We start from the raw sequence: 115,343 nt of genomic DNA, 5'->3' as shown, positions 1-115,343 counted from the left end.
GCTCCTGGGAAGGCGGCACGACGCCGGCGGGCTCCGGGGAGAGCTCGACGAGGAACACCTCGATCCCCTCGGGGCTCGTCAGCGCCTGGACGCACGACGCAGCGTCGCGCGCGAGCGGCGACGACGCCGCCGCGGCGCGCTCCTCGGCAGGAGCGACGGCCGCCACCGCCGGCGCGGGCGTCGCCACGAGGGCGATCGGCGCCACGGGCGCGATCACGCGCGCAGGCTCGATGAGCTCCGGGATCGCCGGGATCTCCGCCGGCGCCCCCGCCATGTCGATCTCGACCACCGCCTGCACGACGGTGGGCGTCGGCTCGGGAATCACCTCGACCTGCGCGTCGATGTGCGTGGCGTGCTCGGACGCCGGCGCGATCTCGGAAGGCAGTCCGCTGGCCTCGGCTGCGGCAGCGGCCTCGGCGATGTCGCCCGCGATCGCCTGAGCCGGGTCCGTCTGCCCGGCGGTCGCGATCGCGACAAGCCCGGGACTGAGGGTCAGCTCCACGACGGCAGGCGCGACCGGCTCAGGGCTGAGCGTCAGCTCCACGACGGCGGGCGCGAGCGGCGCGCCGGCGACCGCGGCGCGCGCCGCGCTCGCCTCCCGACCGCGCGTCGCGGCCTCGTCGGCCCGCAGGCCGACCACCGCGCCGCGCGTCGCGACCTCGTCATGAGCTCCGGGCGTCGGCGCGCGCGCCGCGCTCGCGGCCGGCGCCGCCTCCTCGCTCGCCTCCAGCGCCGCCGGCCTCGCCTGCGCCGCCGGGCGCGCGCGCTTCAGCCGGCCGGCCTCCTTGGCGCGCAGCGTCTCGCGGGCGAGCCGCGCCAGCGCGCGCCGGGCCGCGTTGCGGTTCACCGGGATCAGCGCGGCCTCGAGCTCCCGCGCGACAGCGTCCGGGTCCTGCTCCGACGCGGGGCGCGGGCGCGCCGTCGTCGCGAGGTTCGGCATGCTCCCGACGGACGCGGCGAGCAGCCGCGCGAGCAGGTCGCGCAGGAGCCGCGCCGCCTCGGCGGGCGCCACCGGCTCGCCGCGCGTGCGCACGGTGACCGTGCCCTCGGTCGTGAGCAGCACCGCGCGATCGTCGAGCCGCAGCGGCAGCCGCGACGTCGCGTCGCTCACCGCCAGCGCGAGATAGCCCGACGTCTCCGGCACCAGCGAGGCGCACCGCGCGTGCGCCGCCGCGAGGACCTCGTCCAGCGTGACGCAGGCGCTCACGAGCGCCCCCGCGCCGCCGCGGCGCCCGACCCGCCCGCGCGCGCCGGCCTGACCGGCACGCCCGCCGCCTCGAGATACGCCTTCGCCTCGCCGATCGTGTACTCGGCGTCGTGGAAGATCGACGCGGCGAGCGCGGCGTCGGCGCCGCCCTCGACGAGGCCGGCGCGCAGGTGATCCAGCGTCCCGACGCCGCCCGACGCGATCACCGGGACCGGCACCGCCCGCGCGATGGCGGAGGTCAGCAGGAGGTCGTACCCGTCCCGCGTGCCGTCGCGGTCCATGCTCGTGACGAGCAGCTCCCCGGCGCCGGCGCGCGCGATCTCCTCCGCCCACGCGACCGCGTCGCGCCCGGTGTCGCGCCGGCCGCCGTGGGTCACCACCGTCCAGGCCACGCGCGAGGGATCCGCGACGCGGCGCGCGTCGATCGCCACCACGATCGCCTGCGTGCCCCACCGGTCCGCGGCGCGCCGCACGAGGTCGGGATCGTTGACCGCGGCCGTGTTGATCGCCACCTTGTCGGCCCCCGCGTGGAGGAGCGCCTCGATGTCCTGCTCGGACTTGACGCCGCCGCCGACCGTCAGCGGCGTGAACAGCACGTCCGCCGTGCGCGCCACGACGTCGAGGATGATGCCGCGCTTCTCGTGCGACGCGGTGATGTCGAGGAACGTGATCTCGTCCGCGCCCTCGGCGTCGTAACGGCGGGCGGCCTCCACGGGATCGCCGGCGTCCCGCAGCCCCACAAAGCGGACGCCCTTCACGACGCGGCCGTCCTTGACGTCGAGGCACGGGATGATGCGCTTCGCGAGCATACGTCCGCGTTAGCGTACCCGCCGCGCCCGGGCCAACTGTTGCGCGGCGCCCCGGCGGCCCCGGCCCGAGGGCCGCGGGGCGCGCTCTCCCGCGCGCCTGCCGCGGTTTCCAGCGGCTGGGCCGGCCCCGCCGCGCGGAACGCGGCGCCCGGAGCCTGACCGCGCCGCGGTTCCTCGCTACGATGGCGCCCATGCACTGCCCGCACTGCGGGAAACCCATCCACGAGGGCTCGGTCGCGTGCCCCCACTGCGGCGCCGCGCTCGCGCCGCCGGCCGGATCGGGCCCCCACGGCCCGAGGCCCGCGGCCCGCACCATGGTCGGCGTCGCGCTCCCCGATCTGCTCCGGCAATCGACGCCCGCCCCGGCCGACCCGCGCGGCGCGGTCCACGGCGGGGCCGCGCTGCCGCCCATGGCCGGCGCGCCCGGCGCCGCCTCGCGCACCATCGTCGGCATGCCCGCCGCGGTCTTCGGTCCGGCGCCCGCGCCGCCGGACCCGCGCCTCGCCGGGGGCACGCTCGTCGTCGGGACCCCGCCCATGGCCGGCCCGGGAGCGCGCCTCGACGCGGCCGCGGCGCAGGGCGCGCGCTTCGACGCCGCCGCGGCGCAGGGCGCGCCGCCCCTCGACCACACCGTGCCGCTCGCGCCGGGCCTCGCCGCGGCGCGCGCCCCGGCGCCGCCGCCGGCCGCCTCCCGCACCCTGGTCGGCGTCGCCCGGCCCGGCATCGCTCCGCTCGCGCCCGGCGCGCCGGCCGCGTTCGACCCCGCCCCCGATCCCGAGCTCGAGTCGCGCTACCAGCCGGCCGCCGAGCTCGGCGCCACGATCGCGCCGATCCGCGCCCGCGCCCCGGCGCTGCGGAACCCGGCGCTCATGCACCCGCAGCGCCTGAACCTGAAGCACCGGCTCGGCCCGCTCCCGCCGCCGCCCAGGAAGCGCGCGCGCACCTCGCGCCGGGCCGTCGCCGTCGTCGCCGCGGGCGGCGTGCTCGCGCTCGGCGCGGTGCTCTTCGCGCTGCTCTGGCCGAGCGCGCCCCCGGTGACCGCGCGCGCCCGCGCCGACGCCGGCGGCCGCGAGGTGATCGAGCTCCGCTGCGAGACCTGCCCCGACGGCACCGCGGTCTCCATCGGCGAGGGCCGCGCGACAATCGCCGGCCGCGTCGCGCACATCCCGCTCGCGAGCCCGCTCTCCGTGGGCGAAAACCAGATGAAGGTCGCCATCGACCGCCCCGGCAGCGGGCGCGACGAGACGGTCGGCGTCTCGATCCACGTCGCCTACCGCATCCGCCCCGACCTCGGCACGCTGCAAGGCGAGCGCCCCTCGATCCAGGTCGTGGTCGAGGCCAGCAAGGGCACGCAGGTCGTCCTCGACGGCAAGGAGGTCGCGCTCACGAGCGGCCGGGCGATCGTGGCGATCGACGTCACCGAGGCGGTCACGGGGCTCTCGGACGAGACGAAGACGCTGAGCCGGCAGGTGCCGTACACCGTCACGCCGCCCGACGGCCCGCGCGAGCAGGGCATGGTGAGCGTGGCGGTCGGCATCGCCCCGCTCGTCATCGAGGCGCCCGGCCCGAGCGTGGTCATCGACAAGGAGAGCTTCGTGCTGGCCGGGCGCACGGCGCGCGGGGCGCAGCTCTTCGCCGGCGCGCACCCGATCGCGGTTCGCCCCGACGGCACCTTCGCCCACGTGATGAACGTCTCGTCCGTGGGCGCGACCCAGTTCGAGGTCCGCGCGAAGATGCAGGGCATGGCCCCTCGCATCGCGAAGATCGCGGTCCGCCGCGTCGACCGGATCGACACGGCCGCAAAGGAGTTCGCCGCCAGGAGCCCCCTCGGGTACGCCGCGCTCGCCGCGGGCGGCGCGGACCTCATCGGCAAGCCGATCGCGCTGAGCGGCGAGGTCCTCGAGACGCGCCGGCAGGGGTACTCGACGCTGCTCCTGCTCTCGGTGTCGCCCGCGTCCGGCTGCAAGGAGGGCGGCGCGACCGCCGCGAGCGCGGGCGCCGGGCAGCGTGCCCCGGGGGGGTGCAAGGTCCGGCTCGTCCACGGCGCCGAGAACCCCGCCCAGCGCGGGGACGTCCTCACCGCCTACGGCACCGTCGCGCCCCCCTTCACGGCGCCGGACGGCGTCGCGATCCCCGAGGTGTGGGTCGAGTTCACCCAGAAGGGCGCCCGGTGAGCGCCGTCCGCGCGAACCATCGCAGCGCGCGCCGGCCGCGCCGCCTGTGGCGGGCGGGCCTCGCCGCGGCGGCGGCGCTGCTCCCCGCCGCGGCGCCGCTCGCCTTCGCCGACGCGGTCGACACGAGCCGGCCGCACACCATCGTGGTCGGCGCGCCCCGCGGCTTCGCCCCCAGCGAGCGGCTCGACGCGCGCCGCACCGGCCGCTCCGCGGCGAGGCTGCCCTTCCCCGCGCGGGAGGCCTGGCGAAGGCAGCTCCGCGGCGGCATCGACGCGGCGCCGCTCGCGGACGCCGACGGCAATCTCCTCCTCACGCTGACGGTCCCCGAGGTCGTCAAGCTGGGCGCGGACGGCCGGGAGCGCTGGCGCGTGCGCATCGGCGACAGCGCGCCGCTCGCGCCCGCCGTGCTCACGAGCGACGGCACCCTCGCGCTGGTCACGTCGTCCGGCCTCGCCGTCGGGCTCACGCCCGCGGGCGGCGTGCGCTTCGCGGTCCCCCTCGGCCTCCGCGGGCGCGACGCCGACGTGACGCCGCTCGCGCTCGACGACGGCGGGCTCGTGGTGGCCGCGGGGCGCTCCCTCGTCGAGCTCACCGCGGACGGCAGCGTGCGCGCCCGCGCCGAGCTCCCCGAGCGCGCGACCGGGGCCCTGCTCGCGGGGCCGGACGGCACGCTCGTGACCACAGAGTCGGGCGCGGTGCTGACCTGGCGTCCTCCCAGCGCGCCGCGCCGGCTCGGCTCCTTCGGCGGCCTGCCTCGCCGCGGCGCCGCGCTGGCCGACGCCCGCACGCTGCTCGCGGTCGTCGACGGCCGCCGCCTTGTCGCCCTCGATCTGCCCACCGGGACCACCGGGGTCCGCGCCGGCAGCGCACTCGGCGCGCTCGACGGGCCGCCCGCGATCGGCGCCGGGGGCGTCGCGGTGGTCCTCTCGGCCGCGGGCCTGCTCCTCGGCGTCGACGCAGCCGGCGACGAGGCGCTCCGCGTCGCCCTCGATCGAGCGCCGGCCGCCTCGCCCGCCGACGCCGGCCTCTCCGGCCTCCTCGGCCCGATGGACGCGAAGCCGAGCCCGCCGGTCGTGATCGATCGCGCCGGTCGCGTCGGCTTCGCGCGGGCGGGCGGCCGCGCGGGCGTCGTCGAGGCGGACGGCAACGTCTCGATCGCCGCCGAGCGCCTCTGCTCGACGCCCGTCGCCGTCGTCCCGGCCGGCGAGGAGCGCATGGCGATCGCCTGCCGCGACGGCACCGTGGTGATGCTGGCCCGCTAGCTCCGCGTCCCCCGGCTCCCTCCCGACCAGGGGCGGGCCCGGCCGGCGCGGGGCCGGGCTACTCGTCCCAGCCCACCGCGTCCGGGTTCCACTTCTTCCAGGTGCCCCCGTCCTCCCAGTAGAGCTCCGACGGCTCCCCGGCGGCCGTCTTGATCGTCTTGAACCGAGCGAACGTGATCTGCTCTTCGAGCGCGCCGGTGTCCGCCTCCTCGTACAGGGGCGCCGCGAGCGCGCTCTCGGGGAGCAGGTACATGGTCACCACGAACTCGTCGGCGTTCGCCTCGGCGATGCAGAACCCGTTGCTGTCGGCCTTGCAGAAGGCGAGGTGCGGATTGATCTTCGTCTCGCTCTCGACGAGGAGCTTCTCGATGTTGCTCGCGATGTTCCCCGCGCTCGGGACATCCTTCAGCAGCGGGTGGCTCGCCACCTGCTTCTGCAGCGTCGAGCGGAGCGTGGACGACGAGACCGCGGCGCCGACGAACTCCACGATCTTCGTCGTGGGGGCGGTGTCCACGGCCGGCGTCCCCGCGAGGAAGGCGCGGAGATCGCCCGTGATCGCCACCGCGTTGCCGCGCTCGGCGAGCGCCGCGATGATCTCGTTCCGCTCGGCGCGAAAGCCGTCCCAGCCGTCGCAGCTCAGGTAAAAGCGCCGATTGAGCGGCTCCGTGGCGGACATCGTGAGGTCGATGGCGAGCTGGGAGAGGCAGTGCTCGTTCCCCCACACCGTCCATGTGCTCTTCGACTCCTTGACTGATTTCATGAACCACGCCTTCTGCGCTTCACCCATGACGGGGGTGTCCCCGGTGAACAGCGACGCCGCGTCGAAGGCGTCCTTGACCACGAGGTGACGCGACCCGAACGCGCTGAAATAGTCGGTCTTCCCGACGTCGGCGTAGGAGATGCCGCGATCCATGTAGGGGAGCAGCCGCTCATCGATGGGATCCAACGGCTCTTCCCGCTGCTCGTTCAGTTTCGCCACGACCGCGTTGATGAAGTTGGCGCTGATGAGGCGGGGCCGCTCGTTCTGCGCGTACCCGAAGCTCGGATCGAAGCCGAACGTGGGCGCGATCTCCACGAGCAGGTCCCTCAGGCGGCCTTCCTCCAAGGTGTCGATGTCCTCGTAGGGGCTCGCGTACGGGGGCGGGGTTCCGAACTGCTCCACGAGCCACGCCTGGTTCACGACGACCTTTCCCGGGAAGGCGTCCTCCGGGATCAGGTGATCCGCCCGGTAAGAGCGGAGATCCGTCATCACGAGGTGGACGTGCTTCCCGAAGGTGAAGTCCCGGTAAATCGTGATGTCATCCGGGTACTTGGCCGCCTTGCTGTAGCGGAAGTCGTCGCCTGCCGGGTAATCGACGGGCATGTACTCGAACCAGGCCTGATTCGCCGCCTTGCGCCGGTCCTCGTCGGTCTCCGGCTCTCGGCCGTTGAAATAGGTGGCAGTCGCGCCGTGGCAGTCGTCGGAGAACTCGTGATCGTCCCAGACGGCGATCATGGGAAAGCGCTCGTGCAACCGCTGCAGCGCCCGGTCGCTCCGGTACGTCTTGTAGAGCTCCCGGTAGTTGTTCAGCGATCTTGCGGCGTGGTACTCGACGCCCTCCTCCGGCGCCAGCGCGATGGCGCCGTTCACGTCGGAGAGGGCGATCTTGCGCTGCTCGGAGGGCGTCTGGAAGCTCGGGTCGCCGGTCGTCTCGTAGACATAGTCCCCGAGGTGGACGACGAAATCGATCTGCTGATTCGCGAGCGCTGCATGGGCGTTGTAGTAGCGACCGACGTAGTCCTGACACGACACGAAGGCGAAGCGCACCGGCACGTCCGCGTCGGGCGCCGGCGCTGTCCGCGTCCGCCCGATGCGCGAGCTGAAGCAGCCCTCTCCCGTCGTGTAGTAGAACCGGTAGTAATAGGTGGTCCCGGGGCTCAGGCCGCTCACCTTGACCTTGACGCAGTAATCGAACTCCGCCCGGGCCGTCACGGAGGCCCGCGTGCTGCCCGACCCGGCGACGGCCACGTTGCTGGAGCTCGGCTTGAGCTCGACGAGCTGGGTGAACGCCTCGTCGAGCGCGACGACGAGCGCCACGGCGAGATCCGTCTTGTGGCCGCCGTCGACGACCCGGGTCCACAGCACCACGCTGTCGGGCCTCGGGTCTCCGGAGGCCACCGACTGGGGGAAGAACGAGTCGTCCTCGTTCACGTCGCAGGCGCCGGGCAACCCGTCTTCCTCGGAGCAGGCAGTCGGCACGACCACCGAGCCAGCGGTCACCAGGGTGGCGCGAAGAAAGTCTCGGCGTCTCATCATCGATTGAAGTCCTCCAATGACGGATACACCCCGGGCGCTGCGCACGCAACGGCGGCGCCGGGGCCGCCTGCCGCGCCGCCGCCCGGGCGCTCGTCGCGCTCGCTCGGGTGGCGCGGGTCGCAGCATGCCGCCGCCTCGCGGGCAGCGCGAGCGCTACTTGACGTGCCGAGTCAGGCGGCATCTCGTGGTCGCCCGACCTGCCGAAGGCACACCATGTTCCGGACAAGCCTCTCCCCTGAAGCGCTGCGCGGCGCGCTATCGCGCCTCCGCAGCGGTCATCCTGCGTTCGACCGCGCCGGCGCGCGCGGCGCGGCGGCCGCGCGCCAGCCGGTCCACACCGTCTACGGCGGCGCCCACCTGTTCAAGGCCGACACGGCCCGGAAGCTCGGGGCGGTGGCGCTCGCCGCCCTCGCGGAGCACGCGCCCGACTTCGCCGCCTTCGCGCGCGCGCTCGGCCTGCCGGGGGCGGACGAGCTCCCCGAGGGGCGCGCCGAGGCCGCCGCCCTCGCGGCCGCGCTCGACGCCGGCGAGGCCCCGGCGGGCCGCGCCTCCGCGCCGGCGCGGCTCGCGCGTGCGGTGCACGCGCGCGTGCTCGACAAGCTCGGCCGCGAGCCCGTGGAGGACCTGCGCATCGATTTCGAGGACGGGTACGGCGTGCGCCCCGGCCACGAGGAGGACGCGCACGCCGCGGCGGCGGCGCGCGAGGTCGCGCTCGGCATGGCTGCGGGCGGCCTGCCGCCGTTCCTCGGGATCCGGGTCAAGTCGCTGGGTGAGGCGTGCGCCGAGCGGAGCCTCCGCACGCTCGACATCTTCCTCACCACGCTGGTCGCCGCGTCGGGCGGCGCGCTCCCGCCCGCCTTCGCCGTGACGCTGCCGAAGGTCGTCGCGCCCGAGCAGGTCTCCGCGCTGGCCGACGCCCTCGACGCGCTCGAGCGCGCCCTCGGGCTGCCCGGCGGCGCGATCCGGATCGAGCTGATGGTCGAGACCACCGCCTCGCTCTTCGGCCCCCGCGGCGAGATCGCCTTGCCCGGCCTGGTCGAGGCGGCCCGCGGCCGGTGCGTCGCGGCGCACTTCGGTGCTTACGATTACACGGCGAGCTGCGACATCACGGCGGCTCACCAGCACCTCGCCCATCCGGCGTGCGACTTCGCGCGACACGTGATGCAGGTCGCGCTGGCCGGCTCGGGACTCTGGCTGTCCGACGGCGCGAGCAACATCCTGCCCGTCGCCCCGCACCGCGCGCGGCCCGGCGGCGCGCCGCTCACACCGCAGCAGATGGACGACAACCGCCGCGCGGTGGTGGGCGCATGGCGGCTCAAGTACGGGCATGTCCGGCGCGCGCTCGAGGGCGGCTACTACCAGGGATGGGACCTCCACCCCGCGGAGCTTCCGGCGCGCTACGCCGCGGTCTATGCCTTCTTCCTGGAGGGCGTCGACGCGACCGCCGAGCGGCTGCGGAGCTTCATCGAGCGGGCCGCCCGGGCGACCGTCGCCGGGACGGTGTTCGACGACGCCGCGACGGGGCAGGGGCTCCTGAACTTCTTCCTGCGCGCGGTCAGCGCGGGCGCGATGACCGAGGCCGAGGCGGCGGAGCGGACCGGCCTCGCGCCGGACGAGCTCAGGGACCGCTCCTTCCAGGCCATCGTGGCGCGCCGGAGCGCGTGATATGAGCGACCGGAGAGGACGGCGTCGCGGGGATGCCTGAGCAGCGGGGAGGACCGATGAGCGCGATCACGACGCACGTGCTGGACACGTCGCGGGGCCGCCCGGCGAGCGGCGTGCTGGTGGTGCTGGAGGTCGGCGACGGCGGCGGTTACCGGGAGATCGGCCGGGGCACGACCGACGACGACGGCCGGCAGAGAGGCTTGCTCCCCCAGGGCGAGCGGCCGATCCAGGGCACGTACCGGCTCACCTTCCACACCGGCGCCTACTTCGCGGCGCTCGGCTCCGAGAGCTTCTACCCCACCGTCTCGATCCTCTTCGAGATCCGGGACCCGGCGCAGCACCACCATGTCCCGCTGCTGCTCAGCCCTCACGGCTACACGACGTACCGGGGCAGCTGAGCGCGCGGCACCCGGCTTGCGCGCTCGGGGGCGTGACGCGATCGTCGCTGGCGGGCTCGCGGGATGGGTTCGCCGCGGCGACGGCCCGGGCGAGACGCAGGGGGATGGGCACATGATACGATGTGTCGGTGCCCCGTGGTGGGCGATCGGGAGGGGGAATGGTGAGCGCTCTACGAAGTCCGTCGGGTGAAGCTCGGGGTTACCGGCGCGCTGCTGGCTTGCTGGCGGTCGCGACGGCCGCGCTCTGGTCGGGGTGCTCGACGACGGTGCGGGACTTCGTCGACGTGGGCGGTGCTGCGGGGGCTGGCGGCGCTGGCGGCGCAGCAGGTGGGCCGGCGGCCGCGGGAGGCGGTGGCGGCGAGGCTGGCGGCGGCGAGGCTGGCGGCGGCGGGGCTGGCGGCGGCGAGGCTGGTGGTGACGGGATCGGCGGTGGCGGGGGGATCTCCGTCGCGTGCTCTCCCGAGGAGACGCGGTGCGCCGGCGAGCTCGTGGAGGTGTGCGGCAGCGACGGGCGCTGGCGGCAGGTCGGCTGCTCGGGGTGGTGCGGCGCGGGCGCCGCGGGCTCGTGCGTCGTGCCGCCGAGCTGCCGCGAGGGCGGGCCTGGAGCAGGCGAGGCCTGCGGTCCGGAGCGGGACCAGCCCTGCTGCGCGAGCCCGCGCGTTCCGGGCGGCACCTACAACCGGAGCAACCAAGGCGCGCACCCCGCGGAGGTGAGCGAGCTTCGGCTGGATCGATACGAGGTCACGGTCGGACGGTTCCGCGGCTTCGTCGAGGCGTACCCCGGGAGCCGGCCTGGCGCCGGCGCGGGAGCTCACCCGCGGATCCCGCGAAGCGGCTGGGACGACGCGTGGGACTCCCGGTTGCCGGAGGGCCAGGCCGAGCTGAGGGAGGGCTTGAAGTGCAATCCGGGATTGCACTCGTGGACCGACGACGTGGGTGAGAACGAGGCCAGGCCGATCAGCTGCGTGAGCTGGTTCGTTGCGTTCGCCTTCTGCGCCTGGGACGGCGGGCGGCTCCCGACAGAGGCGGAGTGGAACCACGCGTCGGCCGGAGGGAGCGAGCAGCGGAGGTACCCCTGGGGCAACGCATTTCCGAACTCGACGTATGCCGTGTACGACACGGCGGGCAGCGCGGTTGTCGGCTCGAGATCGCCGCGAGGTGATGGCCTGTGGGGGCAAGCCGATCTCGCGGGAAACCTGTGGGAGTGGACCCTGGATGTCGAGGGGCCATACCTCGACCCCTGCGTCGATTGTGCGAACGTCGAGGGGGGCTCGGCGCGGGTGATCCGCGGCGGTAGCTGGTGGCAGCCCAACGAGGAGGAGATCTCCACGGTCTTCCGGAGACCGTGGGACCCGACCGATGTCACCGACGCGCTCGGCGTCCGGTGCGCAAGGCCGCTGTAGCGCTGGCCGCGCTTCCTGCGGCCGCCCTGGGGGCGCTGTTCAGGGGGAGATGAGGTAGATGACCGAGAAGGCCACGACGAGCGTCGTGGCTGCAAGCGCGATGAGCTTGGGTACGGTCAAGTTGTCTTCAGTCCTCGGGTTGTCTGTGCTCATCGGGTGCCTCCGCGGTGCTCTCTGCGCGCCTCGCGCGCGCCCGTCTCCTGGCAGAAGGCGGACTCGTCGTCAACCCTGCGCCGGCCGCGACGGACCGGGCGCGCTCACGCCGGTGTCTCTGCCGCGGCGCCGGCCGCGACCGCGCCCTGTCCGCCCGCGTGCATCATGGCGAGCCTCACCACCTCCGGCAGCAGATCGGCGAGCAGATCGCGCAGCGACGTCCGGTCGAGCTCGTGGCGCTCGACCCAGTCGAGGCTGGTCGCCTCCACGAACCCGATCCACCCGCGGAGGGCCACCCTGAGCGCCGGAGGCCGCTCGGCCACCGGCGCCTCGGCGAGCAGCTTGTCGAGGAAGCGGCTGCGCGTCTCCTCGATGATCGCCAGCACCTCGGCGTCCGAGCCGATGCCGCCCCGGAAGACGGCCGCATAGGAGATCCCCTGTCGCTCGACATAGGCCAGGTAGGCGTCGAGCCCGGTGCGCAGGCGCTCGGGAACCGGCACATCGTCGACGTCCAGCGACCGCTCGACGAGCTCGCGCGCCGCTTCGCGCAGGACGGCGATGTAGAACTCGCGCTTGGTCGGAAAATAATGGTAGAGAAGCCCTTTCGAGATCCCCGCGGCCTGCGCCACCTCATCGATGGCGACGTCGTCATAGGCTCGCTGGCCGAAGAGCTCGAGCCCCAGCGCGAGCAGCTGCGCGCGGCGCGCGTCGAGGTCGAGCCGCTGCCGCGGCGGCTTGCCCTCGACGCGCCGGGACGTCGCGGCGCGGGACGGCTTTCGTGTCGAGATCATGAGCGGGGGGCTACTTTACGCTCCTGCTGATCCGGGTTCAATCTCGGCAAAAGCGGCGACTCTGCTCCATACGTCGCGCGCGCGGCGTTCTCGGCGCCTTCCATCCGGCGCGTCTCGTCGGTGCGCCGCCGCGCGTCATCGGCTGTCGCGCGGGGGCCTGGCGGCGCGGCGGTCGGCGTCGTCTTTGCTCTCGTGGCGCTCTCGCGTTGTGCATCCCCGCGATGTGCAGGAGGGAGACATGCAGCATCTCACGATGTCCGCTCTGGGCGCCGTCCTCCTCGCGACGACGCTTGCCGTCGCGGCGTTGCCCGAACGCCCGGTCCGCCCGATCACGGCGGCGCTGAGCGGGCGTGACGAAGTGCCCGGTCCCGGCGATCTGGACGGGAGCGGGACGGCCCGCCTCACCCTCGATCTCGCCCGCGGCGAGGTCTGCTTCGACCTGGCGGTGGCCGGCATCTCCCCCGCGATCGCGGCGCGCGTTCACGAGGGCCCTGTCGGCCGCGCGGGCCGGGGCGTCATCACGCTGATGCCCCCGACGGGCGGCAGCTCCAGCGGCTGTGTGCCCGCGCCTCGCGACGACCTCAGGGCGTTGCTCGCCGATCCGGCGAGGTATTATGTCGCCGTCCGCACCGCGGATTTCCCCGAAGGCGCCTTGCGAGGCCAGCTCTCCCGGTGATCGATTGAAAGGGATAGGCACCCTTCCCCCGGCCCGCTAACCCCCCCAGAGAAGCTTCTTCAGCCGGATCTCCGTGATCTTCCGCTGCTCCTCCGCGGCGATGCCCAGCTCCTCCTCCGGCGTGTGCTCGATCCGCTCCCGCAGCATCGTGAGCATCTCGTCCGCGCTCTTGCCCGTGGCGCACACGATGTAGATGAACCCGAACTTCTCGTCGTAAAGGCGGTTGTACCGCGCCATCTCCTCCCGCGTCTCGTGCGCCGCCGCGCTCATCCCCGCCTGCTCCTGGCTCGAGAAGCGCCTCGCCGTCGCGCTCGTCTCCGCCGCCTCCGCCTGCGCTCTGGTCTCCCCGATGCGCGGGTGCGCGCGGAACGCCTCCAGCCAGTCCTCCGCTCCGAGCCGCGCGAACCCCTGCGCCGCGGCCGCCAGGAGGTGCTCCTCGTCGCGGAACGGCCGCGCCGCCGCCATCTGCGAGGACCACGCGGACGACCCGCACGCCGCGCGGAGCTCCGCCGCCGCCTCCGGCTCCGTGAGCGCGTTGAGCCAGCGGAGCCGCTGCGCCGCCGCCCCGCTCCGGGTCGCCCTCCCGAGGATGCGGAGCCGGCTCACGCCGCCGTCCGGATAGATGTTCAGGCGGACGTGCGTGAACGGCCCCGCCGCGCGGAGCTCTTCCTCGAAGAGGTGACGCGTGTGCGCCTGGAGCTTCGTCCGCGGCACGATCTCCCGCCACGCGCTCGCCTCGGCGAGCTCCTCCGCCGCGCGCCCCGCCGCGTCGATCCCCTCGATCATGCAGCTGTCGGGGTAGTTGCCCTTGAAATGGTTCGTGTCGACCTCGATCCGGCCGATCTCCCCCTGCGCCGCGAGCGCCACGAGCGCCCAGTCGTACCCGGGCCCGCGCCGGCGGCGCGTCTCCCAGCCTTCTCCCATGTTCGCCGCCCGGCCGGGCATGATCAGGCTGTGGCGAACCCCGAAGAACATGTCGCTGCACGACAGCACGCTCGCCCCGTTCTCCGCGGCCGCGAGGTCGATCTCCGCGCCCGGACGATCGAGCCGCCGCCAGTCGGGGACGGCGTCGCCGTACACGCGGAGCCGCGCCACCCCGCCGTCCGGATAGATGTTCAGGCGAAGGTGCGTGAACCGCGACGAGCAGCTCACCGCGAACGCGTTCTGCGCGTCGCCCGCGAGCGGCGAGCGCGGCAGGACCTCGACCCAGTGCGTCCGCGGATCGAGCAGCTCGTCGACCCGCGCGTCGGGCCGCGCCGCGCACGCCTCGATCGAGCAGTGCTCCGGGTAATTGCCCCGGAAGAACGCCGTATCGACGACGACCCCGCGGAGGATCCCGGGGAGACCCAGCCGGACGAGGCACCAGTCGAACCCGGGAGTCCGTCGCCTGCGCGTCTCCCAGCCATCCATCCATTTGCCGCGATCGGTGTACTCGTGCTCGAGGAACACCGGCTTCGACGCCCTGAGCAGGTTCTCCTTCGGCGCGAAGAACTCGTCGTTGGCCGCGAGCACCGCGCCGCCCAGGCGCTCCGAGGCCAGGTCGAGCGCCTCCGCGAACGCCGGCCCCGTCACCCCTCTCGCTTCAACCATCGCCCTCTCGCCTCCCTGGCGAAGCCCCCGCGCTCATGGACCTTCTCGCCGCGGAGGTACGTGGCATGAACGACGCCGTGGAGCTCCTCCCCGGCATACGGCGTCACCTTGTGCCGGTGCTGGATGAGCGGCGGCTCCACCCGGAAGGTCGCCTCGGGATCCCAGATCACGAGATCCGCGTCGAACCCTCTCTGGATCTCCCCCTTGCGGCGCAGCCCGGCGAGCCGCGCCGGCCCCCGGCACAGCCACGTCGCGAGCCGCTCCAGCGGGATGCCCCGGCGCCGGGCGTCGGTCCAGACGATCGACAGGCCGAGCTGCAGGCTCGAGATCCCGCCCCAGGCCGCGTCGAAGTCGCCGGCCTCGAGCCGCTTGAGCTCGGGGGTGCACGGGGAGTGATCGGAGACCACGAGATCGATGAGCCCGCCCTGCAGCGCGGCCCAGAGCTCCTCTCGATTCTCGCGCTCCCGGATCGGCGGGGCGCACTTGAACGGCGTCGCGCCGTCCGGGATCTCCTCCGCCGCGAAGTGCAGGTAGTGCGGCGTCGTCTCGGCGGACAGCGCGGCGCCGCCGTCGCGCGCCTGCCTCAGGATGCCGAGGGCCGTCGCCGACGAGAGGTGGACCACGTGCGCCCTCGCGCCCGTCGCCTGGCAGAGCGACGCGAGCAGGGCGATCGCCTCGTCCTCCGCCTCGCGCGGCCGCGAGCGCAGGTAGGCGGCGTACGTCCGCGGATCGAGGCCGGCGATCGCCGCGCGCGCCGCGTCGATCGGGCCGGGGAGCTCGGCGTGGACGAGCAGCGGCGCCCCCGTGCCCGCGAGCACCTCGAGCGCCGCCCGCAGGTCCGCCTCGGCGACGTGGCCGAACTCCGCCACGCCCGAGTCGACCATGAAGCACTTGAACCCGAGCGCGCCGGCCTCGAGCAGCGGCAAGAGCTCTCCCGCGTTGCCCGGGACGGCGCCGCCCCAGAAGCCCACGTCGACGAGGCACCGGCCCTCGGCGGCCCGCGCCTTCTCCTCGAGGTGCGCGACGGTCGTCGTCGGCGGGACGCTGTTGAGCGGCATGTCGACGAGCGACGTGACGCCGCCCGCGGCCGCGGCGCGCGTCGCCGTCTCGAACCCCTCCCACTCGGTCCGCCCAGGCTCGTTGATGTGCACGTGCGCATCGACGAGCCCGGGCATCACCACCGCGCCCTGCGGCGCGTCCACGACGGGGCAGCCCTCCGGCACCTCGTCATGGCCCGCGACGTCGACGATCGTGCCGCCCTGGATGTGCACCGAGGCCGGCCGCACGGCGCCCCCGGTGACCACCCGCAACCCGCGAACGATGAGGTCCGGCGCCATCAGGGGCTCGAGGGTACCACGGCTCCGGGATGACAGGCGGGCGGCGGGCCGTCCCGTCGCCGCCGGCCGGCGGCGTCCGGCGCGCGCGATCCAGGCCGGATCCACGCCGCGCCCGCTGCCTTTGACCCGGGCGTCCGAGCGCCGCGTCGCGCGCTGCTTGAGCTCCCGCCGCCCAGCTCCTACGGTGCCCGCGTGAGCGCCGCTGGCCGAGCTGCGCCGCGCCAGGGCGGCGCACCGGGGAGCAGCCCCGTTCCCTGGGACCCGCTCTTCCACGAGAAGAGCCGGCTCTACTGGCCCATCCGTCCCCGGGCCGAGGCGTTCGCGGGGTGCGCCGGCTGGCCGCCCGTCGAGGACTACAACCGGGCGCTCGGCGGCGGCTTCCCCGTGCGCTTCGCCGAGCAGGCGCCGCGGCCGCGGCGGCGCCGGCGGCGCGCGCCCGTGGATCCTGCGGCGCTCTACGACGCGCGCATCCACGTCGAGGGGTGCGTGCCCACGCGGCCGAGCAACTGGCACGACTTCCTCAACATGCTCGTGTGGGCCGCGTTCCCGCGCGCCAAGGCGGAGCTCCACGCCCGCCAGCACCGGGCGATCGCCGCGCGCCTCGAGCCCGGCGCGGCGGCGCTCCCTCCCGCGCGCACGCGCGAGCTGGACGGGCTCGCGCTGCTCGACGAGGGCGGGCTCCTGCTGCTTTACGACGCGCACGCGCGCCGCGCGCCGCTCGCCGACGCCTCCGACCTGCGCCGCTGCGCCGACGAGGCGCGGGACGCCGTGCAGCGCGGCGAGGCGGCGGCGCTCGTCTTCGGCCACGCGCTCTACGAGAGCCTCCTCCAGCGCGGCCCGCTGGTCCACGCGATGGCGCAGCCCATCCCGTGCGACGCCCCGCTGCCCGCGGCGCCGGACGCGCTCGTCGCGCTGGCCGACGCGCGCCTCTGCGAGGCGCTGCGGTCGCCGGACACCTTCGCGCACCCCGAGCGCAGCGCGCGTCTCCCGCTCGACGAGCGCGTCCTGTGCAGGTGAGCGCCGCCGCGGCGGGGTAGGGGAGGCGCCCAGCGCGCCGGTGCGCAGCGGTGCTGTGCATTTTTGCACAGCCGGCGCGCGCTTTTGCCACCTCCCCGGTACGCTGCGGGCGGCGCATGCTCGCGCGGCGTGGCCGGGAGATTCGCATCGTGATGAGCTGGGACGACCTGCGGTATCTCCTTGCCCTCTCCCGGGCGGGCTCCCTCGCCGGTGCTGGCCGCGCGCTCGGCGTCGATCACACCACGGTGGGCCGCCGGGTCGAGGCGCTCGAGGCGTCGCTCGGCGTCCGGCTGTTCGTGCGGTCGCCCTCGGGCTACGCGCTCACCAGCGAGGGCCTGAGCGTGATCCCCGACGTCGCGAGGGTCGAGGAGGCGATCCTCGCCATCGAGCGCGGCAGCCTCGGGCGCGATCAGCGCCTCACGGGCGCCGTGCGCGTCACGGTCGCCGAGGCGTTCGGCAGCCGCTTCCTCGCGCCCCGGCTGGGCGCGCTCCACGCGGCGCACCCGGGGATCTCGGTCGAGCTCGTGACGGCGATCCGCGCGCTCGATCTCTCCCGGCGGGAAGCGGACATCGCGGTCCGCTTCTTCCGCTCGGCCGAGGGCGGCCTCGTGGTCCGCAAGGCGGGCGTGGTCGGCTGGGCGGTCTACGCCGCGCGCGCGTACGTCGAGCGGCGCGGCGCGCCCACCGCGGCCGATCTCCCGGCGCACGCGCGCATCGGCATCGAGGCGCCCGGCGCCATGCCGCCGGAGCACGTCTGGTTCGAGCGCATGGCCGCCGGCGGCCCCTGCGTCTTCCGCAGCAACAGCACCGCGTGCATGCTCGGCGCCGCGCGCGCCGGGATCGGCGTGGCGCTCCTGCCGTGCTTCATCGGCGATCTCGAGCCGGACCTCGCGCGCATCGCCCTGCCGGACGAGCCCCGCCGCGCCATCTGGCTGACCGTGCACCGTGACCTCCAGCACACCCCCCGCGTGCGCGCGGTGCTGGACGCGATCGCGCGCGTGCTGGCCGAGGAGCGCGCCCTTCTCTGCGGCGACGCCCGCCCTCCGCGGCCTCCGAGCGGCCCGACCGAGGACGGGAGCGCCCGGGCCGCGCCCCGCAAGCTCCGAAGAACCAAGGAGACGAAACGATGACCACCGCCCCGCTTCACCTGTATATCGGCAGCAAGAACCTCTCGTCCTGGTCGCTCCGGCCGTGGCTCGCGATGTCCCACGCGGGCGTCCCGTTCGAGGAGCACGTGATCCCGTATGAGCTCCCCGACTGGGTCGACCGGGTGGCCGAGCACTCGCCGACGCGCAAGGTGCCTGTCCTGCGCCACGGCGATCTCGTCGTGTGGGAGTCGCTCGCCATCTGCGAGTACGTGGCCGAGGTCTTCCCCGCAGCGCGGCTGTGGCCCGAAGGGCGGGAGGCCCGCGCCGTCGCGCGCGCGGTCAGCAGCGAGATGCACTCCGGCTTCTCCGACCTGCGCCGCGAGCTGCCGATGGACATCGCGCGGCGGCACGCGCGGCGCGACGTCTCGGACGGCGCTGCCCGCGACATCGCCCGCGTCCTCGGGATCTTCGGCGGCTGCCGCGCCCGGTTCGGTCAGGGCGGGCCGTTCCTGTTCGGCGCCTTCTCGATCGCGGATGCGATGTTCGCGCCCGTGGTGACGCGCCTGCTCTCGTACGACGTCGAGATCGACGAGGTCGCGCGGGCGTATGCGGCCGCCGTCACGTCGCTCCCCGCGATGGCGCGCTGGTCCGCGGCGGCGGCGGAGGAGGTCGCCAGGAATCCGCACATCACCGCGCCGGCCGGCAGCTCGTACACGAAGGCCGGCGGCGCGGCGGGGAGCGCCGCGCCGCCCTGAGCGAGCGGCGCTCCCCTCAGGGCGGCCGCCGCGCCGAGAGCGCGTACACGAGCGGCAGGCGGCGCCCGAACCGCTTCATGCGGAACTGCCCCGGCGGCCCTTCCTCCATGTCCGGGAAGATGTCGTAAGGCGACCAGTCGAGCTCGCGGAGCCGCTCCAGCGTGAGGCCCGCGTCGAGCAGCGCTGTCACCACCGTGCCGATCCCGTGGTTGAAGCCGACCTCCTGGAGCGTCACGGGCGCGTCGCGGTCGGCGTACGTGCCCGTCTGCTCGGTGTGGATCGGCTCGCCGTGCCCGTCGTACGCATAGGCGACGCGCTCGAACGCGTCGTCGAAGATCCACACGACGGGGTGGAACTCGATGAGGTGCAGGACGCCCCCCGGCTTCAGGCACGCGGCGGCCGCGCGCGCCCAGCGCGCCATGTCCGGGAGCCACCCGAGGACGCCATACGAGGTGAAGACGATATCGAACGTCTCCCCGCCGAGCGCCGCGGGCGCATCGTAGGTATTCGCCTCGACGAAGCGCGCGTCGAGCGAGAGCTCCTCGGCGAGCGCGCGCGCGGCCTTGATGGCCTCGTCGGAGAGGTCCAGCCCGGTGACGCGCGCGCCCAGCCGCGCCCAGGAGAGCGTGTCCTGCCCGAAATGGCATTGCAGGTGCAAAAGCGTCTTGCCGCGCACGTCGCCGACCTGCTCGAGCTCGATGGGCTTGAGCGAGCTCGCGCCGGCCCTGAACGAGGCCAGATCGTAGAACTTCGAGGCCAGATGTACCCGGGTGCGCTCGTTCCACGCGGCGCGGTTCAGCGCGAACCAATCGGCTTCGGCCATGCCGCGACCTTATCACGGCGTCCGCCGCGCTGTCTGCGCCCGCGCGGGCGCAGACAGCGCGCCCCCGGGTTCATCACCTCATTCGCCCGGTCGCCGCCTCAGCACGGCAGCGCTCACTCCGGGGCAGCCGCCTTCGGGTCGTATCCCAGGTTCGGCGACAGCCACCGTTCCACCTCCTCGACCGTCATCCCCTTGCGCTTCGCGTACTCCGCGACCTGATCCCTGCCGAGGCGCCCCACCATGAAATACCGCGCCTGCGGGTGCCCGAGGTAGATGCCGCTGACGCTCGCCGCCGGCATCATCGCGTAGGTCTCGGTCAGCTCGATGCCGACCGAGGGCGCGTCGAGCAGCGAGAACAGCTTGGGCTTCTCGGTGTGATCCGGGCACGCCGGATACCCGAACGCCGGCCGGATCCCCCGGTACTTCTCCTCGATGAGCTCCTCGTTGGTCAGCACCTCTCCCGCGCCGTACCCCCAGTCCTTGCGCGCCCGCGCGTGGAGCAGCTCCGCGAACGCCTCCGCGAGCCGGTCCGCGAGCGCCTTCGCGATGATCGCGCTGTAGTCGTCCTTGTCCTTCTCGTACGCGCGCACCACCTCATCGAGCCCGAGCCCGGCCGTCACCGCGAACGCCCCGACGTGATCGGCGAGCCCGCTCTCCCGCGGCGCCACGAAGTCGGCGAGCGACAGGTACGGCCGCTCGCCGCCCACGGCCTTCTCGCCGTCCTCCTCGGCGGCGGCAGCGCCGGCTGCCTTCACCTGCTGCTGGCGCAGCATGTTGAACCGGACGAGCTCGCGCGCGCGCGCCTCGTCCTCGTAGAGCACGATGTCCCGCTGCTCCCCGCTCGCCGGCCAGAAGCCGTAGACGCCCCGCGCTTGGATCATGGCGCCATCGATGATCCGCTGCAGCACCTTCTGCGCGTGGTCGAACAGCTCGCGCGCCGCCTCGCCGTACTGCGGGTGCTCGAGGATCTGCGGGAACGGCCCACGGAGCTCCCAGGCCGTGAAGAAGAACGTCCAGTCGATGTACTTGGCGATCTCCGACAGCGGGACGTCGTCCACCACGCGCCGCCCGGTGAACGACGGCGTCGCGATGTCCTCGGGCCGCCACGCGATCTTGAGCCGCCCCTCGTCCGCCGCGGCGAGCGTCACCAGCGGCTTCGCCCGCTTCCTCGCGAAGAGCTCGCGCAGCTTGGCCTGCTCCGCCCGGTTCTGCGCGTCGAAGGTCTCGCGGTTCGCCTGGTCGAGCAGGCTCGACACCACGCCCACGGCCCGCGACGCGTCGAGCACGTGCACCACCGTGCCGCCGAACTCCGGCGCGATCTTCACGGCCGTGTGCTGCCGGCTCGTCGTCGCCCCGCCGATGAGCAGCGGCAGCTGGATGCCCCGCCGCTCCATCTCGCGCGCCACGCTGACCATCTCGTCGAGCGACGGCGTGATGAGCCCGCTCAGCCCGATCATGTCGGCCTCCTCGTTCAGCGCCGTCTCCAGGATCCTGTCCTGGGGCACCATCACGCCGAGGTCGATCACCTCGTAGTTGTTGCACCCGAGCACCACGCCCACGATGTTCTTGCCGATGTCGTGGACGTCGCCCTTCACGGTCGCCATCACGACCTTCCCGTGCGACGACGACGCGCCCGCGGCCCGCTCGGCCTCCATGAACGGCATGAGGTACGCGACCGCGCGCTTCATCACCCGGGCGCTCTTCACCACCTGCGGGAGGAACATCTTCCCGGCGCCGAACAGCTCGCCGACGATCTTCATCCCGTCCATCAGCGGCCCCTCGATGATGGAGAGCGGCTTGTCGTACTTCTTCCGCGCCTCCTCCACGTCCGCCTCGATGAAGTCGACGAGCCCCTTCACGAGCGCGTGCGACAGCCGCTCCTCGACCGGGCCCTCTCGCCAGGCGAGGTCGAGCTCCTTCTTCTTCCCCTTGCCCTTCACCTGCTCGGCGAACTCGACGAGCCGCTCGGTCGCGTCCGGGCGCCGGTTGAAGATGACGTCCTCGACCCGCTCGAGCAGGTCCTTCGGGATGTCCTCGTAGACCGCGAGCTGCCCCGCGTTCACGATGCCCATGTCCATGCCGGCGCGGATCGCGTGGTAGAGGAAGGCCGAGTGCATCGCCTCGCGGACCACGTTGTTCCCGCGGAACGAGAACGACAGGTTGGACACGCCGCCGCTCACGCGCGCCCCCGGGCAGGTCGCCTTGATGATCCGCGTCGCCTCGATGAAGTTCTTCGCGAAGTCGTTGTGCTCCTCGATGCCGGTCGCGATCGCGAGGATGTTCGGGTCGAAGATGATGTCCTGCGGATCGAAGCCGACCTCCTCGGTGAGGAGCTTGTAGGCGCGCTGGCAGATCGAGACCTTCCGCTCCACCGTCTCGGCCTGGCCGACCTCGTCGAACGCCATCACCACGACGCCCGCCCCGTAGCGCCGGACGGTGCGCGCCTTCTTGAGGAAGTCCTCCGGCCCCTCCTTGAGGCTGATCGAGTTGACGATCCCCTTGCCCTGGATGCACTTGAGCCCCGCCTCGATGACCGACCACTTCGAGCTGTCGACCATGATCGGGATGCGGGCGATCTCGGGCTCGGTGGCGATGAGGTTCAGGAACGTCGTCATCGCCTGCTCGGAGTCGAGCATGCCCTCGTCCATGTTGACGTCGAGGATGTTCGCCCCGCCGCGCACCTGATCGAGCGCCACCTCCAGCGCGGTCGTGAAGTCGCTCTTCTTGATGAGCTCCATGAACCGGGCCGAGCCCGTCACGTTCGTCCGCTCGCCGATCATCAGGAAGTTCGTGTCGGGCCGGATGACGAGCGTCTCCAGGCCGCTGAAGCGCCCGAAGCCGTCGCGCTCCGCGGGCACCTGCCGTGGCCTGAGCCTCGCCGTCGCCCGGGCGATCGCGCGGATGTGGTCCGGCGTCGTCCCGCAGCAGCCGCCGACGATGTTCACGAGCCCGCCCTCCGCGAACTCCGCGAGCAGCCGCGACGTGGTCTCCGGGAGCTCGTCGTACTCGCCGAACGCGTTGGGCAGGCCCGCGTTCGGGTAGCAGCTCACCCGCGCCCGCGCGAGCTTCGCGAGGTCCACGAGGTAAGGCCGCATGTCGCTCGCGCCGAGGGCGCAGTTGAGGCCCACGCTGAGCGGCCTCGCGTGCTCCACGCTCGTCCAGAACGCGTCGATCGTCTGGCCCGCGAGCGTCCTGCCGCTCCGGTCGGTGATCGTCACGCTGAGCATGATCGGCAGGCGCCGCCCCTTCTCCGCGAAGACCTCCTCCATCGCGACGAGGCACGCCTTCATGTTGAGCGTGTCGAGGAACGTCTCCGCGAGGAGCACGTCGGCCCCCCCGTCGACGAGCCCGCGCACCTGCTCGGCGAACGCCCGCTCCAGCTCGTCGAACGTGACCGCGCGGAACGACGGGTCGTTCACGCTCGGCGAGATCGACAGCGTCTTCGGCGTCGGCCCGATCGACCCCGCCACGAAGCGCGGCTTGTCCGGCGTGCGCGCCGTCCACGCGTCGGCCGCCTTCCGCGCGACCTGCGCCGCGGTCAGGTTGATCTCGTAGGCGAGCGACTCCAGGCGGTAGTCGGCCTGGGCGATCGAGGTGCCGGTGAAGGTGTTCGTCTCGATGATGTCGGCGCCCGCCTCGAGGTACGCGCCGTGGATCTCCGAGATGACGTCCGGCCTCGTCAGCACGAGCAGATCGCTGTTGCCCTTGAGGTCGATCGCGTGGTCGCGGAAGCGGTCGCCGCGGTAGTCGGCCTCGCCCAGGCGGTAGCGCTGGATCATCGTGCCCATCGCCCCGTCGAGGCACAGGATCCGGGTGTCGAGGATCTCTTCGAGGCGCGCGGGGCGTTCGCTTCCGTTCATGGCTCTGCTCTTCTCCTGGGCTTCTTTACCGTGGGTGCTCCGGGCGCGGGGCCGCCGTCCTGCGGGGCGGGCTGCGCGATCCGGGGCGCTTGATCCTCGGCCTCAGCTCGGCCAGCGCCCCGTCGCCGGAGGCCACGTCGAGCACGCGGCCGAGCAGCGCCAGCAGCCGGACGCGGGTCGGGTCGCCAGCAGTCGGAGGAGCTGGTCGTGGTGCTGAGATCAAGCAATGGATATCTTCCAATCCGGATTATCGGATGGAAGACTGGCGGCCCTCCTCCCGGGCGTCAAGCGCCGGCTGCGGGCAGGCGACCGCGGCTGCTGAAGGGGGGCGAGCGGATCGAGCGGCGTCGTCGCGCCGGACCGGCGGCCTGGCCGCGCCCGACCAGGGCCCCCGCCGAGCCGGACGACCGATCCGGGCCTCGCCGTACGCCGCTGCGGCTGAGGCACTGGCGGATATCGCTGAAGGTGCGTATCTTTGGCTAGCCCTGAGCACCCCACCCCAGGGCACGGCCGGCCGGGCTCACGCAGGGTCGACCTTCGACCCGCGGGGCGAGCGCCCTTCGGGAAAGAACCCGCCGTCCCCCGCCGGACACAGCACGCAGAGGAGATTCAGGATGATCACGATCACAGAGAAGGCAGCCGAGAAGGTGATGGAGATCGCGACCGCGGAGGAGCTGCTGGGGCAGGGGTTGCGCTTGCGCGTCGTGGGCGGCGGATGCGCGGGCTTCTCGTACGACCTCTACTTCGAGGACAAGCCCACCGAGTTCGACGAGGAGTTCGAGGACCGTGGAATCAAGCTCTACATCGACCCGTTGAGCTTCCAGTACCTGGACGGCACCGAGATCGACTACGTGGAAGGCCTCCACGGCTCGGGCTTCAAGTTCAGCAACCCGTCGGTGAAGAGCACCTGCGGTTGCGGCTCGTCGTTCTCCGTCTGATCCGGCTCGCTCCTCCCCCGGAACCTCGCTTCCGTCCTGGCTCGCTTCGGCCCTCGCCGGAGCGGGCGACGTGAGATGCACACGGGCAGCCTGAGCGCTTCCGCCCGGAGCATCCCGACCTTCCCGGCTCTCTAGCGCATCCTCTTTGCCTCCGTGCTCGCGCGGGCGAGCCGGAGCCGCCGTGCGCCAAGGGTTCCCAGCCACGGTGTACAAGCTGCCCGCCCGGGGCGGCATGCCAACTGCATCGCAGCCTTGGTGGGCTGCTCCCTTCTGAATCTCGAACCAACCGCGCCGTCGGCAAGTGCCGGCGGAACGATCAACGCGATCGAGGTCCGTCGCAAGCCGGCCTCGAGAGCAGGAGTCGAGGTCCGGCGCAGGCCGGCCTCATCAATCGAACCGGGGTCGTCGGACCTCGAAGGAAACCCTGTGCAAACGTCCCGAGATCAGGCCAGCGCGGTATCGCGCTACATCACGCATGTTCGGCAGATCCCGGAGCTGTCGCGCGAGGAAGAGGTCGAGCTCGCTCGACGGTGGCGGGACCACGGCGACGAGCAGGCCGCGGCCGCGCTCGCGCTCGCGAACCTGAGGCATGTTGTCTCGATCGCGATCAGCTACCGGCGTTACGGAATCCCGCTCTCCGACCTCATCGCCGAGGGGAACTTCGGGATCGTCCATGCGATCCGCAAGTACGACCCCGATCGCGGAAATCGCTTCGTGACCTACGCGGCCTACTGGATCCGGGCGTACATCCTGAACCACGTCATCCACTCCTGGAGCCTGGTGGGCGTGGGCTCGGGCCCGCTCCGCTCGAAGATGTTCTTCCGGCTGCGCCGGGAGCGGGCGCGCATCGCCGGCCTCGTCGGCGAGGGGGAAGAGGGCGATCGCCTCCTGGCCGAGAAGTTCGGCGCGCCCGCGGAGAAGGTGCTGGAGATGGCGCACCGGCTGGAAGCCCGGGACGTCTCGCTCGACACCAAGGTGTTCGAGGACGGCGCCCGGTCGCTGGTCGACACCCTGCCGGCGGACGACCAGGACCAGGAGGAGCGCTTCTCCCGCGCGGAGGAGGGGGCGCTGCTCCGCGAGCGGCTCACGCAGGCGGTGGAGAACCTCGACCCGCGCGAGCGGTACATCGTGGAGACCCGGATGATGGCGGACCCAGAGGAAGAGCTCTCGCTCGCCGAGATCGGGCGTCGCCTGGGCGTATCGCGCGAGCGGGCTCGGCAGCTCGAGGCGCGCGCCAAGAAGAAGCTGCGCGATCGGCTCCAGCCGCTGGCGGCGTAGCGCCTTGCCACACGTGAGCGGTGGTCGAGCACAAAAGCACGGAGCCCCGCCGGGGCGGGGCTCCGTGGTCGCAGGGGACGTAAGCCGAGTTCTGTTGCGCGGGGGGTCGCCCCCCTCGCGCCGGCGATCATTCCTCTAGGACGCGCGTCGCCGCGCGCCTCAAGCAGCCAACCCGGAGGCCTGGGGCGGGCAGCCCTCGCCGCGACGGCTGTCGCCGTCGTGGACGCCTCCCTACGCGGCCTTGCTCCAGGTGGGGTTTGCCGTGCCGCCCTTGTTGCCAAGGGCGCGGTGGGCTCTTACCCCGCCGTTTCACCCTTGCCGCGCGGCGAGCCGGCGGCGGCTCGGAGCGCTGCCCTTGCGGGCAGGGGGCTCCTCGCCCTCGCGAGGCGCGCGGCGCGGCGGTCTGTTCTCTGTGGCACTTTCCTCGAGATCGCTCTCACCGGGCGTTACCCGGCACCCTGCCCTGCGGAGCTCGGACTTTCCTCCCGCGCCCGGGTTTCCCCGGCCGCCGGCGATCGCCTGTCCCGCTGCGACGCGGCGAACATAGCGAAGCGCCGGCCGATCGCCAACACCTCCGCGCGGCGCTGGCGTCGCTCGCGCCGCTGGGAGGCCCGGCGGCGAGCGGCGCCAGGGGGCGCGACGCCGGGCCCGCGGAGACGGCGGCCAGGTGGAGCCATCTCGCGGGCCGCGCCGGCTTCATTGCGCTGGATCGGTCGCCTTCTCTCGTGGCGTTCTGTGACATCTGTGGCAATTCGCCCGGTCACGCGCCGAGCGCGTCACGAAGGGAGAGACCCTGATTCAGCTCCCGAGCGGTCTTCGGTATCGTCCACGACGGCGCTCGCGCTGGCGCCCGGCGCAGTCGCCGTGAAGCAGCGCTCCTCCGAGCTTTGCGTCACGGGCGATGCGGGAGCGCGAGAGGACAGCGAGAGAGGAGCGAGGACGGGCGGAGCACGCAGGAAGCGCGGCGCGGGAGCCGCGCTTCTCACGTGTCCCGCGCCGCGATCACATGCAGACCGGGGAGCCCTCCCCGATGTGCGGGCAGTGCGTCTCCGCGTTGGCTGCGGCCTCGGTGAGATGGTACAGGCGGCAGGCAAGCGTGTTGCCCGTGCTGTCCGGACCCGCGTAGAGCGGGTCTGCGTCGAAATTGGCGGCCTCCGCCTCGCAAGCCGCCGTATCCGCGAACACGTCGGGACACGCCTCGGGCGCGACCAGACAGAACGACTCGACCGGCGAGCCGCAGACCTCGCCGCCGCCCGGGCCCGCGTGGATGCAATGGGTCGTGGCGTTCGTCGCGGCCTCTCCAGCATGGTAGGCGCGGCAGGCAAGGGAGTTGCCCGTCGTGTCCCCCGCGGCGCCCTCGGGGAGGTCGGCGCAGTAGGCCTCACACGACGCCTGGCTGCCGTACTGAGCGAGATCGTCGGTACAGTTCGCCATGACGAGCTCACAGTAGGAAGCACAGCTCACGTCCGGCGCGCCGCCGCCGCCGCCCTCGTCTCCGCCGCCCCCTTCACCGCCATTGCCGCCTTCACCGCCGCCGCCGGTCCCGCCGCCAGCGCCGCCGGTACCCGTGCCGGAGGTCGTGGTGGTTCCGGTGCCGCTGGTGCCACCGTCGTCGTCATCACCACAGCCAGGGAGCGCGACGAGGGAGCCAACAACCGTCAATATGCCTGCAAAGAGAAATCGTGATGTCTGCATGTGATGGAGTCTCAGACCATCAGCTCTCCAGGTCAAGCCTCGTCACGACGTTGGGAAGTGAGGAGAAACCAGAGAGCAAGATAGAGGCGCTGCTCCGGGAACTCACCATCACAGCGGAGGGAGACTCCTTCTCTCCGCGTCAGGCCGACTACCGACGTCGTGCCACGCCCCGGTCGGCTCATGCCACCTGGTCGCGGCGCAGACTGCGCCCCCGGATCCGACAGCGCGGTCCTCGACGCCCGGCGAGGGCGCGCCTCTGGCGTGCTGCGCTCTTCGCGTCAGCTACGGCGGAGCTTCTGCGCCATCTGGGCGCCCAGCTCGGCGGAGCGATTGGACGCGGCCTCGACCGCGTCGATGAGCGTGCGCCGGAGGCCGCCCGCCTCCAGCGTGTGGAGGCCGGCGATCGCGGTGCCGCCGGGGCTCGTCACCATGTCCTTCAGGCGGCCGGGGTGCTCGCCGGTCTCGAGCTGGAGCTTGGCGGCGCCGTACACCGTCTGCGCGGCGAGCAGCAGCGCGGCGTCCCGGCCGAGGCCGACCTTCACGCCGCCGTCGGCGAGCGCCTCGATCATCAGCATGACGTAGGCGGGGCCGCTGCCCGACAGGCCGGTCACCGCGTCGAGCAGCGACTCGTCGAGCACGACCACGCGGCCGACCGCCTGGAACAGGGTCCGCGCGATCTCGACGTCGTCGCTCGTCGCGTGGCTCCCGGCGGCGATCGCCGTGGCGCCGGCGAGCGCGATGGCGGCGGTGTTGGGCATGCTGCGGATGACGCGCGCGCCGTCCGGCAGGCGGGCCTCGATGGCGTCGATCGGCACGCCGGCCGCGACCGAGATGACCACGTCGTTGCCGCCGAGCCCCGCCGAGATCGGGGCGAGGATGCGATCGACGATCTGCGGCTTGACGGCGATGACCAGGACGTCGGCCCACCGGCAGAGCGCGTCGTTGTCCTCGGTGGTCTCGATGCCGTAGCGCTCGTGGAGAAACGCGAGCCGCTGGCTCTTGAGATCGCTCGCCCGGATCTGCCCCGCGCCCACGGCGCCCCCCTGGAGCAGGCCTCGGATGAGCGCCTCTGCCATGTTCCCACCGCCAAGAAACCCGATCTTGCGTTCTCGCAATCGGCCCTCGTCGCTCTGCATCGCTCGCCTCCAGGAGCGCGCACCCTAGCAGCCCTGCCGAGCTTGCGGCTCAAATCTCGACGGGCGCCGTCGCCGTCGGTGGCGCCGCCATGGACGGCGGGCCGGCGCGCGGCGTGCGACGTCTACCGCCCGGTCGCGCAGCGCCTGCCGCGCCGGCGCGCGGCGCCGCTCGCCCTTGTCAGAGGGCGGGTTGACGTTATTTCTGCGGCGGAATGAACGCCGTGCGTCCCCTGTTCGCCGACGCAGGACGGGACCCCTTCGAATGCCCGACGGAGATTCCATGATTCAAGCGGTTTCCTTTCGCTCCCGCGCTTCGGTCCTCGCGCTGCTCTCGATGGCGGCGCTCTCGCTCGGCGGGTGCGGTCAACAGGCTCACGCCACGCCTCCCTCCACCCAGGCCGCGGCCGCCGCGCCGCCCGACGCGGCGCCGCCCGTGTCGACCGTCACGCTCCCGCCGGCGCCATCGCCGGTGCCGGCCACCTTCGACGTCGCCGCGCTGTCCGACCGGGTCAGGCCCATGGTCGTCAACATCACGACGACCCATGAGTCCGCGGGCCGCGAGGGGCTCGATCCTTTCGAGTTTTTCTTCGGCCCCCAGGGCGGCCGCGGCGCCCCGCGCGGCGCTCCTCGGCCCACGCAGACCGCGCTCGGCACCGGCTTCATCATCGACCCGAGCGGCTACGTGGTGACGAACGAGCACGTCATTCACGAGGCGTCCGGCGTCCGCGTCCGGCTCGCCGACGAGCGGGAGTTCGAGGCCGAGGTCGTCGGCCGCGATCCCAAGCTCGACCTCGCGCTCCTGCGCCTGAAGGGGGCGAACGGCTTGCCCGTGGCGCCGCTCGGGTCGAGCGAGCAGCTCCGGGTCGGCGAGCACGTGCTCGCGGTCGGCAACCCGTTCGGGCTCGGCCACACCGTCACGCTCGGCATCGTGAGCGCGAAGGCGCGGGCGATCGGCGCGGGGCCCTACGACGACTTCATCCAGACCGACGCCTCGATCAACCCGGGCAACAGCGGCGGGCCGCTGTTCAACTGGCGGGGCGAGGTCGTGGGCATCAACACCGCGATCCGCGCGGGCGCCAACGGCATCGGCTTCGCGATCCCGATCGACGCGCTGAAGTACGTGCTCCCGCAGCTCCGCGAGAAGGGGTTCGTCGAGCGCGGCAAGCTCGGCCTGGCGTTCCAGCCCGTCACGCGCGATCTCGCCGCGGCGCTCAAGCTGGACGGGCCGCGGGGCGCCCTCGTGGCCGAGCTCGAGCCGGGCGGCGCCGCCGCGCGCGCCGGCATCAAGCCGGGCGACGTGATCGTCGAGGTCAACGGCGTCCCGATCCTCCACGCCGAGGAGCTGCCGCGCAACGTCGCGCGCAACGCGCCCGGCTCCGAGATCAAGGTGACCGTCGTGCGCGCCGAGAAGCGGCACGAGGTCGTCGCCAGGCTGGACGCGCTCCAGGACGAGGAGGGCGACGCGACGAGCCGCCCGCGGCCGACGCAGGGCGCCCGGCCCGATCGACAGCAGAGCGCCGAGAAGCTCGGCATCCAGGTCTCCGACGCGGCCGGCGGCGGGGTGCGGGTCGACGGGTTCGCGTCGGGCATCAACGTGCAGGAGATCCAGGTGGGCGACGTGATCCTCGAGGTGAACGGCGCCCCGGTCAAGGACGTGGCCGGCCTCCGCGCGGCCATCACCAAGGTCAAGGACGGGTCGGTCGCGCTCCTCAAGGTGCGGCGCGGCAAGGTCGTCCAGTTCGCCGCCGTGCCCATCCCCGCCCGCTGATCCCGCCCCCGTGCTGCGCCGCCGGTCCCCGCGCGGCCGGCGCTCCCGCGTCACCCCACGCCCCGCCGCCGGTCGGCGGCTTCCTCCGCGCCCCCGGCGGCGCGCGCCGCCTCGGCCACGCGCGCCGCCTCCTCGAGCGCGCGCTTCTCCGCCTCCGTCTGCTTCACGCGCTCCTCGAGCACGTCGGCGCCGAGGTAGCGGAAGACGTAGACGCCGCCGACGAACATGCAGAGGAACAGGGCGAGCACCCGCCAGAGCACGACGTACGGCACCACGAACGCGCCGTGCACCCAGGGCGCCATGAGCGCGTTCGAGCCGAGCTCGGCGACGCCGCTCGCGCCGGGCGTCGGGGTCATGTAGAGCGCGAAGTTGAGCAGCGTCTGGACCAGGATCACCTGGAAGATCGGCGGGCCCACCGAGACGAAGGTGGAGGGCGAGGTCGGGATGCCGAGCCCGAGCAGGATGAAGTAGGCGACCGCGAACCGCGAGTAGAAGAAGCCGAACGTGAGCAGCAGCGCGGCGGCATAGGCGCGCTTGCCCCGGCGCATGTAGATGCGGAAGCCGTGGTGGAACTCGTCCACGCTCCGCAGCAGGCGCGCGGTCGTGCTGCCGGGCGCGGCGAGCGCGGCGTCGGCGCGGGCCCGCAGCTGGGGCACGCGCCGGGCGCCCAGCAGGGCGGCGCGCAGGAGCTTTCCGAGCGGCACCGAGAGCGCGCGGACGATCGCCTTGAGGAGCGGCGGGTACGCCGCTGCGACGATCAGCGCGACCAGCCCGGCGCCGAACATGACGACCGTGAACAGGAGCAGCCACTCGATCTGCTGGCCCCCTTGCACGACCAGCATCCCGCCGTGCCGCAGCGCGAAGATGGCCACGGCGGAGAGCAGGAAGAACAGGACCGTGCACGAGGCGGCGAGCAGCGAGGCCGTGGCCATGTCGACCAGCCGCATGCCGCCGTGCACGAGCACCGCGGCCTGCGAGGGCGCCGCGCCGGCCTGCCCGGGGGTCACGCCGGCGCAGAACATCAGCACGAACTCCGAGGTGATCGCCGTGCGGACGCGGAGCCCGGGCCAGAGCACGCGCCCGAGCACCCAGATCCTGAGCCCGCCGAACACGCCCTCTTGCAGCGCCAGCGCGGCGCCGACGAGCAGCCAGCCCGGCCGCACGTGCGCGAGCCCGGCGGCGAGGCTCGCCTGCTTGTCGTGGATCTCGCTGTAGAGCACGTACGCGAACGACGCGAGCGTCAGCGTGACGATGAGCTGGATGCCTCGGATCAGGGTGGCGCGGTTCATACAGGGGCGCGCGGACGGGGTGACCGCAGCGCATGCCCCTATACCCCGCGGCGGCGCGCGCGACCGTCACGCCGGCAACCCTCCGGAGCGAGACACCCCCGGGGCGGCCACGGCCGCAGGACGCGCGCGCATCGTGCGGCCGAGTGCGAAGGTCGCTTCGCGGCGGCGCGCTCTCGCGTTGCGCTGCTCCGGTCCAGCGCGCAGCGCGGGTCGCTGTTCGTCGACGCACAGCGTGGGGCCGCGCGCTTCCGCGCCTTTCGAGGCCACGGCGAGGAGATGTCTATTGCGTCGCCGAGGAGGGCTCGCAATGCTGCGCGCCTCATGGCGACACGCAAGATCGCTATCAGCACCGGCGGAGGCGACGCGCCCGGGCTCAACGCTGTCATCCGCGCGGCCACGCTCGGCGCGCTCGAGCGTGGCTGGGAGGTCTGGGGTATCCGGCAGGGGTACCGCGGGCTGCTCGAGGACGCTCCGGACGGGCTCATCCGGCTCGATCGCGAGCGCGTCCGGGGGATCGCGCACCTCGGCGGCACCATCCTGGGCACCGCGAACCGCGGCGATCCGTTCCACTACCCGACGCCGGGCGAGCACGGCCTCGTGCCGCGGGATCGGTCCGGCGACCTCGTGCGGCGCTTCCGCGAGCGCGGGTTCGACGCGCTCATCGCGGTGGGCGGCGACGGCTCGATGCGCATCGCGCACGAGCTCGTCCAGCGCGGGTTGCCGCTCGTGGTCGGCGTGCCGAAGACGATCGACAACGACGTCTGCTGCACGGACATCACGTTCGGCTTCGACACGGCCGTCTCCATCGCGACCGAGGCGCTCGATCGGCTCCACACAACGACCGAGGCGCACGAGCGGATCATGGTGGTGGAGGTGATGGGGCGGCACGCGGGCTGGATCGCGCTGAACGCCGGGATCGCCGGCGGAGCCGACGCGATCCTGATCCCGGAGATCCCGTTCCGGTACGACGCGATCGCCGACAAGATCCGCCTCCGGGAGTCGCGCGGCCGGCGCTTCTCCATCGTGGTCGCGGCGGAGGGGGCGTACTCCGAGGGCGGAGAGCTGACCATCAAGGACGCGGGCGACGCCTTCCGCCGCACGGCCGTCCTCGGGGGCGTGGCCGAGCGCGTGGCGAAGGAGCTCGCGGCCCGCACCGGCAAGGAGGCGCGCTCCATGGTGCTCGGCCACCTGCAGCGGGGCGGCGGGCCGACGACGGCGGACCGCTTGCTCGCGCTCCGCTTCGGCGCGGCGGCGACGCGCTTCCTCGTCGAGGACTGCGGGAGCGGCATGGTCGCCCTGCGCGCGAACCGGATCGAGCTCGTCCCCCTCGCCGAGGTCGCCGGCAAGACGAAGACCGTGCCGCTCGACTCGGACTCGGTGGTCACGGCCCGTGAGATGGGCCTGTGCTTCGGCGACGAGCCGCCCGGCCACTTCACCGAGCGGTGATCTGGGAGCGCGCGAGTCCGCCGCCGCCTGCCCTCTTCCCGGCAAAAGTCACCTGAATCGTCCGGTATCGCACCTCGGACGTGGACCTCATCGCTCCTCGCGTCAGCGGCCGGACGGCCTGAGCGGCGCGTCCAGCCTCGTGTTTGACACTCGTCGACGGGGGCCGATATCTTGGGTTCCCCTCCGAACCCGCGCACACCCCGGAACATGACGAAAGTCCTCGTATTTGAGAGCGATCCGGCGTTCGCCGGGGAGCTCCGCACGGAACTTGGCCGCCTCGGTTGCACCGTCCAGGTGGTCGACGACGGCAACGTCGGCCTGCAGGTCGCTGCGGCCGAGCGCCCCGACCTCATCCTGTTGTCGATCGAGCTGCCGCGCATGAACGGCTTCTCGGTCTGCAACAAGCTCAAGAAGGACGCGCAGCTCAAGGACGTCCCGCTCGTCATCATGTCGAGCGAGTCGAGCGAGGAGACGTTCGAGCAGCACCGGAAGCTCAGGACCCGCGCGGAGGACTACATCCACAAGCCGATCGCGTTCGGCGAGCTCCTCGAGCACATCCGCAACTACGTCCCGCTCGACGGGGACGACGCCGAGGCCGATCCGATCATGATCGACGAGGCCGAGGTGCTCGAGGCCGACATCGACGAGGACTCGGGGGACCCCACCATCATCACGGCGACCGTGGTCGCGAACGGCGCGCGCGCGAGCGCCGCGCCGCCTCCACGGCCCCCGTCCGCCGCGCCGCCTCCGCGACCGCCGTCCATCGCGCCGCGGCCGGCGTCCGCCGCGCCGCCTCCGCCGTCCGCCGCGCCACCTCCGCCGCCCGCCGCCGCGCAGGATCCGCGCGCCCGGACGTCGAGCCCGCCGAGCCCGCCGAGGCCTCCGCAGGGCACCGCCGCGCGAGCGGAGCCCCGCAAGCAGGACGAGGACATCGAGGAGTTCATCGGCGGCGCCTTCACCCGGCTGATCCGCGACGAGGACGACCAGCGGGCCGACGACGAGCGGACCAAGTCCAGGTCCTCGGTCGTGCCGTCGACGCGGACGCCGGTGTCCACCTCGACGCCCCTGCCCGCCTCGGTGCCTCCGCCCGTGAGCTCGTCGCCGGTCGCTGCCTACCGCGCGCCGGTCTCCGAGCGCGGGGCCGCGTACCGCGCGCCGGTCTCCGAGCGCGGCGCGTACCGCGCGCCGGTCTCCGAGCGCGGGCCCGCGTCCCGCGCGCCCGTCTCCGAGCCCGGGCGGCTGACCCCTGCGCCGTCGGCGCCGCCATCGCCGCCGCGCTCCGACGTCGACGCGGGGGAGATCGAGCGCCTGCGCGCCGAGCTGGATCGGTCGAAGGACGAGAACGTCCGCCTCACCAAGGAGGTGGCCGCCGCGCGCGCGACCTCGCTCCGCCTGGAGAACGAGCTCTCCTCGACGAGCGATGGCAGCCAGGAGGCGGCCCGCCTGCGGCGCGAGGTCGACGAGCTCAGGGCGAAGCTCGCGACCGGCGGCGCCGCCAGGCCCGGCGGCGTGTCCAGCCGCGAGTTCCTCGATCTGCGCGAGGCGCTGAACAAGAAGGACAAGGAGATCCTCGGCCTCCGCGATCAGATGTCGCGCAAGGACAAGGAGCTCCTCGAGCTCCGGGACCAGGCGCTGTCCCTCGAGCGCGAGAAGGCCGATCAGATCGACAAGATCCTGGAGCTCGAGCGCGCGAGCGAGGACCTCGACGGGCAGGTCGCGTCGCTCCGCGCCGACAAGGAGCTCGCCGCGAAGCGCGCCGACGACTTCAAGGCGCGCACCGACAAGCTGCAGGCGCAGGTCGCCGCGCGCGACGCGGAGCTGTCGGCGGCGCGGCAGGCGCTGATGGCCGCGGAGTCGGCGCACACGGAGGCGCTCCGCGCCGCGGCGGAGGAGAGGTCCCAGGCGATCGCGGCCGCGGAGGCGTCGGCGCAGCGCGAGATCGAGGAGCGCACGCAGGCCGAGCGCGAGCGCCTCGAGGAGGCGGCCGCGGCGCACCGCGCGGAGATCGACCGGCTGAACGCCGAGCACGCCGCTCGGTCCGAGCAGCAGGCGACCGACCACCGGGCGGCCATCGACAGGCTCGCCGGCGAGCACGCCGCGGCGATCGAGCGCCTCAGGGCCGAGTCTGCCGCGACGGCGGACGGGCTGAGGGCCGAGCACGCCGCGGCGATGGACGCCCTGAAGGCCGAGTCTGCCGCGACGGCGGACGGGCTGAGGGCCGAGCACGCCGCCGCGGTGGACGCCCTGAAGGCCGAGCACGCCGCGGGGCTGGACCGGCTGAGGGCCGAGCACGCCGCGGCGGCCGAGGCGGCGCAGCGCGAGCAGGAGGCCGCCCTCGAGGCGCTCCGGCGCGAGCACGCCGGCGAGGCGGAGCGGCGCGACAGGGAGCACGCCGCCGCGCTGGACTCGGCGCGGGCCGAGCACGCCGCCGCGGTCGAGCGGCTCCACGCGGAGCACGCGGCCGCGCTGCAGGGGGTGCGCGCCGAGCAGGTCGCCGCGATTGAGCGGCAGCAGGCCGAGCACGCCGCCGCGACCGAGGCGCTGCGGGGCGAGCACGCCGCCGCGATCGAGGCGCTGCGGGGCGAGCACGCGACCGCGGTCGAGGCGCTCCGGCGCGCGCACGCGGAGGAGATCGAGCGGCGCGACCGCGACCACGCGGGCGCGCTGGACGGCCTCCGGACCGAGCACGCGCGCGCCCTCGAAGCGCAGGCGGAGGAGCACGCGCGGGCCATCGAGCGCCAGGCCGCGGAGCACGCGGGGGCGGTCGAGCGCCAGGCGGAGGAGCACGCGGGGGCGCTCGCGGCCGCGCGGGAGGACTTCGCGTCGCGGCTCGCGGCCCGGGAGCGCGAGCTCATCGAGGAGCGGGAGCAGGCCGCGCGCGCCGCCGAGCAGGCCCACGCGGCGCGGGTGGCCGATCTCGAGGCGCGCGCCGCCGACCGGCAGACCCAGCTCGAGGCGGCGCACGCGCAGGCGCTCGCCGACGCCCGCGGGGCGCATCAGGCCGAGCTCGCCGAGCGGGAGACCGCCTGGGCGGCGCAGCGGCACGAGCTCGACGAGATCGCCCGCGGGCTCTCGACCGAGCTCGGGCAGGCGCGCAACCAGGTGGCGCACCTCGAGGCCCGCGCGCACGAGCTCGAGCAGCAGCTCGAGCAGCGCGCCAGCGAGCTCACCGCCCGCGGCGAGGAGCGCGACCGCCTGCTGGGCGAGCTCGCCGAGCGGGCGCGCGCGCTCGAGGCGATGCAGGGCCGGCTCACCGAGGCCGAGCAGCGCGAGAGCGAGCTCGGCGCGCAGCTCTCACACCGGACCGAGGAGCGCGACGCCATGAGGATCCACGGCGAGCAGCTCACCGAGCAGCTCGCCGTCGAGCGCGCCCGCCTCCAGAAGGCGCGCTCCAAGTGGGGCGACGACCGCGTCTCGCTCGAGCGCGCGCGGGAGGCGCTCGCCGCCGCGCTGTCCCAGATCGAGCAGGCCGAGGCGCTGTCGATCGAGTGAGCCCGACCGCGCCGCCTGGAGGGCGTGGGGCGGTCAGCGCGAGAGCGCTGCCGCCCCGAACGCCTCCGGGAGGAGCGCCGCCAGCGAGGTGGTCCGCGGCGGCACGCCCGCGTCCCCGGGGGCGATGAGGCGGATCGGGAGATCCACGGCGAACTCGGCCAGCGTCTGCCGGCACATGCCGCACGGGCTGCCGAGCACGGGCCCGCTCGTGGCGACGGTGAGCGCGATCGGATCGCGCTCGCCGGCCGCGACCATCTGCACGAGGGCCGAGCGCTCCGCGCAGATCGTGAGCCCGTACGAGGCGTTCTCGACGTTGCAGCCGGCGAACACGCGGCCGGAGCGCACGAGGATCGCCGCGCCCACCTGGTAGCTCGAGTACGGCGCGTGCGCCCGCTCGCGGACGGCGAGGGCCGCCCGGCCGAGCGCATCCCAGTCGATCGCCGGCGCCGCGTCGGCCACGGCGGGCGCGTCGCCGGCGTCGTGCGGGCCGCGGCTCACGACGCCGCGCTCCCCGCCGCGACGTCGGCGCCCACGCGGCGCACCCACGCCGAGAGCAGCGCCGTGAACCGCGCGCGCGCCTCCCTGGCGGTCTCCTCGACCTCCCTGTGGTCGAGCTCCCGCTGCGTCAGCCCCGCCGCGAGGTTCGTGACGCACGAGACGGCCGCGGCCGGCACGCCCATGTGCCTGAGCGCGATGATCTCCGGGACCGTGCTCATCCCGACCGCGTCGGCCCCGAGCGTGCGCAGCATCCGGATCTCCGCGGGCGTCTCGTACGTCGGCCCGAGCAGCCCGGCGTAGATCCCCTCGCGCAGGGTGACGCCCGTGTCGCGCGCCGCCGCCCGCGCGAGCTCGAGCAGCCTGGGATCGTGCGCGTAGGTCATGTCGGGGAAGCGCTTGCCGAGCGCCTCGTCGTTCGGCCCGACGAGCGGGTTCGTCCCCATCAGGTTCAGGTGGTCGAGGATCAGCATGAGGTCGCCGGCAACGAAGCCGTGGTTGATGCCGCCGGCCGCGTTGGTCAGGAGCACGGCGCGGCAGCCGAGGCGCGCGAGCACGCGCACGCCGAACACGACCTTCGCGAGCGGGTGCCCCTCGTAGAGGTGCGCGCGCCCCTGCAGGCAGGCGACGGGCACGTCGCCGACGCGGCCGGCGCACAGGAAGCCGGCGTGCCCCGCGACCGCGGGCCGCGGCATGCCGGGGATCGCCGCGTAGGGCACCTTGACGAGATCGGAGAGCTCGTCGCCCCAGCCCCCGAGCCCTGATCCCAGCACCACGCCGACGCTTGGAAGCGCCGGAATTTGTTGACGAATGACGCGAGCGGCCTCGTCGAGCTCGGGGAGGATGGTCACCGCGACAAGCTACCCCAGGGCGACGCGGGGGGTAAACGTCGCAGATGCACAGCAGGGGCGCCCGTGATAGGGTCGCCGCCCTTTCGGGGCAAGTGACGACGATGGGCACCAAGATCGAAGATTTCTTGAAGGAAAAGAAGATCGACCCCCGCCGCATCCTGGCGGTGTCGGTCAAGATTGAGCGGCTGCAGCCCGAGGATCGGGCGATCCGCTTGACCAAGCGGCTGGCGCGCGGCAGCGAGGACGCCGCGAAGAAGAAGGAAGCCGCCGGCACCAAGAAGCCGCGCAGCGGCCGTCCGGTGACGGACCGCACGCTCAGCGCCGCGCTGCAGGGCAAGGCGATCAGCGGCCCCGCGAAGACGCGGCTGCTGCGCGCGGTCAACCAGATCCTCGAGCAGAAGAAGCAGGAGAAGGTCGCGCTGTCGGCGCTCTTCGACCTGCCGAAGAAGGGCGGCGCTGCGGCCGAGGGCGCCGAGGCCGCGGGCTGAGCCGACCGTACGGTCCGGACAGCACTCGAGCTCCCTGATCCCCGGCTCGAGCGCGCGCTGGCCTGAGGCCGGAGCGGGCTCGAGCCGGGTATTTTTTTACCTGTCGGAGCCGAGGCCGGTCGCTACACGCGATCTCGGCGGCGGGAGCCCAGCTCGAGCAGATCGGCGGCGACGAGGGCCACGGTCAGCGACACAGCGATGATGATCATGCGCTGAAGGTCGCGCCGATGTGCCTCAAGGAACAACTTTTGTGCGTTCCCGGGCGCGACAGCCGCCCTGGGCTAGCTCCGGGGCGGCGAGCGCTCGCGCGGCGCCGCATGAATGATCCGGCTGCCCGGCGCACCAGACGCCTTCGTGCATACCGTGGCGATCGAGGCAGGGGCGTTGTGGGCGCACCTCTCGCGGTCGTTCTTTCCGTTCGCCGGGGGAGCGCCGGACGGCCGCAGCGACGATCTGCCCGGGCAAGCTGCCGAGGCCGTCCGGGTGGCCCTCGACGCCGTGTTCGCGGGCGACGACCTCCTGCGCCGTCCGGCGGTGGCCGCCCTGCCATCGAGCTCCATGAGCGCCGAGCGGGCGGATAGGCTTCCGCCCGTGACCGAGCCCGACGACGTGGGCGAATGGATCCGCCGGTTCCAGAGCGGCGATCCGGCGGCCTTCTCCGAGATCTTCCGCCGTTATCGCCGCGACGTCGCGCGGCTCGTCTTCAGGATGCTCGGCCCGAACGCCGACGCCGAGGACGTGATCCAGGAGGTGTTCATCCAGGTGCACCGGAGCCTGGGCGACTTCCGGGGGCAATCGAAGTTCACGACGTGGCTCCACCGGGTGACGGTCAACGCCGTGCTGATGGCGCGGCGCGCGGCGCGCAGCCGGCCGGTGTTCGCCGGCGAGCCGAGCGCGGATCACGAGGTCGACCACGGCATGCTCCCGGACGAGGACGCCGCGCGCGCCCGCAGGATCGACGCCTTCCGAAGGGTGCTGGAGCGCCTCCCCGAGAAGAAGCGGGTCGTCTACGTCCTGCACGAGCTCGAGGGGATCGCGCCCACCGAGATCGCGGAGATCGTCGGCGCGCCGGTCCTGACGGTCCGGACGCGCCTGTTCTATGCGCGCCGCGAGATCGAAGAGATGATGCGCGGTGAGCCGGCGCTCGCCCAGCTCGCCGCCGAGCTGGCGGAGGGCGGCGCGGGGAAGGCGGACGGCGCCGGCGCGGAGGGGACGCGCGCGCGGGGTTCTGTGGGGGGCGGTGCTGCGGGGTTCCCCGCGGCGGATCGAGCGGCTGTCGATACGGAGGACATGTGAGCGGCGCAAAGCAGTACGAACGAGCACGCGAGCACATGGAGCAGCTGCTCCGCGCCGAGGAGCCTCCGGAGCCGCGCTGGGACGCGATCGAGCGCGAGCTGTTCGCGCGGATCGAGAAGCCCGCGCCCGTCCGCCGCGCCGCGCCGCGCGAGCGCCCGCCGTTCGGCCGCGCGCTCGGGTTCGCCGCGGCCGCGGCGGCCATCGCGTTCGCCATCCTCGCGGCCGGGCGCTCTGCCCCGCCTGTCGCGGTGACGTCGGCGCCGCCGCGCGCCCGCGATCTCGCGGAGATCCCGCGGGCCCCCGGCGCGGCCGACGATCTGGACTTCCGCGCCCTCCGGCCCGGCGACTCCGTCGAGACCGCGGCCTACGCGGTCTCCTTCGCCGATGTCGGCTCGGTGCGCTGGACGCTCCTGCCGAACAGCCGCGCCGTGGTGCGCGCCGTCGGGGCGGCGGGGGTCGGCCACGTGGTCGCGCTCGAGCGGGGCTCGGTGCGCGCCGACGTCGTGACGCGCGCGCCCGAGGAGGGGCTCGTCGAGGCGTTCGCCGTCGAGGTGGACGGCACCCGCGTCGCGGTGCACGGCACGCTGTTCACGGTGACCCGCCTGGACGGGCGCGTGGAGGTCGACGTGGAGCACGGCACCGTCGCCGTCGGTCCGGCGGCGTACCGCGGCGCGACCACCGCGCACCTCCTCGTCGGCCCGTCGCGCGGCACCTTCTCGCTCGACGGCGGCCGCGAAGCCCGCCTGCTCCAGCGGCCCGCGGAGCAGGACAGCGCCCCCGCCGTCGCGTCCCGTGCGCCCGCGCCTCCGCCGGCTCCGTCCCGACCCGCGATCGCCGACGCGCGTCCTTCGAGCGGCCCTGCGGCGGTCGCGGCGGCCGCCGCGCACGAAGAGGAGCCCGCCGCGCCCGCCGGCTCCTCGGTCGCCGAGCCGGTCGCCGCGCCGATCCCGTCGCCGCCCGCCGAGCCGGCGCCCATCGCCGCGGCGCCGTCCGCCTCGGAGCCGGCCGCCGTGGAGCCGGTCCCAGAGGCGCAGCCGGCGTCCGCTCCGCCCGCGCTCACGCCCGCCTCCGTGCAGTCGACCCTGTCCAGCTGTTTCGCGCGCGAGACGGCGGGGAGCTCGTCCTTGATCCGCAGGTCGATCGTGTCGACGCTGCGCATCTCCGTGCGCCCCGACGGCAGCGTCGCCGGCGTGCGCTTCGACCCTCCGCTCCGGCCTGCGCTGCAGGCTTGCGCGGAGGGCCTCTACAGAGGGCGCTTCGAGGGCGGCCCGCGGCAGATCGAGATCCCGCTGACCATCGAGGACTGAGCGCGGCGCGCTGCCCGGAATCGCTGCCGGGAGAAGAGCGCGGCCGCGCAGCGCGGCGCTCGTCGACGCGCCGCGCTCAGAGCGAGCCGAGGAGCTGCGTGAGCGCGTAGGTCTCCCGCGCGCCCATGACCCCGAACTGCACCCCCATGCCTTCGGGGGTGGTCCACCGCACGATCGAGGGGATCACGGCGGGCTGCTTCAGGCCCGACAGGGACAGCAGCACCTCGATGCTCGCCCCGAAGGGAGCCGGCGAGGTGGTCTCGATGAACATCCCTCCGAGGCTGATGTCGCGGCATCTCCCGTCGATGCGCGGACCATCTCCCATCCGGAACGCGATCGAGAGCTCGACGGGCTTGCGCGGGTGCTTTCGGTGATCTTGCACATTCCTCCTTGGCCGGCTGCGCGGCGCTTCACGTGGCGCGCGTGGGGTATTCTGAAGCGCAGAGGAGACGATCAATGTCGCGAGCCGAGAGCGTCGCTGTCAAGCGCCGGGAGCCGCGCGCGGCTCCATCGATCCGCGCGCGCGATCGCGCACCCGCGCGCACCGACGCGGGCTCGCGCCGCGGCTGGAAGCGGCACCTCGAGGGCTGGGAGCCGGGGCTCGTGGCCGTCTTCATCGCGGGCGCCGCGGCGACCCTCGCGGTGCCGCGCGCGGTCGAGCCCGCCGAGCTGCCGCTCCCGCTCGCCGACGCGCGCGCGCTCACGCGCGCGCGCGATGCGGACGTGACCCGCGCCCGCGAGGCCGAGCAGCTCGGGCTCGACGCGGAGGTGCGCGAGCTCGGCTCCGCGATCCGCGCGTTCGGGGTGGTGGACGCCGACGCGGATCACACCGAGGCCGAGCTCCTCGCCGCGCGCAAGCGCGTGCTCGACGCGGTGGGCCCCGCGCTCGCTCAAGGAGACGAGGCGGTGCTCCGGCTGCGCGCCTACCAGATGAGCTCGTTCGTCCGCGAGGTGCGCCGCTTCGAGGCGACCGGCGAGGAGTCCGACGAGCTCCGCGAGCTCGGCGGCAACTTCCTCGGGCTGCTCCGCCGCAGCGGGTGGCTCAGGCGCGGGGAGGCGAAGCCGCGCGGCGAGGCGCGCCGCGTCGCGATGGATGGCAACGTGCTCGGGGTGCTCTTCAAGAAGCGCTGGGGCGCGATCGTGGGCGTGCAGCGAGGTCCCTTCGGCATCTCGCTCGACGAGGAGCGCGCCCTGTTCAGGTTCCTGCTCTCGCACCCCGTCGGCGCTGCGAGGGGCGCGCAGGACCTCGCGGCTCCTCCCGCCGAGCAGACGGCGGCGCACCTCGAGCAGGCGAGCGAGCCAGCGCCGCGCTCGCCCGCGCCGGCGCTCCGCGCGGCCGAGGCGCAGCGCGCGGAGGAGCAGTACCGCCTGAAGAAGATCGACGAGCTCGCCGCGCTCGATCCGTCCTATCCGCGGCACCTCGCCCGCGGCATCTCGCTCTATCGGCTGGGGAGATTCGCGCAATCGGCGGAGGCGTTCCGCAGCCACCTGGAACAGCACCCTGACGGGGCGCACACGCTGCGCGCCCAGAACTACCTGCGCGCGGCGGTCGAGCGCGCGCGCGAAGAGCAGCTCTAGCGCCGGCCGCGCCGTCGAGGCGCGGCGCCGGCCGCTACGGGCCCCTGCGCATCCCGCCGGGGCGGTAGGGGCGCCCGCTGATCCCCTTGGCGGGGTTGCCCTGCGCGCCGCGCCCCCGGCGCGTCTCCATCTCGTGCATGATCCCCTGCATCGCCGAGGGCTGCAGGAAGCGGCGCGCCGCCGGGAAGACCTCCTGCTCCTCGCAGGCCACGTGACGCTGGTGCGCCGCGCGTAGCTCGTCGATGAGCTGGGGGAGCACCTCGGCCGCCTCGGCGCCGCCGTCCCGCTCGATCGCGGCGCGCAGCGCGTTGATCGCGCGCTGATGCGCCTTGTGCTCCTGCCGGAGGCGCTCGAGCGTCGGCGCGATGGCCTCCAGCACCGCGAGCCGCGGGAAGAGCGATCGCTCCTCGTCCTCATGGTGCCGGTTCATCGACCGCTCGAAGTAGGCGACGACGCCGGAGAGCCCTTCGAGCGCGCCGGCGCGCCCCCGCGGATCGCCGAGCGCGCGCGCGGCGCGCGCGAGGTCGTTCAGGTTCTCTTCCAGGCTCCGGTGAGCGGCGGCGAGCTTCTCGAGCGGATCGTTCCGGTCATCGGGCATCAGGCGATCATCGAGCAAGAGCGCGCGGCCGTGGGAACTTTTCTTTCCCGGACAGGCACCCCGCGACGCTGCTCACCGGCGCTGATCATCCGACCTCTCGCCACCCGCCCAGCGCGGGGGACGACATCGCACCTGTCGTCCCCCGTCAGGGATCGGCGACGCGCGGCGCTAGGGCAGGCTCGCGTTGCGCGGCACGTCGAGGCGCAGCTCGGGGGCCAGCATCTCGCGCGCGAGGTGCACCTCGAGCAGGTCGATGACGGGGCTCTTCGACACCGCCCGGAGCCGCTCGTCCGCGCTGGCGTCGCCAGCCGCCTTCCTGGCCATGGCGGTATAAAATTGCGCCTCAACGCGCTGCGCCGCGCTCTGGGCCAGCTTGCCGAGATCTGCGTCGCTGATCCGGCCGTTCGCCCACGAGGCGAGCTTCCCCGTCCACGAAGCGCGCCCCACCGAGCCCTCGAGCGCGCGGCCCGCGGTGCCGTCGGTCGCGACGCCGAGGGTCCGCTCCAGCAGCAGGACCCACAGCCCGCCGTAGACGAGATCCTCCTCGCCGACGTTCTCGTCGAGGCCGCGCTTCAGCGCGCGCCGCGCCGCGGGGAGGTCGCGCCGGACGAGCGCGCGCCCGACGGCGTCGAGCATGGTGGCGCCGAGCTGCGGCGGCTCGGCGGCGACCAGCGCGAACGCCCGCTCGAAGGCCCGGACCGCGCCCTTCTCGTCGCCGTAGCCGTCGAGGATGCGCCCGAGCAGCCGCTCCACGCGCGCCTTCGCGCCGGGATCCCGCGCGCGCTGCCGGGCGTCGAGCGCGGCGGTGAGCGCCGCGTCGAGCGACTCCTTGGCCCGATCCTGCGTGCCCGCGTCGCGGTGGAGCTCGAAGGCGAGCAGGTGCGCCTGGATCACCTCGAGCGGCGAGGTGCGCGCGTCCGGCGCGCCGAGCGCTCGCCGCACGTCCTCCAGCGCGGCCTGGGGCTCGCCCGCCTGCCGCTCGGCCATCGCGAGCACCGTGAGGCCGTTGACGGTCGGCTCGGCCGCCGTCGCCGCGCGGAACAGCGGCAGCGCGGCGGCGAGGTTGCCGGCGCGCAGCTCGAGCGACGCCATGAGCGACCGGACGCGCGCGCTCGACGGATCGAGGGCGGCGCCGCCGCGCGCCGCCCGGTCGCCGAGCACGAGCAGCGGCGCCGCGGCGTTGTAGGTGCGCCGGGCGGCCTCGAAGTCGTCGCTCGACGCCTCCACGGAGAGCGCGCTCAGCACGAGCCCCAGCGCGGAGCCGAGCGCGCCGGGGCTCGGCCGATCGCCGAGCGCGCTGGCGACCACGAGCGGCGTCGCCTCGGACATGCCGAGGCGGATCATCACCTGCGAGAGGAGCGTGGCGCTGTCGTAGCTCAGCGGATCGCGGCGGTACGCCTCGAGGGCCGTGCCCCAGATCGCGCCGTCGAGCAGATCCTGCGAGATCCCGGTCTCGGCGTCGCGCTCCTGCGTGTCGTGGTGCGCGAAGGCCCCGGCGAGCGCCTGCCACGAGGCCGCGTCGTCGCCGGTCGCGGCGGCCTTGAGCCGCTCGTACAGGCCGGGCGGGATCACCCGGCGCGCGCTCGTGCGGTCGATCTGCTCGATCGCGCCCTTCGCGTCCCCGTAGCGGAGGAACAGCGCGGCCATGCTCGCGCCGCCGGACTCCAGCGCGCGGGCGGCCTCGACCGCCTCCTCGCGCTCCGGCCGCTGCCCCCCTTGCCGGTACTCGATGTTGAACTCGATCGCCCTGTCGATCCACGCCGCCGTGGCGGCGGCGGCGCGCTGAACCGACTCGGGGCGGCTGTCGAGGAGGGCGCGCGCGACCGACGCGCGCTGCTCCATGCCGAGCTGCTCGAGCGGCCCGCCGGTGCGCGTGTCCTTCATCCACCGCTCGAGCGCGGCGAGGTGCTCGTCGACCTCGGCGCGGGCCCGGCTGCCGCTCGGCAGCGCGGCGGCGCGGAGCTCCATCAGCGCGCGCACCCGGCCCTCGTCGCCCCGCGGGCTCAGCCGCTCGATCGCGGCGGAGAGGGCGCGCTCGCCCACGGCGTCGATCATCTCGGCGCGGCCCTCGCCGGGGCGGACGAGGTAGAGCGCGCCGAGGACGCTCTCGACGCCCCGCTCCTGCTGTCCAGCGTGGAAGCGCGCCGCGGCGTGCGCGAGCTGCCGGCGGACGACGCCGATGAGCAGTCCCGTGCGCTGCGGGCTCGGCTTGCCGTCGCGCACGATCGTGTAGAGGCTGCCGGAGAAATCGGCGTCGCGGACCTCGACCGCCGCGGCGCGGCCCTCGGCGCCTGGCGGCCCCTTCGCCCCCGGCGAGCCAGAGGCCGCGCAGGCGATGGGAGAGAGCGCGAGGGTGAGCGCGGCGAGACCCCGGGCGAGACGGCGCCGGGGGAGCAGGGTCGGCAGCGACATTGCGGGGCAGTGTACACGGGCGACGCGTGAGCGCACCCCCCGGCGCTCTGCCTGCGGCGCTACCGTGGGCCCTCGCCGACCCTGCGGCCGAGCAGCTTGGACGCGAGCGTCTCGCCGAGCTCGCTCAGCATGAGCTGCTCGACCACCGACTCGGTCGCGGCGCGCTCCGCGTCGCTCGCGTACTGGAACTCGATGCCCATCCCCGCGGGAGCCGACTCCGTCGCCTCGGCGGGCGTCACGATCCACTTCACCCGCCCGCGCAGGCGGAGCGGCTCGGCCAGGTTGCGGATCGAGAGGGCGAACACGAACTCGGTGCCGATCGCGAGCGGGCGATCCGTGCGGATGAACGTCCCGCCCTTCGAGATGTTGCGGGTGTAATCGGCGAAGAACGTGTTGAGTCGCTTGTACTCTACGCTCAGCTCGATCGCGGCGCGATGGGCTGAGCGGCGGTCAGTCTCCGTCACCACGCCACCCTATCACGGCGCGCGCGGGCCAGAGTAAAGTCGCCCACCATGGATCTCGGTGGTGCCAGGGCCGCGCTCGCGAGCGGGCGGCGGAGGATGGGCGCGCTCAAGGACGAGGCGCTCGGCGCCGGGCGGGCGGTGACGCAGGCGGGGCTCCTCGCCGCGCTGCGTTGGCCGGGGCTCAAGGTCCTCGCGCGCGAGCTCGCCCGGGGCAAGGCGAACCCGTCGCTGCTGTTCCGGTTCCACGCCGAGAACAGCCCGCACCGGATCGCGGTGGTCGAGCCGCTGAGCCTCGCGCGCCGCGCGGCGGCGGACGGCGCGAGGGCCCCGGTCGAGGACCGGGTCTACTCGTTCTTCGCGACGAACGAGATCATCGATCGGCTGGGCTACGCGCTCGACCGGCGCGGCGTCGGCCCGGGCGCGACGGCGCTGCTCGCGATCAAGAACCGCCCCGAGTTCGTGATGCTCCAGATCGCGCTCGCCCGCGTCGGCGCGTCCGTGGTGACGGCCTCGTGGCGCTCGACCCCCGCGGAGCTCTCGTACCTCGCGGGCCACTCCGGGGCGCGCCTGCTCGTGTTCGACGCCGACATCGCCGACGTGATCCGCGAGGCCGCGCCGCTCCTCGAGGGCATCCCGCGCGAGGGCATGATCGCGGTCGGCGAGGGCGCGCCGGGCTTCTCGCGCCTCGACGAGCTCATCGCCGAGCGCGGCGCCGCCCCGGACCGGAGCGAGCGCGCGGCCGTGGTGATGTACACGTCCGGCACGACCGGCAAGCCGAAGGGCGCGGTGCGCGGCTTCGGCGGCGGGGTCGTCGCGTCGGCGCTCGGGGCCATCGGCGCGACGCCGATGCGGGTCGGCGACGTGCACCTCGCCGTGTGCCCGCTCTACCACCTCACCGCGATCGGCTTCGTCAACCTGTCGCTCATCCTCGGCGCGACGATCGTGATCCTCCCCGAGTTCCAGCCCGAGCTCTTCCTCGAGGCGATCCAGCGCTACCGCGTGACCACGACGGCGGTTGTCCCGACGATGCTCCACCGCGTGCTCGAGCTCGGCGAGGCGCGCGTCCGCGCATACGACACGTCGTCGCTCACCGCGATCTTCACGGGCGGCGCGCCGCTGCCGCCGGCGCTCGCGGCGGAGGCGATGCGGGTGCTGGGCGACAAGCTCTTCAACTTCTACGGCGCGACCGAGACGGGCATCGTGACGATCGCGGGCCCCGAAGATCTGCGCGCGTCGCCGGGCACCATCGGGCGCCCCGTCGCCGGCAGCGAGCTCATGCTCGTCGGCGAGGATGGACGGCCGTGCGGCGACGGCGAGGTCGGCGAGCTCTACGTGAGGAGCCCCCTGCTCGTCTCCGGCTACCACAGAGATCCCGACGCCACGCGCGAGTCGATGCTGGACGGCCACTTCTCGGTCGGCGACCTCGCGCGCCGCGACGCGCGCGGCTGCTACCACATCGAAGGCCGCAAGCGGGACCTGATCATCTCGGGGGGCGTCAACGTGTACCCCGCCGAGGTGGAGTCGGTCCTCCACGATCACCCGGCGGTCGCCGAGGCCGCCGTGGTGGGCGTCCCCGATCGCGCCTGGGGGGAGCGCGTGCGCGCGTTCGTCGCCCTGCGCCCCGGCGCGGACGCGAGCGAGGACGACATCAAGGCGCACTGCCGCGCGCGGCTCGCGGGCCCGAAGATCCCGCGCGAGGTCGTCTTCGTCGACGCGCTCCCGCGCAACCCGACGGGCAAGGTGATGAAGCGCGAGCTCGCCGGACCCGAGGCGAAACCCGCGGGATGAGCGCCGCCGTAGCCGCTGTCCCGGGGGCGCGATCGATGCTATTTCGCTCGTCGTGCGGGATCCGTACGAAGTACTGGGCGTCGAGCGTTCCTCGACGCAGGATGAAATCAAGAGCGCGTTCCGGCGGCTCGCCGCGCAGCACCACCCCGACAAGAACCCGGGTGATCAGGGGGCGCACGTCCGCTTCAAGGAGCTGAACGCGGCCTACCAGATCCTGAGCGATCCGCAGAAGCGCGCGGCGTTCGATCGGTTCGGCCCCGCCGCCGTCGGCGCCGCTTCTGGCTCGGGCTTCCAGGGCGTGCCCTTCGACATGCAGGACCTGAACCTCGACGCCATCTTCGGCGACCTCCTCGGCGCCCTCGGCATCCGGGTGGGCGACCGCGGGACGCTGCAGAAAGAGGTGCGGATCAGCTTCGAGGAGGCGGCGTTCGGCTGCACGAAGCAGATCACCTACGATCGCGTCGAGCCGTGCGGCGACTGCGCCGGCTCGGGCTCCGCGCCCGGCGCGTCGACAGAGCGCTGCGCGGCGTGCGCGGGCCGCGGCCGCGTCCGGATGCAGCAGGGCATGTTCCCGATCGCGATCGAGCGCCCCTGCGGGCGGTGCCGCGGCACGGGCCGCATCGTGACCGATCCGTGCAAGACGTGCCGCGGCGCTGGCCTCGCGGCGAAGCAGAAGACCATCGAGGTGACCATCCCCGCGGGCGTCGAGAACGGCGCGACCCGGCTCGTGGAGCGCGGCGGCAACGCCGCGCGCGCCGATCGCGGGCCGGGCGACCTCGAGCTCACCATCCGGGTCGCGCCGCACGACTTCTTCCGCCGCGTCGGCGACGACGTCGTGTGCGCCGTGCCGATCTCGTTCGCGCGCGCGGCGCTCGGCGGCGAGCTGGAGATCCCGACGCTCGACGGGAAGGGCCGGCTGCGGATCCCCCCGGGCACGCAGCCCGGCTCGGTGCTCCGCATCAAGGGCAAGGGCATACCGCGCCGCGTCGTCGGCGGGCGCGGCGATCAGCTCGTCGAGGTGAGCGTCGAGGTGCCGACGCAGCTCACCGCGACGCAGAAGGAGCTCATCGCCCAGCTCGCGAAGGATCTCGGCGAGAACGTGCAGCCGCAGCAGGCCAGCTTCATGGACAAGCTGAAGGGGCTGTTTGGTTGACCTGCCGCGTGTCCGCGGGCGATCCTCCGTGTCCCGCTGAACGCCGAGGCACGAGCCCTGCCTCGCGCGCCTGAGCCGAGATGGCGACGGAGGCACCGGACATGGACAAGCCGAAGTTCATCGACGTCCTGAGCGACTCGACGGGAGAGACGGCGGAGAAGGCCGTTCGCGCCGCGCTGCTCCAGTACCCGGACGCGGGGGTGCAGATCCGCCTGCACACCCGGGTGCGCACGCCGGAGATCGCGCGGCCCGTGCTCGAGCGCGCGGCCAGGGAGGGCGCGCTGGTCGTGTTCACCGTGGTGAGCCCGGAGCTGCGCGAGTTCGTGCACGGCGCCACGGCCGAGCTGAACATCGAGGCGATCGATCTGATCGGCTCGCTCATCGTCCGGCTCGGCACCTTCCTCGACCGGGAGCCGATCAACCTGCCGAGCGCGATGCTCCCGCTCAGCGAGGAGTACTTCCGGCGCATCGAGGCGGTCGAGTTCGCGGTCAAGAGCGACGACGGCAAGGAGCCGCGGAACTTCAAGAAGGCGGACATCGTCCTCGTCGGGGTCTCCCGCACGTCGAAGACGCCGCTGTCGACGCTGCTCGCGCAGCGCGGCCTCAAGGTCGCGAACTACCCCCTGGTGCTCGGCGTCCCGCCGCCGCACGAGCTGCTGGAGGCGCCCCAGGACAGGATCGTCGGCCTCACCATCGGGATCGACCAGCTCTGCGCGATCCGTCAGGCGCGCCTGCGCCAGCTCGGGATGCCCGCGGAGACGAACTACGCGATGCGCGAGCACGTCCGGGAGGAGCTGGATTACGCGCGCCGGCTCTTCGACGCGCACCCGGACTGGCCGGTGGTCGACGTCACCGGGCGCGCGATCGAGGAGACGGCGGTGATCATCCTCGAGCACCTGAAGGAGCGCGACGAGCGCGCGAAGGCGGCGCGCGCGACGCTGATGTGAGGCCGCGCGCCGGGGGGCACCCGGGGACGCGCAGGCAGCGCGCGGGGTGAGCGCGCTGCGCGCGCCGGTCAGCGGGTGAGCGCCCGCGTCTCGCCCACGTCGAGGATCCAGAGCGCGTCGCCCGGGAGGCCGCGCGCCTGCCAGCCGGCGCGCACCCGCTCCGGCGGCTCGCCGGGGGGCTCGTCCGTCAGCCGGTAGGTGCCCCAGTGCATCGCCACCAGCCGGCGCGCGCCGAGCAGGAGGCTCGCCTCGATCGCCTCCTCGGGGCACATGTGCTGGGGCTGCATGAACCAGCGCGGATCGTAGGCGCCGATCGGCAGCATGGCCCAGTCGATCGCGCCGGCGCGCCGGCCGATCTCCGCGAAGCCGTCGAAGAGCGCGGTGTCGCCCGAGTGGTACGCGGTCCCCTCGGCGGCGCGCATCAGGTAGCCGCCCCAGAGCGCGTCGTTCCGGTCCCAGGGAAAGCGCATCGACCAGTGGCGCGCGGGGACCAGCGTGATCTCGACCCCGCCGACGGTGGTGGCGCCCCACCACTCGAGCTCGACGATCCGCTGCGCGCCCGCCTTGCGGAGGATCGCCTCGTGGCCGACGGGCGCGATGTAGAGCGGCGCGCCGCCGAGCTGGGACAGCGTCCACGTGTCGAGGTGGTCGCGGTGGTTGTGGGTGATCAGGACCGCGTCGACGGGCGGCAGCTCGCCGAGCGGGATCCCGGGCGGCGCGAGGCGGCGCAGCGGCCCGGGCCCGTCGCGGTAGATGGGGTCGATGAGCAGCCTCGCGCCGCCGAGCGCGACCAGGAAGGAGGCGTGGCCGATCCAGGTGAGCGACGGCGCGGCGCCCGCGACGAGCGCGCGGTCGTAGGGGCGCGTGGGCATCGAGAACCCCCCGGGATCCTTGCGATTTTTGCCGGCGATCGCGTCGACGACCTTCCAGCGGAGGATGTCGGCCGGGCCGCGGCGCGGCTGCGTCGCGAGGTGATCGAAGCGTCCCATGGTCGGCGGTCCTCTCGGCGGGGCGCGCCGCCGGTCAGCTCACGATCTTGAGGGCGCGGCCGACGAGGACCTCGTTGTGGCTGCCGGTCCTGTACCCGCCGAGGTCGAGCGTCACGTAGCGGAAGCCGTGCCGCTTGCCGGCGGCGACGATCTCGGCGCGGATCGACGGCTCGGCGGCGCGCGCGAGCTCGCCGGCGTCGAGCTCGATGCGCGCGAGGTCGTCGTGGTAGCGGACCCGGACCTGGCGGAAGCCGAGGCCGCGCAGCGCGGCCTCGAAGCCGCCGATCTGCGCGAGCCGCTCGCGCGTGACGCTGGTCCCGTAGGGGATGCGGCTGGAGAGGCAGGCGGCGGCCGGCTTGTCCCAGATGGGCAGGCCCACGCGCGCGGCGCCGGCGCGCACGTCGGCCTTGCTGAAGCCGAGCTCGACCAGGGGGCTCAGCACGCCCGCCTCGCGCGCCGCCTCGAGGCCCGGGCGGTAATCGCCGAGGTCATCGGTGTTGGTGCCGTTCAGGATCGCCGCGAGCCCCCACTCGGACTGCTTGCGCACGGCGATCCGGTAGAGCTCGCTCTTGCAGTGGAAGCAACGGTCGGGGTTGTTCGCCACGTAGCGCGGGTCGTCGATCTCGGACGACTCGACCAGCCGGTGGTCGGCGCCGATCAGGCGGGCGATCGCCGTGGCCTCTTCCTTCTCGGCCGGCGCGAGGCTCGGCGAGACCGCCGTCATCCCGACGGCCCTCGGGCCGAGCTCCTGGTGGGCCACCGCGAGGACGAAGGCGCTGTCGACCCCGCCGGAGTAGCAGACGAGGACGGAGCCGAGCTCGCGAAGGCGGTCGCGGAGCCGGGCGAGCTTGTGGTCGATGGGCGAGCCCTCGGGCGTGGGCGACGGCGCGGACATGGCTCGCTTCCTTTACCACACGCCGCATGGCGCGCCGGTCGGCCCGGCGCCCGCGCCGCCTGCTTCCGCCCGCTCCCGCCAGGTTACTTGCGGTTCGAGCGCGGGTTCTGACACGCTACAGGGCGAGATGGACTCGAAGAGGAAGCAGGCAGGGCGCACCGCCGTGCCGTTCGCGGTCGCAGTGGCGCTCGCGGCCGCCGCGCACGCTGGTCAGGGGTGCGGAGACAACCGGCTGCCGCCGCGGGACCTGCCGCGCGCCGACGAGCAGCGCCCGCTCCCGCGCTGGTATCCGGAGAAGGCCTGGTCGGAGCAGGGCGGGGAGAGCCAGGTCTACATCGAGGGCAAGATCGTCTTCGAGACGAACAAGGCGGTGATCCGGCCGGGCAGCGAGAAGACGCTGGAGACGCTGCTCCAGTTCCTCAAGGAGCACCCCGAGGTGACGCGGCTGCGGATCGAGGGGCACACCGACGCGCAGGCGAGCGAGGAGCACAACCAGGACCTCAGCGCGAAGCGCGCCCTCGCGGTCGCCGACTGGCTGGTCGATCACGGGGTCGAGAACCTCCGGCTGATCGCGGTCGGCTTCGGCGAGTCGCGCCCGCTCGGGCCGAACGAGATCGCGGCGGGGCGCAGCGAGAACCGCCGGGTCGAGTTCCACGTCGCCGAGGTGAACGGGCGCCCCTTCATGGGACAGGACCCGTACGCGGGCGGCCTCGCGCTGGAGGTGCTGAGCCTGGAGGAGCGCAAGCTGCGCGCGCAGCAGGCCGCGCAGCCGAAGGCGCCGCCGCTGCGCAGGGGCTTCGTGGCGACGGGCGACGAGATCAGGCCGGTGCAGGTCAAGCCGCGGGGCCAGGCGGCGCCGGAGGGCGAGCCGCCGGCGCCGATCGCGCCGGCCAAGGACGGCGCGCCCGCGAAGCCGGCGGGCGGGAGCTGAGCGCCCTCGGGGGCGGTCGCCGGCGGGCGGGGCCGAGCGCCCTCGGGGGCGGTCGCCGGCGGGCGGGGGCTGAGCGCGCTCAGGGCCCGAGGTGCCGCGCGCGCGGCGACCGCGTGCGGTACCGCTCCAGGAGCGCGAGCGTCGCGTCGAGCGACGCGCCGTACGGGAGCACGTTGCCCTTCGGCGTGGCGTACTCGAGGTAGAGGTTGTCGTCGGTGGAGAGGATCGGGCCGCCGTCCTCGGCCGCGTCGGCGATGAACCGGTCGAGGTCCTCGCCAGAGGTCACGAGGTCGCCGAGCAGGTCCGCGAGCCGCGCGCCGGCGAGCGTGGGCTGGAGCGCCGGGCGCGCGTCGAGCTCGGCGAGGCGCGCCTCCGAGGCGACGAGCGGCGCGGCGCTCGCGACCAGGATGCCCTGCGCGCCGCCCACGAACAGCGCCACGTGCGGGAAGGCGCTGCGCATCGTCCGCACCACGGCGGCGAGCTCGCGCGGCCGGATGTGGTGGAGCTGCACCCACTGCTGCAGGACGCCGCCCTCGGTGAGCCGGGACCGGGCGAGCTCGTAGAACTCGCGGCTGTAGAGGCTCGCGGCGCCGGCGAACCAGACGCTGGTGAGCTCGATCGCGATGAGATCGTAGCGGCGCTGCGCGACGAGCAGCTCGTTCCTGCCGTCGTTGAGCGAGAGGCGCACGCGGGGGTCGTCGAGCGCCTGGAGGCTCGGGCCCGCGAAGAAGCGGCGAGAGGCCTCGACGATGGCGGGCGAGATCTCGGCGACGTCGATGCGCTCGAAGGGGTAGGCGGCGATGGTGCCCGTCGTCGTGCCGGTGCCGAGGCCGATGACGAGCGCGGCGCGCGCGTCGCGGACGAAGAGCGAGGGGAAGTGCGCGAACCGCCGCTGCGCCGTCATCTCGGGGCCGTCGTCGCCCTGGAACTTGCCGTTCGTGTACATGGTCGTGACGCCGGCGCGGTGCGCGACGGTGGTGACGCCGCCGTGCACGTCCTCGCGCACGAAGTCGATGCGCTCGGGGCGCGGACCCATGGCGAAGTAGACGTTCGCGCCGCTCGTGAGGCGCGCCATGTCCCAGCGGGGCGCGAGCGCGGCGAGGGCGGCCGCGGCGGCGGCGACGGCGAGGGCGCGGGGGAGCTCGGCGCGGGCGCGCGCGGCGGCGAGGACGGCGGTCAGGGCGAAGGCGAGCGCGATCGCGAGGAGGGCGCGCTCCGAGCCGAGCGCGGGCAGGAGCAGGTAGCCGGTGACGATGGATCCGGCGATCGTGCCGAGGGTGTTGGCGGAGGTGAGCCTGCCGACGCGCGCCGCCACGTCGGCGTGCGCGGCGGCGCGCGCGAGGAGGAGGGGGAAGGTGGTGCCCATGCACAGCGTGGGCAGCGCGAGGATCGCGAGCGCGGCGAGCGCGCGGCACGCCTCGCGGCCGGCCCAGCTGTCGACGTGCTTGCCCGCGAAGGCGAAGATCCGCGGGAGCTGGTCCCAGAGCGGGATGGTGGCCGCGAGCGAGAGGGCCGCGGAGACGAGCCCGCGCCAGAGCGCGCCCTCGCCGTGGCGGCGCGCGAGGACATGCGAGCGCGCGGCGCCGGCCGCGAGGCAGACGAGGAAGACGGCGAGCATCAGCCCGAAGGCGTAGGCGCTGTTGCCGATGAGCAGCGCGAGCAGGTGCGTCTGGACGACCTCGGCGGCGAAGACCAGGAAGCCCGAGGCGAACGCGAGCGGGAGCAGGAACGCCGGCTCGCCGCGGTCGGCGGGGGCGGGGAGGGGGGCGTCCAGGGGGCGAGCCTCCGGCGAGCGGGCCTCGGGAGAGCGGGCCCCGGCAGAGCGAGCCGCCGCCGCGGCGTCGAGCGCGGGCGCCGCGACGCGGAGCCCGGCGGCGATCGCGACGGCGCCGAGGATGAGGTTGGCGATCGCCGCGGACCAGAGCGCGCCGCGGATGCCGAGGTGCGGGAGGACGACGTAGGCGCCGGAGAGCGCGCCGGCCGCGCCGCCCGCCGTGTTGATGGCGTAGAGCGAGGCGAGGCGGCGCGCGGCGTCGTGGTCTGCGGGGGGCGCGCCGCCGTCCGGCGCGGCGCCGGCGTCGGCGCGGACGATGCGCGAGAGCACGGGCAGGGTGGCGCCCATCGCGACCGTGGGGACGACGACCACGAGGGCCGTCAGCGCGGCGCGCGCGGCGGTGAGCAGCGTGAGCGAGTCCGGCGCGGCGCGGGCGACGGCGACGTAGGCCGAGGTCAGCGCCTCGAACAGGAACGGCGAGGCGGCGCAGATCGCGCCGACGATCGCCTCGAGCACGCCGTAGACGACGAGCGGGCGGCGGGCGGCCGCGGCGTGCCGGCCGCCGAGGTGCGCGCCGAGGGCGAGGCCGCCCATGAAGGAGGCGAGGACCGTGCTCACGGCATAGGCGGTGGCGCCGAAGACGTAGGCGAGCAGCTTGGAGAAGGCGACCTCGTAGAGGAGGCCGGTGGCGCCAGAGACGAAGAACAGCGCGGCCACGAGCGGGAAGCGAGAGCGCACGGGCGCGCACGCTAGTACAGGCGCGGCAGGAGCAGGCATCTTAGCGGCGCGCGAGGGGCGCTCGATGTGCCGTCCTCGGCGGCGCTCCTCGGGCAAACCCGGACCTCCAAGGAGCGCCGGCGCGACTGGCGTCACGCCAGGGTGGGCCGCTTATCCCGGGCGTGATCGCCCAGCGTCGCCCCGCCGTCGCGCCGCCGCGCTCGCCCTGGAGCCGCGCTTCATGACCGCACCGCCGGCCGCGGGTGCCCTCGCGCCGGCCGTCCCCGGCCCGGGCGCGGCGATCGAGCTCGACGGCGTGAGCCGCCGCTACGGCGCGCAGATCGCCGTGCGCGACGCCTCGCTCCGCCTCGCGCCCGGCGCGCTCCACGCGATCGTGGGCGAGAACGGCGCCGGCAAGTCCACGCTCCTCAAGCTCGCCGCCGGCGTGCTCGCGCCCGACGCCGGCGTCGTCCGGGTCGACGGCGTCCCGCTCCGGCCGGCGACGCCCGCCGAGGCCGCCCGCCGCGGCGTGGGCATGGTCCACCAGCACTTCATGCTCGTCGGGAGCTTCCGCGCGCTCGAGAACCTCGTGCTCGGCTGCGAGCCCGCGCGCCGCGGGGGGCGCCTCGACCTCGCCGCTGCCCGCGCCGGCGCCGGCGCGCTCATGCAGGCCGCGGGGCTCTCGATCCCGCTCGACGCCGTCACGTCCGCGCTCACCGTGGGCGAGCGGCAGAAGCTCGAGATCCTGCGGGTGCTCTACCGCGGGGCCCGGGCGATCCTGCTCGACGAGCCGACGGCCGTGCTCTCTCCGCTGGAGGCGGACGAGCTGTACGCGACCCTCCGGCGCCTCGCGCGCGAGGGCCGCACGGTCGCGGTCGTGACCCACCGGCTCGACGAGGTGATCCGGTTCGCGGATCGCGTCACGGTGATGCGCCGCGGGCAGGTCGCGCTGGCCTGGCCGGCGGTGCGCCGGTCGGCGGACGGGGAGCGCGAGCTCACCTGCGCGATCATGGGCGGCGAGCCGCCCCCGCAGGTCGAGCGGCCGCCGCTCGCCGAGGGCGCGCCCGCGGCGCTCGAGGTCGCCGGGCTCACCGTGACAGGCGCCGGCGGGCGGCGCCTGCTCGACGGCGTGAGCCTCGCGGTGCGCGCGGGGGAGATCGCCGGCGTCGCGGGCGTCGAGGGCAACGGCCAGCGCGAGCTCGCGCGCGCCCTCGCCGGGATGGAGCCGCGCGCGGCCGGTCGCGTCGCCGTCGGCGGGGTCGAGATCTCCTCGTGGGGCATCCGCGCGCGCCGGGCGTGCCTCGGCGTGGTGCACGAGGACCGCCACGCCGAGGGCCTGCTCCTCGACGCGCCGGTCCGCGACAACCTCGTCCTCGGCGACCTCGGCGAGCTGCCGCGCGGCGCCCGCGGGCGCGCCGCCGAGGCGGCCCTCGTCGCGCGCCGCGTCGCCCGCTTCCGCGTCGAGCCGCCGGATCCGGCCCGCCTCGCGGGCGAGCTCTCCGGCGGGAACCAGCAGAAGATCGTGGTCGCGCGCGCGCTCGACCGCGTCGCGCCGGCGGCGCCCGGCCCGGGCGAGGCGACCCGCGCGCCGCGCCGCGCCGCCGCGGTCCTCGCCCAGCCGACCCGGGGCGTCGACGTCGGCGCCGCCGCGGTGATCCACGCGGCCATCGCCGAGGCCTCCAGGGCGGGGCTCGCGATCCTCGTGATCAGCGCGGACCTCGGCGAGCTCCGGCGGCTCTGCCACCGGCTGCTCGTGATGCGCCAGGGCAGGATCGTCGCGAGCCTGCCCCCCGGGTGCTCCGACGAGCAGATCGGGCGCGCGATGCTCGGCCTGGAGGCCGCGTGAGCGCGGCCAGCGCGCCGTCGACGCCCGCGCGCTGGCCGCGCCGGCTGCAGGCGGGCGCCCTCCCGGCGGCGCTCGTGCTCGGCGGCATCCTCCTCGCCCTGAACCTCCTCTCGTTCAGCTTCGGCGAGGCGCCGATCTCGGTGCTGGTCCGCGCCTTCGAGGGCACGTGGGGCACCCCGTACGGCGTGGGGCAGGTGCTCTTCAAGGCGACCCCGCTCCTCTTCACCGGGCTCGCCTTCTCCATCGCGCTGCGCGCCGGGCTCTTCAACATCGGCGCCGAGGGGCAGGTCGCGATGGCGAGCCTCGCGGGCGCCGTCGTCGCGGCCGGGCTCCCCCCGGGCACGCCGTGGGCCGTCGCCGTCCCGGCGTCGATCGCGTGCGCCATGGCGACCGGCGCCGGCGTCGCGCTCGTCCCCGCGCTCCTGCGCGCGCGCCTCGGCGCCCACGAGATCATCAGCGGGATCATGATGAACCGCATCGCCGACGTGCTCGCGCCGTGGCTGCTCGCGTCGGCCCTCGGTACGGCCGCGATGCGCACCGCGGACGCCATCCCCGCGGCCACGCTGCCGCGGCTCGACCGCTTCGTCCCCGCCCTGCGCGGCAGCGCCGCGAGCGTCGCCTTCGTCCTCGCGGTGGCGCTCGCGTTCGCGGCGCACCGCGCGCTGTCGCGGAGCCGCGCGGGCCGCGAGATGCGCTTCGTGGGGCTGGGCGCCGAGGCCGCACGCGCCGAGGGCATCGACGTGCCGCGCCGCCGCCTCGCGGCGATGCTCGCCTCCGGCGCCGTCGCCGGCGCCGCCATGACCGCGACGACGCTCGGCTACAAGGGGTACTACGAGCTCGGCCTCGGCGCGGGCGCGGGCTTCTCCGGGATCCCGGTCGCGCTGCTCGGCCGCGGGACGCCGCTCGGGCTCGTCCTCGCGGCCGTTCTCTTCGGCACCCTCGAGCAGGCCGGCCTCGCCGTCAACGCGCGCGTCCCGAAGGAGGCGATGGACGTGCTCGAGGCGCTGGCCATCGTGCTCGTCGCCGCGGCGGCGGGCATCGGCGAGCGCGCGCGCCGCCCGCGCCTCCCCGGGGCGGCGCCGCGGTGAGCCCGCCCGCGCTCGTGATGGCCGCGGAGACGCTGCGGATCGCCGCGCCCTACGCCTGCGCGGCGATCGGCGGCATCTGGGCGGAGCGCGCGGGCGTCGTCCAGATCGGCCTGGAAGGGGTGCTGCTCGCGAGCGCGTTCGCCTCGGTGGCGGTCGCCCTCGCGACGGGCAGCGCGGCCGCCGGCCTCGCGGCCGCGATCGCCGCGGGCGCCGCCCTCTCGCTCGGCCACGCGCTGCTCGTCGAGCGCGCCGGCGTGCACGCCGTCATCAGCGGCATCGCGCTCAACCTGCTCGCCTACGCGGGCACGCGCCTCCTCCTGCGCGGCCTCTACGACAGCTCCTCGGGCTCGCCCGCCATCGAGGGCTTCCGCGCCGGCCCGACAGGGAAGACCGGCGCGGCGCTGCTCGCGCGCGTGCTCCTGGATCCGATCGCCCTCGCGGCGGCGCTCGCGGTCGCGGCCACGCCGCTCCTGCTCGCGCGCACCCGCTTCGGGCTCCGCGTGCGCGCCGCGGGCGAGGACGCCGTCGCCGCCGCCGCCGCGGGCGTCCCCGTGACCCGCGTCCGCTGCGCCGCGCTCGCGCTGTCCGGCGCGATCTGCGCGCTCGGCGGCGCGCACCTCGCCTACGACCAGCACCGCTTCGACGCCGGCATGTCGAGCGGCCGCGGCTTCATCGCGCTCGCGGCGGTCGTCGTGAGCGGCCTGCGCGCCGGCCGCGCGGCGCTCGCGTGCCTCGTGTTCGGCGCGCTGGAGGCGCTCCAGATCGCGCTCCAGCCGGCGGCGCGCGGGGCGTCGCGCGCGGGCGATCTCGTGCAGCTCCTGCCGTACGTCGCGACGCTCGCGGCCCTGGCGCTCGCGTCGCGGCGCGCGGCCGCGCGGCCGCGCGCGCCGGCGAAGGGCGCCGATCCGTGACCTGCCTCGTCGGATCGCCGCGTCGCGGCGCGCGGCCGCGCGGCCGCGCGCGCCGGCGAAGGGCGCCGCGCCGCCGCGGCGCGGGCCGTCAGGGCTCCGCGCTCTTCTCCGGCGCGATGCCGTCCCACCAGGCGGCGAGATCGATCTCGATCGCGTCGAACGGCGCGGCGCGCACCTTCTCGTCCGCGCCGTGGATGCCGAGCTCCATCCACCTGCCCTCGACGTGCTGGGCGACGAGGAGCGTCCGGTCGCGGGGATCGACGTACCAGATGTGCGGGACGCCGATCCGATTGTAGAAGCGGCGCTTGACGATCTGGTCGTAGCTCGCGGTGCTGGGCGACAGGATCTCGCAGACCCAGTCTGGCACGACGGTGATGGGGCCCTTGCTGGGGAGCGCCGGGAGACGTTCCCGGCGAAAGCCCGCGAGGTCGGGCGACACCTCCGGCGCGCCGGGCAGCTGGATGCTCGGCTCCGGGAGGATCCACCAGCCGCCCGGGCCGCCCCGCCCTCGCTGGAACGGGTTGGTCAGGTCCGTCGTGATCAGCCCCTCGACGCTCGCGTGCGGGGCGCGCGGGCGAGGGAAGGCGTAGAGCGTGTCGTCGAGGATCTCGCCGCGCCAGGTCGGCGGCAGCGCCTCCAGGTCGGCGAGCGTGGCCGGACGGACGAGCCGAGGTGCGAGTTCCATGGGGCGCGATCATCGTACCGCAGGAAGGAGGGGGGCGCTCCGCGGACGAACCCGTCCCTCGCCGCCCGTCACCAGCCCAGCCGCTGCAGCCGCTCCCGCGCCCCCTTCACCCCGAAGATCGTCTCCTCTCCGGGCGGCACCACGGGCGCGAGCAGCACCGCCGCGAGCACCGCGGTCACCAGCAGCGGCGCGCGCGCGTCGTCGCCCGCGACCTGCGGCTCGCGCACCTGCCACGCGCGCCGCGCCCGCCCGAGCAGCGCGTCGAACCCGCGCCCGCCGATCGCCCGCACCCCCGCCGCGGCCGCCGCCCGGACCAGGGGCGCGCGATCCAGCGGCACCGTCAGCACGAGCACCCGGCTCGGCGCGCCGCCCGCGCGCGCGACGTCGACCTCCACGGCGTCGGCCATCGGCGTGCCCCCCGACGGATACGCCTTCTTCTGCACGAGCGTGAGCTCCGCCCGGAAGAAGACGCGCGCCTGGTGCGCCCACCGGTGCTCATCGATCCGCGCCTCGGGCTCCGGCGACAGCAGCGACCAGCCCTCGCTCGGCCGCAGCAGCTCGATCCGTCCTTCCGCCCACCCATTGCCGTCGAATTCCATATGCGCGCCCGCTGCCACGGTAATCCGGGAGCGACCAGGTCCCGATCGCGCGAAGGCGCGACCGGCGCTCCGTGATCCATGTCATCTAGGGTAAAGGTTAGCCCTGCATGCCGAAGTCCGATCAGGGGTCGGAAGAGCAAGGCCGGGCCGCCCTGAGGGCGGCCCTGTTCGTACACCGCCGGGCTCCGCTCTCGCGCCAGCTCGCTCGTCGCGGGCTCGGCCCCTACCGCGGGTACGGCGAGCTGCTCGAGGCGCTCGACCGGCTCGCCGACCGCGGGGCGCAGCTCTCCCTGATCGGGCGCTCGGTCCGCGGCGAGCCGCTGCTCGCCGTTCAGCTCGGCGCTGCCGCGCCGGCCGGCCACCACCAGGAGCGCGCGGACCTCTCGGCGCTGCCCGGCCAGCACGGGGGGAGCTCCGGGGTTGGGGGGAGCCCGCAGCGCACGGGGAGCCCTCGGCGTGGGGGGAGCCCTCAGCATGGGGGAAACTCGCTGAACGGCGCGCCCGGCCCCGGGGCGCACCACGGCGCCGGCGCGGTGGCCGACGCGGACGACCGTGCGCCGGACGACGCCGCCCTCGCGCAACCGGCCGAGCGCGCCGGCCCGCTCGATCGGCGGGGCCCCGGCGGCGCAGGGCCGCGCGAGCGCGCGCGGACGACGGTGATCCTGTCCGGGATCCACCCGCTCGAGTGGATCGGCGTCGAGACCCACCTCGCGCTGCTCGAGCGCCTCGCGGCCGAGGACCTCCGCGGCCGGTCGATCTTCGCCGTCCCGATCGTGAACCCGGACGGGCTCCTCCGCGTCGAGATGAACCTCCGCGCCGGGCGCCGCCGGTACGTGCGCGGCAACGCCCGCGGCGTCGACCTCAACCGGAACTTCGACGCCGGATGGTACGAGCGCGGCCTCGTGCAGCGCCTCGTCGGGCTCGTCTCGTCGCCCGGCAGCCGCCCCGCGAGCGAGCCGGAGGTCGAGGCCATCGCGCACGCGCTGTCCTCGCGCCGGATCGATCGCGCCCTGTCGCTGCACAGCGCCGGCGGCGCCGTGCTGTACCCGCCGGCGCACAGCCTCTGGCCCGTCGCCGACGCCGCCGAGCACCGCGCCTTTGCCCTGCGCGTCGCGCGCGCCGCGGACCGCAGGCCGTACCGCGCCATGTCGTACGTCCGCTTCGCCTGGGGCATCCGCAAGGCGGGCCTGGAGATCGACTGGCTCCACGATCGCCACGGGGCGCTGTCGCTCCTCGTCGAGTGCTCGCGCGGCGAGCTCGGCCTGCGCCCGTCGCGCCTCGCCGAGCCGTTCGCCTGGTTCAACCCACGCAAGCTCGACGACGCCGCGCCGCAGCTCGTCGAGGCCGTCCTGCCCTTCGTGAAGGGCGCGCGCGCCTGAGCGCGCCGCTCAGAGCTCGACCGCCTCGCCGGCGGGGATCTTCTGCGCGCCGAGGAAGAGGCCGACGACGGCGAACGTCGCCGCCATCAGGCCGTACGCCGTGAGCGCCCGGTGCTCGATCAGCCAGCCGGCGCCGATCGGGCCCACGATCTGCGAGATGCTCGCCAGCGACTGGCTCACGCCGAGCGCCGCGCCCTGCTCGTCGCGGCCGACGCTCTTCGTGAGCAGCGTGGTGATGCTCGGCCGCACGACCGCCGAGCCGAACGCCCCGATCGCCACGAGCAGCAGCAGCGCGGGCAACCCGTACGCCGCGCCGAGCAGGCCGTAGCCGATCACCATCGTGGCGAAGCCGAGCACCGCGAGCCGCTGCTCGCCGTACCGCTTCGCCAGCCGGCCGAGCGCGCCGCCCTGGATGCTCCCGCCGATGAGGCCCGAGAAGGCGAAGATGTAGCCCGTCTCCTTGACGCCGAAGGCGAAGCGCCGCTCGAGGAAGAGCGCGAGGCCGCCGATCAGCGTCGAGAACGAGAGGGAGAAGGCGAAGAACTCGAGCAGCCGGCGCCGCGCGAGCGGCCGGTCGAAGAAGCGGCGGAAGGCGTCCCCGCGGCCGACGCGGACGTCGGACGCCGGCCGGGCGGCCCCGGCCCCCGCCGCCTCGGTCGCGGCCGCCGGCGCGATCGGCTTCGCGGGCAGCAGCGTGGCGGTCAGGAGGATCGACGTCAGCGACAGCGCCGCCGCGCCGAGGGCCGGGGCCCCGTAGCCGAACCGGCTCGCGAGCTCCCCCGTGATGGCCGGGCCGAGCAGGAACCCCGAGCCGAAGGCGATGCCGATCAGGCCGAACGCCCGCGTGCGCTCCTCCGGCCGGGTCACGTCGCTGATGTACGCCTGCGCGATCGTCAGGTTCCCGGCCGTGAGGCCGTCGATGATCCGCCCCAGGAAGAGCATCCAGAGCGAGCTCGCCGAGCCGAGCACGAGGAACCCGATGAACGTGCCGGTCTGGCTCGCGAGCAGCGTCGGCTTGCGGCCCACCCGGTCGGAGATCCGCCCGAGGATCGGCCCGGAGACGAGCTGGCAGACCGCGTAGCTCGCCGCGAGCACGCCGACCACGAGCTCGCTGGCGCCGAAGTGCTCGGCGTAGAACGGCAGCAGCGGCAGGACGAGCGTCAGACCGAGGACGTCGACGAAGACGGTCAGGAAAATCGGCAGGAGCGGCGAGCGGCGCATGGTGGCTCTCGGGGGCGATGGACTGCGGGGAGGACCGCGGGCGGTCCGCGCCGGCGATGGTCGGGGCGGCCGGCGGACGGGCGTCCGGACGGCGGTGTCCTCATGACCCATCTGCGCGGCGGCGTGTACCCTCCTGCGATCCCCGGGAGCCCGCCCGGTCCGCCCAGGGGCCCCCTCGCAGCGGCTCAGCGCGTACCTTGCCCGGATCGCCCTGCCTGCTCCGCTTGCCCCGGTTGCCCTGATGGTGCCGCCGCGCGCGGCTCGGGCGCGTGGAGCGCGAGCGTCATCTGGATCTCGTCCAGGATGGTGCCGTCGACCCGAAACGCGTCGTCGCGGGCGCCGGCGGGGACGAAGCCCACGCGCGTGTAGAGCCGCACAGCGCGCTCGTTGTTGGAGAAGACGCCGAGGTCGAGGTAGGAGAGGCCCGCCCTGTCGCGGGCCCACGCGATCGCCGTCTCGAGCAGGCGCCGGCCGTGGCCCTGCCCCGTGTACGGGCGGAGGATGCCCATCGCGACGACGGCGCGGTGGCACTCCGACCGCACGCGGCCGCCGCGCAGCTCGATGTGCCCGACGACGCGCGGCCGCGGCTCGCTGGACAGGAGCAGCCAGGCGCGGCCCCAGAGCGGCTCGTCGAGCGGCTTGCTCCAGCGCTCGCGCGCGCTCTGCTCGACCTCGTCGGGCGCCAGCGACGTCGCGACGGCGAAATGAGGCGTGCCGTGCCGGCCGGACTCGGCGATGTGCTCGATGAGGTAGGCCATGAAGGCGCGCGCGTCCGAGCGCTGCGCTGGAACGATGGCGGGGAGGGCGGGGGAGGGGTCCATGCCGTGGCGCGCGCCGCGCCGCGGGCAGCGTAGTGCCGCGGCAGCGCGCGTGCGACCGGGAAAGGCGGCGGCGCGGGCGACGCTCGATCCGGCGACCCGACGGTCTGCGCGGAGCGCCTCGCGCGCGGGGCAGGCAGCCGCCCGCGCGCGATCGGCTCGCTGAAGCTGGAGGGAGAAAAGAGAACCGGAGGCGAGGAGGGCGGGGGCCCAGCGCGGGGCCCCCGGCGCGACGAGCCGCGGATCAGTCGCCGTAGATGCCGAGCTGGTCAGGAGCCGCGAGGCCGAACTGGGCCATCATCTGGAGCATGTAGTCGGGCACCGACTTGTAGCTCTTCAGCTCGTACGCGTAGTGGTTCTTGTAGATGGTGAGCTGCGTGCAGTTCGGGTTGACGTTCTGATCGCAGGCCGGCACCTCCTTCAGCGCGCCGACCGGGGGCACGTCCTTGATCGCGGGATCCGGGACGATGATCGCGACGCCATCCGGGTGGTACGTGAGCATCGCGCGGCCGTACCTGTTGAAGCCCTTGCCGTACGCGGCGACGTACGCGGGATCGGTGGGGACGCTGGGGATGCTGCCGTCCGGCGCGAGCTCGCCGGCCTCCAGCTTGCCGACGTACTTCTCCGTGTCGAGCTGGTAGCCCTTCGCGGTGAGGGCGTTGGCGTACTCGAGCACGCGGGCCGCGATGCCCTTCTGCACCCACTTGCCGCCGGAGGTCTCGCAGGAGGCCCGGTCCGCGCCGGTCCCGAAGAGGCACTCCATGCCGTACGTGCGGGCGTAGTAGACCTGCCCGGACGTCGGGTCCTGCCACTCGATGCGCTGCTCGATCCCCGGCTCCGCGTCGTTGCCGAGCCGGTAGATGCGCATCATGTCCATCCAGTTCGTCTTGCCGTTCGCGGGGATGTACGCGAGCGTCCAGGCGACCAGGAACTTCTGCACCTCCCAGCCGACCTGCGGGTCGACCGCGACGGTCCGGCTCACGGTCTCCGGGTTGAAGTCTCCGCCGATGTAGTTCGTGCAGAGGTTCTTCCCGTCGCTCGGGAAGCAGACCTGCGGCCCCTCGGTCGGCCACCAGCTCACCCAGCCCATCGGGCGCGACGGGAACTCCTTCGCCAGCGGATCGGGATCCGTCGTGTTCGCGTCGAGCAGCGGGAAGCCGTTCTCGTCGGCCTCCAGGCGCGGCGCGAGCAGCGAGCGGTCGCCGGTGAGGGCGTTGGCGAGCAGGCGGCGGTACCCCTCGGGGAGGATGTCGGCCATGCCGACCGCGCGGAAGCGGGCGTCGTAGAAGTCGCGGCGGGAGCTGCTCACGAACCGGTCCTCCGACTCGGAGAGCAGGATCGCCGTGCTGATCTTGTCGTAGTAGCTGCCCGCGTTGATCGTGTAGTCGGTGTCGAAGTCGCCGTTGTTCTCCGAGTTCGCGTTCTCGAGCGGGTGACCGCCGAAGCCGATGTCCTTCAGGTAGCCGGTCGAGCCGTTCGGGATCTGCACCAGCACGGGGGTGTTCTTCGTGCCGCCGAAGGAGCCGAAGTCGGTGCCGGCGCCGTAGTCGTCGCCGTCCTTGTTCGAGCGGAGGACCGGGTCGTTGAACAGCGGGTCGCGCAGGTAGTGCGGCCCCTCCTCCGGGCGCGAGAGCTGCCTGGCGAAGTGGTCGAACGCCACCGTCGCGGCCACGACGTTCTCCTGCAGGCCGCCGTCGATGAGGAGCGGCCACAGCGTGTCGAACGACAGGCCCTGGTTCGTCGCGAGATCCTGGTAGATCGTCCCGAAGAACCCGATGCCGCCGGCGATGCCGAGCAGCTTCTCGTTGTACCGGCCGTACGAGCGATCCGCCGCGCCGCGGACGCTGAACGTCGTGCGGCCGCGCCGGAAGTTGTCGAAGATGTGCCTGTTCTCCTGCTGGGTGATCAGGAACATGAGCTGCTCGTACGGGTCGGCGCCGTTGTCGTGCCGGAAGACCGAGACGTTGCCGGTGTCGGCCCAGTTGTCGCTCGCGAACGCGTACGGGACGCGGACGCGCTTCTGCTCGTCGACCGCCGGCCCGCCGCGGAAGCTCCCGAGCGGGGTCTCGCCGTCCTGCGGCTTGCGCAGGTTGCGCCACGCCACGTAGTCGACCGGCTGCTGGCGGCAGCGCTTCGTCTCGCCGTCGACCGTGACGACGCCGCCGTCGATGACCTGGTGCCACTTGCCGTCGAGGCTCTCGTTCCAGCTCGCGGGCGGCTTCGCCGGCACCTCGTAGCAGTCGGTGATGACGTTGTACTGCGACTGGAGCTGCGAGTAGTGGAAGTCCGTGACGCTGTCCTCGGTCCTCGAGAACGTCCCGTACTTGATGCCCGCCAGCCCGCCGAAGGTGTCGGTCGCCGCGAGGAGCGCGCCGCCGACCTTGCCGCCGGCCTGGTAGTTGCGGTCGCCGTTGTCGTAGACGCTCACCGTGTCGCCGTAGAAGAAGCGCGCGGCGGCGAAGTCGTAGACGCCGAGGCCGACCAGGTCCTGCGAGACGTCGCCCGGGTAGTCCATGACCGTGGAGTGCTGGAACATCCAGATCATGTTCTTCTGCTCTTCGTCCGTCATCGCGTCGAAGTAGCGGGGGCCGACGCACTCGGCCGGGTCCTCGCCCGCCTCACCGGTGCACGCCGCCTTGATCTTCCCGTTCTTCGTCCTGAGCTGCCAGTACTGGGGCCGGAAGAAGAGCGAGGCGTAGGTGCTCACGAAGTTGTGCCGGAGGCCGACGGAGTGCCCCATCTCGTGCGCGATGACCGCGTACTGATAGCGGCGCTGGATGTACTTGAACATCCGCTCGTAGCGCGCCCGCTTGTCCGCGGACGTCTCGTTGTCGCCCACGGGGAACTTCTCGCGGAGCGCCTCCGCGAGGCCGGTCATCGCCGACGCCTCGGGGGCCTCGTGCAGGATGCAGGCGCCGCGCGCGGCGAGCGCGTTGTCGTGCATGCGGCGGAGCTCCGACTGCACCTTCGGGTTGTTCATCGCGAACGGCGAGGCGGCGGCGGCGAGCGGGCCCTCGACCGGCATGCCGGCGGGGATGCCCGCGCGCTGGAGCATCGCCGGGTTCATGAGCTCTGCCTCGGCGACGGTGCCCCGGGCGGCCTTCATGCGGGCGCCCACGACCGCCTGCTGCGGGGAGGGGATGTCGCCCCGCACCGCGATGTCGGCCACCTCGGCCTTCATCGGCTTGAGGAGCGCCTTGACCTGCGGAGAAGCGCCCTGCGCGACGAGGCTCTTGTACTGATCGGGGTCGAGCTTGGTGGCGCTCGCGAGCCGCGACGTGACCTCCTGCCTGGTCATCGTGGGGCCCTGGCCGCCGCCCGAGATGCGGCTCGCCGCCGCCCAGTCGCGGATGTACTTGCCCTCGGTGATCTCGGAGCTCGGGAGCTCGCCGTTGATGTAGCGGACGAGGTCGAGGAGCCCCTGCGCCGCGGAGTCGGTGACGTGGCTCCAGATGTTGATGCTGGCGGCCACCTTCTCGCCCGTCACCGGGTCGTCGGCGTCGACCATGATGCCCCACGCCGAGGGGGTCTGCGGCTTGTCGATGATGAGGACGCTGTGGTAGCGCAGGTCGCCGAGCCGCGGGGAGAGCCCCTCCTCACCGCAGGACGGGTGATCGCTCGAGATGACGGGGTTGTGGCAGAGCACGATGACCGGCGCCTGCGTCACGACGGCGCTGATGGCGAACGTCGCCTGATCGTTGTCGCGGCGCGCCGAGAGATCGGCCACGGCCGCCCTGGCGGCGTCGTCGCACGCCGGCGCGTCCCAGCCGTTCTCGCGGCGGCACGTGTTCAGGTCGCGGGAGATCGCGATGGCCTCGTCGATGTCCTCCTGCTGGCCCTTCCACATCGGGAACCGGGCCTCGCAGTCCTGGCCGCCGGTCTTCCTGCACTCGACGAGGCGCGAGGTCTGGATCGCGGTCTTCATCGCGAGATCCCACTCCTCGGTCGCCCAGTTGGTCGCCTCGAAGAGGTCCTCCGACGTGTTGCCGCCGATGTACCAGGGGATGGTGACGGCCTCGCGCTGCGCGTAGGGCAGCGTGCACTTCTGCTTGAACACGTCGCACTGCGAGCCCGGGCCGGCCGCGGCGCACTCGTCGGCGGTGCCGTCGTTGTCCTCGTCGCGGTTCGGGTCGGCGGCGAGGTCGCCGGTGACGTGGGTCGTCTCGGGGGTCGCGCAGGCGATCGCGCCCTCCATCGTCTCCGGGTTCTCGTAGAAGTGGCTGCGCTTCCAGAGGTTGTAGCGGGCCGCGAAGCGCCGCCACTGGTTGTCCACGATGCCGTAGTTGCGCTCGTAGCCGTACCGGTAGTCGAAGTTGAAGATGCCGAACGCCTGGAACCGGACGCCGTCGAAGTCGACCGGCTCGTAGTCGGTGTCGACCACCCGCTTGAACGACTGCCGGATCTTGAGCTCGACCGGGTTGCAGTTGCCGTACGGGTCGGTGCCGCCGGCGAAGTCGCCCGGGAGCATGCAGGCCGGGTACTTGTCGATGCCCCAGCCGAGGCTCGAGAGGTCGATCATCGCCGGCGTGGCGAACGCCTTCGTCGTGACGTCGAAGTAGCCGGCCTCGGGGTCGAGGTGCGGGGCGTCCTCGGCGGTCTCGTCGTCGGTCTGGCTGACGTGGTAGGCGAGCGGCTCGTACTCGATGCCGCCGTAGAGGCCGAGCTGCGAGAGGGTGTCGAAGTTGTAGGCGTCGGTGGCGAGGTTGCGCGACCAGTCGACGCGGATGTACGGGCGCTTGTACCAGGGCAGGTCGGTCGTGTTCTCGACGACGACGTTCGCCTTCTCGCCCGTGGCCGGGTTGTAGTCGTTCTTGATCTCGAAGTGAGACTCGATCGCGTAGCTCGCGACGATCTGGCCGTCGTTCGTCGTCTTCTTGGTGAGGCCGTTATAGCTGTTGCCCTTCCCGTCGGTGCCCTCGATGCGCTCGTAAGCGAGCCGAGCATTGAGCTGGTGCTCGGTGATCTCCCATTTGATCCGGGAGACAGGCTGGGCGTACGTCGACGTGAACAGGCCGTCCTGTGCGGCGCCGTACCCGACGTCGATGACCGTACCCCGCATGTAGAACTCGGGGTCGTCGGAGATGTCTTCCAGCTGGTCCCCGACGAAGAAGGACTTGGGAAGGACGTCCCTCTGCACCCTGTTAATGTCGTCGCGCTCCTGGGCGCAGCCCGCCCCCACGACGGTCGTTGCGACGGTACCGAGGAGCACCGCACGCTTTAAAATTCGATTCATCAACGATCCTCCGAAGCTGCCTGTCGAGATCGATGCGCAAGCCGGCCCTTCGCGACGCACACGGCGCGACGCGAGGCAATTCCCCCCAGGCAAGAACGCTGCCAACGCGCTGCCAGCGTTCGATTCCGTGCCCTTTCGATAAGTTAAGCACCTGTCGCACATTTGCACCGGGGGTGGCGTTAAAGAGTTAACTGCTGCCTGTCGAGCCCGCGACGGCGCCGTGTGCGGGGTGACGGTGGTCGGGACGGCAGGTCGCGCGACCGCGGGCGGCAGCAGCGCGCGCCGCGGCGCGGTGCGCTGCTGCCCGGAGCGCGCCGCCGCCGAGGTCGACAAGTCGTCCGCTGTCACGTTCTTTGATATGGTCGCCGCGTGCACTCTGCCTCGCATCGATCGCGCGGGTCGCGCAGGCGCGCGGACAGCCCTGGCGCCGGTGCGCTGCTGCACGGGCGGCGCGGCGGCCCGGGAGCGAGCGAGCGGTACGGACGCCCGCGGCGTAGCGGGCGGGGCGAGCGGCGGCGGGTGCCAGGCGCATGAGGCATGAAGCTCTCCTCGGCCGCAAGGTGGCCGGGCGGTTCACGATCACCCGCCTGCTCGGCGAGGGCGGGATGGCCAGCGTCTTCGTCGCCGAGCGCGACGCCGAGCCCCGCCGGGTGGCGCTCAAGATCATGAACCCGGAGTTCACCGCCGATCGCGCGTTCGTCCGGCGCTTCCAGCGCGAGGCGAAGGCGGCGGCGCGGGTCAAGCACCCGAACTCTGTCAAGATCTTCGAATACGGGGTCGAGGGCGCGCTCAGCTACATCGTCATGGAGCTGCTCACGGGGGACGACCTCTACGCGCTCCTCGAGCGCCATGGCGCGCTCGGCCAGGCGAGGGCGGTCCGGCTCGTCTCGGAGGTGTGCGAGGCGCTCGCGGTCGCCCACGAGATGGGCGTCGTGCACCGCGACCTGAAGCCCGAGAACATCATGGTGGTCGCCGACCCCACGCACCCTCACGGCGAGCGCGTGAAGGTGCTCGATTTCGGCATCGCCAAGATCCTCGACACGGCCACCTCCGGCGATGAGCCCGACATCCACGCGGACCCGCTGTCCGTCGTCACGCGCGCGGGCACATTCGTGGGTACTCCGGCCTACATGTCTCCCGAGCAGTGTGGGCTGCTGCCCGTCGATCAGCGGACCGACCTGTACACCTGCGGGGTGCTGCTGTTCCAGCTCGTCACGGGGCGGCTGCCGTTCGAGGGCGAGACGCCGCTGCACACCGCGACGCTCCACATCCACGCCCCGGTGCCGGCGCCGCGCGGCTCCGCGCCGGGGATCGACCCGCGCCTCGAGGCGCTGATCGTGAAGGCGCTCGCCAAGGATCCGGCGGCCAGGCACCAGACGGCGCGCGAGCTCGGGTATGGGCTGCGGAGCCTGCTCGCCGATCTGCCCGACACGGCGGTGGGGCTCGGGCCGATCTCGCGCCGGCAGCCGAGCTCGCTGTTCTCCCGGGAGGCGCCGCCGGGGCGGACGCCGCAGTCCTCGTTTCCGCCGCTGACGTCGCTGCCGAGCTCGACGTCGGTGCCGCTCTCCCCGCCCGGCGCGAGGCCGGAGATCTCGATCGAATCGGCCCGGACGCTCGTCTCCGGCGGATCGGGCCCCGAGGCCGGACCCGCGCCGGTGCTGCTCCAAACGCCCCCCTCGGAGTTCCCGCCGACGCTCGATCCGACGCAGATCCAGGCGCCCGCGGGCGGCGAGGCGCAGCGCTGGCCCGGGGAGTCGGTGCCGGAGATCTCGCTGCAGCTCCCGTCCTGGACCCACGGCCCCAGCGAGGCGCTGCTCGCGGGCAACGGCCTGGCGTCGCCGAGCTCTTCCGACGATGCGGGCGACGATGACAGCACGTTGACGATGGTCCGCCAGGACGAGCTGCGCGCTCCGGCGAAGGTCCGCGTTCACACGGCGTCGTACGATGATGGGGACGAGCTGGACATCACGCCGCCCGGACGCGACGTGAAGGCGACGCTCCGCTCGGCCGAGGATTTCGGGCTGGGCACGCCGGAGAAGCGGGCCGAGGTCGGCCTGGTGCGCGTCGACTCCGCGCCGGCCGCCCCGCCGGTGACGCCGCAGAGCCCGCAGTTCGACGCCGGCGCGGCGTGGGACAGGCGGTCGAGGCGCGTCACCAACAACACGCTCCGGCTTGTGTCGTCGCACGGACCGGCCGAGAGCCAGCTCCCCACGGTGACGCCCGGCGAGCTCCAGGCGGCGAACCCGACGGGGTTCGGCGCAGCGCCCGAGTTCGGCGCGGCGCCCGAGTTCGGCGCAGCGCCCGAGTTCGGCGCGGCGCCGGAGCTCGGCGAGGCGGGCGCGCAGGTCTCCGGGGGCGCCGCGGCGGTGGTCCGGGGGAGCGCTGCCGCGGCGGCCTCGCCGGGCTCGCTGCCGCTCGGGCTCGCCGCGACCCTCGCGGAGCAGCGGGCGGCGCTCGAGCGGCGCGCGACGATGCCCGACACGTTCGTCGTGCCCCAGGCGCCGCCCGCGCCGCCGGCGCGGGAGCCGAGCTGGCTCGCGGGCAAGCGCGGGCTGATCATCGGCTTCGTCGCCGGGATGCTGATCACGGCGGCGGCGATGTTCCTGCTGATGCGGCACCTCTGAGGCGCGACGCGCGATGGAGCGCGCCGCCCGGCGCGCTCCGCCGCGCGGACGCGGCGAGGCGCGGAGGCGGCGAGCGCCTCAGGGGAAATCGTACGTGAGCAGCCGGCACTCGATCGGGCCGTTGAACACGGTGAGCGAGCGCTCCGGCCGGCGGCGCATCGCGCGCTCGATCTCCTCGGTGCCGGAGAGGACGGCGACGCGGTGGCCCGCGAGCCGCGAGAACGCGGCGGCCATGTCGCGGTAGAGCGCGGCCGTGCCCGGGAGGCGCTCGCCGTAGGGCGGGTTGGTCAGCACGTGCCCCGGCGGCGCGGTCGGGGCGAGCGCCGTGATGGACTGGCAGCGGACGTCGATCTGCACGCCGGCCATCCGGGCGTTGCCGAGGGTGATCTCGGCGGCGCGGGGGTCGATGTCGGCGGCGAGGATCGGCGGGCCCTCGGGCCGGATCCGCGCGCGGGCGGCGTCGCGGAGCGCGGTCGTGCGCTGCGCGGCGGCCTGATCGTGGCAGGCCCACCGCTCGAAGCCGAAGCGCTGCGCGCGCAGGCCGGGGGCGATGTCGCGCGCCCAGAGCGCGGCCTCGAGGGCGATCGTGCCGGCGCCGCACATCGGGTCGACGAGCGGGCGGGCGCGGTCCCAGCCGGAGAGGCGGAGCAGGGCGGCGGCGAGGGTCTCCTTGAGCGGCGCCCCGCCGATGTGCGTGCGGTAGCCGCGGCGGTGGAGCGCGGCGCCGCCGAGGTCCGCGTAGAGCGTCGCGCGGTCGCGGACGAGGTGGACGAAGAGCGCGAGGTCCGGGTCGTCGAGGTCGACGGACGGGCGGGCGCCGACGCGGCGCCGGATCTGGTCGACGATGGCGTCCTTGGTCCGCTGGGCGATGAACTGGGTGTGGGTGAGCGCGCTCGATCGGCAGGAGGCGCGGACGGCGAGCGTGTGGACCGGGCTCAGGTAAGGGGCCCAGTCGACGCCGGAGACGCCCTCGTAGAGCGCGTCCCCGCTGGGCGCGTCGAAGGAGGCGAGCTCGGCGAGCACGCGCACGGCGGTGCGGAGCTCGATGCAGGCGCGGAAGCCCTCGTCCGGGGCGCCGGAGAAGTGGACCCCGCCGCGATCGGCGCGGACGCCGCGGAAGCGGTGCTCGCGGAGCTCGTCGCGGAGGGCGGGCTCGGTGCCTTTGGCGGCGGTCGCGAAGAAGTCCATGGCGACGGGGCTTGTAGCCGATCGATCGCGCCGCGGCCCTCACGAACGCGCCCGTCCGGCCCCGCGCGGCGGGCCGCGGCCGTGGCACTGGATTCGCACGGACACCGGGTGAGCTCTTTGATGTGTGGGCCGGGCGCAGGCGCGCCGGCGCCCGGAGCGCGAGCGCCCGGCAGGCGGGCCGGCGCCCGGGAGAAGAGGTGAGCGGACTCGGCGAGAGGGCGAGAGCCTTGCGCGGCGGAGAGCGCCGGCACGGCCGTGCTGACGGGGAGGTAAAGCCATGCAGCAGCATCGGATGACGGCGGCGCGCGGCATCAACATCGCGCTCGGGATCTGGTTGTTCATCTCCGCCTTTCTCTGGCGGCACAGCCAGGATCAGTTCACGAACACCTGGGTGGTGGGCGCGCTCTGCGTCGCCTTCGCCCTGCTCTCGATCTGGGCGCCCAAGGCGCGCTACCTCAACACGATCCTGGCGATCTGGCTGTTCGTCAGCGCCTGGGCGATACCGGCGCTGTCGGTGGCGACGGTGTGGAACAACGTGCTCGTCTCGGTCGCCATCCTCGTCGTCTCGCTCGTGCCGACCGTGCCCGTCGCGCGCGGGGTGCGGGGCCCGGGGGCGGCGCCGCGCCTGTAGGGCGCGCGCGCAGCGCTGGCCGGCGCCTCCGCGCCGGGCGCCTCCCTGCCGGCCGGCCGCGCTCCAGCGGCCGGCGCGCGGCGTGTTCGTTTCGCGGCGGCGATCGTGTATAGCGGCGTCGCGAGCGCCGCGCACAGAGCCCGCGAGAGGATGCCCCGATGAAGCTCAGCGTCAACGTGAACAAGATCGCGCTCCTGCGGAACTCGAGGGGACACGACGCGCCCAACGTCCTCGCGTTCGCCCAGAAGATCGTCGGGTACGGGGCGCACGGCATCACGATCCATCCGAGGGCCGATCGGCGGCACATCACGCCCGACGACGCGCGGGCGGTGACTCGCCACATCACCACGGTGGAGACGAATTTCGAGGGCGACATCCGCGAGGAGTTCCTCGATCTCACGCTCGAGCTCCGGCCGACGCAGTGCACGCTGGTCCCTGTCTCGCCGGGGGAGCTCACGTCGCACCGCGGCTGGGACGTCGCGAAGTGGCGCTTCCTCCTCCAGCCGGTCGTGAAGCGGCTCAAGGAGGAGGGGATCCGGACGAGCCTCTTCGTCGAGGCCGATCCGGCGGTGGTGCCGCTGGTCGCGGAGCTGGGGGCCGATCGCATCGAGATCTACACAGGGCCCTATGCGCAGGCGTTCGACCGCGGCAACCACCGGGCGGAGCTCGACAAGATCGTCGCGACCGTGAGGGCCGCGGTGGACCTGGGGGTCGGGATCAACGCGGGGCACGACCTCACGGTCGACAACCTCGGGCCGCTCGTGAGCGAGGCGCCGCAGATCCAGGAGGCGTCGATCGGCCACCACCTCGTGGCGCACGCGCTGGAGGTCGGCATGCGGCAGTCCGTCGCGGACTACCTCATGGCCGTCGAGGGTCGATACCAGCCACGTTAGAGGGCCTTACCGTCGATCCGGAGAGTGAGAGTTGCTCTCCTCTCTCGTCGTGGAGCCCCTGGCATCCTGGCGGTTGGTCTTGTCCTCTTTTCATGTTCCCGCCGGGGAGTGAACGTGCGCAGCGGCGGTGAATGGATGCTTTGATGATCTCGTGTTCTGGCGTCGCTCGGACTGGATAGATCGGCGCGGCGGGCGAGGCTGGTAGTCTGCCGCCCGACGCTCGTTTTGCGGCGTTCCGGGCCGGATGTCGTCGCGGGTAGGTGCGCCTCGGCTCGCCATCAGCCCGCCTGGCCGCTGTGCGCGCAGGATAAGCCAGGTTTGCTCCGTCTGGCGAGTTGAAATCGCATCATCGCTCCTGATGTGCCCTGTCGCACGGATTGGCAATTATCGATTGCCACTGATGAAGACTGCCCTGTAGGGTCATCGCACTACGGCTTTACGGTCAAAGACGTACGGAAGGGGAGCGAGACGTCATGACATCTATGCCTACTTGTTCTTTCATGGGCGCACAGGGGATTCGCCGCTTCGGCTGCATGATCGCGGCGGTCTCGGCGCTCAGCGCGCTGTCGGCTCCGGCGAGCGCGCTTCCGGCGTTTCCCGGCGCAGAGGGCTTTGGCGCCGTCGCGACCGGGGGGCGCGGCGGGCGCGTCATCAAGGTCACGAACCTGCGGACGAGCGGGGCGGGGAGCCTCCAGGCGGCGCTCGACGCGACAGGGCCGCGCACCATCGTCTTCGACGTGAGCGGCGTCATCGAGGGAGACGTCACCGTCAGGAATGGAGACGTGACGATCGCAGGACAGACAGCGCCAGGCGCCGGCATCACCGTGCGCGGACGCCTGATCTCCAGGTACTCAGACAAGGTCAACAACGTCATTGTAAGATTCTTGCGTGTCCGTCCCGTGTTCGACGGCTCGGACGGGGCCCAGTTCGACGGAGCGCAGTTCTCGCTGAACTCGAAGCTGATCCTCGATCACGTGTCGATCGCCTGGGGCGTCGACGAGACCCTCGACCTCTACGAGGCGGACGACGTGACCATCCAGTGGTCGACCATCGAGTCGTCGGCGACCACGGGGCATCCAGAGGGGGCGCATAATTACGGTCTCATCAACGGCCCTGACGGCCATCGGATCACGATTCACCACAACCTGTTCGCCCACCACAAGGCGAGGTGTCCGGCGGTCGCGAACGGGCCCGCCGATATCCGCAACAACGTGGCCTACAACGTCAGGCACGGGTTCGTTCACCACAACCAGGCGAGCGGCCAGTTCAACATCGTGGGCAACGCCTACATCAAGGGGCCGAGCGATCAGCTCATCCCCTTCTATTTCGACGGCAGCGCCGGCGCCGGGCTCAAGTACTTCCTCGCCGACAACACCATCGATGACCCGGGTAAGTTCACGGGCGTCGTCGACAACCCGTGGCAGAGGCCCTACCTCCACCCGAGCTTCAGCCGGCTCAACAAGCCGGAGTCGCACCGCGCGACGACGCAGTTCAACTTCGCGCGCGACGTCCCCGGGTACACCCCCGTGACCACGCACCGCGCGCAGGACGCCCAGCGGCTCGTCCTCGCGAAGGCGGGCGCGCTGCCGCACGACGTCGTGACCAGGGGCGTCCTCGCGAACGTCGCGCGCCGCGACGGCGCGTGGGGCGCTCGCACCGTGAGGAACCTGATGGAAGGGCTCACCCCGGGCACGGCGCCCACCGACGCCGATCGCGACGGGATGGCGGACGCGTGGGAGCGAGAGCACGGCCTCAACCCGTCAAACGCCGGCGATCACACCAGGGTGATGCCGTCCGGATACACCGCCATCGAGGAGTACATCAACGAGCTCGCCGGGGCGCTGATCAGCGAGGCAGAGGGGAGCCTCGCGTTGGACCAGGGCGACTAGCCCTGCTAGGTTGCCGGCGGCGTCCCGGTGAGGGCGCCCCGGACGAGACGCGCCGTACCCGGTCAGGACAAGACGACGCAGCCACATCACTCACGAGGAGATGTCGTCATGTCCTGGCTGGTGTTGCTGCTCGCGGGCCTGCTCGAGGTCTGCTGGGCCATCGGGCTCAAATACACACAGGGCTTCACGCGCCCGCTGCCGACGGTGCTCACCGTCACCGCGATCATCGCGAGCCTTTACCTGCTCGAGACGGCCTCGCGCACCCTGCCCATCGGCACGGCCTACGCCGTCTGGGTCGGCGTGGGCGCGCTCGGGGCGGCCATCGCCGGCATCATCCTGTTCGGCGAGCCGGCCACGCCCGCGCGGCTCGGCTTCCTCGCGCTGCTCGTCGTGTCCATCCTCGGCCTCAAGCTGTCCAGCCCCTGAGCGTCCACCGCGCAACCGCGGCGAGCGCGCGGCCGACCGCCCCCCGCTCGACTACGCTCGTGTCCATGCACGGAACCCCGGAAGCCCGCGCCCTGCACGCGCAGTTCCCCGCCATCGATCTGCACGCCGACAGCCTCATGTGGTCGCGCTGGGTCGGCTACGATCTGCACGAGCGCCACGAGCCGCCGCTGCCGCTCGCGGCCCTCGGCGGGCACGTCGACGTCCCGCGGCTCGTCGAGGGCGGCGTCGGCGCGCAGTTCTTCGGGCTCGTCTCGCTGCCCATCGGACAGCGGCGCGGCCTCGCCGCCGTCATCGAGGAGCAGATCGACCTCCTCGAGCAGGCGGTCCGCGCGCAGCCCGGTCGCCTCGTCAAGGCGCGCACCGCCGACGACGTCGAGGCGGCGAGGGCCCGCGGCGCGGTCGCGGCCCTGCTCGGCGTCGAGGGGGCCCACGCGCTCGAGGGCGAGCTCGACACGCTCGAGCGCTTCGCGCGGCGCGGCGTGCGCTACCTCGGGCTCTGCCACTTCACCGCCAACGAGGCGTGCTTCCCCGCCTATGGCAGCGGCCGCAACGACGGCGTGGGCCTCACCCCCTTCGGCCGCGAGGTCGTGCGCCGCGCCGAGGACCTCGGCGTCATCGTCGACCTCGCGCACATCAACCGCGCCGGCTTCCTCGAGGCCTGCGCCCTCGCGCGCCGGCCGCCGCTGGTCAGCCACACGGGCGTCGCCGGCGCGTTCGAGCACTGGCGCAACATCGATGACGAGCAGCTCCGCGCCGTCGCCGACCGCGGCGGGTGCGCCGGCATCATCTTTTGCCCCATGTACCTCGGCGGCAACGGGCTCGAGCCCGTGGTCAAGCACCTGCTCCACATCATCAACGTTGCCGGCGAGGACACTCCGGCGCTCGGATCCGATTGGGACGGCTTCATCATCCCCACACGCGAGCTCCGCGACGCCGCGCACCTTCCGCTCTTGACGGATGCGCTGCTCGCAGCGGGGTTGAGCGAGCGCGTCATTGCCAAGGTGCTTCGAAACAACGTGATGCGCATCCTGAGCGACAATCCACTTCCAACGCGGCTCGCCGTTGCGTAGCCTCTCCCTCAAGGGGGCAGTCGGGGCGGGTGGTCCCTCCGGCGCTGCTCGAGGTCTCTCCACGCGGAGCGGGTGCAGCCTATGACTCTCCATCGCCTCGCCGCGCAGGGCTACGCGGCGGCAGCGGACGCCTACGAGAAAGGTCGCCCCGATTATCCGCGCGGCGCGATCGAGCTGCTGCTCGACACGCTCCGCATCGACGCCTCGAGCACGGTGCTCGATCTCGGCGCGGGGACGGGCAAGCTCACGCGCCTCCTGGCGCCGACGGGCGCCCGGCTCCTCGCGCTCGAGCCGGTGGAGGGGATGCGCCGCAAGCTGAGCCAGATGGTCCCGTCCGCCACCGTGCTCGACGGCGTCGCCGAGGCCATCCCCCTGCCCGAGGCGTCGGTCGACGCCGCCGTCGCCGCGCAGTCGTTCCACTGGTTCCACGGCGATCTCGCGCTCGCCGAGATCCACCGCGTGCTCCGGCCGAGGCGGCGCCTCGCGCTGCTCTTCAACCTGCGGGACGAGCGCGTCGACTGGGTCGCCCGCATCTCCCGCATCCTCGACCGCTACGGCCGGGACGCCCCGGTCCACAGGATCGGCGCGTGGCGCCGCTCCTTCGCCGACACGAGCCTCTTCGCGCCGCTCCGGGAGCACGAGCTCACCCACGTGCAGGAGCTCGACCTCGACGGGCTCCTCGAGCGCGTCGCCTCGATCAGCTACATCTCCGTCCTCCCGCTCCAGGAGCGGTACTCGGTCCTGAACGAGATCCGCGACCTGGCGGCGACCCACCCGGACCTGGCCGGAAAGAGCGTGTTCCTCTTCCCGTACCGCACGCTCGTGGCGTCGTACGAGCGGCGCTGAGCCGCCCGCAGGCGGGCGAGCATCGTCGCGGCCGCGGCCGGCGCGACGTGCTAGAGCGGCGCCGCATGTCGGCGAACGAGGTCGTGATCGTCGGCGGCGGGCCGGCGGGCATGAGCACGGCGATCTTCCTCGCCCACCATCGCCCGGCCCTCGCCGACCGGATCGTGGTGCTCGAGAAGGAGCGCTACCCCAGGGACAAGTGCTGCGCGGGCGGGCTCGGCGAGCGAGCGGACAGGACGCTGTCGGCCGCCGGGGTGACGATCGACGTGCCGTCGGTCCCGGTGAACGGCGTCAGCGCGGCCTTCCAGGACGGCGAGCTCGCGCTCCGCGAGGGGCGCATCGGCCGCGTCGTGCGGCGCCTCGAGTTCGACCGCGCGCTCGCGCTCGCCGCGCGGGCGCGCGGCGTCCGCATCGTCGAGGGGGCGCGGGTCACCGCCGCGGCGCTGGGCCCGGACGGCGCGCGCGTCGAGAGCTCGGCCGGGGACTTCGCCGGCCGGGTCGTCGTGGGCGCGGACGGCGTCGGCAGCGTCGTGCGCCGCGCGATGGGGCTGCCGTTCGGCAGGCTGCGCGCGCAGGCCGTCGAGGTCGACACCGAGCCCGTCGCCGGAGACCGGGCGCGCGACCTCCTGCACTTCGAGATGCGGGATCGCTCGTTCCCCGGCTATCTCTGGGATTTCCCCACGATCGTGGACGGGCGCGAGCTCGTCTGCCGGGGCGCGTACGTCCTGCACGAGGGCGCGCTCGGCGCCGGGCGCGGGGCGGGCGGCGCGCCCGACGCCGAGCGCGTCCTCCGCCGCCGGCTCGAGGCGCTCGGCCTCGATCCGGACCGCTACCGGCGCAAGCGCTTCGCCGAGCGCGGCCTCGACCGGACGGCCGCGATCGCGCGGCCCGCCGCGCTGCTCGTCGGCGAGGCTGCGGGCATCGATCCGATGCTGGGCGAGGGGATCGCCCAGGCGATCGCGTACGGCGCCCTCGCGGGCGCCTACCTCGCCGAGCAGCTCGAGGCCGGCGATCTCCGCTTCGACGACTGGGGTCGGCGCGTGGAGCGATCGCTCCTCGGCCTCGACATCCGCTTCCGGCGCCGGGTGATGCGCGCCTTCTACGGCGCGCCGCGGGAGCGCGTCGAGCGCTACGTCCTCGACGAGCCGTCGTTCCTGCGCTTCGGCATGCGCCACTTCGCCGGCAGACCCCAGCCGGCGCCGGACGCGCTCCGCGCGGCGGCGACGGGCGCGCTCGTCGCGGGACGGATCGGGATCGCGCGCCTGCTCGCGTCGCTCCCGCCGCGCGGCGTAGAAGGCGCGCACCCGTAGCGGCGCGGCGCGCCCTGCGCGAGGCGCGCGCGAGCATCGCCCTCGGCGGCGAGCGTGATAGCATCGGCCGCCATGATCGCGCCGTTCCAGCCGGCGGTCGGGATGCTCTTCGGCGAGTTCCGGATCGTGCGGCCTCTCAGCGCCGGGGGCATGGGCGCCGTGTACGTCGCCGAGCAGGCGAGCACCGGCCAGCTGCGGGCCCTCAAGCTGATGCACCCCCAGCTCTGCGCCGACACCCGGCTGCGCGAGCGCTTCGAGCAGGAGGCGCGCGTCGGCGCGCTGGTCGAGAGCGATCACATCGTGCAGGTGATCGGCGCTGGCGTGGACCAGGCGAGCGGCGTGCCGTGGATCGCGATGGAGCTGCTCGACGGCGAGGACCTCTCGGTGCGGATGCGGCGCTGCGGGCTGTTCTCGCCGCAGGACACGCACGAGATCTTCCGGCAGCTCTGCCACGCGCTCGGCGCGGCCCACCGGGCGGGCGTCGTGCACCGGGACATGAAGCCGCAGAACATCTTCCTCGCGAAGAAGAGCAGCGCGACGGCGCCGTGGTCGGTCAAGGTGCTCGACTTCGGCATCGCGCGGGTCGCGGCGGAGGCGAACACGATGGCGACCGCGTCGCTCGGCACGCCGCTCTGGATGGCGCCGGAGCAGACCGAGGCGCGCGGGCAGATCGCGCCGGCGACCGACGTGTGGGCGCTCGGGCTGATCGCGTTCGCGATGCTCACCGGGCGGATGTACTGGCGCGCCGCGAACGACCCGATGGGGACCGCGATGCCCGTGCTGCTCCGCGAGATCCTGATCGAGCCGCTCGACCCGGCGTCGGTGCGCGCGACGGCGCTCGGGCGCGCCGGCTGCATCGTGCACCCGTTCGACGCCTGGTTCGCGCGCTGCGTCGCGCGCGACCCGGCGCAGCGCTTCCCGACGGCGCAGGAGGCCTTCGACGCGCTCGGGCCCGCGCTCTTCGTCGATCCGCGCCTCGCGCGCGCCCCCATCTCGGTGGCGCCGCCCGGGGCCGCGGCGGCGGTCACCGCCGCGGGGCAGCCCTCGCCGCTGTCGCTGAGCGGGCCGACCGACGCGTCCGTGGACACGCAGCGCCCGCCGTCGACGGCGCGCGGCGCGCGCGCTCGCGCATCGCTCGCCGCCGATCCGGCGAGCGCGCCGGCGCAGCGGTCGCGGCCGGGCGCGTCCGTCCCGCCGGGCAGCGCGCCGGCCGTGGCGAGCAGCCGTCCGGCGGAGGGCCCTCGCCGGCCGACCCGGTGGGGGCCGGCGCTCCTCGCGTGCGGCCTGCTCGGCGGCGCCACGGCGGCGGCGATCGCGTACGCGGCCGGCCGGGAGCCGGGCGAGGTCGCCATGGCGCAGCGCCTGCCCGCGCCGGCGCGCCCGGCGGTGGTCGGCGCGGGGCCCGCCGACGAGGCGCCCGCGCCGGCGACGGCGAGCGCCGGGGAGAAGGCGCCCGCGCCCCCTCACAACCCGATGCCGCTGCTCCTGTCGAAGGCGCCGCGCCCGTCGCGCGAGGGCGACGGGCGTGCGGCGGCGTCGACGTCGGTCGCGGCGCCACAGCCGGCCGCGGCGAGGCCGTTCGATCACGCAGCGGCCCACGCGGCGCTGCAGCGCAAGGGGTCGACCGCGCCGACGCACTGCAGGGGCAAGGAGGGACCGAAGGCGGTGACCGCGCGGGTGTACTTCAACCCCGCGGGCGCCGTGCAGCGCATCAGCGTCGAGCCGCGGGTCGCGATGACGCCGGCCGGGAGCTGCGTGCAGATGGTGCTCAGCTCCGCGCGGGTGCCAGCGTTCGACGGGACCGAGCTCCAGGAGGTCTCGACGACGGTCGCGATCGAGTGAGCGCGCCCGGCGTGCGTCCGGCGCCGGTCACGGATCGACGGAGACGCACTCGCCCTCGCCCCGGAAGTGCCCGAGCGTCCGCGAGAGGGCCGTGACGAAGGCCCCGAGATCATTGACGTTTCCGGCGCTGCCGGTCCCGTACGTGCCCTCGTCGATCGCGACGAGGCGCACCGCCGCGAGCTCCTCCAGCGTGACGGCCCCGTCGTCGTCGGCGTCCGCGGCGGCGATGGGCGCGAAGCGGCGCGCCGCGGTCGCGGCCTGGAGGTCGTCGTAGAAGAAGTGGTCACCGTGGATCGTGAGCTCCACGGTGTCCGTGCCGCCGTTCGTGACGAGGACGCCGTCGGTCTCCTTGCCGGCCTTCTCGCCCTTGCAGTCGGCGTAGCGCGTCGCGGGCGAGAAGGTCCAGTCGAGGCGCTTCTCGACGTCGCCCTTCCGCGCCGTCGCCTCGATGTGCACCGACGCGCCCGCCCCGATCATGAGCGCCCTGTCCGCCTCCGTGGCCCCGTCGAGCGCGGTGTCCGCGTCCGCGGGGCCGATCTCGTAGGAGACGCTCTCCCAGGGCTTGGCCTCGAGGTCGTCGAACGCCACCACCGGCTTCGGGCCGGCCTTCGTGTGGTCGAACAGGATCGAGCCCTGCATGCGCGCCCCGACGTTCCCGTCGCGATCGGCGACGGTCACGTTCCGGAGGACGAACAGGAACTTCTGGTACTGGATGCTCCAGCCGTCCTCGAGATCGGCGGCCGGGATCTCCTGCTCGATGTAGTCCTCCCCCCAGGTGGTGAACTCCACGCGCCCCGCCCCCGACGCGCCGTCGTCGCCGCAGCCGGCGAGCGCCCCCGCGGCGAGCGCCCACGCCGCCGCGCCCATGGCCCTGCTGATCTTCATCGCTGCTTTTCCTCCCATCACTCCGAGTCGTCCGGTCGCTCTGGTTGCCCGGGCGAGCCGGGCGCGAACGAGAGCGCGTAGGCGGTCCCCTTCTTCAGCCCGCGCGTGAAGCCGCGCAGGGCCTGGCTCTCCGGCTCGAGATCGACAGGCGCGCCGTCCTCGCTCGCGGCCAGCTCCTCGAAGTCGACCTGGTCGAGCCAGACCGAGGGCTTCACGACGAGCGTGACGACGCCGGGCCCGTCGAGGAAGGTCTCCTCGAAGGCGCACCCCTCCACCGACGGATCGCCTGTCGCGGCGTCGACGACGTCCGCGGCCAGGGCGCGCGCGCGGAACACCCGCGCGACGTCGCCCTTCTCGGCGCGGCCCTCGACCGCGACCACGTGCCCGTCGAGCGCCGCGGCGAACGGGCCCGCGGGCGGCGCGCCGAACGTGAAGCGCGCGGATCGCACGACGCCGCTCACCGCGTCCGCGTCCGCGAGCGCTGTCGTCCCCTGCAGCAGGTCGACCGAGGTGGGCTCCGCCATCTGGCCCCTCGCCTCGCCGCTCTGGTAATGGCCCGGGTGGGCGTGCGCCTCGGGCAGGGCCCACCGGGCGAGCCGATCGAGCAGCGGTCGGGCGCCGCCGCGGCCCGGCGCCGCGCGCCCCGCGGTGAGCGGGGCGCCCTCGAAGTAGTAGAGCGGCCCGACCGACAGGTGCGCCCTCGACAGCGTGACGGTCCAGCCGAGCGCGGTGGTGAACGGCGCGACAGAGGCCGCGTCGGCGGTGACCTGCGTGGCGAGCGTGAGGCGCTTGCCGCTCGTCGTGTCGCCGTCGCCGGCGCCGCACCCGGCGAGCGCGCCCGCGGCGAGCGCCGCCGCGAGGAGCCCTGCGGCGCCGGGCGCGGCGCGCCGCCGTGAACTTTCCTGTGCCGTGATCGATGTCATCGAGGGACCTCAGCCGATGGTGAGAGAGAGCGAGGCGAAGACGCTGCGCGGGGCGCCGACCGTCACGTGGCGCGCGGGCAAGAGGTCGGGCGCCGCGCCCCGGGTGAAGCTCGACGGGTAGACGAACTCGCCGTCGAACCAGGCCGCGTCGAGGAGGTTGTAGACGTCGAGCCCGAGCTCGACGCGGTCGTAGCGGAGGTGCGCCGTCACGTCGGTGAGGAGCGCGTCGTGGCCGATCTCCCCGAAGGGCAGGGGGCGCCGGTGGAGCAGCGTCACGCCGGCGCCGGCGCGGGCCTCGAGGCGCCGGCCGAAGAGCGCGCCGAGGCGCGGCGTCGCCGCGAGATCGGCGCGCGCGACGACCTGCGGCACGAACGGCAGGAGGTCGCCCGCGGCGTAGCGCCCGCCGGCGGCGGTGAAGGCGGCGCGGGTGTACGTCAGGCCGACGCTCGACACGAGCCACGGCGCGGGGTGCGCGACGGCGTCGAGGGCGACGCCGGTGCGGGCCGTGGCGGGCACGGGCTCGTTGCGGCCGGTCGCCTCGTCGAAGACGAGGTCCTCGCTGAGGCGCGCGTGGAACAGCGCCGCCGACGCCCGCACGCGCTCGTCCGCGTAGCGGAGCCCCGCCTCCGCGGAGAGCGCGCGCGTGAACGGCGTCCGCTCGCCGTCGCCGAGGCTGCGCGCCTGGGGCGAGCGGAACCCCTGGCCCACGCTGGCGAGCGCGCGCAGCCCGGGGAGCAGCGCCACGTCGACCGTGCCCTTGCCGCCCACGTGGACGCCCTGCGCGCTGCGCGCCGCCGCGCCCTCGCCGGCGTCGTCGAGGACCTGGTACGCGAGCCCGTCGGCGCGCAGCCCGCCGCGCACCTCGACCCGCCGCGCCGGCCGGATCGACGCGTCGAGGTAGCCGGCGATGTCGGTCGCGCGCACCCGCGCGTCGACGAGCGTGGCGGTCGGCCGGTCGTCGACGGCCGCGAGGCGCCGCTGCGACTGCTCGATCCAGTCGCTGCGCGCGACGACGCCCGCCTCGAAGGTGTCGCGGTCCGAGAGCAGCGGGAGCCGGAGCCGGTACGACGCCGTGGCGCCCACCGTGATCGCCTCGTTGCGCTGCTGCGTGGCGTCGCCGGAGGCCGGATCCTCGAGGTAGCCGGTGAAGTTCGAGCGCAGCCGGAGCGCGCGCAGCACGACGAACGGCGCGAGCGAGAGGCCCTCACCGGGGGCGTCGCCGGCGGTGCGCAGGTCGAGGACGAGCTGCGCGCGCGACGAGTCGCCGCCCTGGTCCTGGTCGTACGAGGCGAAGCGGTCGACCTTGCCCGCCTCGATGTCGTCGAGGCGCAGGACGCCGGCGGAGCCGAAGCGCGCGGCGAACGCCGACGCCATCACGCGCGCGCTGAGCCCCGCGGCGGGCTGGTAGACGCCCTGCGCGATGAACGAGGTCCGGCTCGCGGCGCGGGCGGGGCCGAAGCCGTCGGTCTCGTACGCCTCGAAGGCGGCGAACGTGGCCTCGTCGGCGCGCTCGGGGTGGTAGGCGAGGAAGAGCCGGCGCGCGCCGTCCGATCCGGCGCCGGCGGCCACGGTGATCCCCGGCTCGTCGTAGCCGAGCTCGAAGCGCACGGAGCCGGCGACGGCGAAGTCGCCCTGGCGGGGGTCGTACGAGCCGGGCTGGGCGCGGAGCTCGCGGATCACCTCGGGCATGACGAAGTGGAGGTCGGCGTAGCCCTGCCCGTGGACGTTGGACACCTCGTTGACCGGCGCGCCGGCGACCCAGATCTCGAGGTCCTGCCCGTGGACCGCGTCGAAGCCGCGGAAGAAGATCTGGTGCGCCTTGCCCTCGCCGCTGTGCTGGGTCGTGAACACGCCCGGGACGAGCTGCAGCGCGTCGCTCGCGGTGCGGTGCGGCGCGGCCTTCACCTCCGCCCGCTCCCGCACCGTCTCCGAGGCGCTGCGCGGCGGCCGCGCCCCCTGGACGACGACCGCGACGGGCGCGCCCCCGGCGGCCGCGGCGGTGGCCTCGCCGCCCGCAGGCGGCGTCGCCGGCGCCCCGGGAGCCGCGGCGGCGTGGGCCTCGCCGCCCCCAGCCGGGGCCGCCGGCGCCCCGGGAGCCGCGACGGCGGGCGGCGCGGCGGCGTCGTCGGCGCGCGCCTCCGCGGCGGCCGTGGTGATAAGGAGCGGCGCGAGCGCCGCGCGCAGGGAGCGGATCATTCAGCGGGGCGGGTCGTAGCACGATTTTTCATTTTCGTGCCACATTCTGGACGCGCTCGTCCGTCTGCGGCCCCGCGGTCGCGCGGGGCGCGGCGTCCCAGGCGGCGAGCGAGCGGCGCCCGTCATCTCTGGCGGCCGGGCGCGGCGCCGGTCCGGTCGAGCGCCCTTTTTCGACGTCGACCCGACTCGCGCTCTGGAGCTCACCGCGATAGCGATCGCGACAACATGTCGCATTCAGCTTGGTTGCGACGCGGCCTATCGTGGCGCGCGTCGTTCCCCAGGAGGGCTCTCATGAAATCCGGTCTTCGTGCATCACGGCTCTTGTTTCCGCTGGTCGGCGCTGCGCTCTCGCTCATGGCGTGCGGCGGCGAGAACGGGGCGAATCCCGTCGACGCCACGGCGACCTCGACGGGCACGGGCGGCGCCGGCGGCGGGGGGACCGGCGGCGCTGGCGGCGCCGGTGGCGCCGGTGGCGACGGCGAAGGCGGCGGCGGGGCAGGGGGCGATGACGGGACGATTCCCGTCGAGCTGCAGTTCGAAGGCCGCGTCGGCGATGACGTGTTCTCCTGCGAGGACTCGTACGCAGTCGGCACCTCGCAGACGGAGGTGAGGCTCAACGACTTCCGCCTGTACATTCACGACGTGCGCCTGCGCCGCGCCGACGGCGAGGAGGTGCCGGTCGCGCTCGATCAGGACGGGCTGTGGCAGCACCAGAACGTCGCGCTCCTCGATTTCGAGGACAAGTCGGGGAGCTGCGCCAACGGGACGAAGGACACGAACTCGGTGGTGCGCGGGGCGGTTCCGGCCGGGGAGTACGACGGCCTGTCGTTCAAGGTGGGCGTCCCGTCCGAGCTCAACCACGGCGACGCGTCGGTGGCGCCCTCGCCGCTCAACCTGTCGGGCTTGTGGTGGAACTGGACCAACGGCTACAAGTTCCTGCGCATCGACAGCGCCGCCGAGGCGGACCAGGGCGCCTTCATCGTGCATGTCGGCAGCACCGGCTGCGTCTCCGGCGCGGACGGCGAGGTGACGTGCGATCGCCCGAATATCGCCGAGGTCGTCCTCGAGGGCATCAACCCGCTCACGACGAAGGTGCTCGTCGACTATGCAGCGCTCGTGCTGGACAGCGACGTGGGGGGGAGCGAGGGCTGCATGTCAGAGCCGAACAATCCCGAGTGTGCGCTGGTGTTCACCCGGCTCGGCATCGACGTCGCCGATGGCTCGCCGCGCCCCGAGCATCAGGCCTTCTTCAGGGTAGAGTAGGGGTGATGTCGACGTCTGCTCTGGGGGCCGCTCTCCGCGGCCTCGCCACTTCCTCTCTCGTCGCCGCGCTCGCGGCCCTCTCCTCCGGCTGCGGCGACAGCGCGGACCCGCCGGACGTCCCCGGGTCGACCGGGGATGGCGGCGACGACCAGGGCGGCGGGGGCGAAGGCGGCGGCGACGGCGGAGGGAGCGAGGGCGCGTTCGACTGGGGGCTGCCGCCGGGCTTCCCGGTGCCGAAGGTGCCGCAGGACAACCCGATGTCGGCGGCGAAGGTCGAGCTCGGCCGGCGGCTTTTCTACGACAGGCGCCTCTCCGGCAACGGCACGTACTCCTGCGGCTCATGCCATCTGCAGGAGCTCGCGTTCACCGACGGCCTCGGGAGCGCCAAGGGGTCGACCGGCGAGATGCACTCGCGCGGCTCGATGAGCCTGGCCAACGTCGCGTACCTGACCACGTTGACCTGGGGGAATCCGCTCCTCGACTCGCTCGAGGAGCAGGCGCTCCTCCCCATGTTCGGCGAGACCCCGGTCGAGCTCGGGCTCGCGGGCAGGGAAGAGGAGCTGTTCGAGCGGCTCCGGGACGAGCCGCTGTACCGGGAGCTCTTCCCCCAGGCCTTCCCGGGCGACGACGATCCCATCCAGCTCGCCAACATCACCAGGGCGATCGGCGCGTTCGAGCGGTCGCTGATCTCGTACCGCTCGCCTTACGACCGGTATCGCTACGACGGTGACCCCTCGGGGATGTCGGAGCCGGCGCTGCGCGGCATGGATCTCTTCTTCTCCGAGAGGCTGGAGTGCTTCCACTGCCACGGCGGCTTCAACCTGTCGGACTCGGTGCAGCACGATGGGACCACCTTCACGGAGGTGATGTTCCACAACACCGGTCTCTACAACATCGGCGGGACCGGGGCGTATCCCGAGGGCAACGCCGGGGTCTACGACGTCTCGGGCGTGGAGACGGACATGGGCCGGTTCCGCGCGCCCACGCTGCGCAACATCGCGCTCACGGCGCCGTACATGCATGATGGCAGCGTCGAGACGCTCGACGAGGTGCTCGACCACTACGCCGCGGGAGGGCGTACGATCGCGTCCGGTCCCAACGCGGGTGTCGGGAGCGAGAACAGGTTCAAGAGCGAGCTCATCAGGGGGTTCGAGCTCACGGCAGAGGAGAAGGCAGACGTGATCGCTTTTTTGAAGAGCCTGACCGATGACGAATTTCTGACGGACCCGCGCCACGCGGATCCGTGGGCGGAGGCGCCGTGATGAGCCGGAGACCGTTCATGCGACGAGCGCTGCTCGTCCCTGCGCTGGCGGCGCTCGTGTCGGCCGCGATGTACGCCGGGGCGTGCGGCCACAGCCACGACGACGCGTCGAGCGGGACGTCGTCCGGGCCGGAGCTCGACGACGTCATCTACGAGGGCGGCGCGACCGACGAGGCGCTGATCGTGCTGCTCGCCGCGGAGCCGAAGGACGAGCCCTCGCAAGGGACGGCGTTCGACGCGCCCGAGGACGGCGCGACGCTCCCCGGCGACGCCGCGCCGGCGCTTGCCTTCCACATCGCGGGCGCGGCGCAGGGCGCAGGGCCCGCGCCGGCGCTGCGGCTCGCGACGGGCGACGCGCCGGGAGCGCGGGACGCCGGCGCGGCGGGGGCGCCGGTCTGGGCGGAGCTCGGCGCGCTCCTCGGGCCGGCGCGCGCGGCGCTGGCGCACGGGACGCCCGTCAACGGGCGCGCTTACTTCCTGGTCTTCTCGACGCCGGAGCGCGAGGGGCTGCTCCGGGTGTTCACGACCAAGCTGACCTACACGCCGGACGCGGCGGCCTGGGACAAGCTCCGTGCCGCCGGCGCGCCGATCACCGTCAGCGTGATCAACGCGGTGTTCGAGAACAACCGCATCGTGCAGGGCGGCGGGCCGTTCACGGGCGAGCCGGTCACGTTCTCCGTCGCGCCCTGACGACCATCGCCGCGTGAACGCGCGGGCGCGACTAGCGCGCGCGCGGGAACGGGAAGATGAGCACGTACGAGCCCGGCGCAGGGTTGAAGAGCACCGCCTTGTCCGGGTGCTCCTCCCTGTCGAAATGGGGGTACCACGGCAGCGCCCGCCAGGACTCCGAGTCCCTGATGAACTCGCGCACGATGAGATCGAGCTCCACGTATTTCCCGCCGGTCGTCGCGGAGAGCTCCGGTCCGAAGCTCCAGCGCTCGCGCCCCGGGCGCGGGGCGACGTCGTTGTGCAGCGCCCCGCCGTAGGCGACCACCATCTTGCCCGCGGCGCCCTCGCGGCCGAGCAGCGCCTTCGCCTTGGCCGCGGTCAGGCGCGCGATCATCTCGAGCATGGCCGTCACCGCGTCCGGCCCCGCGCGCACGATGGCGTCGTACTCCTCGCAGGAGGGCACCAGCAGGTGGGGCGTGACGCCGAGCCGCTTCGCCTCGCTGCCGAGCGCGAGGAACTCGCCCTGGTTGCTCGCGGACTGGGCCTGGGTGACCGCCTTCTGCTCCCCCTCGACGCGCGCCACCTGCTCCTTGTTGCAGCGCGGGTCCGCCGCCCAGAGCTCGACGATCAGGTCCGAGGCGCGGCCGGCGAGCGCGGGCAGGAAGAGCTCCGTGAAGCGCCGGGTCGCCGACGGGACGCCCTCGGCGCCCTGCTGGGCGTGCGACTCGCCCACCGCGAGGACGCGCGGGCTGCTCTGGAGCACATGGGAGAAGGCCTGGGCCGGGGTGTCGAACGCGAGGCAGCCCAGCGCGCCGCAGGGCGCCTGCGCCGGGGCGGCGGCGGCCTGCGCGGCGGGCGGCGGCGCCGCCGCGGGCGACGTGGGCCCGACGGCGGCGGCGCTCGCGGCGGCGGCGCTCGCGGGGGCAGGCGCGCCGGCGCCGGCGGGCGCGTTGCCGCAGGCCGCGAGGAGGGTCGCGGCCGCCACGAAGGTTCGCGGAGTTCGCATCGGCGCATCTTACCGATCGTCGCCATCGCCTGCGCGTCGCGCCGCCCTGGAGCAGCCGAGCGGCTCCGGGACCCGCGCCGCGGCGAGGTCGGCCTGACGCCCGAGGGCTACCAGCGACCGTGGCGCTGACCCATGTAGCGAGCGACGGAGAGGGGGATCTTCATCATGACCATGAGGACGGGCGGGCGGACGGAGCACGAGGCGAGCTCCGCGCAGGTGGAGTCCGCGATCACCAACAGCCTGGAGCAGGTCCGCGATATCCTGTGCGGCGCCCAGCTCCGGGAGCTCGCTCGCCGGCTCTCGCACACGGACGCCCAGCTCGCCGTCCAGGCGGAGGAGCTCCGGAGCGAGGCGCGGCGGCGCCTGGACGTGCTGGAGGCGCACGTGCGGAAGGAGATCGAGGCGCTCAGCGCGACGCTGGAGGCCCAGCGCGCGGCCAGCGCCGGCACGCTCGGCAACGTCGCGCGCGAGTCGCGGGAGGCGATCGCGTCGTTCGAGCAGCGGATCCAGCGGCTGGAAGATCTCGTGACGCGCACGCACCGCGAGTTCAGGCAGCAGTTCCTGGAGCAGTCCAAGGCGTTCCTCGACGAGACGCGGCGCACGCGCGACGAGCTGAGCGCCACGTTCGAGCGCGAGCTCGCCGCCTGGGCCGACAGCACCGACGCGGCCCTGCCGGACTCGCCGGCGCGCGAGGGGGCCGCCGAGTCGGAGCGTTACCCGAAGACGGAGCAGCGCTCTGACGAGGCCGCCTGAGGCGCCGGCGCCGCTCCGGCGAGCGGCGCGGACGCGGAGGCCCGGAGACGACCGATGGGACAGCCGAGAGCGCGCCGCAGGACGCCCCCGCCCTCCATGACGCTCGAAGACCTCCGCCCCCTGCTCGTGGGCCCCGAGCAGGGCCGGATCCGGCGGATCGAGGAGCGGCTGGACCACTCCATGGCCGAGATGGTCGCGGAGGTGCTGCCGCAGGCCGTCGTCGAGAGCCGCAAGCGGGGCGAGGCGCTCTCGTGGGCGATGGAGCCGATCCTCACCGCCGCGACGCACGAGAGCGTGCGCCGGGACCCGCGGGCGTTCGCCGACGCGATCTCCCCCGCCATGGGTCCGGCCATCCGCAAGGCCGTGGCCGGCGCGCTCCAGGCGATGCTCCAGCGCCTCAACGAGGCGCTCGCCCGCAGCCTGTCCTGGGAGAGCGTGCGCTGGCGCCTCGAGGCGCGGCGCACGGGGCGTCCCTTCGCGGAGGTGGTGCTGCTCCGCTCGATGGTCTACCGGACCGAGCAGCTCTTCCTCGTCCACCGCGGGACGGGGATCGTCCTCGAGCACGTGAGCGTCGACGACATCCCCTTCAGGGATCCCGATCAGGTCTCGGCGATGCTCACCGCCATCGACGCGTTCGCCCACGACGCGTTTCGCACCGACGCGCGGCTGGAGCGCTTCCGCGTCGGCGATCTCGCGGGGTGGGTCGAGCACGGCCCGTCGGCCCTCCTCGTCGCGATCGTGCGCGGCGCGGCGCCGCACGACTACGAGCTCGCCCTGCGCGAGGCGCTGGAGCACGTTCATCTCACCTATGGCGCTGAGCTCGCCGATTTTCGCGGCGATCCGGCGCCGTTCTCCGGTTCCCGCGAGCTGCTCTGCCGCTGTCTGTGCGAGCAACGCAGGTCGGCCCCGCGCCAGGGCCGGGCCGCGCTCACGGCGGCCGCCCTGCTGGTCGCGATCGCTGCGACCGCCCTCGGCCTCTGGTTCCGCGCCTCGTGGCGGGACGAGCGCCGCTTCGCCGATTGCGCCGATGCGCTGCGGCGCGAGCCCGGCCTGCTGGTGACCTCGGCCGAGCGGCACGGGGGAGAGTACGCGTTCGCGGGCTTGCGGGATCCGCTCGCCGCGGACCCGAGGGCCGTGATCGAGCGCGGCGGCCCCGCGCGCGCCGCGGTCACGATGCGCTTCGAGCCGTTCTATTCGCTCCATCCGCGGATCGTCGAGCGCCGGGTGGAGCAGGCGCTGCGGCCGCCGCCGGGGGTCTCCCTGGCGCTCCGCGACGGCGTGCTCGTGGCGAGCGGGATCGCGCCCGAGCGCTGGATCGAGCGCGCGCGGTGGGCCGCGGCGGTGCTCCCGGGCGTCGCGCGGTTCGACGGCGACCGCCTCGTCGCGCAGGAGTCGATCGACGGGGCGCGCGCCGCGGCGCGCGACCTCGGGCAGATGGAGCTGCTCTTCGACCGGGGCGCTGCCCGGCTCGACGCCGAGCAGCGCGCGCGCGTCGAGGAGGTCGCGGCCGCAGCGCAGCGGCTGATCGCGCTCGCGCGCGAGGCAGGCATGACCGCCGAGATCCGCGTGATCGGCTACGCGGACCCGGTCGGCTCGGAGGCGTCGAACCGAGCGCTCAGCCTGGCCCGCGCGGAGCACGTCGCGGCCGAGCTCGTCGCGCGCGGCGTCCCGCCGGACCGGCTGCGCGCGAGCGGCGCGGGCCTGCGGCGCGAGGTCTTCCCCCCGTCCTGCCCGAGCGGGACCGCCGGGACCGGGTGCGCCCCCGACGCCGACGCGCGGCGCGCGCGCAGCGTGATCTTCCTTGTGGACCTGCGCGCTGCGAGCAAGGAGTGAACCATGGGGGAGAGACGCAAGGTCTGCGTGCTGGGAGCCACCGGAGTCGGCAAGACAAGCCTCGTCGCCCGCTTCGCGCGCAGCATCTTCTCCGAGAGTTACCGGACGACCATCGGCGTGACGATCGAGACGCGGCGCGTGAGGTTCGATGACCGCGAGCTCGATCTCATCCTCTGGGACCTGAGCGGAGAGGACGAGTTCCAGGACGTCCAGATATCGTATGTGCGCGGCGCCGCGGGCTTCCTCATCGTCATCGACGGCACGCGGCGCGCCACGGTGGAGACGGGGCTCCGCCTCCACGCCGCCGCGCGGGGGATCGCGGGCGAGCTCCCGTCCGTCATCGCCCTGAACAAGGCCGATCTCACGGCGGCGTGGGAGGTCGACGAGGCCGCCGAGGCCCGGCTGAGGAGGGCGGGGCTCCTGGTCACCAGGACGAGCGCCAGGACCGGCGCCGGGGTCGAGGGCGCGTTCTGCGCGCTCGCGCGCGCGATGCTGGCGAGCGAGGTGCCGTTGTGGCGGGGGTGATGGCCGTGGGCGCCTCGCTGCTGGCGGCGCTCGAGAAGCTCGTGCTAGAGCGCCTGGACGACGGCGCCTTCGTCGTCCGCGGCCAGCCGCCGCCGTGGTTCCTCCGGCTCGGGATCCCGCCGCCGCGCGAGGCGCCGCTCCAGATCGACCGCGCGCTGCCGTTCCTGGAGGTGTTCCTGCCCGAGGCGGAGCGGGCCTGGTCCACGGAGGGCACGCGGAGCGTGCAATCCGACTGCTGGACGCAGATGACCGAGGACGGCGAGGCGCTGCACCTCGATGCGACGGCGCTCTGCGTGGGCGCGTCGCGGCTGATCGTGATCACCCGGAACGACGCGTCGCTCCACGAGCGCCGCCGCTTGCTCCAGCGGGCGCGCGAGCTGCGCCTCCTGCACGACGCGCTGTCGCGCGAGGTCGAGCGGAAGGACGTCCTGGTCCACTGCATCGTCCATGATCTCTCCGGCCCGCTGAACAGCCTCCTCGGCGCGCTGTCCCTGTTGCAAGAGCAGCCGCTCCCCGAGAAGAGCGGCGCGCTCGCCGCGGTCGCGCTGAAGGCCGCCCTGCGGCAGCGCGAGCTCATCCGGGAGATCCTCGACACGTTCGCCGCCGAGGGGGCCGCGCTCGACGCCGCTTCCGACGACCTCGCCGAGGTGGCGGATCTGCGCGTCACCGTCGCGCAGGTCGTCGAGGCGCTCCTGCCCATGGCGTGCAGCCGGGGGGTTCGCCTGGAGGGGCCGCCGGCGCTCGTCGACGGGCCGCCGTGGAGCGTCGTCGGCGAGGAGCGCAGGCTTGCGCGCGTGGTCTCCAACCTCGTCGAGAACGCGCTCCGCTTCACGGCGGCGCGCACGTCGGTGCGGGTCCTCTTGCGCGACGAGCCAGGATGGGCGCGCGTGACCGTGGAGGACGAGGGGCCGGGCGTCTCGCCTTCCATCGCGCCGCACCTGTTCCAGAAATTCGCGCACGGCCGCGACCCGGGGGCGGGCAGCGGCCTCGGGCTCTACGGCGCCCGGATCGCGGTGGAGCGGTGGGGCGGGGCGATCGGGTACGAGCCGCGGCCGGAAGGCGGGGCGCGGTTCTGGATCCGCTTGCGGCGCGCCGGCGCGGCAGGCGGGGCGCGGGGCGCAGGGACCCAGGGACAGACGCAAAGGGAGTGATGCCATGGCCAAGCTCTTGCTGGTCGACGATGATTCGGGGACGCTCGCGTGGATGGCGGAGGCGCTGGAGGGCGCGCCGTACGACGTCCGGACGGTGAGCAGCGGGAGCGCGGCGCTGGAGCTGCTGAGGACCTGGAGGCCGGACCTCATCGTCACCGACTTCCTGATGCCCGAGATGGACGGCTTCGCCTTCACCCGCCTGGTGCAGTCGCGCGAGCGGGTCCCCGTGATGCTCGTCTCCGTCGTGAACAAGCCGGCGGAGGCCATCCTGCGAGGGGTGGCCGGCTACGTGCGCAAGCCCGTCACCGCGGCGGAGCTCCGCGCCGCCGTCGAGCGGGTGCTCGGCGCCGTCGAGGGGGTCGCCATCCTCGTCGTGGACGACGACGCGGAGATCCGGGCGTGTTACCGGATGATCCTCGAGCCGCGCTTCACGGTGCTCGAGGCCGAGAACGGGCGTGACGCCCTCGCGCTGCTCGCGCACGAGGCCGTGGCGCTGGCCATCGTGGACGTCCACATGCCCATCATGAACGGGGTGGAGCTCATCCGCGCGATGCGCGACGACGCGAGGTTCTGCACGATCCCGGTCGTTGTGCAGACGAGCGATCGGGCGGCCGCGCGCGCGCCCGTCTGGACCGACCTGCACGTGGCGCAGACGATCCTGAAGGACGAGTTCATGGACTGGCTCATGACCCAGATCGACGCGCACCTCGCGCCGGCGCCGCCGCGCGAGGCCGAGCGCGCGTGGTCGTCCGCGAGCCGATGAGCAGCGTCGCGAGGGCCGAGGTACGACGGCAGGAGAGGAGGCGAGGTCCTCGAGCTCACGCGCCGCGCGCGTGAGGCTCGGATCCGCGGGCTCTCAGCCGGGCGTCCACTGCGGGTTCGCCGTGAACAGGCCGGAGCCGACGCTGATGTCGTAGGCGAGGAACAGGCCGAAGCCCACGCTGAGGAGGCCCGCGACCGCGGCGAGCGCGTTGTGCATCCCGCCGAACCGCGCGCGCGTGAACGCGAACGGCACCGCGAGGGCCCCGGTGATCAGCATCATCCCGGCGACCGTGCCCACGCCGAACAGCGCGATGTAGCCGACGCCCCACCGCGGGTCGCGCACCGTGGTGAGCACGAGGAGCGCCACGGCGGCCGAGCCCGCGAGCCCGTGGACCACGCCGATGAGCAGCGGCCGGAGGCTCAGGTAGACGCGCGATCGCCCGAACAAGCGGTCCGCCCAGCCGAGGTCGTGCCGGTGCCCGTCGTGGTGCTCCGCGGCCTGCGCCGCCGGCTCGCCCCGCCGGACCGCCCGGTAGATCCGCGCGAGGTGATACCCCCCGAGGCCGATGAGCATCAGCGCGACAGCGAGCTCCATCGCCAGACCGACGTGCGGCGGCACCACCAGCCCGAACAGCAGGATGGCGCCGCCGATCACCATCAGCGTGAGCGTGTGACCGAGGCCCCACATCGCGCCGATCAGCAGCGCCACGCCCAGGCTCCGCACCCGGCTCACCACCGTCGCCACCGCGATCACGTGGTCCGCGTCGGTCGCATGGCGCATGCCGAGAGAGAACCCGAGGAGCAGCAGCGGAAATGCCGAGGCGATCATGCCCCGTCTCGTAGCACGGACGGCGCGCGCCGTGCTACGCCGCCACCGCGCCCCCGACCACCGCGGCCCGAGCCCTCCAGATCGGCCGGACGCTGCCGGCCGTCGTCCGCGGGCTCAGCTCGAGAGATCGGTGGCGAGCTCACCGCGACAATCCAAGGACATCCGATCAGCGCGGTTGTGAAGGCGCGCTCATCCGTGACAGCGACAGCGACTCCATCGCCGCTCTTCATCTCCACGCGCCCCTTCCAGCGCGCCTCGAGGAATACAGACTCCTTGCAACACCGCCAGAAACGACGGCGCCGCTCAGCCAAGCATGTCAGTTCGCGCTGTCTCGACTCAACGCGTCGATGGCCTGCTGCATCCAGACCGCGTCCTCTTCAGCCTGCTTCAAGCCATGCATCATCTGCGCGCGCAGCGTCCCCGAGGTCTCGCGGATCCCGCGCCGAAACACGTCTGCTGCGCGCTCGTGGACGACCTTGAGCCACGGGGCCAGGAGGCGCCTGTCGAGCGGCCCGGGAGCGTCCAGGACGGTGATGCAGGCCTCGATGGCCTCGCGCATGGCACGGGATTCGAGCGCGTCGGCGAAGGCGGAGAACTGGAGAAGCGACTCTCGCAGCGCCGCGCGACCGGTCGATGAGACTCTCTCTGTCATGGCCGTGCTCAGCGTACCACCTGACCGAGGCCTCCGCCCGTGCGCGCGCCGCGATTGCGGTCAACGCAGGTGGGATCGCCCCGCCGTCTCCAGCAGCATCGCGAGCACGAGCGGATCGCCGAGCCCTCGCTCTGCGCCGATGTGCGCGCGGAGGCGCGTCAGGCGTGCAGCGTCCTCCAGGAACAGCGGCTCGTTCAGCCGGGCCGCGGCCTCGTGGAGGATGCCCTCGCGCTCGGCGAGGAGCGCCGCGGCGCCGTCGCGGTCGCCGCGTCCGACGCGGGCAGCGGCCTCTGCGAGCGACTCGCCCGCGGCGAAGCCCTGAAGAGTCCGCGCCACCGAGGCGTCGACGGACGCGGCGCTCGCCGCGTCGTTGTCGGCGTGGCGCACCTCGATCGGGATCTCCTCGATCACGTTCTTTCTGGAGAGGCGGTCCTTGTACCTGAGCTCGACGCTCGCGACGGCGCGCCTCCCTGCGCCCGGGCCGGCGCTCAGCTTGAGCAGCAGGGCGTGCCGGTCATCGCGCGCGAACATCGGCATGAAGAAGCGCATGCCGCCCGCGGCGTCCTCGCGGCGGTCGGCCGCGATCCGGTCCCGCGACAGCGCGGCGACGTCCGCCGCGATCTCCTGGGCGCGCACCCGGGAGGCCTCGGCGTCGCTCAGCCGGCGCGAGCCGTAGACGCGGAGCAGATCGACGCCGCTCTTCAGGCGCACGCGCACCTCGACCGCTGTCGCGACCGGATCGAGGCGCCTGTCGAGCTCGGTCGAGAGCGCCGGCGCGATCTGCTCGGGGTCGCGCAGGTAGTAGTAGCCGCCGGCCCCGTCGCTCGCGATCGCGCTCATGAGCTGGCTGTCGTAGTCGTCGCCGAGCCCGAGCGCGCTCGTCTGGATGCCGCGCTGGAAGGCGTCGAGCGCGAGCCGCGCGAGGCGGTCGCCATGGGTGAGGCCGCTCGTGGCGCGGCCGTCGGAGACGAGCAGCACCACGCGCACGGCGTCCTCGGGGATGCCCGGCCGGCTCGCCTGCGCGTAGCCCAGCGAGAGCCCCTCGCCGATGTTCGTGCCGCCGCCCTCGCGGATCCCGTCGATGACGTGGCGGATCCCCGTGCGGCGCGGGCCCACCGGGCCGTCCTCGATCAGCACCTCGGCGCCGGTGGAGAACGTGGTGAGCGAGAAGTCGTCCGTGGGCGCCAGGCGGTCGACGAGCGCCTGCGCCGCGCGGCGGGCGCCGTCGATCGGCGCGCCGGCCATGGAGCCGCTCGTGTCGAGGACGAGGTGCACCGAGAGGCGCGGCCGCGCGGGCGCCGCCGCCGCCGCGGAGCGGAGCGCGAGGCGCAGGTGGAAGGCGCCGCCGCCCGGCGCGAGCGCGGCGCGCTCCAGGTCGGCGCGCAGGCCGAGCGCCTTGCCGGGATCGATCGGGATCTCCGGCGCGTAGCGGGCGCCGACGTCGCCGACGAGCGCGCGCTCCCCCGCGGGCACGATGCCGCGCGCGACGGCGGCCTCGAACGCGGCGAGGTGGCCGCCCCCGGGCCGGTAGGTGGTGGCGAAGCGGCCGTTCGGATCGAGGGGGGCCTCGGGCGCCTGGGCGTAGGCGTGGGCGGCGGCGCCCGGCGCGGCGCCGCCGAGGCGCCCGCGCCCGCTGCCGAACCCCTGGCCGGATCCTGCGCCGGCGCCGTGGCCGATGGTCCCGACCGCGCTGAGCCCCAGCCCCTCGCCGCCGCCGGCGTCCGCGCCGCCGTTCAATGAGAGGCCCGCGCCGCCCGCGGACGGCGGCGGGCTGTCGAGCCCCCACGGCGCGCCGGGCGCGCTCGGATCGCCGCCGCTTCCCTGGTTGAGCAGCCCGATCATCCCGAACTCCGCAGCGTCGCGCAGCGCCTCCTGCGGCGCCGCGCGCTGCGCCGGTCGATCGCTCGGGCCGGCCACTCCCCACCTGTTCCCGGTCGCCATCCCGCGCGCTGGCGGGCTGCTCATCGATCCTTCCTCGCCCTTCGCCCGCGCCCCCGTGCCGCCCTCCTTCGCGTCCGCGCTCTGCTCGCCCTCCAGCTCGGGCGACTCGCGCAGCTCGCGCTCGTCCGCGGCGGCGAGGTACCGCTGCACGAGCGCGATCCGGTCGGCGCTCATCCCGGAGGACGGGTCGACGAGCGGCGGAGCCCAGCGCGCGAGCGCGCCGAGGAGCCCGAGGTGCAGGACCGCCGAGGCGGCGTGCAGGGCGAGGCTCTTCCGGCTCACGAGCGAGCGGCGCACGCGCTCGCCCGCGGCGGTGTCCGCGCCGATCTGGATCCGCACGCCCGCGAGCTCGACGTCGACGCGGGCGTGCGCGGGGAGGGGAACGAGCACCGCGCGCGGCATGTCCGCCACGTCCGCGCGCGTCGCGCCGGCGTGCCGCGCGCGCGCCTCGGCGGCGGGCAGGGGCGCGCCGTCCAGCGTCAGGGTCCCGGTCGCGGCGCCGGGCAGGACGAAGCGGACGCGCCCGGCGCGGTCGACCTCGAGGAGCGGCGCGCGACGCGCGCCGAGCACGCGCTCGGGGAGGAAGACATCGCACGGGCGGCCGTCGTCGCGCCGCTCGCCGACGTCGAAGTCGCGCGGCGGCGTGAGGTGCTGGACGAAGAGGACGGTCGCGCCCCAGGAGATGAGGATCTCCACGGAGCGCACCGCGGCGTCGGCGGCGCCGCCGGCGGCCGCCGCCTCGGGTCGCCCTGGAGCGGTGGTGTTCGCGTCGGCCGCGGCGCCCTCGGCGGCGCCCGTCGTGTTCGAGCTGGGCATGGATCTCCCCTGTGCGCCGCGCGGAGCGGCGCGCTCATGTCGCCAGAAACCCGGCAGAGGGCGCGTCGATCGGCGCCCTCGCGGCGAGGCGCTCCGGCCGCGCTGGCCGGCTGTCCCTCGCGCCCTGAGAGACATCGGCCTCGCGGCGAGGTTCCGGCGGCGAGGGCGCGGCGCTCATCGCGCCGCTGCTCGGCGTGGAGGCTGCCCCGCGGCCGTCGCCGGTCCGCGCTGCGCGCCGGGAGGGGGCGCGCCCTGGCGGAGGCCGGTCGATCAGCTCCAGCCGACCTGCAGCGCGCACGTCCCCGCGACGCCGGCCCCGCAGCGCAGCTCGAGGAGGCGTGTCGTGCGCCCCGACGTGGCGAGCAGCGCGCGCAGGAAGCCGCTCACGTGGCGGCACATCACCGGCGCGAGCCCCTCCGGCAGCCAGAGCTCGACCCGCGCGCTGTGGGTCGAGGTGCGCTCCACCTGGACGCGCCCCCACGCGTGGAGCCGGCGGAGCAGCGGCCCGGCCACCTCCAGCAGCGCCTCCGGCGTCCGCGCGACCTGGAGCCGGTGCAGCACCTCGGGGAGCGCCGCGCGCGCGAGCGCGGCGCCGAGCTCCTCCACGCTCCCGGGGCCCGCGCCGTCGAGCGCGCGCAGGTACGCCACGAGGGGCGCCGCCGGGTAGAGCGCTGCGTCCTCCGTCGCCGCGGCGAGCGCCTCCCGGTCCGACGGGTCGAGGCCGCCCAGCACGCGCGCCTCGCCCCTGTCGCCGAGCCGCCGCGCCGCCTCGGCCCGGCAGATCCGGAACACAACGCCGCGGCTCTGCGGCGCGCCGTCGCGCGCCGCGGCGACGGGGCCGTGCGCGCGCTCCTCGGGGGTCGAGAGGAGCGCGGCCGCCAGCGCGTCGGCGAAGGCGACGGGCGAGGCGAGGCGCCGGGACGGCTCCGGATCGAGCGCGCGCGAGAAGAGGGCGTCCACGCCCGGAGAGAGCCCCGGCCGCGCGCGCGAGGCGGGCGTGAACTCCCCGCGCTGCTGCAGCGCGAGGACGCCGTACGAGCTCGCGGCCTCGAAGGGGGCCCTGCCCGTCAGCATGGCGTAGGTGACCGCCGCGAGCGCGTAGGTGTCGAGCGCCGGCTGCGGGTGGGCTGCCCCGGGGATCATCTGCTCCGGCGCCGCGTAGCCGCGGGTGCCGCCGACGAGCCGGGGTCTCGCGCTCCCCAGGCGGAGCCCGAGCCCGAAATCGATGAGCACCGCCCGCTCGATCCGCGTGTCGAGCAGGATGTTCCCCGGCTTCACGTCCGCGTGCACGTACCCCTCGGCGTGCATGCTCGCGAGCGCGCCCGCGACCTGGCGGACGACCGAGAGGACGTGGTGCAGGGGCATGAGCCCGCCGTGCGGCGCGCCGTCGACGATGTGGCGGTGGATCGTCTCTCCCTCGACGTACTCCAGGATGAGGTACATGCGGTCGCCGTCGAGCCTCCCCCAGCCGTAGAGCTGGACGATGCTCGGGTGCCTCAGCCGCACGAGCGCCTCGGCCTCGCGCAGCAGCGCGCCGTCGTCCGGCTCCGTCAGCACCTTGAGCGCGACGAGCTGCCCGAGGAGCTTCTCGCGCGCCAGGTAGACCTGCGATTGCCCGCCCGTGCCGAGGATGGCCGTGATCCAGTACTTGTCGTCCACGAGATCGCCGGGGGCGAGCCGCGGTGCCTGCGCGTCCCAGCCGTCGCGGACGGGCGCCCCGGCGCTCTCTGGCGCTCCCGCCGACGTCGAGCGCTCCCTCGGCTCGGTCACCTGAGGCGACAGGCCGGATCGCCGCGCGAGCTGCTCGCTCACCAGCCTGGCGGCGAGCTGGAGGGTCGCGATGCTCCCCGCGTCGAACTGCCGGGGCTCGTCGGAGACCGCGCACACGCTCCCGACGGCCCCGACCCCCTCCAGGACGATGGGGAACCCCGCGTACGACCGGACCAGGTTCATGGCCACGAGCGGGTTGTCCGACAGGACGGGGTGCTCTCGGGCGTCCTCGACGATGAGCGGCGCGCTGTCGCGCGCGACGTGCTGGCAGAACGACCACGAGCGCAGCGTCCCTCCGGCGATGGACAGGTCGCGGGGCAGCCCGGTCGCGCCGATGAAGATCTGCCGCGCAGAGTCGACGACCGTCACGACGCTGGCCTGCGTGCCCACGCCCCGCGCGACGAGCTCGGCGACGGCGACGAGCTCGGGGTCGGGGGTGGTGCTGCGCAGGCCTCTCCGCTCCAGCTCGGCGTCTCGCGCGGGATCGTCGAGGGGGTCGGCCGCGCCGTCCGGCGGGCCGCCGCTCAGGGTGGGGGTGTCCCGCGGCCGCGGCGGGAGCAGGGCCTCGAGCAGCGCCTCCGCGGTGGCGGGTTTGTGAACGACCGCCGCGACGTGCTCGTACCCGCGGATCCGCTCGAGGAAGGCGCGGAACCGGGAGGTGACGATCAGCCGCGCGGGCGGCGGCGTCGGATCCACCGCGCGGACCCAGCCCTCGCCGGCGGCGCGGTCGAGATCTGCGACGATGGCGTCGGCGGCCGCGCAGTCCTCGGGCGCGGGGCGCGCGCCGGAGGGCGCGCAGACCGACCACCCGGCCCCGCGCAGGACGTCGGCCACGTAGTCGCGCTCCGCGGGGATCGGCTCCAGCAGCAGCACATTGCGCGTCATGGAACCGCCAGAGTATCTCGCCGGGGCCGCGGGAGGCGCGGGGCATCTGGCCGGCGTTTGCGCGGCGGGTGAGCGATTGTGTGGTGGGGGTGACAGCCGAGCCCGCGGCGGGCGAGCGCCGCGGTCGAGGCGGCTCCGAGCTGCCGTCGAGGCCGCTACGGCAGCGGTCCAGACCCCTCCGGGGACAGGCGGAGTCGCGCCGGGATGTCCCTGGCAGCCTCCTCGTTGTCCCTGGCAGCCCTCTCGTTGTCCCTGGCAGCCTTTTCGTTGTCCCTGGCAGCCCCTCTCGTTGTCCCTGGCAGCCTTCTCGTTGTCCCTGGCAGCCTTCTCGTTGTCCCTGGCGGCCTTCTCGTTGTCCCTGGCAGCCCTCTCGTTGTCCCTGGCAGCCCCTCTCGTTGTCCCTGGCAGCCCAGCTCCCGGAACTCGCGTCTGTTCGTTGCGGATCCCGCGGCCCGCGACGTCTCCCTGCTGGGGGCGCGGTCTATGGATGGCGGCCGCCTGCGCGCGGTCCAGGCCGCACGCCGAAGCAGATCAGACGCGGCTGCAGAGCGCGCCGCCGCACGGCGTCACGTCTTCCGCCGCCGCCCCCACAGCGCCGCCGCCCCGACCAGCGCCGCCCCCAGCGCCGCCCCCTCGCCTCGATCGCCCCCCGCCCGGCCCCGCGGCTCCCTTCCCGGTGTCACGCAGGAGCAGCCGCCGCTCGGCCGCAGGAACACCGTCTCCTGCTGCGGCGCCTCGCACAGGTCCACGGTGAGCGGCCGCGCCGCCCTCCTCTCGCCCCCCTGCTCCAGCGGCGTCCCGAGGTTCCCCGTGTTCCGGTTGTCGTGGTGGAAGCTCTCCCACGCGACGAGCGCGTCCGTCGTCGCCTCGGTGTGCCAGGCGTAGAGCCACCCGTCGCGCGTGCCCACCGCGATCTCGAGCCTCCCGTCGCCGTCGATGTCGCCCACGGCGGGCGTCGTCGAGATCGACTGGCCCGTGAACTTCGGGAACCCGCGCGGCTCCCGGCCGCACCCGTCGAAGGCGTGCAGGAAGTAGCCGCTCGATCCCGTCAGCACCTCGGGGTAGTCGTCGCCGTTCAGATCGACGACCGCCTGGCTGTTCCCGATCGTGTGATCCTCGAGGACGAACGGGGCGCGCGGCAGCATCGCCCCCGACCTGCCGCTCCAGATCCCGAGCAGGTGAGGCCCGTGGCGCCCCGCGCCGCGCTCGCCCAGGAGGGTCGCCGCCTCCGCCTCCGAGGCGCCCGCGGCGATGACGTCCGGGGTGCCGTCCTGATCGATGTCCCCGAGCGCAGGCTGCGAGAGCAGCGGGAGCATCGTCCGGGCCCCCGCGGCGGGCGAGAGGGGGCCGAACCTCGGATCGAGCCCGGCCTGCGCGCCCCCCTGCGCCGGCGGCAGCGCGCCCGCGGGCGTCGCCAGCAGATCCTCCTGCGCGCCGGGCGACGCCGGGAGCAGGAGCGGCGGCGCCCCGTTGCCCTGCACGACGGCCGTCAGCGCGCCGTCGATCTCCCCGACGACGGCCGACGCCGTGATCCCCTCCGCCGCGAGCGGGGCGAGCGCGAGCGACGGCATCGTCACGGGCCAGCCCGCGAGCACGGGCCCGGACGGCGCGGCCGTGCCGCGCGCGTCGAGCACGTAGACCGCCCCGGCCTGGCCGTCCTTGCCGAGCTGCTCGCTCGATCCGACGAGCAGATCCGGGAGCCCGTCGCCGTTGAAGTCCCCGACGGCGGGCGTCGCGAGGACGCGGCTCCGCGCCGGCTCCGCGGCGAGCGGGCCCGCGTAGTGCACCTCGACCGGCCAGCCGCGCAGCGGCGCGCCGCCGTCGTCGAACGCGTGGACCCGGCCGTCGAACGCCGCCTGGATCACGTCGAGCCGGCCGTCTCCGTCGAGGTCCGCGAGGACGGGTGAAGCGAACGCCCCCCGCGCGATCCGCGCGCTCGCGGACATGCACGGCGCGCTCGCGGGCGCCCCGGGATCGAGGGGGCAGGAGGGGATCTCGGGCAGCCGCACCGGCCATCCGTGCCTGACCCCGCCGTCCGCGCCGACGACGTAGATCGTGCCCGGCCAGGTGGAGATCGCGATCTCCTGCGCGCCGTCGCCGTCGAGATCCGCGATCGCGGGCGCGCCCAGGATCGGCTCGCGGCCGAGCTCCAGGTTCACCTCGCGGTACGCCGGGGCGTCCCGGTAGACGGGCGTGGCCGACGACGGCGCGGGCCTGGCCAGGCCGTCGGTGAGGCGCGTGAGGAAAGGGAACCCGGGCAGGTCCGTCGGTCCCTTCGGCGTCATCTTCAGCACGTGCAGCGCGCCGCCGGCCGTCGGATAGACGAGCTCGCGGACGCCGTCGCCGTCGATGTCCGCCATCTTCGGGCTGCCCTCGCCGCTGTCGCCGATGGGCCTGGGGAACCCCTCGACCAGCGTCGGATCGCTGTCGACGTGGTAGGTGCGCCGCGCCTCGGTCTCGACCTTGTCGATGGCGCCCCCGTAGCGGGCGACCGCGCGGACGCGCACCGTGATCGCGCGGTCGTTCTCCCCGTGGGGGCTGTCGGGGTCGCGCGTGTGGGACAGGGCGATGGTGCGCACGTCGAGCGAGGCGAGCGGCCCCTGGAGGCCGGTGACCACCGCCGGCGCGACGTTCACCTCCTCGTGGAGCACCTTGAAGTCCGCGTCGCGCGGCTGCGCGCCCGACGCCCACTCGACCGTGTAGTCGTACGTCCTCGCCCGCTTCGCCGAGATGGTGCCCTCGATGGGCACCGGCCCCTGGACCTTGTCCTTGTAGAGGACCTCGAACCACCGCGGCGACGTGATGTCGATCGCCGGCGGCACGCGCCCGTCGCGGAGCGCCTCGACGGCGCGGTTCGCGTTGACGCGGCCGTGGCCGAACCGCTGGTCGAACCCCGGCTGCGACCAGCGGTACGGCGAGTCCGGCTCCCGCGACTCCGGCACGTCGATGTCGTCGGCGCTCGCGATGAGCAGCCCCTGCGCCTCCGCCGGGGCCAGGGTCACGCCGTGCTCCAGGGCGGCGGCGTAGAGCAGCCCCGCGACGCCGGCGAGCCCGGCGGTCGCGTCGCTGGCGCAGCCGTCGCTCGACACGGCGAGCAGGTTGTTGCCGCCGAAGCTCGAGCACGGCGAGGCGTCGAGGAACGTGGTCGACGCCGTGACGGTCTGGCCGTCGTAGCGGACGGCGCTCACCGGCAGCGCGTGGTTGCTCGTCGCGGGCACGCTGTGGTGGCGCGAGCCCTGGTTGCCCATCGACGCGACGACGAGCGTCCCCTTCGCGTGGGCGTGGTCGAGCGCCGCCTGGAGGAACCGGGTGCTGTCGATCGCGGTCACCGGGCACTGCACGACGTGGGCGCGGCGGTCGGCCGCGTAGAGGAGCGCCTTCGCCAGGTCCTGCGCGTCCGCGACGTGGCTGTCGCCGACGCGCAGCGGGATGATCCTGCAGCGGGGGCAGGCGCCCGCGCCGCCGAGCTGGTTGTTCGTCTGCGCCGCCGCGGTCTTCGCGCCCTCGGTGCCGTGGCCGTTCCGGGTGTCGTCGAACGGATCGTTGTCGTTCTTGAAGAAATCCCAGCCCGCGATGTCGTCCACGTAGCCGTTCCGATCGTCGTCGACGCCGTCCGAGAAGTGCAGGAGGAGGTCCCCGGCGTCGAGCCGGCCGTTCCCGTTCCTGTCGCCCCTCGGCCGCCCCTCCGACGGCTCGGGCCTGAGCGCCGGCGTGTCCTTGTAGTCCGACACGGAGAGGATCCCGTCGCCGTTGCAGTCGAAGCCGGCGAGCTCGCCGTCGCCGCCGCACGGCGACCCGTCCGCGTGCCGGGGCGTGTGCGGGGCGAGCTCGCCCGGGTTGAGCCACACCTTCTCGAGCAGATCCCCGTCTCCCCAGAGGATCCCCGAGTCGGTGACCGCGATCCTGACGCGCGGGTCCCCCTGCGTGAGCCGCCAGGCGAGGTCGATCGACATGCCGGCGGCGGACTCCTCCGGACGGGGGTGGAGGCGCCCGCTCGGGGTCGGGAGGAAGGAGTAGAAGCTCCACTGCCCGCTCTGCGTGGCCGAGAGGCCGTAGTCGGGGTCGGTCGGCCAGCTCTCCCGATCGGCCATGTCCGACGCGTCGGCCGAGGGGGGCGGCGGCCAGTCGCCGGAGGCGTCGGATGGAACCAGCGCGCCCGCCGCGGCGCCGCCGAGCGCCCCCAGGAAAACAAGCGAGGGAAAGCGAGTGCGGCGCATGCCGGGACCCTACCATCGGTCCGTGCGCGCGAGGCAACCGGCGCTTTCAGCAGGAAATCGGCGCCTTCGCCGCGCCGCGCGCGCCCGGATCGCGGAGGTCTGCGCGCCGCGATCGACGGGGCGCGCCGCCGCTCGGGCGCGCCGGCGCCGCGGCGTCGATCAGGGCGCGCAGATCGCCGGGGTGGGGTGCTCGGCGCAGTACGCCGGGTCATCCGGCGGGCCGATGCGCAGCACGACGTCCTGCGACTCGAGGCGCGGCCGCGCGCCGCAGACAGCGGGCGACGTCGCCGGCTCCGACGGCGCGCACACGCCGGCCTCGTTGGGCACGGTCCAGGCCTGGCCGGTGCCGTAGATGAGGTTGAGCGCGTAGCGCCCCTCGGGCAGGCAGCCGTACGCGATCGTGATCGCGCGCCCGAACTGCCGCGAGAGCGCCGCCTCGACCTCGGCGACGTCCTCCTCGGCGATGATGTCGTTGCCCTCGCCGTCCTGCGCGCGGCTGATCACCAGGACGCCTCCCTGCGCCGGATCGGTCGGGTGCATGCACAGCGCGGCGGGCCGGACGCCGATGACGGCGCTCTCCTTCGGCCCGAGCGGCTCCGCGCCGAGCGTGGCCGTCGTCACGAGGTCCTCGTAGATCGTGAGCCCCTGGATGAGCACCGCGGGCGCGGCCTGGCCGACCAGCCTGTCGTCGCCCTCGAGCTTCGAGAACACCGAGATCGGGAAGAGCGCCGGGATCAGCGCCGAGTCCGGGACGTGATCGTCCCCGTCGATCGCTCCGTCGCCGTTCACGTCCTGCCGCGCGTACGCGAGGGTCGGCGCGGCCTCGCCGCCCACCGGCAGCGAGAGCGGGGGCGCCGCCGCGCTCGCGACCTCCTTCTGGGGCACCCCCGCGGCGAGCTGCAGGCGCAGGAGCGACGCCTCGGTGCCCGCGGGGTTCGTCGGGCTGAACACGTCGAGCTGGAAGTCGGACGCCATGACCACCTCCCCCGCGCTCTGCGTGACGCCGGACGGGGGCGCGAGCACCTCGGCGACGTGGAAGACCGGCCGCTCCAGCGGCAGCGGGAGGCCGAGGGTGACCGCGATGCCGCTGACGCGCGCGCCCGTCTCGGGGATGGGCGCGGCCAGCGTGACCTCGCGGTAGCGCGGGGCCGCGCCGCCGAGCACCTCGGCCGCGTTCTCGATCGCGCCGCCGGCCACGTCGCCCCGGCTCGGCAGGTTGGCGATGCTGAAGGTGGGGTCGAAATTCCCATCGTGGTCGTAGAAGCCGCGGACCTGGTACGTGCCGGCGGGTAGCGGCGACATCCTCCACGTGGCGCTCACGGTGACGGGCGGGTCGTCCGGCGCGGGGCAGCGGAGCGCGCCGTCGGGGGCGACGTCGAGCGCCGCGCCCAGGCCGCCGAACAGCTCGTCGCCGGGGATCACGTCGATGCTCGCGGCGGAGGTGCCGAGCCCCTCGGGCGGCGGCAGCAGGCGCGTGTCGAAGCCGAGCACGATCGCGGCCCCGACGACGCGGCCGTCCTTCGTGCAGGGCCGGGGGCCGGAGTACGTCACCGTGCCGTCGAGCACCCCGGCGGGGCCGCTCTGTTCCGGCAGCGGGATGAAGACGTCCGCCTCCTCGCAGCCCGGGAGGGCCGCGAGGAGTGCGCCGAGCAGGGAGAGGCCGGTGCGGAGGCTGGGTCCGAGCATGGAGGTGCCTAGAGGGAGTACCGGAAGAAGCCCATGAAGCGCCGGCCGATGCGGTTGCCGAACGGGTGCATCTGCAGCGGCTGATCGCCGATGCCGTCGAGCGCGTTGAAGACGGTCGCGGAGATCTCGGCGCGGTTGTCCAGGAAGCGGTAGCCGAGGCGCGCGTTGAGCAGCGTGTACGCGGGCAGCGGGTAGATGTTGGTCGCGATGACCGTCCCCGTCGGGACCTGCTCGGCCCACTCCTGCGACGACTGGTAGTGGAACGTGACCTCGCCGTCGACGCCGACCGGCGTGCGGACCTGGACCCCCGCGTTCACCTTGTGCTGGCTGGTGCGCCTGTCCTCGAGGGCGCTGCACCCGTCGGGGCGCTGCTGCTCCGACAGGTTGAGCGCGTAGTTGGCGAAGATGTCGAGCCCCTCGACCGGGTAGACGCGGCCGCCGAGCTCGCCGCCGACGACGTGGTAGACGTCGCACTGGTTCTCGAAGCCGCCGAACCCCGACGTGTAGCGCCCCGTCTCCGGGTTCAGCCCCCCGACCCCCTGCGCGCGCTGCGAGAGCGTCATGCGCTGCGGCTCGGCGAGCACGATCAGATCGCTCACGCGGTTGTAATACGCGGTGACCTCGAACTCGAAGAAGTCGCTCTGCTGGTTCAGGTAGCTCGCCTCGGCGGTGATGATCTGCTCCGGATCGATGATGAAGCCGGACCGCACCGGCGGCCGCGTGGTCGAGAGCAGCTCCAGGCCGGGCAGCGCGAGCTGGATCGGCAGGTCGACGTACGCCTCGAGCGACGTGGGCGAGCGGAACGCGGTCGAGCCCGAGAGGCGGATCGCCTGGCGATCGGTCGGCTTGACGATGACGGAGCCGCGCGGCGACGGGATGAGCCGCTCCAGGTAAGGCACGTAGTCGAGCCGCCCCGAGGCGACCAGCGTGACGCGCTCCCCGAGCTTCATCGAGTCCTGGAGGAACACCGAGCCGTGGTGCTCCATCGGCATGTCGCCGTCGAGGTAGCTCCACTCGGTCGCCTTGAGCCGGTAGCCGAGGCCGATGTGGAAGTCGTGGACGACGGACGCGGGCGCCCGGAGCGTCTTCACGAACTCGAGCTCGGCGTTCACGACGTGCTGCTGCGGCCGCCCCGCGTACAGGGTGTGCCCGAGGTACGCGGCGTTGAGCAGCGAGTACCCGTCGAGGTTCGCGTAGTACGTCCGCGCGTTGATGTTCTCGCTGCGGTACGCGACCGCGACGTCGGCGTTCGTGACCTCCAGGTTGTAGTCGTTGAACGGGCCGATGCCGTAGATGTCGAGCTCGCTCCTCGCGTAGCCGGCGCCCACGTCGAGCGCGCGGCCCGGCCCGAGCCGCTGCGACGCCCGGAGGTCGATCCGGACGTTCTGTGCGCCGAGATCCTGGCTCTGGCCGCTCGTCTCGAGGTCGATGCGGTCGTCCGCGACCTCGCGCGTCCACCGCGGGTAGCGCGTGTAGCCGGCGGAGAGGCGGTACGCGAAGTCGCCTTCCCGCGCGGAGGCCCACACCGAGCCGTAGCCCTGCTGGTGGTCGCCGTAGCCCACGCGGAAGCCGCTCTTCCCGGCGCCGGGCTCGATCGTGATGATGTTGACGATGCCGGCGAAGGCGTCGGCGCCGTAGAGCGCGGAGCCCGGGCCGCGCACCACCTCGATGCGCTCGATCTGGTCGACGTCGATCGAGAGCGACTCCCAGAACGTCGAGCCGAGCACGTCGTTCTTGACCGTGCGCCCGTTCACGAGGACGAGGAGCTTGTTCGCGAGCCGGCTGTTGAAGCCGCGCATCGAGACGTTCTCGTCGCCGCCCGTGATCTGCATGACGTCCATGCCCGCGACGCGCCGGAGCAGCTCCGGGATGCGGGTCATCCCGGAGAGCCGGATGTCCTGGCGGGTCACGATGGTCGTCGAGTTCGGCGAGTCGAGCGGGCTCTGGGCGCCGCGCGACGCGGTGATGACGGTCTCCTGGTAGACGTCCTCGGTGCGGGCCGCGCCGACGATCCCCGCGGCGTCGGCGTCGACCGGGGCCGCCCCGGGCGCCGGCGCCGGCCTCGCGCCCGGCGCCTGCGCGCCGCCCGCGGCCTGCGCGCCGCCCGGCGCCTGCGCGCCCGCGGCGGGTTGCCCGCCGGTGGGCCGGGCGGGGGCGTCGCCCGCGGCGGGCTGCTGCGCTCCTGGCGGCTGCGCTCCTGGCTGCTGCGGCGCGGGCGCCGTCGGCTGCTGCGGTTCGGGCGCCGGCGCGGCGCGCTGCGCGGCGAGGCGCTGCTCGAGCTGCGCCACGATCCGGGTCACCTGCTCGCGGTCCGGGGGATCGCTCGCGATGTACTCGCGGTAGGCGGCGAGCGCCTGCTCGATGTTGCCGGCCTCGGCGTGCGCGCGCGCGATGTTGAAGACGACGTTCGGGTGCGGGAGGATCTCGTTGGCCTTCTGGAGCTGCCGGATGCCCTCGTCGTACTGCTTCTGCGCGATGAGCTCCATGCCGGCCCGGAAGTGGAGGCGCGCCTCGGTGCGAGCGTCGGCGCGGGCGCCGCGCGCGGCGGCCATCGCGCCGACGAGGGCGGCGCAGGCGCAGAGCCTGCGCGCGAGCGCCGCCCTGCCGCGCGGCCGCGCGGCGCGGGCGTCGTTCGTCGGGGGGAGCGCCGGGCCGGCGTCGCGGCGGCCGTGCGAGCACGAATCGGAAGACGACATGGGTTCGCCCTGTCCTCAACGGGGCCGGGGATGACGGCGATCCTCCGGCGACATGGGCCGGGGCGCGACGGCGAACCCGGCAGGAGCACGGGAGCATCCACGGAGCTGCTCCCCACATCACATCGAACACGTTCCCCACGCGCGGGGCGCCCGGTACGCCCCTCGCGCGAGCGCGAAGCCACTGCGGCGATGTCACGAGCGTGCAAACGCGAGATCGCCGCAGACTCTACCAGAGTTGCCCGGCGCGCGTCCGCGCTCGTCAGTAGGGGTTGCTCTTGTACGGCGCGGTCTTTTGACCATTCGCGCCGTTCGCAACGTTCGCGACGTTCGACCTGGGCTTGCTCGGGGTCCCCGGCGCGGAGCTCGCGGCCGGGTCGAGCTTCGCGCGCACCCGCTCCTCGGCGCTGGAGACGCGCACGGTCGCGGGCTTGTAGCCCTGCTTCTCGAAGACGAGCTCGTGCTCCGACGCGAGCGCGGCCGCCGACCCTCGCCACACGATCTCGCACGGCGTCTCGGCGCAGAGCTCCTTGTTGCCTTCCCTGACGGCCGCCCCGGGCGGCGCGCTCTCGACGTGCAGCGTGCGCGCCGCGGGCGTGAGCGGCGCGGCGGGGGCCGTCTCCGCGGGCGGCGTGCTCCCCGCGCCGGGCTCGCGCGCCGGCGCGCCCGTCTGCGCGATCGGCGCGCGCGACGTCACCACGGCCGCGACGCCGACCCCGGCCGCGACGACCGCGGCGATGGCCCAGGGGACCAGCCTTCGCCCCGGGCCCGCGCCGGGCTGGGTCGCGGAGAGCCCCTCGACGGGCGGCGCCGGGCGGGGCCCCATCGAATCCGTGATCGAGGGGGCGACGAAGGAGGGCGCGGCCGGCGCCTTGAGCGCGCTGTCCGTGGCGAGCGGGCCCGTGAGCGTGGGGGGCGAGCTCGTGGGAGGCGACGAGTTCGGCGTCGAGAGGCCCGGGAAATCGCCGGTCAGCGTGGAGTACGGCGGAACTGACGGGTACGACGGGTACGACGGATACGACGGGTACGACGGCGCCGAGGGGCGGTGGCTCGCCATCCCGGTCCGCGCGGGCAGCGTCTCGCCCGTGTCGCGCGTGGAGATGCCGCCCGCGGTGAACTTGAGCGCGGCGACGAGCTCGTTCATCGACGAGAAGCGCAGCGCCGGGTCCTTCTCGAGGCAGCGAAGGACGATCCCCTCCATCGTCTGAGAGATGGAGAGCTGCGGGTTGTACGTCTGCATCGGCGGGACCGGGTCGTTGACGTGCGACATGAGCGTCCCGACGCTCGCGCCCTTGTCGAACGGCACGTGGCCCGACAGCATCTCGTACATCATCACGCCGAGCGCGTAGATATCGGTGCGCGGGGACACGTCGTTGCCGGAGATCTGCTCGGGCGCCATGTACTTCGGCGAGCCCATGAACAGGCCCTGTTGCGTGAGGTTCTCGCCGCTCTCGGTGTCCTTGACGAGCCCGAAGTCGAGCACCTTCACGTGGTCGTGCTCGTCCTCGTGATCGACGAGCAGCACGTTGCCCGGCTTGAGGTCGCGGTGCACGACGCCGAGCGCGTGCGCCTCGCGGAGCGACCGGCAGATCTGGCGGGCGATGTGCGCGGCGCGCGCCTCGGGGAACGGCCCTTCCTCGCGGAGCACGCGGTGGAGGGTCTTCCCCTCGATGTACTCCATCGCGATGTAATAGATATCGTCGTCGCTGTGGCCGTAGTCGAACACGGTCACCGTGTTCGGGTGCGTGAGCTTCGCCGCGGTCGACGCCTCGAGGAAGAAGCGACGGTGGAACTCGGGATCGTGGTCGCCGTCGTACTTCGGGCTCAGCACCTTGAGCGCGCAGATGCGGCCGAGCGGCGCCTGCTCTGCCCTGTAGACCTTCCCCATGCCGCCGCGCGCGATGACGCTGACGACCTTGAAGCGGCCATTGATGACACGCCCCAGCAGCGGGTCCGGCGCGGCAGCCTTCGATGTCCTCGAGCTGCCGGTTACCTCTCCCTGTCGGCCATCAGGCATGTCGTGCCTCTCCTCGGGCAGCGTGAGGAGGTGAAGATTGGACGCACAGCAGCCGCCTCAGGAGCAGTGTGACTGAGGCGACTCTGACGTGTCAATCTGCAGTGCCACGACACGCGCTTGAAATGCGTGGACTTCGGTGCGCTGCCGTCCGGACGGTCGGTGAGCGCGGCGACGGCCGCGCGGCGCTGAGCGCCGCCGTCCTGGAACGAACGTGGCTGTCGCGTCACCGACGTGAAACACAGCACCGCGTGCTCCGTTCGGGGGAGCTGCGTCGCGCTGCGTTTGGATCGTGGACGGACGCGCGGGCGCCGCGGTGGTGGGGGGCTCGCCCGGGCGGCTCAGCGGCGGACGGCGATCGCGAACAGGAAGCCTCCGCCTGGCAGAGGGCCGCCGATCCAGAGGCGGTTCGCCTCGTCGGCGACGAGCGAGAGCGACGTGCCCGCCGTCGCGAGATCCAGGAGCGGCGCCGGGGCGCCGTCGGTCTGCACGCGACCGCCGTCGTCGGTGAAGGCGACGGCGACCGGCGCGAGGGCCTCGTAGGTCGCGGGGTCGGTCGGCTGGAAGACGAGGAGGCCGGGCGCGCCCTGCTCGGGCGCGAGGGCCGCCAGGCCCATGCCGCCGCCTGGCAGCGTGAAGAGGGCGTCGCCCTCCGTCGGCCCGGCGCCGCGCGCGATCGCGCTGGCCGCGAAGCCGCGCGCCTGCTGCGATCCGTCGGCGGCCGGGAGCACGGCGAACACGTTGCCGCGCCGGTCGGCGGTGACGGGGCCGGAGCTGTCGCCCCACGCGGCGACGGCGGCGGGCGCCGCGCAGCTCGCGTCGCCTTCCGGCACGAGCCGGGCGTCCTGCCCCGCCGCGCCGCAGCTCTCCGCCGCATAGAGGCCGCTCGACCCCGCGGTGGGATCGCCGAGCGGCGAGAGCCCGGTGTAGAGCAGGCGCCCCTCGACGGCGGCGGCCGTGAAGAAGCCGTTCACCTCGTAGCGCTGCGCGACCGCGCGGTCCTCGATCAGGATCAGCTCTCCGAGCGTGTCGGGGAACGCGCTCGTCCACGAGATCGCCGTCCAGCCGAAGAACGGCAGGTCCACGGCCTGGCCGCCGAGGAAGGCGCCGGCGGGGACGCCCGCGTCGACCTTCTCCCGCGCCGCGGTGAGATCCCCGGTGGCCCCGTCGGGCGGCGTGAGCCGCACGATCTCCGCCGCGCCCCCGGCGTCGCTCCGCACGAACATCGGTCCGCCGTGCCGTCCCCACGTCACCGAGGCGAAGCCGACGTCCTCGTCGGTCTGGTAGACGGCGACGGCGCACCACGCCGGGTCGACCAGCGAGAAGAGCGCGTCGTGCGAGCCCGCGTCCAGGCACCCGACGCCGTCCGGGCCGACGTCGCCGCCCGACGCTCCAGCGTTCCCATCCGTGTCGTCGCCGCAGCCCGCCGCGAGCGCCGCCGCCGCGCAGAGCGCCGCCGCGGCGAGGTTCGTTCTTCCCTGTTGGATCCAGCCGTCCCAGCGCATCGTTGCCTCCGAGGTGCCGCGGCGCTGCGGTCCGGTCATCGCGCCCGTCGTGGGCTCCGGACCCGCGGAGGCCGCGCCGCGCGGCGCCTCACCGGGTCGCTGGCCCGGCGGACCTCGCGGCGCCTGCGCCTGCGCGCGGCCGTCAGCGCCGGGCTGACCGGGCCGCGTAAACAAATCAGCGGCCATCGTCAAGAGATCCCGGCGCCCGGGACGTCAGGAGAGGGGATCTGGGCCCAAACCAGCGGCGGGGCGGCCGGTGTCGCCCTCTGTCCGGTCTGTCCCCCAGAACGACCGTTGCGCTCCACGTTCAGATGGACGACGCTGTGCGCCGCAGCCGGTGTCGGGCACGCTCCGGTTCGCGCTCCTTTTATCCACCGCGGGCCGTGACCAAGACACCCCCCCCTCCCATCACTGCCGGAACGGTCATCAACGATCGTTACGACATCCGTCAGAGCCTCGGTAAAGGCGGCATGGGCGAGGTCTTCCTGGCCTTCGATCGCTCCACGCAGCAGACCGTGGCCCTCAAGGTGGTCCGCGAAGAGTCGCGCATGCCAGGCGACGACGAGGCGCTCCGCCAGGAGCTCCTCCTCGCGCGCTCGGTGGGCCACCCGAACGTCTGCCGCGTGCACGACCTCGCGCCGAGCCCGTGGGGCCCCATCCTCGTGATGGAGCAGATCCCCGGGCAGACGCTCCACACGCACATCCGCAAGCGCAAGGCCCAGGGCGGCTACACGGCGGACGAGTTCCGCAAGATCGCGAGCGAGGTCTGCAATGGCCTCGCGGCGATCCACGCGCAGGGCCTCGTGCACGGCGACCTCAAGCCCGGCAACGTGATGGTCTCCGAGGGGCGGGCGGTCATCCTCGACTTCGGCTTCGCGCAGGAGCGCGCGCGCGCCTCGGCGCGCCGCCCCGGCGCGCCGCCCGACGGCGGCACGCCGAACTACATGTCTCCCGAGCGGCTGCGCAACGGCGGCGCGAGCCCCGAGGACGACGTGTACGCCATGGCGCTCACGCTCTGGGAGATGTGGACCTGCCGCGTCCCGGAGCCCGGCTACAAGCCGCGGCTCAAGACGATGAAGCAGCAGATCATGTTCGACGTGCCGGCGGGGCTGTCGATCGATGAGGTGCGGCAGATCTTCCGCGGCCTCAACGAGGACCCGTCGATGCGGCCGCAGGCGCGGCACATGCGCTTCTTCAACCCGTCGCAGCTCACGACGAGCCCGATCCAGCTCCCGCGCGAGCGCCTCGATCCTGGCCCGCCGCCCGGCGGCGCGCTGAAGCTGAACTTCACCCCCGGGGCGCAGTCGCTGCTCGTGACGTACGCGACGAACGCGCCCGAGATCGTGGGCTCGCTGCTCCCGCTGCACGACACGAAGCTCGCGCTCGGCCGCCGCAGCGATCAGAGCCTGTGCGTGCCCGAGGCGACCGTCTCGGGGGCGCACGCGATCCTGAAGTGGCAGACGGGCTCGTGGCTCATCGAGGATCAGGGCAGCACGAACGGCACCTACGCGGACTTCAACTACGAGCGCAAGTCGCAGGTCTCGCTGCTGCACGGCGGC

The 115,343-nt window shown here is 73.9% G+C and carries 83 protein-coding genes, 1 other RNA gene and 1 riboswitch (2 of these 85 running past the window's edge); of the genes, 44 read left to right on the top strand and 40 right to left on the bottom strand.

What is annotated here, in order from left to right; all coding sequences use genetic code 11:
* Together WME96_RS31435 and hisF are read right to left on the bottom strand one after the other, a co-directional pair.
* Positions 1–1,207, bottom strand: partial view of a hypothetical protein gene (locus WME96_RS31435; protein ID WP_437285275.1) — the 5' end (the start) only. 1,304 nt of this gene lie to the left of the window's left edge; only the first 1,207 of its 2,511 coding nucleotides appear in the window; it begins with the start codon at positions 1,205–1,207; its stop codon lies off the left edge, out of view.
* A complete protein-coding gene (hisF, locus tag WME96_RS31430) occupies positions 1,204–2,016 on the bottom strand; it encodes an imidazole glycerol phosphate synthase subunit HisF (protein WP_437285274.1) in 813 nt (270 codons plus the stop codon). The genes WME96_RS31435 and hisF overlap by 4 nt, the downstream gene beginning before the upstream one ends.
* A 191-nt stretch (positions 2,017–2,207) precedes the next feature.
* Here hisF and WME96_RS31425 point away from each other — a divergent pair, with 191 nt between their 5' ends.
* Entirely contained in the window at positions 2,208–4,190 is a 1,983-nt protein-coding gene (locus WME96_RS31425) for a zinc-ribbon domain-containing protein (protein WP_437285273.1), read from the top strand.
* Positions 4,187–5,452 carry a hypothetical protein gene (locus WME96_RS31420; RefSeq protein WP_437285272.1) on the top strand — a complete coding sequence of 422 codons (1,266 nt, stop codon included), beginning with the start codon at positions 4,187–4,189 and terminating at the stop codon, positions 5,450–5,452. The genes WME96_RS31425 and WME96_RS31420 overlap by 4 nt, the downstream gene beginning before the upstream one ends.
* A gap of 58 nt (positions 5,453–5,510) precedes the next feature.
* On the opposite strand, the gene WME96_RS31415 is transcribed toward WME96_RS31420, so the two are convergent.
* The gene (locus WME96_RS31415; RefSeq protein WP_437285271.1) at positions 5,511–7,748 is read right to left on the bottom strand and encodes an alkaline phosphatase D family protein; all 2,238 of its coding nucleotides are present in this window, start codon (positions 7,746–7,748) and stop codon (positions 5,511–5,513) included.
* A 213-nt stretch (positions 7,749–7,961) separates the two neighbouring features.
* Between WME96_RS31415 and WME96_RS31410 the strand changes: the two genes are divergently transcribed.
* The 3 genes from WME96_RS31410 to WME96_RS31400 all read left to right on the top strand — a co-directional run bounded on the left by WME96_RS31410 (position 7,962) and on the right by WME96_RS31400 (position 11,214).
* Positions 7,962–9,413, top strand: a complete 1,452-nt coding sequence (locus WME96_RS31410) for a DUF6986 family protein (protein ID WP_437285270.1) — start codon at positions 7,962–7,964, stop codon at positions 9,411–9,413.
* Between the two features lie 56 nt (positions 9,414–9,469).
* On the top strand, positions 9,470–9,811 hold the full coding sequence (gene uraH / locus WME96_RS31405; RefSeq protein WP_061617345.1) for a hydroxyisourate hydrolase: 342 nt from the start codon (positions 9,470–9,472) through the stop codon (positions 9,809–9,811).
* Between the two features lie 218 nt (positions 9,812–10,029).
* A complete protein-coding gene (locus WME96_RS31400) occupies positions 10,030–11,214 on the top strand; it encodes a formylglycine-generating enzyme family protein (protein WP_437285269.1) in 1,185 nt (394 codons plus the stop codon).
* A 257-nt stretch (positions 11,215–11,471) separates the two neighbouring features.
* Here the strand turns inward: WME96_RS31400 and WME96_RS31395 are convergent, their stop codons facing one another.
* Positions 11,472–12,158, bottom strand: a complete 687-nt coding sequence (locus tag WME96_RS31395; protein WP_437285268.1) for a TetR/AcrR family transcriptional regulator — start codon at positions 12,156–12,158, stop codon at positions 11,472–11,474.
* Positions 12,159–12,396: 238 nt separating this feature from the next.
* Between WME96_RS31395 and WME96_RS31390 the strand changes: the two genes are divergently transcribed.
* Positions 12,397–12,834, top strand: a complete 438-nt coding sequence (locus tag WME96_RS31390) for a CHRD domain-containing protein (protein WP_433927903.1) — start codon at positions 12,397–12,399, stop codon at positions 12,832–12,834.
* A 36-nt stretch (positions 12,835–12,870) separates the two neighbouring features.
* Here WME96_RS31390 and WME96_RS31385 read toward each other — a convergent pair whose 3' ends face one another.
* Positions 12,871–14,424, bottom strand: coding sequence for an allantoicase (locus WME96_RS31385; RefSeq protein ID WP_437285267.1), 1,554 nt, complete (start codon positions 14,422–14,424; stop codon positions 12,871–12,873).
* Positions 14,403–15,761, bottom strand: coding sequence for an allantoinase AllB (gene allB, locus WME96_RS31380; protein WP_437285266.1), 1,359 nt, complete (start codon positions 15,759–15,761; stop codon positions 14,403–14,405). Before allB ends, WME96_RS31385 begins: the two co-directional genes overlap by 22 nt.
* A 192-nt stretch (positions 15,762–15,953) precedes the next feature.
* Between allB and WME96_RS31375 the strand changes: the two genes are divergently transcribed.
* The 3 genes from WME96_RS31375 to WME96_RS31365 all read left to right on the top strand — a co-directional run bounded on the left by WME96_RS31375 (position 15,954) and on the right by WME96_RS31365 (position 18,621).
* Positions 15,954–16,778: a DUF3025 domain-containing protein gene (locus tag WME96_RS31375; protein WP_437285265.1), complete on the top strand. Its 825-nt coding sequence runs from the start codon at positions 15,954–15,956 to the stop codon at positions 16,776–16,778.
* A 152-nt stretch (positions 16,779–16,930) separates the two neighbouring features.
* Entirely contained in the window at positions 16,931–17,908 is a 978-nt protein-coding gene (locus WME96_RS31370; RefSeq protein ID WP_437285264.1) for a LysR family transcriptional regulator, read from the top strand.
* Positions 17,905–18,621, top strand: a complete 717-nt coding sequence (locus tag WME96_RS31365) for a glutathione S-transferase family protein (protein WP_437285263.1) — start codon at positions 17,905–17,907, stop codon at positions 18,619–18,621. The genes WME96_RS31370 and WME96_RS31365 overlap by 4 nt, the downstream gene beginning before the upstream one ends.
* A gap of 16 nt (positions 18,622–18,637) precedes the next feature.
* Here the strand turns inward: WME96_RS31365 and WME96_RS31360 are convergent, their stop codons facing one another.
* Positions 18,638–19,444 (bottom strand): class I SAM-dependent methyltransferase, encoded by an 807-nt coding sequence (locus WME96_RS31360; protein ID WP_437285262.1) that lies wholly within the window; start codon positions 19,442–19,444, stop codon positions 18,638–18,640.
* Positions 19,445–19,557: 113 nt separating this feature from the next.
* Positions 19,558–23,304 carry a methionine synthase gene (gene metH, locus WME96_RS31355; protein WP_437285261.1) on the bottom strand — a complete coding sequence of 1,249 codons (3,747 nt, stop codon included), beginning with the start codon at positions 23,302–23,304 and terminating at the stop codon, positions 19,558–19,560.
* Between the two features lie 614 nt (positions 23,305–23,918).
* Between metH and erpA the strand changes: the two genes are divergently transcribed.
* Together erpA and WME96_RS31345 are read left to right on the top strand one after the other, a co-directional pair.
* Positions 23,919–24,242 carry an iron-sulfur cluster insertion protein ErpA gene (gene erpA, locus WME96_RS31350; RefSeq protein ID WP_061620261.1) on the top strand — a complete coding sequence of 108 codons (324 nt, stop codon included), beginning with the start codon at positions 23,919–23,921 and terminating at the stop codon, positions 24,240–24,242.
* Positions 24,243–24,668: 426 nt separating this feature from the next.
* The gene (locus WME96_RS31345; protein WP_061609350.1) at positions 24,669–25,520 is read left to right on the top strand and encodes a sigma-70 family RNA polymerase sigma factor; all 852 of its coding nucleotides are present in this window, start codon (positions 24,669–24,671) and stop codon (positions 25,518–25,520) included.
* Positions 25,521–25,586: 66 nt separating this feature from the next.
* Here the strand turns inward: WME96_RS31345 and rnpB are convergent.
* The 3 genes from rnpB to proC all read right to left on the bottom strand — a co-directional run bounded on the left by rnpB (position 25,587) and on the right by proC (position 28,351).
* Positions 25,587–26,051, bottom strand: an RNA gene (rnpB, locus tag WME96_RS31340) — RNase P RNA component class A.
* A gap of 471 nt (positions 26,052–26,522) precedes the next feature.
* Positions 26,523–27,182 carry a hypothetical protein gene (locus WME96_RS31335; protein ID WP_437285260.1) on the bottom strand — a complete coding sequence of 220 codons (660 nt, stop codon included), beginning with the start codon at positions 27,180–27,182 and terminating at the stop codon, positions 26,523–26,525.
* A 311-nt stretch (positions 27,183–27,493) separates the two neighbouring features.
* The gene (proC, locus tag WME96_RS31330) at positions 27,494–28,351 is read right to left on the bottom strand and encodes a pyrroline-5-carboxylate reductase (protein ID WP_437285259.1); all 858 of its coding nucleotides are present in this window, start codon (positions 28,349–28,351) and stop codon (positions 27,494–27,496) included.
* A gap of 280 nt (positions 28,352–28,631) precedes the next feature.
* Between proC and WME96_RS31325 the strand changes: the two genes are divergently transcribed.
* Positions 28,632–30,119, top strand: a complete 1,488-nt coding sequence (locus WME96_RS31325; RefSeq protein WP_437285258.1) for a Do family serine endopeptidase — start codon at positions 28,632–28,634, stop codon at positions 30,117–30,119.
* Between the two features lie 50 nt (positions 30,120–30,169).
* On the opposite strand, the gene WME96_RS31320 is transcribed toward WME96_RS31325, so the two are convergent.
* Positions 30,170–31,408: a lysylphosphatidylglycerol synthase transmembrane domain-containing protein gene (locus tag WME96_RS31320; protein WP_437285257.1), complete on the bottom strand. Its 1,239-nt coding sequence runs from the start codon at positions 31,406–31,408 to the stop codon at positions 30,170–30,172.
* 321 nt (positions 31,409–31,729) lie between these two features.
* Between WME96_RS31320 and WME96_RS31315 the strand changes: the two genes are divergently transcribed.
* Together WME96_RS31315 and WME96_RS31310 are read left to right on the top strand one after the other, a co-directional pair.
* Entirely contained in the window at positions 31,730–32,854 is a 1,125-nt protein-coding gene (locus WME96_RS31315; protein ID WP_437285256.1) for a 6-phosphofructokinase, read from the top strand.
* A 207-nt stretch (positions 32,855–33,061) separates the two neighbouring features.
* Positions 33,062–36,346, top strand: coding sequence for a response regulator (locus tag WME96_RS31310; RefSeq protein ID WP_437285255.1), 3,285 nt, complete (start codon positions 33,062–33,064; stop codon positions 36,344–36,346).
* Between the two features lie 33 nt (positions 36,347–36,379).
* Here the strand turns inward: WME96_RS31310 and WME96_RS31305 are convergent, their stop codons facing one another.
* Entirely contained in the window at positions 36,380–36,844 is a 465-nt protein-coding gene (locus WME96_RS31305) for a cytidine deaminase (protein ID WP_437285254.1), read from the bottom strand.
* Positions 36,841–37,692 (bottom strand): purine-nucleoside phosphorylase, encoded by an 852-nt coding sequence (locus WME96_RS31300; protein ID WP_437285253.1) that lies wholly within the window; start codon positions 37,690–37,692, stop codon positions 36,841–36,843. The genes WME96_RS31305 and WME96_RS31300 overlap by 4 nt, the downstream gene beginning before the upstream one ends.
* A 101-nt stretch (positions 37,693–37,793) precedes the next feature.
* Here WME96_RS31300 and WME96_RS31295 point away from each other — a divergent pair, with 101 nt between their 5' ends.
* The 3 genes from WME96_RS31295 to WME96_RS31285 all read left to right on the top strand — a co-directional run bounded on the left by WME96_RS31295 (position 37,794) and on the right by WME96_RS31285 (position 40,783).
* Entirely contained in the window at positions 37,794–38,180 is a 387-nt protein-coding gene (locus WME96_RS31295; protein ID WP_437285252.1) for a hypothetical protein, read from the top strand.
* Between the two features lie 321 nt (positions 38,181–38,501).
* On the top strand, positions 38,502–39,476 hold the full coding sequence (locus tag WME96_RS31290) for an RNA polymerase sigma factor (protein WP_437285251.1): 975 nt from the start codon (positions 38,502–38,504) through the stop codon (positions 39,474–39,476).
* On the top strand, positions 39,473–40,783 hold the full coding sequence (locus tag WME96_RS31285; protein ID WP_437285250.1) for a FecR domain-containing protein: 1,311 nt from the start codon (positions 39,473–39,475) through the stop codon (positions 40,781–40,783). The genes WME96_RS31290 and WME96_RS31285 overlap by 4 nt, the downstream gene beginning before the upstream one ends.
* Before the next feature lie 76 nt (positions 40,784–40,859).
* Here WME96_RS31285 and WME96_RS31280 read toward each other — a convergent pair whose 3' ends face one another.
* Positions 40,860–41,165, bottom strand: coding sequence for a PilZ domain-containing protein (locus tag WME96_RS31280; protein ID WP_437285249.1), 306 nt, complete (start codon positions 41,163–41,165; stop codon positions 40,860–40,862).
* Between the two features lie 74 nt (positions 41,166–41,239).
* Here WME96_RS31280 and WME96_RS31275 point away from each other — a divergent pair, with 74 nt between their 5' ends.
* Positions 41,240–42,361, top strand: a complete 1,122-nt coding sequence (locus WME96_RS31275; protein WP_437285248.1) for a hypothetical protein — start codon at positions 41,240–41,242, stop codon at positions 42,359–42,361.
* 34 nt (positions 42,362–42,395) lie between these two features.
* Here WME96_RS31275 and WME96_RS31270 read toward each other — a convergent pair whose 3' ends face one another.
* The 3 genes from WME96_RS31270 to WME96_RS31260 all read right to left on the bottom strand — a co-directional run bounded on the left by WME96_RS31270 (position 42,396) and on the right by WME96_RS31260 (position 45,835).
* Entirely contained in the window at positions 42,396–42,959 is a 564-nt protein-coding gene (locus WME96_RS31270) for a hemerythrin domain-containing protein (protein WP_437285247.1), read from the bottom strand.
* 168 nt (positions 42,960–43,127) lie between these two features.
* A complete protein-coding gene (locus WME96_RS31265) occupies positions 43,128–45,371 on the bottom strand; it encodes a hypothetical protein (RefSeq protein ID WP_437285246.1) in 2,244 nt (747 codons plus the stop codon).
* A 59-nt stretch (positions 45,372–45,430) separates the two neighbouring features.
* On the bottom strand, positions 45,431–45,835 hold the full coding sequence (locus tag WME96_RS31260) for a PilZ domain-containing protein (RefSeq protein WP_433927852.1): 405 nt from the start codon (positions 45,833–45,835) through the stop codon (positions 45,431–45,433).
* Positions 45,836–45,883: 48 nt separating this feature from the next.
* On the opposite strand from WME96_RS31260, the gene WME96_RS31255 reads away from it, so the two are divergent.
* From WME96_RS31255 to WME96_RS31245, 3 genes are all read left to right on the top strand, one after another.
* The gene (locus WME96_RS31255) at positions 45,884–47,623 is read left to right on the top strand and encodes a class I adenylate-forming enzyme family protein (protein ID WP_437285245.1); all 1,740 of its coding nucleotides are present in this window, start codon (positions 45,884–45,886) and stop codon (positions 47,621–47,623) included.
* Between the two features lie 52 nt (positions 47,624–47,675).
* Positions 47,676–48,776: a molecular chaperone DnaJ gene (dnaJ, locus tag WME96_RS31250; protein WP_437285244.1), complete on the top strand. Its 1,101-nt coding sequence runs from the start codon at positions 47,676–47,678 to the stop codon at positions 48,774–48,776.
* Positions 48,777–48,877: 101 nt separating this feature from the next.
* A complete protein-coding gene (locus WME96_RS31245) occupies positions 48,878–49,723 on the top strand; it encodes a pyruvate, water dikinase regulatory protein (protein WP_437285243.1) in 846 nt (281 codons plus the stop codon).
* A gap of 68 nt (positions 49,724–49,791) precedes the next feature.
* Here WME96_RS31245 and WME96_RS31240 read toward each other — a convergent pair whose 3' ends face one another.
* Positions 49,792–50,712: an MBL fold metallo-hydrolase gene (locus WME96_RS31240; protein WP_437285242.1), complete on the bottom strand. Its 921-nt coding sequence runs from the start codon at positions 50,710–50,712 to the stop codon at positions 49,792–49,794.
* Positions 50,713–50,746: 34 nt separating this feature from the next.
* Complete coding sequence (larE, locus tag WME96_RS31235) at positions 50,747–51,607, bottom strand: ATP-dependent sacrificial sulfur transferase LarE (protein ID WP_433927845.1); 861 nt, start codon at positions 51,605–51,607, stop codon at positions 50,747–50,749.
* Positions 51,608–51,734: 127 nt separating this feature from the next.
* Between larE and WME96_RS31230 the strand changes: the two genes are divergently transcribed.
* Positions 51,735–52,538, top strand: a complete 804-nt coding sequence (locus WME96_RS31230; RefSeq protein WP_437285241.1) for an OmpA family protein — start codon at positions 51,735–51,737, stop codon at positions 52,536–52,538.
* Positions 52,539–52,617: 79 nt separating this feature from the next.
* On the opposite strand, the gene WME96_RS31225 is transcribed toward WME96_RS31230, so the two are convergent.
* On the bottom strand, positions 52,618–55,050 hold the full coding sequence (locus tag WME96_RS31225) for a fused MFS/spermidine synthase (protein WP_437285240.1): 2,433 nt from the start codon (positions 55,048–55,050) through the stop codon (positions 52,618–52,620).
* A 220-nt stretch (positions 55,051–55,270) separates the two neighbouring features.
* On the opposite strand from WME96_RS31225, the gene WME96_RS31220 reads away from it, so the two are divergent.
* The 3 genes from WME96_RS31220 to WME96_RS31210 are packed head-to-tail and all read left to right on the top strand — an operon-like array spanning position 55,271 to position 58,874.
* Entirely contained in the window at positions 55,271–56,875 is a 1,605-nt protein-coding gene (locus WME96_RS31220) for an ABC transporter ATP-binding protein (protein WP_437285239.1), read from the top strand.
* Complete coding sequence (locus WME96_RS31215) at positions 56,872–57,963, top strand: ABC transporter permease (protein ID WP_437285238.1); 1,092 nt, start codon at positions 56,872–56,874, stop codon at positions 57,961–57,963. The genes WME96_RS31220 and WME96_RS31215 overlap by 4 nt, the downstream gene beginning before the upstream one ends.
* Positions 57,960–58,874, top strand: a complete 915-nt coding sequence (locus tag WME96_RS31210; protein WP_437285237.1) for an ABC transporter permease subunit — start codon at positions 57,960–57,962, stop codon at positions 58,872–58,874. The genes WME96_RS31215 and WME96_RS31210 overlap by 4 nt, the downstream gene beginning before the upstream one ends.
* 88 nt (positions 58,875–58,962) lie before the next feature.
* On the opposite strand, the gene WME96_RS31205 is transcribed toward WME96_RS31210, so the two are convergent.
* The gene (locus WME96_RS31205; RefSeq protein ID WP_437285236.1) at positions 58,963–59,559 is read right to left on the bottom strand and encodes a Uma2 family endonuclease; all 597 of its coding nucleotides are present in this window, start codon (positions 59,557–59,559) and stop codon (positions 58,963–58,965) included.
* Positions 59,560–59,627: 68 nt separating this feature from the next.
* Entirely contained in the window at positions 59,628–60,158 is a 531-nt protein-coding gene (locus WME96_RS31200) for a hypothetical protein (protein ID WP_437285235.1), read from the bottom strand.
* A gap of 107 nt (positions 60,159–60,265) precedes the next feature.
* Between WME96_RS31200 and WME96_RS31195 the strand changes: the two genes are divergently transcribed.
* The gene (locus WME96_RS31195; RefSeq protein ID WP_437285234.1) at positions 60,266–61,537 is read left to right on the top strand and encodes a M14 family metallopeptidase; all 1,272 of its coding nucleotides are present in this window, start codon (positions 60,266–60,268) and stop codon (positions 61,535–61,537) included.
* A gap of 9 nt (positions 61,538–61,546) precedes the next feature.
* Here WME96_RS31195 and WME96_RS31190 read toward each other — a convergent pair whose 3' ends face one another.
* The 3 genes from WME96_RS31190 to WME96_RS31180 all read right to left on the bottom strand — a co-directional run bounded on the left by WME96_RS31190 (position 61,547) and on the right by WME96_RS31180 (position 68,713).
* On the bottom strand, positions 61,547–62,869 hold the full coding sequence (locus tag WME96_RS31190; RefSeq protein WP_437285233.1) for an MFS transporter: 1,323 nt from the start codon (positions 62,867–62,869) through the stop codon (positions 61,547–61,549).
* Between the two features lie 74 nt (positions 62,870–62,943).
* Positions 62,944–63,579, bottom strand: coding sequence for an N-acetyltransferase family protein (locus WME96_RS31185; RefSeq protein ID WP_437285232.1), 636 nt, complete (start codon positions 63,577–63,579; stop codon positions 62,944–62,946).
* A gap of 241 nt (positions 63,580–63,820) precedes the next feature.
* Positions 63,821–68,713 (bottom strand): hypothetical protein, encoded by a 4,893-nt coding sequence (locus tag WME96_RS31180; protein WP_437285231.1) that lies wholly within the window; start codon positions 68,711–68,713, stop codon positions 63,821–63,823.
* A 626-nt stretch (positions 68,714–69,339) separates the two neighbouring features.
* Here WME96_RS31180 and WME96_RS31175 point away from each other — a divergent pair.
* Positions 69,340–71,433, top strand: coding sequence for a protein kinase domain-containing protein (locus WME96_RS31175; RefSeq protein ID WP_437285230.1), 2,094 nt, complete (start codon positions 69,340–69,342; stop codon positions 71,431–71,433).
* 78 nt (positions 71,434–71,511) lie between these two features.
* Here the strand turns inward: WME96_RS31175 and WME96_RS31170 are convergent, their stop codons facing one another.
* On the bottom strand, positions 71,512–72,621 hold the full coding sequence (locus WME96_RS31170; RefSeq protein WP_433927821.1) for a THUMP domain-containing class I SAM-dependent RNA methyltransferase: 1,110 nt from the start codon (positions 72,619–72,621) through the stop codon (positions 71,512–71,514).
* A 277-nt stretch (positions 72,622–72,898) separates the two neighbouring features.
* Between WME96_RS31170 and WME96_RS31165 the strand changes: the two genes are divergently transcribed.
* The 8 genes from WME96_RS31165 (at position 72,899) to WME96_RS31130 (ending at position 81,549) form a co-directional block, all read left to right on the top strand.
* Positions 72,899–73,252 carry an SPW repeat domain-containing protein gene (locus WME96_RS31165; RefSeq protein WP_437285229.1) on the top strand — a complete coding sequence of 118 codons (354 nt, stop codon included), beginning with the start codon at positions 72,899–72,901 and terminating at the stop codon, positions 73,250–73,252.
* Between the two features lie 158 nt (positions 73,253–73,410).
* The gene (locus WME96_RS31160) at positions 73,411–74,145 is read left to right on the top strand and encodes a pyridoxine 5'-phosphate synthase (RefSeq protein WP_437285228.1); all 735 of its coding nucleotides are present in this window, start codon (positions 73,411–73,413) and stop codon (positions 74,143–74,145) included.
* A gap of 500 nt (positions 74,146–74,645) precedes the next feature.
* Positions 74,646–76,034, top strand: coding sequence for a pectate lyase family protein (locus WME96_RS31155; RefSeq protein WP_437285227.1), 1,389 nt, complete (start codon positions 74,646–74,648; stop codon positions 76,032–76,034).
* Between the two features lie 15 nt (positions 76,035–76,049).
* Positions 76,050–76,116: riboswitch (guanidine-III (ykkC-III) riboswitch) on the top strand.
* A 26-nt stretch (positions 76,117–76,142) separates the two neighbouring features.
* Complete coding sequence (gene sugE, locus WME96_RS31150) at positions 76,143–76,460, top strand: quaternary ammonium compound efflux SMR transporter SugE (protein WP_437285226.1); 318 nt, start codon at positions 76,143–76,145, stop codon at positions 76,458–76,460.
* Positions 76,461–76,525: 65 nt separating this feature from the next.
* Positions 76,526–77,551, top strand: coding sequence for a dipeptidase (locus tag WME96_RS31145; RefSeq protein ID WP_437285225.1), 1,026 nt, complete (start codon positions 76,526–76,528; stop codon positions 77,549–77,551).
* A gap of 81 nt (positions 77,552–77,632) precedes the next feature.
* Entirely contained in the window at positions 77,633–78,397 is a 765-nt protein-coding gene (locus tag WME96_RS31140) for a class I SAM-dependent methyltransferase (RefSeq protein ID WP_437285224.1), read from the top strand.
* Positions 78,398–78,462: 65 nt separating this feature from the next.
* Complete coding sequence (locus tag WME96_RS31135) at positions 78,463–79,707, top strand: NAD(P)/FAD-dependent oxidoreductase (protein WP_437285223.1); 1,245 nt, start codon at positions 78,463–78,465, stop codon at positions 79,705–79,707.
* 72 nt (positions 79,708–79,779) lie between these two features.
* Entirely contained in the window at positions 79,780–81,549 is a 1,770-nt protein-coding gene (locus WME96_RS31130) for a protein kinase domain-containing protein (RefSeq protein WP_437285222.1), read from the top strand.
* A 27-nt stretch (positions 81,550–81,576) separates the two neighbouring features.
* Here WME96_RS31130 and WME96_RS31125 read toward each other — a convergent pair whose 3' ends face one another.
* Genes WME96_RS31125 through WME96_RS31115 form a run of 3 tightly spaced genes read right to left on the bottom strand, consistent with a single transcriptional unit; the run spans position 81,577 to position 85,553 of the window.
* Positions 81,577–82,434 carry a hypothetical protein gene (locus WME96_RS31125; RefSeq protein ID WP_437285221.1) on the bottom strand — a complete coding sequence of 286 codons (858 nt, stop codon included), beginning with the start codon at positions 82,432–82,434 and terminating at the stop codon, positions 81,577–81,579.
* 17 nt (positions 82,435–82,451) lie between these two features.
* Positions 82,452–83,357 carry a hypothetical protein gene (locus tag WME96_RS31120; RefSeq protein WP_437285220.1) on the bottom strand — a complete coding sequence of 302 codons (906 nt, stop codon included), beginning with the start codon at positions 83,355–83,357 and terminating at the stop codon, positions 82,452–82,454.
* A gap of 9 nt (positions 83,358–83,366) precedes the next feature.
* Positions 83,367–85,553: a TonB-dependent receptor gene (locus WME96_RS31115; protein ID WP_437285219.1), complete on the bottom strand. Its 2,187-nt coding sequence runs from the start codon at positions 85,551–85,553 to the stop codon at positions 83,367–83,369.
* Between the two features lie 291 nt (positions 85,554–85,844).
* Between WME96_RS31115 and WME96_RS31110 the strand changes: the two genes are divergently transcribed.
* From WME96_RS31110 to WME96_RS31100, 3 genes are read left to right on the top strand one after another with little or no spacing between them, the layout of a single operon-like run.
* Positions 85,845–86,816, top strand: a complete 972-nt coding sequence (locus tag WME96_RS31110) for an MbnP family copper-binding protein (protein ID WP_437285218.1) — start codon at positions 85,845–85,847, stop codon at positions 86,814–86,816.
* Positions 86,817–86,821: 5 nt separating this feature from the next.
* Positions 86,822–88,078 carry an MbnH family di-heme enzyme gene (locus WME96_RS31105; RefSeq protein WP_437285217.1) on the top strand — a complete coding sequence of 419 codons (1,257 nt, stop codon included), beginning with the start codon at positions 86,822–86,824 and terminating at the stop codon, positions 88,076–88,078.
* A gap of 17 nt (positions 88,079–88,095) precedes the next feature.
* Positions 88,096–88,767 (top strand): hypothetical protein, encoded by a 672-nt coding sequence (locus tag WME96_RS31100; RefSeq protein ID WP_437285216.1) that lies wholly within the window; start codon positions 88,096–88,098, stop codon positions 88,765–88,767.
* A 31-nt stretch (positions 88,768–88,798) separates the two neighbouring features.
* On the opposite strand, the gene WME96_RS31095 is transcribed toward WME96_RS31100, so the two are convergent.
* Positions 88,799–89,752, bottom strand: a complete 954-nt coding sequence (locus WME96_RS31095) for a hypothetical protein (protein WP_437285215.1) — start codon at positions 89,750–89,752, stop codon at positions 88,799–88,801.
* Positions 89,753–89,917: 165 nt separating this feature from the next.
* Between WME96_RS31095 and WME96_RS31090 the strand changes: the two genes are divergently transcribed.
* The 5 genes from WME96_RS31090 to WME96_RS31070 all read left to right on the top strand — a co-directional run bounded on the left by WME96_RS31090 (position 89,918) and on the right by WME96_RS31070 (position 94,777).
* Positions 89,918–90,505 (top strand): hypothetical protein, encoded by a 588-nt coding sequence (locus tag WME96_RS31090; protein ID WP_437285214.1) that lies wholly within the window; start codon positions 89,918–89,920, stop codon positions 90,503–90,505.
* Between the two features lie 96 nt (positions 90,506–90,601).
* Entirely contained in the window at positions 90,602–92,338 is a 1,737-nt protein-coding gene (locus WME96_RS31085) for an OmpA family protein (protein WP_437285213.1), read from the top strand.
* Between the two features lie 3 nt (positions 92,339–92,341).
* Entirely contained in the window at positions 92,342–92,863 is a 522-nt protein-coding gene (locus WME96_RS31080) for a Rab family GTPase (protein ID WP_437285212.1), read from the top strand.
* Complete coding sequence (locus tag WME96_RS31075; RefSeq protein ID WP_437285211.1) at positions 92,863–94,014, top strand: sensor histidine kinase; 1,152 nt, start codon at positions 92,863–92,865, stop codon at positions 94,012–94,014. Before WME96_RS31080 ends, WME96_RS31075 begins: the two co-directional genes overlap by 1 nt.
* Positions 94,015–94,018: 4 nt before the next feature.
* Positions 94,019–94,777, top strand: coding sequence for a response regulator (locus WME96_RS31070; RefSeq protein WP_437285210.1), 759 nt, complete (start codon positions 94,019–94,021; stop codon positions 94,775–94,777).
* A 93-nt stretch (positions 94,778–94,870) separates the two neighbouring features.
* On the opposite strand, the gene WME96_RS31065 is transcribed toward WME96_RS31070, so the two are convergent.
* The 9 genes from WME96_RS31065 to WME96_RS31025 form a co-directional block, all read right to left on the bottom strand.
* The gene (locus tag WME96_RS31065; protein WP_437285209.1) at positions 94,871–95,605 is read right to left on the bottom strand and encodes a high-affinity nickel-transport family protein; all 735 of its coding nucleotides are present in this window, start codon (positions 95,603–95,605) and stop codon (positions 94,871–94,873) included.
* 316 nt (positions 95,606–95,921) lie between these two features.
* A complete protein-coding gene (locus WME96_RS31060; protein ID WP_437285208.1) occupies positions 95,922–96,164 on the bottom strand; it encodes a hypothetical protein in 243 nt (80 codons plus the stop codon).
* A 153-nt stretch (positions 96,165–96,317) separates the two neighbouring features.
* Positions 96,318–99,014, bottom strand: a complete 2,697-nt coding sequence (locus WME96_RS31055; RefSeq protein WP_437285207.1) for a vWA domain-containing protein — start codon at positions 99,012–99,014, stop codon at positions 96,318–96,320.
* A 270-nt stretch (positions 99,015–99,284) separates the two neighbouring features.
* Positions 99,285–101,669 carry a protein kinase domain-containing protein gene (locus tag WME96_RS31050; protein ID WP_437285206.1) on the bottom strand — a complete coding sequence of 795 codons (2,385 nt, stop codon included), beginning with the start codon at positions 101,667–101,669 and terminating at the stop codon, positions 99,285–99,287.
* A gap of 566 nt (positions 101,670–102,235) precedes the next feature.
* Positions 102,236–105,886: a S8 family serine peptidase gene (locus WME96_RS31045; RefSeq protein ID WP_437285205.1), complete on the bottom strand. Its 3,651-nt coding sequence runs from the start codon at positions 105,884–105,886 to the stop codon at positions 102,236–102,238.
* Between the two features lie 159 nt (positions 105,887–106,045).
* Positions 106,046–107,572 (bottom strand): hypothetical protein, encoded by a 1,527-nt coding sequence (locus WME96_RS31040; RefSeq protein WP_437285204.1) that lies wholly within the window; start codon positions 107,570–107,572, stop codon positions 106,046–106,048.
* Positions 107,573–107,580: 8 nt separating this feature from the next.
* A complete protein-coding gene (locus WME96_RS31035; protein ID WP_437285203.1) occupies positions 107,581–110,268 on the bottom strand; it encodes a TonB-dependent receptor domain-containing protein in 2,688 nt (895 codons plus the stop codon).
* 259 nt (positions 110,269–110,527) lie between these two features.
* Positions 110,528–112,282: a serine/threonine-protein kinase gene (locus tag WME96_RS31030; RefSeq protein WP_437285202.1), complete on the bottom strand. Its 1,755-nt coding sequence runs from the start codon at positions 112,280–112,282 to the stop codon at positions 110,528–110,530.
* Positions 112,283–112,620: 338 nt separating this feature from the next.
* Positions 112,621–113,823, bottom strand: coding sequence for a hypothetical protein (locus WME96_RS31025; RefSeq protein ID WP_437285201.1), 1,203 nt, complete (start codon positions 113,821–113,823; stop codon positions 112,621–112,623).
* A 344-nt stretch (positions 113,824–114,167) separates the two neighbouring features.
* Between WME96_RS31025 and WME96_RS31020 the strand changes: the two genes are divergently transcribed.
* Positions 114,168–115,343: the 5' portion of an FHA domain-containing serine/threonine-protein kinase gene (locus WME96_RS31020; RefSeq protein WP_080682436.1), read on the top strand. 510 nt of this gene lie beyond the right edge of the window; the window shows 1,176 of its 1,686 coding nt (coding positions 1–1,176); the start codon lies at positions 114,168–114,170; its stop codon lies off the right edge, out of view.

Source organism: Sorangium sp. So ce406 (assembly GCF_051474675.1).
Taxonomy (GTDB): domain Bacteria; phylum Myxococcota_A; class Polyangia; order Polyangiales; family Polyangiaceae; genus Sorangium; species Sorangium cellulosum_G.
The sequence above is the reverse complement of the archived record's forward strand: the minus strand, read 5'-3'. Positions and strand labels throughout refer to the sequence as shown.

What these genes read in the sequence shown, in the direction of transcription:
- hisF (WP_437285274.1), bottom strand. Translation starts at nt 2,016, where the DNA reads ATGCTCGCGAAGCGCATCATCCCGTGCCTCGACGTCAAGGACGGCCGC.
- WME96_RS31425 (WP_437285273.1), top strand. Translation starts at nt 2,208, where the DNA reads ATGCACTGCCCGCACTGCGGGAAACCCATCCACGAGGGCTCGGTCGCG.
- WME96_RS31415 (WP_437285271.1), bottom strand. Translation starts at nt 7,748, where the DNA reads ATGATGAGACGCCGAGACTTTCTTCGCGCCACCCTGGTGACCGCTGGC.
- WME96_RS31410 (WP_437285270.1), top strand. Translation starts at nt 7,962, where the DNA reads ATGTTCCGGACAAGCCTCTCCCCTGAAGCGCTGCGCGGCGCGCTATCG.
- uraH (WP_061617345.1), top strand. Translation starts at nt 9,470, where the DNA reads ATGAGCGCGATCACGACGCACGTGCTGGACACGTCGCGGGGCCGCCCG.
- WME96_RS31395 (WP_437285268.1), bottom strand. Translation starts at nt 12,158, where the DNA reads ATGATCTCGACACGAAAGCCGTCCCGCGCCGCGACGTCCCGGCGCGTC.
- WME96_RS31390 (WP_433927903.1), top strand. Translation starts at nt 12,397, where the DNA reads ATGCAGCATCTCACGATGTCCGCTCTGGGCGCCGTCCTCCTCGCGACG.
- WME96_RS31385 (WP_437285267.1), bottom strand. Translation starts at nt 14,424, where the DNA reads ATGGTTGAAGCGAGAGGGGTGACGGGGCCGGCGTTCGCGGAGGCGCTC.
- allB (WP_437285266.1), bottom strand. Translation starts at nt 15,761, where the DNA reads ATGGCGCCGGACCTCATCGTTCGCGGGTTGCGGGTGGTCACCGGGGGC.
- WME96_RS31370 (WP_437285264.1), top strand. Translation starts at nt 16,931, where the DNA reads ATGAGCTGGGACGACCTGCGGTATCTCCTTGCCCTCTCCCGGGCGGGC.
- WME96_RS31365 (WP_437285263.1), top strand. Translation starts at nt 17,905, where the DNA reads ATGACCACCGCCCCGCTTCACCTGTATATCGGCAGCAAGAACCTCTCG.
- WME96_RS31360 (WP_437285262.1), bottom strand. Translation starts at nt 19,444, where the DNA reads ATGGCCGAAGCCGATTGGTTCGCGCTGAACCGCGCCGCGTGGAACGAG.
- metH (WP_437285261.1), bottom strand. Translation starts at nt 23,304, where the DNA reads ATGAACGGAAGCGAACGCCCCGCGCGCCTCGAAGAGATCCTCGACACC.
- erpA (WP_061620261.1), top strand. Translation starts at nt 23,919, where the DNA reads ATGATCACGATCACAGAGAAGGCAGCCGAGAAGGTGATGGAGATCGCG.
- proC (WP_437285259.1), bottom strand. Translation starts at nt 28,351, where the DNA reads ATGCAGAGCGACGAGGGCCGATTGCGAGAACGCAAGATCGGGTTTCTT.
- WME96_RS31325 (WP_437285258.1), top strand. Translation starts at nt 28,632, where the DNA reads ATGATTCAAGCGGTTTCCTTTCGCTCCCGCGCTTCGGTCCTCGCGCTG.
- WME96_RS31320 (WP_437285257.1), bottom strand. Translation starts at nt 31,408, where the DNA reads ATGAACCGCGCCACCCTGATCCGAGGCATCCAGCTCATCGTCACGCTG.
- WME96_RS31315 (WP_437285256.1), top strand. Translation starts at nt 31,730, where the DNA reads ATGGCGACACGCAAGATCGCTATCAGCACCGGCGGAGGCGACGCGCCC.
- WME96_RS31310 (WP_437285255.1), top strand. Translation starts at nt 33,062, where the DNA reads ATGACGAAAGTCCTCGTATTTGAGAGCGATCCGGCGTTCGCCGGGGAG.
- WME96_RS31295 (WP_437285252.1), top strand. Translation starts at nt 37,794, where the DNA reads ATGGGCACCAAGATCGAAGATTTCTTGAAGGAAAAGAAGATCGACCCC.
- WME96_RS31290 (WP_437285251.1), top strand. Translation starts at nt 38,502, where the DNA reads ATGATCCGGCTGCCCGGCGCACCAGACGCCTTCGTGCATACCGTGGCG.
- WME96_RS31275 (WP_437285248.1), top strand. Translation starts at nt 41,240, where the DNA reads ATGTCGCGAGCCGAGAGCGTCGCTGTCAAGCGCCGGGAGCCGCGCGCG.
- WME96_RS31270 (WP_437285247.1), bottom strand. Translation starts at nt 42,959, where the DNA reads ATGCCCGATGACCGGAACGATCCGCTCGAGAAGCTCGCCGCCGCTCAC.
- WME96_RS31265 (WP_437285246.1), bottom strand. Translation starts at nt 45,371, where the DNA reads ATGTCGCTGCCGACCCTGCTCCCCCGGCGCCGTCTCGCCCGGGGTCTC.
- WME96_RS31255 (WP_437285245.1), top strand. Translation starts at nt 45,884, where the DNA reads ATGGATCTCGGTGGTGCCAGGGCCGCGCTCGCGAGCGGGCGGCGGAGG.
- WME96_RS31245 (WP_437285243.1), top strand. Translation starts at nt 48,878, where the DNA reads ATGGACAAGCCGAAGTTCATCGACGTCCTGAGCGACTCGACGGGAGAG.
- WME96_RS31240 (WP_437285242.1), bottom strand. Translation starts at nt 50,712, where the DNA reads ATGGGACGCTTCGATCACCTCGCGACGCAGCCGCGCCGCGGCCCGGCC.
- larE (WP_433927845.1), bottom strand. Translation starts at nt 51,607, where the DNA reads ATGTCCGCGCCGTCGCCCACGCCCGAGGGCTCGCCCATCGACCACAAG.
- WME96_RS31230 (WP_437285241.1), top strand. Translation starts at nt 51,735, where the DNA reads ATGGACTCGAAGAGGAAGCAGGCAGGGCGCACCGCCGTGCCGTTCGCG.
- WME96_RS31220 (WP_437285239.1), top strand. Translation starts at nt 55,271, where the DNA reads ATGACCGCACCGCCGGCCGCGGGTGCCCTCGCGCCGGCCGTCCCCGGC.
- WME96_RS31205 (WP_437285236.1), bottom strand. Translation starts at nt 59,559, where the DNA reads ATGGAACTCGCACCTCGGCTCGTCCGTCCGGCCACGCTCGCCGACCTG.
- WME96_RS31200 (WP_437285235.1), bottom strand. Translation starts at nt 60,158, where the DNA reads ATGGAATTCGACGGCAATGGGTGGGCGGAAGGACGGATCGAGCTGCTG.
- WME96_RS31195 (WP_437285234.1), top strand. Translation starts at nt 60,266, where the DNA reads ATGCCGAAGTCCGATCAGGGGTCGGAAGAGCAAGGCCGGGCCGCCCTG.
- WME96_RS31190 (WP_437285233.1), bottom strand. Translation starts at nt 62,869, where the DNA reads ATGGGTCATGAGGACACCGCCGTCCGGACGCCCGTCCGCCGGCCGCCC.
- WME96_RS31185 (WP_437285232.1), bottom strand. Translation starts at nt 63,579, where the DNA reads ATGGACCCCTCCCCCGCCCTCCCCGCCATCGTTCCAGCGCAGCGCTCG.
- WME96_RS31175 (WP_437285230.1), top strand. Translation starts at nt 69,340, where the DNA reads ATGAGGCATGAAGCTCTCCTCGGCCGCAAGGTGGCCGGGCGGTTCACG.
- WME96_RS31170 (WP_433927821.1), bottom strand. Translation starts at nt 72,621, where the DNA reads ATGGACTTCTTCGCGACCGCCGCCAAAGGCACCGAGCCCGCCCTCCGC.
- WME96_RS31165 (WP_437285229.1), top strand. Translation starts at nt 72,899, where the DNA reads ATGCAGCAGCATCGGATGACGGCGGCGCGCGGCATCAACATCGCGCTC.
- WME96_RS31160 (WP_437285228.1), top strand. Translation starts at nt 73,411, where the DNA reads ATGAAGCTCAGCGTCAACGTGAACAAGATCGCGCTCCTGCGGAACTCG.
- WME96_RS31155 (WP_437285227.1), top strand. Translation starts at nt 74,646, where the DNA reads ATGGGCGCACAGGGGATTCGCCGCTTCGGCTGCATGATCGCGGCGGTC.
- sugE (WP_437285226.1), top strand. Translation starts at nt 76,143, where the DNA reads ATGTCCTGGCTGGTGTTGCTGCTCGCGGGCCTGCTCGAGGTCTGCTGG.
- WME96_RS31145 (WP_437285225.1), top strand. Translation starts at nt 76,526, where the DNA reads ATGCACGGAACCCCGGAAGCCCGCGCCCTGCACGCGCAGTTCCCCGCC.
- WME96_RS31140 (WP_437285224.1), top strand. Translation starts at nt 77,633, where the DNA reads ATGACTCTCCATCGCCTCGCCGCGCAGGGCTACGCGGCGGCAGCGGAC.
- WME96_RS31135 (WP_437285223.1), top strand. Translation starts at nt 78,463, where the DNA reads ATGTCGGCGAACGAGGTCGTGATCGTCGGCGGCGGGCCGGCGGGCATG.
- WME96_RS31130 (WP_437285222.1), top strand. Translation starts at nt 79,780, where the DNA reads ATGATCGCGCCGTTCCAGCCGGCGGTCGGGATGCTCTTCGGCGAGTTC.
- WME96_RS31125 (WP_437285221.1), bottom strand. Translation starts at nt 82,434, where the DNA reads ATGAAGATCAGCAGGGCCATGGGCGCGGCGGCGTGGGCGCTCGCCGCG.
- WME96_RS31120 (WP_437285220.1), bottom strand. Translation starts at nt 83,357, where the DNA reads ATGACATCGATCACGGCACAGGAAAGTTCACGGCGGCGCGCCGCGCCC.
- WME96_RS31115 (WP_437285219.1), bottom strand. Translation starts at nt 85,553, where the DNA reads ATGATCCGCTCCCTGCGCGCGGCGCTCGCGCCGCTCCTTATCACCACG.
- WME96_RS31110 (WP_437285218.1), top strand. Translation starts at nt 85,845, where the DNA reads ATGAAATCCGGTCTTCGTGCATCACGGCTCTTGTTTCCGCTGGTCGGC.
- WME96_RS31105 (WP_437285217.1), top strand. Translation starts at nt 86,822, where the DNA reads ATGTCGACGTCTGCTCTGGGGGCCGCTCTCCGCGGCCTCGCCACTTCC.
- WME96_RS31100 (WP_437285216.1), top strand. Translation starts at nt 88,096, where the DNA reads ATGCGACGAGCGCTGCTCGTCCCTGCGCTGGCGGCGCTCGTGTCGGCC.
- WME96_RS31095 (WP_437285215.1), bottom strand. Translation starts at nt 89,752, where the DNA reads ATGCGAACTCCGCGAACCTTCGTGGCGGCCGCGACCCTCCTCGCGGCC.
- WME96_RS31090 (WP_437285214.1), top strand. Translation starts at nt 89,918, where the DNA reads ATGACCATGAGGACGGGCGGGCGGACGGAGCACGAGGCGAGCTCCGCG.
- WME96_RS31085 (WP_437285213.1), top strand. Translation starts at nt 90,602, where the DNA reads ATGACGCTCGAAGACCTCCGCCCCCTGCTCGTGGGCCCCGAGCAGGGC.
- WME96_RS31080 (WP_437285212.1), top strand. Translation starts at nt 92,342, where the DNA reads ATGGGGGAGAGACGCAAGGTCTGCGTGCTGGGAGCCACCGGAGTCGGC.
- WME96_RS31075 (WP_437285211.1), top strand. Translation starts at nt 92,863, where the DNA reads ATGGCCGTGGGCGCCTCGCTGCTGGCGGCGCTCGAGAAGCTCGTGCTA.
- WME96_RS31070 (WP_437285210.1), top strand. Translation starts at nt 94,019, where the DNA reads ATGGCCAAGCTCTTGCTGGTCGACGATGATTCGGGGACGCTCGCGTGG.
- WME96_RS31065 (WP_437285209.1), bottom strand. Translation starts at nt 95,605, where the DNA reads ATGATCGCCTCGGCATTTCCGCTGCTGCTCCTCGGGTTCTCTCTCGGC.
- WME96_RS31060 (WP_437285208.1), bottom strand. Translation starts at nt 96,164, where the DNA reads ATGCGCGAGGCCATCGAGGCCTGCATCACCGTCCTGGACGCTCCCGGG.
- WME96_RS31055 (WP_437285207.1), bottom strand. Translation starts at nt 99,014, where the DNA reads ATGCCCAGCTCGAACACGACGGGCGCCGCCGAGGGCGCCGCGGCCGAC.
- WME96_RS31050 (WP_437285206.1), bottom strand. Translation starts at nt 101,669, where the DNA reads ATGACGCGCAATGTGCTGCTGCTGGAGCCGATCCCCGCGGAGCGCGAC.
- WME96_RS31045 (WP_437285205.1), bottom strand. Translation starts at nt 105,886, where the DNA reads ATGCGCCGCACTCGCTTTCCCTCGCTTGTTTTCCTGGGGGCGCTCGGC.
- WME96_RS31040 (WP_437285204.1), bottom strand. Translation starts at nt 107,572, where the DNA reads ATGCTCGGACCCAGCCTCCGCACCGGCCTCTCCCTGCTCGGCGCACTC.
- WME96_RS31035 (WP_437285203.1), bottom strand. Translation starts at nt 110,268, where the DNA reads ATGTCGTCTTCCGATTCGTGCTCGCACGGCCGCCGCGACGCCGGCCCG.
- WME96_RS31030 (WP_437285202.1), bottom strand. Translation starts at nt 112,282, where the DNA reads ATGCCTGATGGCCGACAGGGAGAGGTAACCGGCAGCTCGAGGACATCG.
- WME96_RS31025 (WP_437285201.1), bottom strand. Translation starts at nt 113,823, where the DNA reads ATGACCGGACCGCAGCGCCGCGGCACCTCGGAGGCAACGATGCGCTGG.